We start from the raw sequence: 115,343 nt of genomic DNA on the forward strand, positions 1-115,343 counted from the left end.
ATGCCAAGAAAAGAACCAGATATCCTGAACATAGCTGATGCGTTTAGCGAAACAGACAAGCGTACAGGCGAAGTTGTTACTCTGACGCCCAACAGTAATAACACCGTGCAGCCGGTCGCGTTAATGCGACTCGGCTTGTTTGTTCCAACGCTGAAATCCACAGCGCGCAGTCAGAAAAACCAGATGAATGCGATGGATGTGACTCAGGATCTGAAACAGTTATCCCTGGTCAGATCGGAAGGGTATGACAACATCAAGATTTTGGGTGCCCGACTGGATATGGATAATGATTTTAAGACCTGGGTTGGGATCATTCGCGCATTCGCCACGCATGAGTGTCTGGGAGACACGGTAACGCTCTCGTTCGTAGAATTTGCAAAACTCTGCGGCATACCTTCTGCGCGCCTCTCATCGAAGCTCAGGAGCCGTCTGGACGCTTCGCTGACGCGGATTGCGTCTAACACCCTGACTTTTACCAGCAAGGGCGGAGAGAACTACACAACGCATCTGGTGCAGTCCGCCAAATACAGCGTTAAAAAGGACACGGTGACCTTACAGGCCGATCCTAAGATCTTTGAGCTTTATCAGTTCGACAGAAAGGTTCTGCTGCAGCTTAAGGCTATTAATGAGCTGGCACGCAAAGAGTCCGCTCAGGCACTTTATACGTTTATTGAAAGCCTTCCGCCCAAACCTGCGCCAATATCTATGGCGCGCCTGCGTGCACGGCTCAACCTTACGTCGCGCGTGATCACCCAGAATGCGACGGTCAGAAAGGCGATGGAGCAGCTAAAAGAGATTGGTTATCTCGACTATACCGAGACCCGCCGCGGCTCTTCTGTGTACTTCTGGGTCCATTATCGTCATCCCAAGCTGCGCCCTGCCGAACTGCCGCTCAGTAAGGCAGGCTTGATCGATGATGAGATGGACGAGTTTGACGATCTGGACAGCGACTCCACTATGATTGATGTCAATTTGCCCGAACCGGTGAGTGAGGATGATAGCAGTGAGCTTGTCATGGTATCGCGTGAGGAAAAAGAGTTACTTAATAAAATCAGGAAACAGAAAAACCGTTAGTTACCTGTTCACCACACCGCTCATGGCTGATGGATCCTGCTAACCACTATAGCGAGTAAGATTACTCGCTATAGTGGTTAATCTTTTCCCGACGGAGCATCAACATTCTGAATCGCCTGCCTGAAAAACATCCTGCTATTTGCTCTGGTTTTCCATTGCGCCTCTCTGATCAGGAGGGTGCATTAAGCTTCGCAAAAGATCGACTTCCTGCAGTAGTTAGCCAGTTCGTCCCGCGGTATCTCTGCAAACGTTGCGTTAACGCTTTAGCGTGTCAGCACTCGCTATAGTGGTTAGTCTGGTCTGGTTAACAGCATGCGGATTTACCTCCCGACGCCATATGTCGTGTTTCGCTGGCGATATTCAGCTCTTCGGCCTTACTCGCTACAGTGGTTATGGCCATTCTGAAATGACCATCTCATCTTTGTTTACCTCATTCTGCCCATAAGATTTACACGCTATAGTGGTTTTCTGATGATTTATTGGCTAATACGTTCAGATAATGATCAGATGACAGACCTGGCTGTTACAACATTCTCGCTACAGTGGTTATTTTTTGGGATAGAAGGGAGGAGATCACTCGCTATAGTGGTTAGCGGTATCGTTTTATACTGTTTGTTACTAATATTCAGTAATTTAAAGTGAGTGCTTACTATCATTATATGTCTCTCACCGTATCATGAGGATAAAAAACCAGCGCGACAGGAGAGATCAGGCAGGCACTCGCTACAGTGGTTGCGTTACAGGATGAGCAGAATGGTTTCGCTAACAAAACAAAGTTATTTTACTGAATAACAGCATAGAGCAGGGCAGGGCTATGACTCTGTTCCTGCTACATGCACATCTTCACACGACCTTTTTACTCGCTATAGTGGTTACCCCGCAGGTGAATCGTGCGAGGTGCCCTGCTAAGCACGGATATTTTCAGGCTCCTCTGTCTGAATGACTTACTCGATATAGTGGTTATCCTCTTAGGAGAGAGGTGAGCAGGCACTCGCTACAGTGGTTATCTTTGCGCTTATTCTCTGCGCGAGTTAGTTATCGTTATGATTCGGATGATTATTGCGCAACTTACTGGCTACAGTGGTTAACAGTAACGCTTCTGGCGCACGTTTACTCGCTATAGTGGATATTTTTCACATTCCCTGGCCGGATAGCGCAGTTCGGTCTCCGATTTACTTCCTATAGTGGTTAACCTGTCAGAGTTACTCGCTATAGTGGTTATCCGGAAATGCATGCCGGATACGCGTCATCAGCTCATTCAAAAGTGTCAGTATGGCGTTCAGAATGATTGCAAAAGAAGTGCTGAATGCGTGGATAAATACGGGGACGCAGGGCATGGCTGTCAATGACACCTGTTCCTGAGGGCTGGCAGGGCCATAAATGAAGAAAGCGGCCGCTCGCTGGCGCACCGCTTTAGGATTATTAGGACTGCGTACGTTACATGGCCTCGCGATATTCCGGCCAGGCGACAGCTTGCGCCTCATATCGGCCCGCAGCGGCGAACAGCGTACCCTGGAAATTGATTACACCTGCTGCTTCCAGCCACATCCACTCTTCTGCCTGTACGATCCCTGCCGCGATGACGGTGATCTCCAGCGCTGAGCAGCACTTGATGATCGCCTGCACAACCGCCTGCTTTGGCCCACTGCGATGAACGTCGCGGGTAATACCGGCATCAATACGGATACGGTCGGGCTGAATATGAGTCAGCAATGATAATCCTGCGGAGCCGTCTCCAAAATTGTCGATAGACAGGCTGATCCCGAACGCTTTCAGTGCGCGTACGGCTTCAGAGAACGCGTCCAGTTGTGAAATCACGCCGGTTTCACTCACACCAATAACGACCTGCTCCGGTACCAGCCCCGCCTGCTGAATTGCTGCCACAATGTGCTCGACGGCGTCGGGTATGACAACCAGCGTCATTGGCAGCAGACTCACGTAGAGCGTCATACCATCGGGACAAACCAGACCAGCCTGGGAAAAGGTTTTCTTCACGGTTTCCAGGTCGTCAACATAAAGCCTGTCGCCGGAAATTTCATCGGTAAGCGCCGGACGAAGGGTAACAGCTTCAATGGCGGTCACCTGACGCGCCAGCGGATCGACCACCGGACGGAAGCTCACGCCTTCTGTCTCCGGGCGGGAGTCCGGCACATGAGTGTGCTCTGAAATAAACTCCCAGTAACCTGGCGGAAGAACCTCGTAGTAGTTTTCTTTCTCACGTGACTCTACAAAAGTACGCAGGAATTGCAGTGCCCGATCATCATAGGTCAGGCGATATTTAGACGTACCTTTGTCCAGCACCGCCTGTAGCAGTGATGAGCGATCGTGTTCGCGCAGGTCAAACAGCGACATGCCCGCATTACCAAAACGTCGGGAAGGCGCATAGTCACGCATCAGTTCGACGACATTATGATGCCGCCGATCGGCACAGATTCGCTGATAAACTGCCTGAATGCCCGCTTCAGGACCTTCGAGTAACTGGAAGAAATGGGTGCCGTTGAATAACAGGATACCGGTTACATCGTGCGTGCTGTTGATTTTGCTGGCGTTATCGACCATCTCCGGAAGGGTTCTGACCGGAAAGTCATCTGAAATATGGCTGCGATAGATTATGGTAGTTAGCATGTGCAGCTCCGTTTTACGTAATTGTTGCGGACACGCTAACACTGATCAAAAAATGTTTCATCTATACTTGATTGCTGTCGCACGGACTGCAACAGAGCAGGTGGCACTAAGCGAAACGGCAAATCGGCAGATCTGCATTCAGTTAACGTAACCGTAATGACGCTGCTGGATCTGTGCCGATGAAATCATGTCATTGCATCATAAATAAGGCAGCCATCGGGGCGGCCTTGTGGTTCTCGCGGAAACGTAATCATCGGCTCAGCAGTGACATAAGCGTAATGTTCAACACAGGCATCGATGATTTTTTAGCGCGCAGGTTTAATGGCACTCACCACGCAGTTTCCAGTGAAGCCAGTGATCCAGCGCTTCTTCGTTTAATGGCTTCGAATAGAAATAGCCCTGGGCCTGATCGCAGCCATATTCTGTCAGGGATGTCACGGCGTCAGGACACTCAACGCCCTCTGCCACCACCGTATAGTCCAGCTCTTTGAGCATGGCGATGATGCTACGGGCAATAATGCGTGAAGCCGTATCTGAAGAGAGCTCACTGATCAGAGAGCGATCCAGCTTGATAACATCCAGCGGCATACGACGCAGATAGCTGATATTGCTGTAGCCTGTGCCAAAATCATCGAGTGAAATCGTGAATCCCCGTTCTCTGAGCATCTCCAGTCCGCGAAGAGCGGTGGGGCTTTCAAGGATGCGCTCTGTCTCCAGACATTCGATGCCCAGCAGCGAGGTCGGAAGCTTAGACTTCAGCATTTTGCTTTCCAGCGCGGAAGCAAATCCCTCGCATGCAAAATCGCGCACGCTGACGTTTATGGTTAATGGCAATTGAATACAGTTATTACGCAGTCGTCTGAGACGTTCAACGGCCTGGTCGATAATCCAGGCGGTCAGCACCGAGAGCAGATCGGTCTGCTCGGCCAGCGGAATAAAGGCAGCCGGTGAAAGTTCCCCTCTGCTGGGATGTCGCCAGCGGATGAGCGCTTCCAGGCCCACCGGTTTACCACTCTGCAGGCAAATTTTAGGCTGATAGACCATATAGAGCCCGATGTTATCGCGCAGAGCTGTTTTCAGATCGGTCATCAGCAGGAAATCTTCTGAGCGCTGTGTCTCCGCCTCAATATCAAAACGCTGAGAAGGCAGCCCGCGCCCGACCGCTTCATTCAGCGCGCTCACCGCGCGGCGCAACACTTCCGACGCTGACATGCTGCCGGCAACAAAGCCGGCCTCACCGGTATGAGGCGTCAGTGCAACTGACAGCCCCTCATCCATGTCTGCACTGATACCCTCCAGGCGATCGGCGACCCAGGCTGCACTTAGCCGGCTATCGGCACGAGTCAGAATGGCAAACCGCCCTGTGGCCACAGTGTAGATCATTTCACCTACCGCCGGACGCAGGCGCAGCGGCAGCAGGGTAGCCATATCCTTCAGCAGGCTTTCAACCGGATTCATTCCCATGGTGCGGGCCAGTTCATAAGCACGTGACATGTCGATGCAATCAATCAGCACCAGACGGCGTGGCGTGGTGTCGCCGGCCACAGCCAGATATTGCAAATCACGTATCAGGCGCTGGCGATTAGGCAATCCGGTCACCGGATCGCAAAAACCAGCCGAATGCCAGGCTTCAAGAAAGGACATGACCAGTGTGGAGAGCAGCGTTAATGTCGTCACCTGCTCAACGGCAAATGCATGCGGCTCGGTGTCGGTAACACAGAGCGTGCCCAGAATAATGCCGTCGCGGGTTTTCAGGGGCACACCGGCATAAAAACGAATAAAAGGTGAGCCAGTGATCAGCGGATGCGTGACAAAGCGCGCATCGTGATAGGTATCCGGCACGATCACTGCGCTGTCGCTGTCTACCACATGACGGCAGAGTGAATCCCCACGCGTCGAGCGTTGCAGATCAAAGTTATGTGACGCGCGTACGGTCTGGAATTCGTCATCCAGCACCGAGATAAAGCTTCCCGGGATACCCAGGGCCTGACTGGCTAACCGGACAAATTTTCGCAGAACGTCATCGCGACTTTCGTCAGGGTTGCGCAGTGCCTGCAAAGCACGACTTCGGCGCTCATTGTCGCCGTCTAGATTCTTGAGCATGTGTGTGTAACCTCCGCACCGGCTGATTACGGAGCGAAAAAAGAAAACTGTCCGGAGCGAAATCTGATTCGGGCGGCAGGAAATATAGCGTATTTTTTATTGTCAGCCTGATAATAAGGGAGTATGCGGCGGGTGTCTCTTAATATTTTCTTTAACGCATAAAGGGAATATTAACGATTCGAAAATTTAATCGAAGCGGTGTCTGATTATTTACCTTTTATATTTTCAGCCAGCCACTTCAGCACGTTTAAGCTTCATTTACGGGCAGAAAATCAACAAGCATTCAGGATGGTTAATATTATTTCTAAGTCGGTTTTCATGGGAAACAGCCCAGATGACGGAGGCAGGATCGTTATGCACAGGCTACTCTGCGGGATAACCTCTTCAAACACAACGTAAAAGCCGGGAAGGAACCCAGACCGGCAGAGGTGACCTGTCAGCGTGCTCCCGGCTGATGCAGGCCAATCCACCGTAATGCCGGCGTTAACACAGCGTTTCTGACAGCAATCAGCTTAACGTTTGATGCCATTCAGAGATTGAGCCGGGCGACGTGGGGGTGGGTTCTGTTCCAGCCAGTCACGAACCTGTTCGGTTCGTGCGCCGCTTTCACGGATCGCGCGTGTCAGTCTTTCCTGGGTTGTCCTCAGCTCCTGAGTCCAGTAGGTGATTTGCCACTGTTCACGAATTTCCACATGCGACAGATCGTCGGGTGAGCGACGCTGGATGGGATTTTTCATTCATTATCCTCCTCTGGTTTCAATGATGCAGCCTGAACAGGGACCTCAGGCTAAACATCCATCCTGATGAAGAAAGGGGCATTGAGGTAGCGGATTAATCCCTGAATGGTCCTTAAGTCAAATAACAGGATAATTCCTGGCGGAAGAAATAAAGCATTCTAAGGAAATAGGAAAAGCGCTGTCAGGACGAAATATGCCGTTTCGCTTACAGAAAAATTTCGCTTAATTGTTGATTCTGAAATTTGACATTTAAGCAAAATAGTCAATTATTCTCTGGTCTTTTCGCTCTGAGCGCTTTCGGGTCGCTTCGCTTTAATTGCTGGCGAAGCGCTGTGCTTTAGCGGTTTTTATCATGTTTAAGGAGTCTTTGTTTGGTTAATCGTCCCCCCAAGCCGCCTGTGGTTGTCCAGAGTAATGTGCGTGAACTTCGTCTTGCCGCTGGCCTCTCACAGCAGAGCGCCGCTGAGCGTTTTGACCTGAGCCTGAGAGTCTGGCAAACCAAAGAAGCTGCAGGTAATCCGACGCTACTTAGCCAGGGCGAATATGAACTACTGTTGTTACTGGCGGGTTGTCATCCCCATTTTGTTCTTGCGCCTCAGAGCAAAAAGTAACGGCTCAGTTAATATCCTTAAATTTGTGTCTGTGATAACAGGCCGTACCGTCACGTAAAAAAATACTATTTAGCCACTTGAAAGCTGACAACCGATCCCTATTTTAACGGTGATCGGAAATATGATACCGGTCAGATGAACTTTTGGATGAACCTGTTCAGGAGATTATCACCATGTCAGTGCAACAGTTTTCTGTTTTCCCTTCGCTGGCTGATTCTGTCTTTTCAGACCGTTTTAGCCGTATCGATAAATTGTTCAGCCAGCTGACTGGCGACAATCCGGTGACGTCAGTTCCCGCTTATGATCTGCAGCGGGTTGAGGATAACCGTTACGCGCTGACCGTCAGCGTACCCGGCTGGAAAGAGCATGAGCTGGAAATAGAACTGCGTGGCGGACGGCTTTCCGTAGCAGGTCACCGGAATGATGCATCAGAGGAATCGTCTGGCGAGACCCGGCAGGAGAACAGCAGCTGGATCCATCGCGGCATTTCCCGGCATGATTTCCAGATGAGCTTTACTATTCCGGAGCACATGAAGGTGACCGGCGCCAGTCTGGCGGACGGTTTACTCAGCATTGATTTGATCCAGGAGATACCGGAGAGCGAGAAACCGCGCCGCATCCCGATTGCAATCGGCGGACCACGAACGCTGGAACATCAGTAATGTGAACAGGGCGGAAGCGGCTCAGGCTGTTTCCGCCTTTTTTAACTGCCGGCAGGGCAGAAGATCAACCGCGTCAGGCGCTGGCAGACATCGGGCAAACGGATGAGTGCACGCCAGTATTTGTTCCGGTCAGCATAATGGGCGCACCCGCCTCAAGACGGGAGTGAAATGCCGCCTTCATCGATACACTGATACCATCGCCACACCACATCAGATGATGCTCAAAACGGCGATGCGCCACGGCGGGAACACCGCGTGTGGCCGCGGCGACTTCAACCCGAAAGCCCTGTCCGTTGAGCCGTATCGCTTCCATCCAGATCTCGGTTTCATCCGTCACGCTGACCGCTTCAAGAAACAGCGGTATGGTGTTGCGTCGCCGTGCGGCCAGCGACAGGCTCTCCCACTGGCGGATTACGGCAGTATGAAAGCGCTGCTGACGCTGGGCTGCTCCTTTACTGAGGTCAGAACGCAGCCAGAGGTTGAGCGGCCGCAGATAGCGGTTAACATAATCATCGCCACAGTAGTCGGTATTCATCATCTGTAGTTCACGTTCAACATCTGCGTCCGGATTGTTCGCCAGCAGTTGCAACATATCCTCTTCCCGGCAGGCCCAGCCGCCAGGCAGCGTGACGTTGGGACAGTTAAGGGCAGCATGGATATCAAACAGCGTATGGCCTCCTGATGTCATTTCACGAACGCAGAGGGCGCGCGTAAGCTGCTGATCTGAGTAGCCAGCAGGGCCAGGCGGTGTGAGCAGCCCGGCACGGCGCCAGCGACGCAGAGTTTCAGGAAGAACACCGACGAGACCACATACGGTGTCGGTAGAGTGCTGAGGCATAGTTGATATCCGTGAAGCGTAACGCCCCCCGATCGGGGAAGATGGCCGCAGTATGCACGCCAGAAATAAATAAAGAAACAATCATTTCCATAATCTATGCCCGCGACTGGTGCGGAGATGGCGTGGAGTAAACGCACATACGGAGAAGAGCGCTGATGGGCAGGTGCCGGGCGCAGAGACGCCCGGCGATGAAGAACGCTTTACCAGTGGTACTTGTTGGAATCTTCCCACTCTTTCACTTCTTTTTCGGCACGGTCTTTCTCGTAGCCGTAGCGTTCCTGAATTTTACCGACCAGCTGATCGCGCTTCCCTTCTACAACGGTCATATCATCATCCGTAAGATCACCCCATTTTTCCTTGACCTTACCTTTGAACTGCTTCCAGTTACCGCCAATGCGATCTTCGTTCATGGTGAATCTCCCAATTCCGGTTGTTATCCAGGGACCTGATGAATATCTGTCTTGCCAGAAGGCTGTCAGATGAATTAAGCATGGCACAGCTTTTGCTTTTTGCAGCGAAGCGGTGTGAGCCGCTTCAAACTATGAGCAAAAGCGCAGGCAGGGGAATATTTTGCCGGTAAAATTACGGACGTCGTGCAGGCCAGCTCACGGCAGGCAGGGCATTAAGGGCAGGGCGGGCAAACAGAAAGCCCTGGTAATAGCGGACCCCGGCACCTTCCAGCCAGAGCCACTCTTCCATTTTCTCGACGCCTTCCGCAATGACCGTGATTTCCAGCGCATGGCAGCATTTAAGGATGGCCAGCACAATCGCCTGACGCGGGCCGCTACGGTGAATATCGGTAATGAGCTTGCGATCGATCTTAACTTTGTCGGGCTGGAAATCGGCCAGCAGCGACAGGCCTGCGAAACCGGCACCAAAATCATCAAGGGCCAGGCTGATTCCGGCTGCTTTCAGCTGCCGTACAGCAAACTGAAAGGCATCGAAGCGGGAGATGACCTCATCTTCAGTCACCTCAACCACCACCTGCTCAGGGCGCAATCCCTGTTGCCTGATCTGCTGAATGAGATGGTCAACCGCATCGTCGATCACGACCAGCGACATGGGAAGCAGGTTGACGGAAAGGGTCTGCTCCCGCAAGCCGAGATGTCTGGCCAGCTGAAACGCGTAGGTTTTGGAATGGAGATCCGCCTGGTAACGCTCGCCTTCCGGCAGCTGTAAAAAGTAGTCTGCGGGGGATGCGCCCTGAAGACCGCGTATCAGGGCTTCGCAGGAGACAATCCGGCGATTCGCTACGTCTACGATAGGCTGAAGCGCGAATTCACAGCGCTGATCCGGTGCAGGCTGCAGAGGTGGCTGGGCACTGACGGCAAGGGGCGTAGTCAGTGTCCACTCGCTGGCAGGGGCAATCCCGATAAACGTCTCTTTGTCCCTACCCTCGACAAAAGAACGCAGGAACTTCACTACCCGGTCATGTCTGATTCGCTCATCAGTCAGGGTGACCCGTTTAAGCAGGGCTTCCACGACCGTATGTTTCTGATAGTCACGTAAATCAAATAAGGCCATGCCGGCATGACCAAAGCGACGCGCAGGGGCGTAATCTCGCATCAGTTCAATCAGATTAAAATGCCGATCATCCTGGCTGATACGCTGGAAAACCGTATGGACGTTCTCAACGCTCCCTTCAAGCACCTGAAAAAAGTGCAGCCCGTCATAGAGCAGTATCCCGGTGACTTCAGCTTCAGCGTTTTTGATACTGGCGCGCTCCACCAGCGCTTTGAGCTTCTCTGGCGAGACCAAACCCGCAAGCTGGCTACGGTAAATCAGGGTGGAGAGCATAAGCAGCCTCATATGGCAGGAAGTTACTGATTAACCATATCACAGAAATATTGAGGGTTAAGGGCAAACTGCGGCCAATATATCGTTCTGCTTGCGGCATCAAACGGGCATAGGGCAGGGCAGCACATCAGGAATTAAGCGTACGCATGTCCGATGGTGTTTCAATAATAAACCGGCGAATAAGCAGAGATAAAAGAATAGCCCCCGCAAAAGCGGGGGCGAAGAGCGGACATAGCATATTATTATCACGCAACGACATCCCTGGTGAGGCGCCGGTCATTCGGTTTGTGCCTGATTATTGCGCGCTTTATGTTCTCCTTACCATGCTGAACTGGCGGAATTATTAAGCGGGTAAAATCAGTTTCTCTGATATGTCAGAAAATTGTCCTGATATTCAATCAACTGGTTTAGGCTTTTGATAACATCAGGGCAACCATTAAATTACCAGATTACAAATTCTCCTTTTTCCAGTCACATTCTTGACGTCTTCTGCAGGTTTAACCGGTACGCGTAAACATTACCGTTCTGCAGATTTACTCCGTGTCGACATCGGCGGTATCGGAAAAAGTGCCCCCTTTCGAAGGGGGCAAGGGTAGGAGTCAGATCACTCTGAAACAGAAGTGGATTTCGTTGCAGAGCCATTTAAAGATAGGGCAAAACCGCTGTTATTTCCGCTGCGGTTACTATTTTTTTAGTTAGATATCAAATAATTAAAATGCTTACAATGTAAAATAATGAGTATGATCAATCATTTAATCAGGTATGAAAACGATTACTAAGATTAGGATTAAAGTCCTGATCTGCCTGCGGCTACGGCTACAAATGGCCATAATTCAGGCATCGTGCACCAATGTGAGAGCAAACTTGACCGCCTGACGGATTAATTATACTGTTCATGCATACAGCATTATTTCAAACAGAAGCCATTGTGGAGTCAATGTGATGTCACAGGATGATGAGATTTGGTATGCATTCAGAGAGGCGATTAGACAGGATGATGCCGGTCAGTTTACCGTCAGCACCCAGGATTTTGTGGCGGAGCTGCAGCAGCGCAACGCACCTCATACACTGCGAGCCGCAAATACCTGGATAGAGATGCATATCACGACCTTCAGTGATATCTCTGTTGAGCCTGGAGAGTGCCGGCTGTTTCAGATGCCTGCGGCGCACGATTAATACGCGCCGCAGAACTGAAAATAACACGATAGTGCAGGCATCTCAGCCACTCTGCTCTGTCAGATGCTGACTGAATAGCTTCAGAGCCTGGACGAATGACGACGCCTATCCGGCCGATCCTGGAAGTTAGGATTTGCAGGATAGCTCTTGTCGCAGGCCATACGTGCCAGGTTGAGCGCAACTTTACGTTTTTTAAGCTTTAACTTTGGCAGCCACTCTTTGAACTGTGCCGTCAGCGACGCTGCCTGCTGTTCAGTTGCGACGCGACAGATAAACAGCTTGCTCTTCGTCTGGCGGCTGACATCAATGGCGTAGATTTCAAAGCCAACACTGCACTCTTCATATTCAACATCCGTAAACTGCATGTGTGGCCAAAGACCGGTTCTGGTTTCAAATGTGGCTAAATCCATGAGAACTACCTTTTTTATTGTAAGCGTTATTGCTGCGCGACAGGCTTAAGCCTGGTCGGGCCAGTGAGCATAGACCAGAATCAGCATTCCGCCAGTGAATTCCCTGATTTAATCTGGCCCTGACACAAATGGTTAAAAACTCAGAGTGGTAGCCCAGCGTATATCCCGCCATGTTTACACGTATCAGTTAATCTGATGTCACGCCCACACTTCGAATTTTCGTCCCCGGTAACGCCTGCTATTCGCAACACTGATGTTGCAGGATCTGTAGCCCTCTGCCATGGTGTTAACGTGCCTCTCAACAACCATTATCGTCAGCGATCCTGTTGAATTAGCAGGCTAATCATCAGATTCCAACGGACAGCATCTGAAGCCTGATCCTGACCATCGGATTGTGTAAGCAGGCTGGCAAAACTTTACGTTGGGATACGTTGTTAAAGGGGAAAGATGAAATGGATTATTAACTGAGAACGTCGGGAGATAGTTCACTCTGTTACAGATGCAAGGAAAAATAAAAAAATATATCCTCCATGATTGATTAAAGCCCCGCAGACCAAAGCCGATAAAAATAATCCAGTTCAAACCAGGATCACATTTATTTTCTCTCCAGGGGACGTTTATGACTATTACGCAGCGTCTGGTATTGATTTTCTCACTGCTTGCAATGTCACTGATTGCGCTGGTGATTATTTCCTTATCAGTGATTTCGGGCTTTCAATCCCGTTTTGAATATGTACAGATGAACGCGATACCCAGCATTCGTGACCTTAATAAATCGATTAGTGTCACCAATCAGTTAGGGATCGCTCTCTATCGATACCAGAGCATTACCGATGCGACCAAATTTCCTGCGGCAGAGGAACGTATTGAAAATCTGCTTCAGCAGGTTAAGTCATTGAATGATTATTATATGGCTAACGACATCTCAAACGATGAAGATAAAGCCATGACCGAGCAGGCTTATAAAAATCTGGATGATGTACGCAGCGCATTGCCAGCTTTTCTTGCCGCGTCACGCGCTCAGAATGATGCTGTTACGCTTCCGTTACTGCAGAGTGATAATGGAGTAGGTGCTGCAGCCCGTAAAATGGAAGCAGATTTTACCCGCCAGATTCAGCTGAATATTGATATTGGCGAACAGCTCAGGGTTGAGAACAAGCGCATTTATACACAGACGCTGTGGATGATGTCTGGCGGTTCGCTGCTGCTTGTTCTGCTGCTGGCCGGTTTCTCCGCTAAGGTGATCCTCGGCATTAAAAGGAGCCTGTCAGGCATCGTCAACACCATGACGCAGGTGAGCCATACGCTTGACCTGACCCATACCGCTGAAGTCAGCCGTAAAGATGAGATCGGCAAAACGGCGATGGCGTTTAACCAGTTGCTGTCACGCGTTTCCGGCACGCTGCTTTCGGTCAGTCACGCCGCACAGTCGGTCAGTGCCGGATCCACGCAAATTGCTGCAGGTAACGAAGATCTTTCCGCGCGTACTGAAGAGCAGGCGGCATCTCTTGAGCAGACAGCAGCCAGCATGGCGACCCTGAGCGAAACGGTTCGTCAGAACTCAGAAGGCGCGCATCAGGCCAGCAGCCTGGCGAATAACGCCAATCACATGTCGATCCAGAATGGCACGTCAGTGAAGCAGATGCTCAACACCATGGATGAAATCCGCGCCAGCTCCGCCAAAATTTCTGAAATCACCGGGCTGATTGAAGGCATCGCCTTCCAGACCAATATCCTGGCACTGAATGCGGCAGTCGAAGCAGCACGTGCAGGTGAACATGGTCGCGGCTTTGCTGTGGTCGCGTCTGAAGTGCGTAATCTGGCGCAGCGCTCCTCGTCTGCCGCACGTGAAATCAAAGACCTTATCTCAACGTCGGTTTCACAGGTTGAACACGGTTTAGAGCAGGCCAGCGGCGTGGGATCAAACAGTGAAAATGTCCGTCAGGCGATTCAGCAGGTAGCCGATCTGGTCAACGAAATTGCCGCGGCGACGTCTGAGCAGAGCAAGGGCATTGAGCAGGTTCATCAGGCGATTGGCCAGATGGATGAGGTGACGCAACAGAACGCCTCGCTGGTAGAAGAGGCTTCATCCGCCTCTAAATCCCTGCAGGAGCAGGCAGAGACGCTGTCAGGGCTGGTGGCGACCTTTACGCTGGAGAGTAACCAGCGTGTGGCGTCGTCGCAACAGCCCGCTGGTGTACGTCGTCCAGGATTGCCGGCGAAGCAGCCTGAGCGCCACACTATCGACCTGACTCAGGCGAACTGGGAAAGTTTCTGATAGCTGAGCAGTAAAATGATAGCCTCCATACTGTGGGGGCTTTTTTATATCCTTAATTAGCTAAATGAAACAGTGCTAAGCAAAATAAACTTTTAATGAAATCGATTTCATTATTAAAATAACCTGCTGGGATTAACTCTTTCGAGTGAGGTGAGACTATATCGATATTCAGGGGGGAATGTCTCGCCAGGGTTAATAGGATAATGAAAGTTAATTCGATACAGTGCGGATGACTGTTATCGGCGACAATAACATTAACTTGAGTTTCTTTATTTTCATAACGTTGATGCTGAAGTCAGGCTTACGACTAAAAAGGCAGGTATGTGTATTGTTATTTTATGTTATTGATATTTATAGCTATTTATAGATTTGGCTTAGGTGAATGTTGCAGTAAATATCGTCATTTTATTCACTGTAAAGTAACGTATCACAATCTATACTCCTTTCTGTTGCGATATACATTTCTGATATTTTATACGAAACCCCTTCCTTTATAGCAATATTGTGCTGAATGAGGCGCCTCTGGCTATGCAAAAGGAAGGGTAAAAATAATATTACACGAGCAATTTTGTGCACTACTCACCAGCACGCCTCACACATCAGAGCGGAAAAGAATGAAAAAAATACTCGACCGGATTAATTTGCCAGCAAAATTCCTGTTACTGGGCTCCTTTGCACTGGTGTTGTTTATTTTACCTACCTTTCTGTTTATTCAGACAGGTAATCAGCTTATCGATACCAAGAATGTAGAGCTATCTGGCATACCGGTTGAGAAAAAAGTCCTGAAACTCCTTAACCTGTTACAGCGTCATCGTGCAGAGAGCGCTATCGCCATCTCCCTTAACAAGCCTGATAACGCACCACGTCTGGCGCTGGTCTCGCAAATCAATACGTTATCCGGAACGATTGCTGACGATCTGCGCAAGGATGACGAGCAGGCACAACCGCTGAAATCGCTGCAGCGGGTTAATCAGGAGTGGGGTCAGCTGCAGGATGATATCAACGCTGGCAAACTCACGCTGGCAACCAGCCTGACGCGTCACGCCCATCTGATTCAGGTCTTACTGGACACCAATCAGGATGTGCTGGATTTTTATCAGCTTTCGCTGGATGCAGATTTAAATACCTACCAGCTGATCGTCAGCATCTATAGTCGCCTGCCGCTGCTGACTGAAACTCTGGGTCAGATCCGAGCCAATGGTACGTCGCTGATTGCCAGTGGAAATATTTCTGAGGCCGATCGCAGTCGTCTGGCATTCCAGCTTGATAATGGCAGAACCGCGCTGGCACAGTTCAGCAAAAATATGGACAAGGTATTCTTCATTGAGCCGGATCTGAAAACCACGTTCTCTGGTCTGGCAGAGGATGCGAATCAGCAGGCACAAGGCGCACTGCAACTGGCTGATAGTATATTTGTGAGCGGGCACGCCAGTGTGGCGCCGGTTGAATATGTACGGGTGTTTACTCAGGCGATTAACCGCTATGCGGAGCTGGGCGAGCAAACCAGTACCCGCCTGCAACAGCTGATGGAAGTACAGATTGATAAAAGGCGTCAGGCGCAGTATCTGCTGCTGGCAGGTCTGCTGGCCGTCGCTCTGCTGGCCATTTTGGTGGCGGTGATGATCACCCGCTCGGTGACCCGTCCGGTCAAAGAAGCGGTCGAAGTGGCCAGTCGCGTCGCGGCAGGCGATCTGACAGCACAGCTGACGATTTCCGGTAGTAATGAAATGGCTGAACTGCTGAATGCGTTAATGCGGATGCAGCAGCGTCTTGCCCAGCTGGTTTCGGATATCAAAGGTAACGCCGCCACCATTGCTAACTCTTCGGAAGAGATTGCCCGTGGCAATGGCGACCTTTCGTCTCGCACCGAACAGCAGGCGGCTTCATTGGCTGAAACAGCGGCCAGCATGGAACAGCTGGCATCAATTATTCAGCAGAATGCGGATAACACCCGCTTTGCCTCTGATCGCGCAGAATCAGCGACGCAGGCGGCACTGTTAAGCGGCGCGGCGATGGATTCCGTGATGCAGACCATGCACAAAATCCGCGGCAGTTCGGGTCAGATTGAAGAGATCACCTCTGTGATCGACAGCATTGCCTTCCAGACCAATATTCTGGCACTGAACGCCGCGGTTGAAGCGGCGCGCGCTGGCGAGCAGGGCAAAGGTTTTGCGGTTGTCGCATCCGAAGTGCGTGCGCTGGCACAACGCTCCGCCAGTGCAGCAAAAGAGATCAAGAGCCTGATTGAGCAGTCGGTCGGTCATGCGCAGGAAGGGATTGCGATGGCGCAGAACGCAGGCGACAAAGTGAAGCAGAGCGTCAGTGCTATTGAACAGACCTCTCAGCTGATGCGTGATATCTCTTCTTCATCTGAGGAGCAGAGCAGTGGTATTTCTCAGGTCAATATTGCAGTGAACCAGATGGATCAGGTGACGCAGCAGAACGCCGTGCTGGTAGAAGAATCGGCCTCCTCTGCTGATGAGCTTGCCGCACGCGCAGGCCAGTTGCGTACTATGGTTGCGGTGTTCCAGACGGCATAATAGTGTTAAAGCAGCCGCCACCTGTGGGCGGCTGTTTTTTCTCAACGCCTGCTACGCCTGATGATCCCGCAGACAGGCCAGATAGGTCTCTCCCGATCGAATCACTTTCTCTTTCGCCTGCTCACGAATATCCTGACCTTCAAACGCGCCATAAAGCTCCCCGAATGTCACGTCATCAAGCCGATGCAGAATGTCGCCTACTGTGGCGGCTGACAGTGGCAGCATATTCGGGTAGCTCCACATAAATGACACGCCATGCGCACCCGGCGTGACCTGCATGATATCCCCCGCCAGCATTACGCCTCCGCCCTCGTCCCAGTGCAGCACGCTGCCACCAGGAAAGTGGCCGCCCAGCCGTAACAGTGTCACCGATGGCATCAGCGCCAGGGATTCACCCTCCCAGAACCGGATATGCGGGCTATCCCGGACAATCCATTGCCGATCGCGGGCGTGCAGATGCAGGGGCGCGTTAAACGCCTCTGCCCACTCCTGCATGGTGGTGTAATAGTGCGGATGTGAAATCGCGATAGCATCAATGCCGCCCAGCGCCGTGATCAGCGTAAAAGTGGCGTCATCGAGGTTAGCAATACAGTCCCAGAGCACGTTGCCGTGTGGCGTACGCAGCAGAAAGGCACGCTGATTAATGGCAAATTCAGGCACGGTTTTAAGGCTTAACAGCGCATCGCTGTGGGCCGTCCACTTATTCGCGTGGCTGGCGCGCAGCGCGTCAAACGCGATCCAGCCCTGACCCGTGGCAGGAACGTACTGACGTTCATCCTCGCAGATTTTGCAATGCTGATGAGAAGACTGGGGCGGATAAGCGGTGCCGCAGGCGGTACATAACATCGTCATGGTGATCTCCTTTGTCTTACTCAAGCTTATGCACACCTGCAAAAACCGCACTTTCCTGACGCAGTTTCGTCACACGATCACCGCTGGCGGCGTAAAGTAATCCGCGTCAGTTCCGATGGACGGCCCAGTCTGACCGCCATGCCGGGCCAGAGTGCCGTGCCGTTATTCACATAGAGCTGCATTCCGCCAACCTGATAAAGCCCGGACACAAATCCGGCATTGGGTTTAGCAAACAGCCGGTCCAGTCCGATAATCAGACCGCCATGCGTATGTCCTGAAAGCTGCACATCCACGCCCTGCGCCGCGTTCTGGCGGGCATTGCGCGGCTGATGATCCAGCAGGATCACCGGTGCGTTTTCAGGTGCCTGTGCCAGCGCGCGGGCCAGATCGGGGCCGGTCGCATTTCTGCCGGGTGCGGAGGCGTCTGGCAGGCCGGCAATCACCAGCTTTGCGGTTCCGCGCTGAATAACGGTGTGGCTGTTGAGCAGCGGCTGCAGCCCTAGTGAGGCCAGATGTGCTGTCCAGATTGCCTGATGGAAGAAATATTCGTGGTTCCCGGTAATCGCCCATACGCCATCAGGGGCGGTCAGCGCGCGCAGTGGTGCGACGTCATGACGCCTGTGTTCCAGGCTGCCATCGATCACATCGCCCGTTATCACAATCAGATCGGCGTTAAGAGACATCGCTCGCTGAACCATCGCGGCGGTCCAGGCCGCATTAAACAACCGGGTGATATGCAGGTCGGTCAGCTGCAGCAGCTGATAGCCCTCGAACTCAGCCGGAAGATTGGGCAGGACCAGCGTCACTTCTTTGACCGGCGGCACCCGAATCGCCTGCTGCACCCCAACAGCAGCCAGCACCATCGCCAGCACCGCAGCCAGATAGCGAACACCAGGCACCAGCTCCAGCGGATGCCACAACAGCAGCGCGATCAGCATGACTGCATCCATCAGCATCTGCAGCAGCGCCAGCAGCAGCACGGTGCTGTACGCCCAGTTAAACAGGATGATGATAATGCGGGGCATTTCTGCCGAGAAAATGCCGCCTGACGTAAAGCGGCTTACCAGCAGATATTGTGAGGCCAGCAGCACCAGTGCTGAGAGCAGGACCTTGATGGCCAGTGGCAGGGATAAGGGAATGATTACGCGCGCAATAACATACCAGCTGGGTAAGCTGAAAATCAGGTGAAACATGGCAGTCTTCCGGTAGGGCGCTAAACGTCAGCGCAGGCAAATATGAGACAATCGTTTATAGAACTGTTTTTCGCACATCAGTGTATACGATGCTGCCGTTCGGGTTACTTCGCGCGGGGTGCTTTACCGGTGATAAAAGAAGCTGAGGGCCGAAAATGTAAAAACAGCGTGACCGGAACACTGGCCACGCTGACAACATTCACTGTCTGGCAGGTCAGACTAGCGAAGCATACCTGAGGTGGTGTGCGTCTCGTCGGTTACTCGCGTCATAGCGATCGGAATACTTTTATAGGCGGGAATGCCGCTTTTCGTATCGTGGCTGTCGAGCGGAACCATCACATTGGCTTCCGGGTAGTAAGCGCCGACTGAACCTGGTGCCATATCAATAATCACGATGGTCAGGTTTTTCATCTGACGCGAGGTGGGATTACCCTCCGGATCCAGTGCCATAAGATCGACACGGTCACCCACCCGCAGTCCTCGTTTCTCTGCCTCTTCGGCATTGATAAACAGCACATCGCGGCGGCCTGTCACGCCCCGATAGCGGTCATTTAGTCCGTACAGCGTGGTGTTGTACTGGTCGTGACTGCGCAGGGTGGTGAGGACCAGATCATGGCATTTCAGCGAGCGGGGATCTTCGTTAATGCCCTGCATCACTTTAAACTGCGCACGACCGGAAGGCGTGAGCCAGACCCGTTCTGATGCGGCGTTATGGAGCCTGAAACCTCCCGGATGCTTAATCCGCTCGTTAAAGTTTTCGAACGCCGGGAACACCGCTTCAATGGCATCACGGATGCGGCTGTAATCGGCGACCATGGCTGACCAGTCAACCACGCTGTCTGGCAGGGTTGCCTTAGCCAGTGAGGCGACCAGCGCGGGTTCAGATTTAAGATGAGGTGAAGCCGGGTTCAGCGAACCGCGCGAGGCATGTACCATCGACATGGAATCTTCAACGGTTACGCTCTGCGCGCCGGTAGCCTGAACATCGGTCTCAGTCCGGCCCAGCACCGGCAGCAGATAGTTGTGCCTGCCGAGTAACAGGTGTGAGCGGTTGAGTTTGGTGGCCATATGCACGACCAGATCTAAATTACGCATGGCCGGGAACGTCACCTGGGGATCGGAGATTGCTTCTGCCAGGTTACCCCCCAGACAGAGCAGCGCTTTAGCTTTGCCATCGCGCATGGCCTTTATCGCCTCCACTGCGCCATGACCATGCTTTTGCGGCGGCCTGAAACCAAACACCTTCTCAATACCATCCAGTAGCGACTGCGGCGGAATCTCAGTGATGCCTACAGTGCGGTCGCCCTGCACATTGGAGTGTCCACGTAACGGACAGATACCTGCGCCCGGCTTACCGATATTGCCGCGCATCAGCAGCAGGTTGGCGATTTGCTGCACGTTCTGGGTGCCATACTGGTGCTGGGTAATCCCCATGCCATAACAGATGATGGTCCGTTCGGCGCTGGCATACAGCCGGGCGATATGCTGGATCTCCTCGCGCGCCATGCCAGAGACTTTCAGGATATGCTCCCAGTCGGTGCTCTCCAGGTCGGCCTTGAGGGCATCAAAACCTTCTGTGTGCTCCCTGATAAATGCGTCATCAATGACGCCGGGTTTGCCCTGGCTCAATGCCTCCTCGTGCATAGTGAGCAGGATCTTCATCACGCCTTTGAGCATTGCCGCGTCGCCGCCAACCCGCACTTTGTAATAGGTCGACGCCAGCTCAGTAGAGCTCATTGACAGCATTTCAATCGGACTTTGCGGCGAGGTAAAGCGTTCCAGCCCGCGCTCACGCAGTGGGTTTATCGCCACGATAGTGGCCCCGCGTTTAGAGACTTCACGCAGCGTGCCGAGCATGCGCGGATGGTTGGTGCCAGGGTTATGACCGATACAGAGCACCAGATCGCAGTGGTCAAAATCCTCCAGCTCTACCGTACCTTTACCAACGCCAATCGACTCTGGTAGCCCGACGCTGGTCGGTTCGTGGCACATGTTTGAACAGTCAGGGAAGTTGTTGGTGCCATATTCGCGGGCGAACAGCTGCCACAGGAACGCCGCTTCATTGGAGGCGCGGCCCGACGTATAGAACTCCACGCTATCGGGATCGTCATAGCTGCGCAGATGCTCACCAATCTCCTGGAACGCCGTTTCCCACTCAATGGGCTGATAGGTGTCGGTAGTGGCATCGTACTTCATGGGATGGGTCAGCCGTCCTTCTCCCTCCAGATGCAGTGCGCTGCGCTCCCACAATTCAGTCACGGTATGCGCAGCAAAAAAGTCTGGCGTGGTGCGCTTGCTGGTGGCTTCCCACGAGACGGCTTTCGCCCCGTTTTCGCAGAATTCAAAAGATGAGGCGTGTTGCGGGTCTGGCCAGGCACAGCCCGGACAGTCAAAGCCCTGCGGCTGGTTGACTTTAAACAGGGCAATCACATCCTGCTTTACTGACATCTGGCCGCGGATAGCATCGGCAACCGCCTTTAGTGCGCCCCAACCACCGGCAGCACCCCCATAAGGGGCGATGCCATTTGTGCGATTTTGCTCTTTCATAATGCTCCACATTGTCTCTATTGTTATCGGCTAAGCCTGGTACATAAAAAGGAACAGCAACGTGGATTGTGGCTATTATTCAGCAAAATTTTTTCTCAAAATGTTTCGGCAGGGATCCTGCGCTCTGTTTTTCTGGTATGAAATAAGAGGGAGGGTCAGGTAATAATAAACGAGACGGTACTGCGTTATCATCAGGGTAATTTATCAGAGACTGAAAGGTTACTATGACTGGTAATAAAACGATGGCAGGTAAATGGTTGTTATAGAAGGCTGATAATCTGATAGCGAGCCTGAAGTGTTTAATTTCTTAGGGGGAAAGTCATTACGGTTAATATTTCTACCTGTACACTAAAGCGGAAAAAATATTCACAACGGCAGTGTTGGTGTAACGGGATCCGGGCACAGGAAAATATAACAGATCGTTATTACCGCACAAATTAACAACCCGCTCTGGTATTTAAAGTATCGTTCTGCAGGTATCTGTTCACATCATGAGACAGCACCGTTGCCGGGCGTTGTTGGCCGATCAGGAGAGGTCTGTACGATCGCCTCGTGTTGTCGGATGAGAAATCACAATAAACTCCACTGGCGCATCGCTGTTATTTCTGGCCTGGTGTTTAGCGTGTGGCGGAATTTCGATTCCCTGTTGCGCACTGATATCATGCACTTCGCCCTCCAGCTCCATCGACAGTACGCCCTGAAGAACAAAGAAAAACTGCCGGGAGGAAGCATGATAGTGTCTTTTCTCACGGGTGGCGGGCGGCATTTTTTCATGAATGACTAACATATCTTTGCGGTTTATCAGATACCAGCCATCGCACCCGTCTCCCCAGACATAATGTTCTGCATTCTCTTTTGAAATCATCGTCCTGCGCCCTGATTGTTGTTGTAAGGATTCAAACCCCGGCTAACTATACAAGGCCAGGTTGTTGACGCTCAAATTTTAATGTTGGTAATAACCTCAATGGATTTTTGGCTGTGGTGGTAACCTAATCGATCATGACCCGCCAATGGCGTGTCATAGATTGAGCGGTGCACGCCTGACAGCCTGTAACGGAGGATGAGATATGCACTGGTTTAATCAGGACAGATTTGACGTTCGCCTTGAGTGGGGGACAGCAGCAGTCCGTTACGCGGCAAAGAATGTGGAGTGTATCGTGATCGTCGATGTGATGTCTTTCTCCACCTGTGTCAGCATAGCGGTCGATAATGGCGCACAGGTTTATCCTTACCCCTGGAAGGAGGCATCTGCCATCGGTTTTGCAAACAACATCGGCGCACGGCTCGCCAGCTTCGACAGGTTATCTGACAGGGACGGTTTTAGTCTCTCGCCTGCGTCGATCAGGAAAATAGCAGAGGGCGAGAAACTGGTACTGCCGTCTCCCAATGGATCAGCGATTTCATTCCTGGCCCGGGATGTGGATACGGACGTCACCGTATTCAGCGGTTGCTTCAGGAACCTCTCGCAGACTGCAATGGCCTGCCGGGACTTTAAACGCATTCTGATTATCCCCTGTGGGGAGCGCTGGCCCGATGGCACGCTTCGGCCGGCCATAGAGGACTATGCTGCAGCCGGTGGCATTATTGCGGCAATCGGGCATGACCGTTGCTCCCCGGAAGCAGCAGGTGCGGTTGCCGCCTGGCAGCAGCTGAATCTATTATCTCTTCGCGAATGCGCTTCAGCGCTGGAACTTCAACAGCGCGGATTTCAGGAGGATGTCGATCTCTGTCTGGATCTGGATAGCGCGCAGTGGGCCTGTCAGTTGCAGGGTGATTTTTATGCGGCAGGTTCGTAACGAGGCTGAGCCTGTCAGCGCATTGTTGTCCTGACAGGCTCAAAAATTAAGCGGTTACTTCTTCTTATTCAGCATCGACTTCAGATCGGCAAAGGGATTGTAGGTCGCCTCACCAACATCTTTTTGTGCATCCTCGCCTGCGACCACGCGGGTGCCATACTGGTCAGCTTCGGTGTACTTCGAGTGCTCATGGTCGTGACAATAGAGACACAACAACTCCCAGTTGCTGCCATCTTCCGGATTATTGGTGTGGTCATGATCAATATGGTGAACCGTCAGCTCGCGCAGATTTGAATAAACAAATTCGCGTGAGCAGCGCCCACACACCCACGGATAGATTTTAAGTGCTTTCTCACGGTAGCCGCTTTCCAGCCGCGAATAGTTTTTAGGGATCAGAGCCATGGCATTGATTACCTGTTTTGCAGAGGTGTTCACGATAGTGCAGACACTATATCCCACAACGGAACCAGAGGAAAAATCATCCTGTTACGCGGGAAGGCGGGCTGACAAGCTCAAAGCGATAACCGGCAGCTACCCGCTACTAAAAACTTAACCTGTTGCCAGCGCTAGCCCTGCCTATCAGCAGGATAACGCCAGAAACATGAAGATTTACCGCTTTGCTTAAAATTCCGCGCTAAATGTAATGCCGGATGCCATAAACTGCCCAGAAAATCGCGTTGGCTCCCAGATAAATCCAGCACCCCCAGTAGGCAATGGGTTCGCGTCGGGTACGGAGTTTGGGCAGAAAGATCAGTAAATAGAGTGCAGAGGCGATAAGCGAAACGAAGTAGAAAAATTTCATTGTTCTCTCCTGATTGATATCCTTTTTTCAGGATAGTCAGGGATGACTATTTTGCTCAGTTCATCATCAGATTCGTTCTACACCGATGTTTTTAGCAATCACACCGGATATGACCCGATCAGGCCGCTACAAAATAAACTGGCGGCACCGCGTCGCGATCAGCCCGGTTGAGGAAAAGATCATGTCAGGATGTTTAACCGGATGTGACAACCTATAATCAACGCAGTTTGTTGACCTGCAGGAATGCAGGTTTTACTCCCGCCCCAAAGGATGAGATCCCGCTGATGTTTTCTCGCTTTTTTATTTATCGTCCCGTGTTCGCATGGGTTGTTGCCATTTTAATTATGCTGCTTGGTGCGCTTTCCATCACCCTGTTGCCGGTTGAACAATATCCTGATGTTGCACCGCCCTCGGTAAATATCAGTGCGACTTACACCGGTGCCTCTGCGGAGACGCTGGAGAACAGCGTCACTCAGGTGATTGAGCAGCAGCTGACCGGGCTGGATAATCTGCTCTATTTTACCTCCAGCAGCAGCTCGCAGGGGAATGTGTCGGTCACCGTCACTTTCAGTCAGGGCACCGATCCGGATACCGCGCAGGTGCAGGTGCAGAACAAGGTGCAGCAGGCGCTCTCGCGTCTGCCCAGCGAGGTGCAGCAGCTTGGCGTCACCGTGACCAAATCACAGTCGAACTTCCTGCTGGTGATGGGGCTGTATGACACGACAGGTAAAAGCAACAGCACCGATATCGGCGACTGGCTGGTCAGTAATATGCAGGAGCCGCTGGCCAGGACTGAAGGCATCGGTGACATCCAGGTGTTTGGCGGCCAGTATGCGATGCGCATCTGGCTCGATCCCTTCAAGCTAAACTCTTATGCGTTGCAGCCCTCCGACGTGTCGGCAGCAATACGCTCGCAGAACATTCAGGTTTCAGCCGGTAAAATCGGCGGCCTTCCATCACCTGACAATCAACAACTCACGGCCACGGTCAGAGCGCAGTCACGGCTGCAGACGCCGGAACAATTTCGCAACATCATTGTTAAAAGTGATAAAAGCGGCGCCATCGTGCGGGTAGGGGATGTGGCGCGGGTAGAGCTGGGCGGCGAATCTTATGACATGACCACCCGACTCAACGGGCATCCTGCGGCGGGTGTCGGCGTAATGCTGGCACCGGGTGCGAATGCGCTGGCCACGGCGACGCTGGTCAAAAACAAAGTTGAAGAGTATCGCCACTCGATGCCGCAGGGCTACGAAGTGGCCTATGCGCTCGACAGCACCGACTTCATCAAAATCTCCGTTGAGGATGTGGTGATCACCCTGATCGAAGCCATCGCGCTGGTGGTGGTGGTGATGTACCTGTTCCTGCAAAACATCCGCGCGACGCTGATCCCGGCGCTGGCGGTGCCGGTCGTGCTGCTCGGCACCTTTGGTGTACTGGCGCTGTGCGGCTATACCATCAATACCCTGACGCTGTTTGCGATGGTACTGGCTATCGGGCTACTGGTGGATGATGCGATCGTGGTTGTGGAAAACGTCGAGCGCATTATGCATGACGAAGGTTTGCCGGCGCGTGAGGCAACGGAAAAGTCGATGAAGGAGATCTCCGGTGCGCTGGTGGCTATCGCGCTGGTGCTTTCCGCTGTCTTTCTGCCTATGGCCTTTTTTGCCGGATCAACCGGCGTGATCTATCGGCAGTTCTCCGTCACTATCATAGCCGCCATGACCTTCTCTGTGGTGGTGGCGCTAACCCTGACGCCTGCGCTGTGTGGCATGCTGCTGCGGCCAACAGCACCCCATCGCAAAGGCTTCTTTGGCGGGTTTAACCGCTTTTATGCTGCCACCGAGCGTCAGTATCGTCATAAAGTGGTGAAAACGTTGCGTCGTCCGCTAATCATGGTGTCACTCTACGCCGCAATGGGCGTGGTGCTGTTTGTGATGTTCACCCGACTGCCAGGCAGCTTCCTGCCGACCGAAGATCAGGGCAGCATTATGCTTCAGGCGACGTTGCCTGCGGGCGCAACCGCCAGCCGCACAGAGGCCGTTAATCAGCAGATTGTTGACTGGTTCCTGACGGAAGAGAAACAGAACATTGATGTGGTCTTCACCATCAACGGCTTTAACTTCAGCGGTGCGGCGCAGAATGCCGGTATGGCGTTTATCAAACTTAAAAACTGGGACCAGCGACCCGGCAGTGAGAACTCTGCCGAAGCGATTGCCGGACGCGCCACCTATGCGCTTGCGTCGATTCGGGATGCGCAGATCTTTGCACTGACACCGCCGTCGGTGCCGGGGCTGGGACAGAATAATGGCTTCACCTATGAGCTGCTGGCCAGCGGTGGCACCACGCGTGAGCAACTGGGTAACCTCCGCGATCAGCTGTTGCAGAGCGCCGCGCAAAGCCCGGAACTGATCGGCGTGCGGGCGAATATCCTGCCACAGACTCCGCAGCTGCAGATTGATATCGATACCAGTAAAGCGGTGGCGCTGGGACTTCAGCTGGATGATGTGACCGACACGCTGACCAGCGCCTGGGGCGGAGCTTACATCAATGACTTTATTGATCGTGGCCGGGTGAAACGCGTTTATCTGCAGGGCGATGGTCAGTATCGCTCCGCGCCGTCGGATCTGGATAAGTGGTACATCCGTAACAGTGAAGGCAGCATGACGCCGTTCTCAGCGTTTGCTTCGACCCGCTGGACCATGGGACCGGAAAGTCTTAACCGCTACAACGGCTCTGCCTCGTATGAAATTCAGGGTCAGAACGCCGAAGGGTTCAGCTCCGGTGATGCCATGAACACCATTGAGCGGCTGGCCAATGAACTACCGGCAGGCACGACGGGCGCGTGGAGCGGACTCTCGCTGCAGGAGAAGCAGGCGGGCGGGCAGTCGACCACGCTTTATGCGATCTCGATTCTGGTGGTTTTCCTCTGCCTGGCTGCGCTGTATGAAAGCTGGTCGGTGCCATTCTCCGTACTGTTAGCGGTGCCACTCGGTGTATTGGGTACGGTGCTGGCCGTGGCGCTGCGCGGATTAAGCAACGATATCTACTTCCAGGTGGCGTTGCTGACTACGGTCGGGCTGACTTCCAAGAACGCGATATTGATTATCGAATTTGCCGAGGATGCAGTGCGTCGGGGCAGTTCGCTGAGTGCTGCAGCGTTACTGGCGGCACGCACCCGTCTGCGACCGATTATGATGACCTCACTGGCCTTTATCGCCGGGGTGATACCGCTGGCGTTGGCGACCGGTGCCGGTGCTAACAGCCGCATCGCCATCGGCACCGGTATCATTGGCGGCACGCTGGCAGGTACCGTGCTGGCATTATTCTTCGTTCCGCTATTCTTTGTGCTGGTGAAGCACTATCTGACCCGGCATCGTGACGCAAAATAATGCTCTCAGCTCGTCTGTCCGACAGGACTGGCGGGCTGAAATCACGGCTCCTCCGGTAAAACGTGCCGTCAGATCCGCTATCCGGGTCGCGCATACCAGAGAGGTGAAAAAGCGTAAAGTATTTTATGGCAGAGACAGATGAGGGGCGAAAATCGTCGTGGGTTCACTCAGGAGAGATGCCACTCCATGGCGTAAAACGTCCTAAAGCGCTTTATTCAGAATTACTTAGAAGGACGGCGACTAATCTTGCCTCCTTTCCGACCGGCTTCCCTGGCTTTCTCATGATCATTTTTGAAATTGCCCCCACTGACTTTGCCTCCTGCACTGCCAGCTTCACTCGCACGTTCCGGATCGTTGGCAAAATTACCGGCACCACCTCTGTATTTCTGTTGTGTCATAGGAAGACCTCATATCAATGTTCCATTAGATAAAAAGGACTAGCTAGTCACACCAGGAAGCATAGTCGCCCGCTTCGTTTATGCAAATGCACAGCGTCAAGGCCTTGATAAGGCAGAGATTAAATTTCTTCTGCCGGTTAGCCACAGCAGGGCAATGACTGATGAGCTACGCTTAAAGGCCTGACGAAAAAGGAGAATGCTATGAGCGACGCGACATTAATCGACACGCTTGAGTTTGGTTCTGACGAGCAGAAGCAGAAATATGAAATCTACGGCGATGATGCACAGACGCCCACTTTTGCTGTGATCTCACGACAGCAGGGCGATAGCTGGCAGAAACTGGAGGAGAAAATCACTTTTGCTGCGCAGGATGAACAGCAGGAAGCGATGGGATCAATGGGCTACGGCTCCGGCGATACGCTGCCCGATCTACGCGATTTGACTGCCGAAGCGCGGGAGCGTTGCGAACGGCACTGGCAGGAGCAGAGTGCATAATGAGCAGAGAGCTGCTCATTTTTAGCAGTGAAGGCGTCCGATTAAGAGAGACGCCAGGAGGCCGCAGAATAAACCTCTGAGTGCTCTCTTTTTCCGACAGCCACCACATAACCGACCCAGCGCATTAACGATCATCCAGTGTGACCCGTACAGGCTCAGGGTTCCTCAGGCGTTCTTTAACGCTGTCTGCTAACGTTGCATCTTCGTCACTGAGTAACGTCTGCTTAAAGGGAAGACGTTCATTATCTGCGATATATTCAGCCATGAGGCGCAGCGCATCAGATGGCGTTACACCCATTTTTTCGGGCGCAGCATAGGATGGTGTTTTCAGATCATCATCGATTCGAATGTTAATTGTGCCCAGGGTCAGCCCTTTTGTATTTACATTTGACATTACAATTAGCGTATTGGTGAGTCTGCATCGCAAACAGCAGACATCAGTTACCAGCACAGCTTTACATCTGCCCGCCAGACTCTCGTCCTGTATTATTTTATGCTACGAAAATGTAACAAACTCATCCATTAAACCAACTGCAGCAATCGTTAAAGGTTTTCCCGCTGGTGGCGATAACTCAATGGCGTTGAGCGCGCCAGTCAATGATGAATCCGGCACTCAGCGACGAGTTCTGAACGCGAACGGACCTGCATTTAGCCCTCCTTTTATACACATCAGACAATGCGAATTAAGCGCAAGTTACTCACATAAAAGCGAAAATAATAATATGTCGATCATTAAGACGATCAAAAGACGCCTGCCTGTTGCCCGTCTTAGGCGTAGCAGCCAGCCAGCGAATGGCACCTGGGATTGTCGTGCGTTGCCAGATTCACTCTCTTCCATTGGTTTAAGCTCGCGCGCGGGCGGGATCCTGATGACGTTTGTTCCACCAGAAGCCGATTTTCAGCGGGTCAGTCAGGCCTGGCAGCGCTTTAACACCCCCGATCTGACGGTGCTGACGCTCTCTTCCAACGGTGCGCTGAGCAGCAGTCGATCACAAAGTACCTACTGTGAGGGGAATGGCCCGGAAGGAAGCTATCTCTGGCTGCCCGACACGCTGATCGCCAGTCATGAGACACACATTGTCGACCTGCATGTCGCCGACACACAGACCGCCAGCCAGCGTATCACCGCCATCCAGCAGGAGCTGGCACGGTTGCAGGTGCGGATGCCGCTTTCGGCGGATCGTACTTTCGCCATGATTTACTGCGATGGATTGTCAGCGTCAGAAGGCTTTCTGATGCAGGCCTGGTACAACTGTGGGCGTTTTCCCTGCCTGGCGATTGGTGGTTCAGCGGGCGGCAAAATCACCTTTGATGGCACCTGGATTGGTGCGGGTGGGAGGGTACTGCAGGGCAAGGCTGTCATCGTGTTCTGCCAGATGGCAGCAGGAAAATCCTTTGCGCCGTTTAAAAGCCAGAACTTCACGCCACGCGAGCAGAGCTGGCTGATTGCTGAAGCCGATCCGATTGCGCGCACCGTCACTTCTGTATTTAACCGTCAGGGTCAGCAGCAGCCGTTTGTCGCGTCGCTGTGTGAACATCTCAACTGCACCGAAGCGCAGTTGACCGAGCGGCTAAAGGGGTTAACTTTCGGCGTTAAAGTCGGTGGGGAGTACTTCATTCGCTCGATCGCCAAAATTGAATCGGGTGGCGTGCACTTTTTCTGTGACCTTGAGTTTGGCGATCGGCTGTTCCTGATGGAAGAAAAAGACTTTAAACAGGCGACACAGCAGGAGTGGCAGGCTTTTACTGCCCGGCATGGCAAACCGGCCGCAATACTCATGAACGACTGTATCCTGCGTCGTGTAGGTAATGCTGACAAACTGCACAATGCCCACTTCTTCAAAGGGATTGCCGCGGCCGGCTTTTCCAGCTTTGGTGAAATCCTGGGCGTGCCAATCAATCAGACGCTTTCGGCGCTGGTGTTTTTCAATCATGACGTCAAAGCGATGAGCCAGTTTCCGGTGGAGTATGCCGGTTACGCTGCCCATTACGCGCAGCGCGCGTTGCGCCGCTGGGAAGCGCTGAACAGCATTCAGACACGGGTGCTGGATCGGGTGATCAACTATCAGCAGGCGCTGACGCCGCTGATGGAGGCGCTACCGGTACTGGAAACGGCGACTCACAGCCAGGGCGAAACGCTGAGTCTGGCAGAAAGCAGTATCCGTAACATCAGCAACATCGCCACTGAGAGTCAGCAGGCGCAGGGCCGGCTGGATGAAGGGCTTGACGATCTGGAAAAAATATCGAATGGCATCAATGAGATTACGCATGGCATCAGCAATATAGCTTTCCAGACCAACATTCTGGCGCTGAATGCCGCTGTCGAAGCAGCACGTGCAGGCGAGGCTGGCCGCGGCTTCGCCGTAGTAGCAGGCGAAGTTCGTCGTCTGGCACATTCGTCGAAAGAGCAGGCTGAAGCCACGGCGAGTAACATCGGCGAGGCGGTTACCACCATCTCACGGATCCGGCTGGTGGCCAATGACTCGGCACAGACGGCGGCACAGATGGCTGAGCGCAGCATCAGCGCGGCCGATACGCTGGCAGCCATGAATCAGCAGACCCGACATGAGCGCGCCGACATTGCGAAGCATCTCGGCAGCCTGCGTGAACTGACGCAGGGAATGGACGCGATGCAGGAAGCGGTCGCGCAGCTCAAAGTGTTACAAACGCTTTCCGGGGCGCAGGTTAAAGGCTGATTTATCAACATAAAAGACAAAAAAGTGCGGTGTAAGCGTAACGGCCAGGCAAGGCAGGCTTTCAGTTGTTACACTTGTCGGTGATTAACCACGCAGAGGTACTAATGAAAATCAAAAGTTATGCAGCCATGCAGGCTGGCCAGGCCCTTGAACTCTATGAGTACGATGCCGCCGAACTGGCAGCCGAAGAAGTCGAAGTCCAGGTGGAATATTGTGGCGTCTGCCACTCAGATCTGTCGATGATCGATAACGAATGGGGCATCTCTCAGTTCCCGGTGATTGCAGGACATGAAGTGATTGGCCGGGTTTCAGCCCTGGGCGAAGCGGCTAAAAGCAAAGGTCTCTCAATCGGCCAGCGTGTAGGAATTGGCTGGACAGCCAAAAGCTGTCAGCACTGCGATGCCTGTATCAACGGCGAGCAGGTTAACTGTCAGCAGGGCAGCATCCCGACCATCATGAACAAGGGTGGTTTTGCCGAGAAGCTGCGCGCCGACTGGCAATGGGTTATCCCGCTGCCGGAAAAACTGGATGCGGCCAGCGCCGGTCCGCTGCTGTGCGGCGGTATTACCGTATTTAAACCCCTGCTGATGAGCAACATCACTGCGACCAGCCGTGTTGGCGTGATTGGTATTGGCGGTCTGGGCCATATCGCGATTAAACTCCTGCACGCGATGGGTGCCGAAGTCGTGGCCTTCAGCTCAACGCCGGATAAGAAGCAGTCGATTCTGGATATGGGTGCGGATGAAGTGGTTAACAGCCGTGATCCTGAAGCCCTGAAGAAGCAGGCGGGTCGTTTTGATCTGATCCTGAGCACCGTGGCAGTCGACCTGGACTGGAAACCTTATTTCGCCGCGCTGGCACCTCAGGGTAAATTCCACACTGTGGGTGCCGTAATGAAGCCGATTGAAGTCAGTGCTTTTGATCTGATCCTGGGCGACAAAGCGGTAACCGGTTCATCAACCGGCTCACCAGGCCAGCTGCGCTCGCTGTTGCGACTCGCATCGCGTGCGGATATTGCGCCACAGGTTGAATTCTTCCCGATGTCAGACATCAATAAAGCGCTGGATCACGTCCGCGCCGGTAAAGCCAATTACCGCGTGGTTCTTAAAGCCGATTTCTGATGCGAATCTGAAATGAATATGCCGCAGCCTGCTGCGGCATTTTTTTTGTCCTCATGTTGTCAGCCCTGCTCCTGATAATTTGTTTCACAATCAGGTCATGCCCTTTCTTCCATCAAGCTCGGACTCCCGTCAGCGATACATTCAAAACTGGCCCGAATCCATCGAACACTGTCCTGTGAGCCTGTCACGGGCAGGTCAGAGCATGCGGTAAAGTGAACGTATCGCAGCCTGTAAGCCTGGCTGATATCAAAACAGACCGTTTATGGAGCACACAATGAAGCTGACCCAGATTCGTAATGCCACACTGCTGCTGGAGTATGCAGGCAATAAATTCATGATCGATCCGATGCTGGCTGATAAAGAAGCGTGGCCAGGCTTTACCGGTAACGCCCGTCCCCATCTGCGCAATCCCATGGTTGAGCTGCCTCTCCCGGTTGAGGCGCTGCTGGAGGTAGATGCAGTGATTGTCACCCACACACATATGGACCATTGGGACGAGGCTGCGCAGCAGCTTATACCGAAGACGATGATGATCTATAGCCAGAATGAAAGTGATGCAGCGCTGATTCGTTCGCAGGGTTTTGCACATGTTCGGGTGCTGCAGGATGAAAATTCGTTTGTCGACGGCCTGACAATCCACAAAACAGAGGGTCAGCATGGCAGCAATGCGTTGTACGCCGACAAAACAATGGGCGATATTCTGGGTGATGCCTGTGGTCTGGTGTTTACCCATCCGTCAGAAAAAACGCTCTACATTGCCGGGGATACCGTCTGGGTTAAGCCTTATGTCAGAACGCTGCAACGTTTTCAGCCGCAGGTCGTGGTAATCAATGCCGGCAATGCGACTAACGATCTCTATGGCCCGATTATCATGGGAAAAGAGGATACGCTGCGTACGCTCAATATTCTGCCTGAAGCGACACTGGTAACTTCGCACATGGAAGCGATCAACCATTGTCTGCTGACACGCGCTGAACTGCGAGTTTACACCCAGGAACAGGGTATTGCTGACCAGGTAGTGATCCCGGAAGATGGTGAAACGATGATGTTCTGAGCATCGTGGCATTAAACCGGCCCAGTTGCGCGGTTCATTCTTAATCATACATTTTCACACAATAAGGGGGGGAAGATGGCTGCTCTGAGAGTTGCTGTGTTGGCAACAGCCGGTTTTAGTCCATTTCATTTTTCAGTTCCCTGCATTCTGTTCGGCTCTGCTCTCCCGCAGCAGGGTCTGTTTCAGATTGATATCTGTGCAGAAAAATCAGGCCCGGTGATCTCAGAGATGGGGCTGTCAATCATGGTGGCGCATGGGCTAACCCTGCTTGATCAGGCAGATATCGTTATCGTGCCATACTGGCACAATCCGGACGAAAAACCGTCACAGGCGCTGCTTGATAAGCTGGTCGCTACCTGGCAGCGTGGCGCGGAGGTCGTCGGACTTTGTCTGGGGACTTACGTACTGGCTTATGCAGGCCTGCTTGATCAGCATCGGGCTGCTACCCACTGGGAATTTGAGCGTGACTTCAGCGAACGCTTTCCGCAGGTTCTGCTCGACAGCAATGCCCTTTATACCCGGGACGATCGTCTTATCACCTCTGCCGGCACTGCGGCGGGTATCGACTGCTGTCTGGACATCATCCGTCAGCACTATGGCAGCGCCGTAGCGAATCGGGTGGCCAGACGTATGGTGGTGCCGCCTTACCGTGAAGGCGGACAGGCGCAATTTATTGAGCGGCCGGTTCCGGCGTCCACGCGAGACGGTAAGATCAATGCACTGCTGGCATCCCTGCGAGAGAATCTGCATCTGCCGCAGGATCTGGACTCACTCGCGCACACACTCAGCATGAGCCGGCGAACGCTGACGCGCCATTTTCATAAGGCGACGGGGATGTCACTGGGCGATTGGCTGACGGCTGAGCGTCTGCAGCGTAGCCAGCAGTTACTGGAAACCACCGGCATCAGCATTGAATGTGTAGCAGCAAAGGCAGGCTTTGATTCACCTGTCTCATTCCGGCAGCGTTTCAAATCCCGGTTTGGCGTCTCTCCCAGCGAGTGGCGCCGGGCGTTTCGTGGTCCACAGAAGAGGGTGAACGACGAGAAAGTGGCAAAAGATAACGCATGATCAAGTCGGGATGGCTATCGGCATTCCGGGATTTTAATGCCGGAATAGTGTCACACAGTAGCGGTCACTATTCCGGCAGAAATGTTGCGATTAAAGCAGGAAATCATCCAGCGACTGACCATTTTCAATCGCCGCTTTAATGACGGAGGGCGTTCGACCCTGACCGGTCCAGTAACGGACCAGGCCATTTTCATCGGTGTAACGGTATTTGGCCGGACGTTTCGCGCGTTTCTTTGTACCGGTTGCGGAAGGCGATGCGCTATTTACCAGCTCCGCTGGGTTAATGCCTTCTTCCAGCAACAGCTCCTGGTAAAACGCCAGTTTCTCCGCTTTTTCACGGGCTTCTGCTGCCCGCGCGTTTTCCTCATCACGACGCTCATTTACTACGGTCTCTAATTTCTGGCGCAACTCTTCGAGCATATCCAGAGCCATATTGCGCGCCTCTGCACGAAGCGTGCGGATATTATTCAGGCTGCTCAGGTTCTTATTCATAAATTTCCTCAAATATCCAGGCTAATCAATAAAGTGCAAATTATTCAGCCAGCAAGGGTAACATTTACGTGCCTGCGAATTGAAGCTTAAATGTGGATTTATTCGCTAGTAATGCTGCACTATGAACACTGATTGAGCCAGTTAAGGTGAGGATTTAAGCGAATTCTGCTGTTTTAATGCAGATTGTCATTATCGAAGCGGGATTGCGGGATTTGCATTTTTGCTTTTGATTAACTGTGCTTAAATCAGTCAACCGGGTTTATTAAGGACAGGCATGAAGTTTCGCCGTAAAAACGATGGTCCTGCGCCAGAAATTTCACCGCTGCTGAGAAGCATAATGCTTTCAGGTGTATTACTCACTGTGGCGGTAATTGGATTAAATGTGTGGACGCTGCGGGAAGACTGGAATGAAACCGTCCGTAAAGCTGAGGATACGGCCGTGAATCTCTCACTTTCGCAGGCGCGGCAGGCTGACGATACGTTTCTGCAAACCGAACTTTCATTGCGCGAAGTACAACGTGAGCTTGAAAAGCAGCTCGCCACCACCGGTGCAGAGGGTAAGGCATTGAGTCAGACGATGCATCTCTTGCAGAGCCATCTGCCGCAACTTCACGGTCTGTTCTACTATGATGAGCGCGGCCGGTGGATAGCGACCTCGATGAGCAGGATACCGCCAGGTGTTGATAATTCCGATCGTGAGTATTTCGATTATCATCGTGCCAGCCCGCGCAATAACCTGCATATCGGCCCGGTCATTCGCAGCCGCACCACGCACGAACTGGTAATTCCGGTTACCCTGCGGGTCAACGATGCTTACAACGGTTTTAAGGGTGTATTGCTCGCCACCGTTAAAGTGGACTACTTTCGCCGTTTCTACAGCTACTACGAACTCAGTGATGGCGATGTGCTGGTGCTGATGCTGGCAGACAGTACGGTGCTTTACGCCCGGCCGATGCCCGATAGCTACATCGGCAAAAATCTTTCAGTGAGTCCGCTGTTCCTGAAGATCCTGGCCAATTCGGATAAAGGAAGCGGTCAATGGACGGCTGCGCTTGATGGTAAAAAGCGCATCTTCGGTTTTGTCCGCTCACAGCGATATCCGCTGGTGGTAGCCGCGGGCTACGATAAGCGTGCCCTCTTTAACTACTGGCTTAAGAGCTGGGTACAGGATCTGATTCTGAGTCTGGCTCTGCTACTTGTTATTCTTTTACTGGGTGCGTTTGTGCTGCGTCAGGTGCGCCATACGCTGCGTTATCAGCGTGAGCTGACACGATTACGCGATGAACTGACAGCAGCGAATCGCTCCCTGGAAAATCAGGCACAGAGTGACGGGCTGACAGGGGTTGCTAACCGTCGCCATTTCGACCACATGCTGACAGAAAGCCTGCTGAATGCGGAGCTGAGTGGCATGCCCGTGTCACTGATTCTGTTTGATATCGACTATTTTAAACGTTACAACGACACTTACGGTCATGTAGCCGGTGACGACTGTCTGAAAAAAGTGGCCACCGTTCTGAAACACGCCGCCCGGCGCAAAAACGAACTCACAGCCCGCTATGGCGGCGAAGAGTTTGCCATCATTTTGTCTGAACAACCGCTGTCCGCTGCGCTGGACCTGGCGGAGTCCATCATCGCAGCCGTCAATCTGCTCACTATTCCGCATATGACCACTGAGCTGCCGCAAAAGCACATTACCCTGAGTGCAGGCTGTGCCATGTATCTGGCTACTGATTCACAGCAGGGGAAACAGGCGCTGATAGAGCGTGCGGATGAGGCCTTGTATCGTGCGAAACGGGCAGGGCGCAACCGGGTGATGTGTGAAAAGCGCCCGGCTCAGCACGCGTGATCAAATTCTGAACTGCACCTGTGGCACGGTAATCGCTCAACCTCAACAGGGAGCGATCATGTCAGACGATACCGGTTTCACTCATCTTGCTTTACAGGTATGTGATTTAGAAAAAAGCGTAGATTTTTATCATCGTTATGCCGGGATGCAGGTAATACATCAGCGAGCACCGGGTATTGCGGAAGCGCAAAAAGTCGCATGGCTGTCTGACCTGACCCGACCTTTTGCTCTGGTACTGGTGCAATCTGATAACAGTAACGATACGCCACTGGGGCCTTTTGGTCATATTGGCGTAGCCTGCGGCAGTCGCGAAGAGATAGATGAAAAAGTGGCAATTGCGCGGCGCGAAGGTGTATTGCGACGCGATGCGCAGCAATCTGAAATACCCGTTGGTTACTGGGCATTTTTTGCCGATCCTGATGGTAATACGCTTGAACTTTCATTTGGTCAGCAGATCGGGTTGGCAATCATCAGGGCCCGTAAGTCCCCGTCGGTTGTGAATAGATAAAACGGCTCAGGTAAGTGAATAAAGCCTTTTATCTGCAACGCGATTACGCAGAGCATTTCGGTTATTACATTCAGGATAGTGTCTGTGCATGATTGTGTATGAAGGAGGATTCGCAGCGCATGAAAGGCAGGAAAAGTAGGTGTTGTTGATTGATATGTTTCTGTCTGTTGATGATAAAAAACCGCCTGGGTAATGCCAGGCGGTTATCATCCAGGCATTCTGAATTAGATCAGAAAATCGTCCAGCGATTTACCTGCATCGATGGCTGATTTAATAGCCGATGGGGTACGGCCCTGACCTGTCCACTGCTTAACGTCACCATTCTCGTCGGTATACTGATATTTAGCCGGACGAGGCGCACGTTTTTTCTTCTCAGCAGGCGCAGTGGGCATACCATTTAACAGTTCGTTAGGATCGATACCTTCCTGCAACAATAATTCACGATATTTTGCCAGTTTCTCAGCTTTTTCACGATTAGCCGCTTCAGAAGCCTGAGCTTCTTCACGTCGCTCACTGACCACAACAGACAGTTTTTCCAGCATTTCTTCCAGGGCAGCAAGGTCAAGCTCGCGAGCATTTGCGCGGAGGGTACGGATATTATTCAAGCTGTTGAGAGTGTCACTCATCAAAGTCACCATAGTCATGTTCAGATAATAAAAATACAGAGCGGGTTCACGCTGATGCTTTTCGTCAGACCTGCTTTTTTAAAATGCTTGCCTTCGAAGAATCATAATACAGAACCAATAGTTCAACTTTAACATATTAATCTGTTTCTGAGAGAGTTGAAACTCTATTGAACGCATGCTCGTTAAACAAAAGTAAATTTACGCCATTTTTTTACTTACTTCACTCAAAATGGCTAAAACCCGTATCATCTGAGAAGCAGAGTAATTTAGCGGGGCTATGGATTAATCGTGCTGATTTTTCTGTAGTGGCAGCGGAGTCGCTTCGCTATTCGCATGCTCGTCCTGATAAAGAGGATAACGTTAGCTGCAAAGCTCACACGAAGTTACCGTACAGGGCAATGCTGCTGTGCATAATTTCGCTGTAAAGATCCCGCTATAAATTATTTCGCTCGTTTATTTACTGAAAAGCTGATTCAGCCTCACAGTGGTAAGTTCATGATAATAATTTAATTTTCCTATGAATTTCTCTGTTTTCAGAAACGTAACATAACGCATAACAGCGCTGCAAAATTGTCTGCCGGTTGGTTTAAATATGCGTGAAATGTGCTGTGCACTCAAACTGCTGGGTAGCGGTTGAGCAGAATCATTGCCTGTCCCTTACCATTAAACTGATTATTTACGGTAATAATTACCCTTTGTTCATTCAGAGTCTGCAACTAATAACCTCATGGCATACTGTGGATTCAGGCCTGTGTGCCATTTTATCCAGGATTATTGCTTAAGACGCATTAAACTCAGCGCCTGGTTGAACAACTTCGACCAGGATTGATAAGTGGTTTGACAACGTGTTCTCGTCTCAAGTCCACCACGTAACGTATAGCAGAACAGAGTAATAATCGGCCCGGTGAGTGCGTGTATGAACGACGCTGTACTGTTGCCTGGTGTAATTAACCCTGTGGATTCTCATTTAAGCAGGGTTCATTCTTAGGTTACAGAGAGTAACGCAAGTTTAAATAGTTGCTAATGATAAGTTCGCACTATCAATCCGTTCTGGGGCTGAGCGGGTAAGGTCAGGCATCAGCATCATCTGATCTGAACGCGGTATACATGTTGCTAATGCAAACATGGGGAGGAATAACCTCAGTAAGCTACACTGAACAACACATGCGTTAACGTCAGCGCGATGATTACTTCTGCAGAGGTCTGAAGTGTTTAAGGGCAATAAAAAATCATTACCGGTTCGTTACTGTAAAACGTGTAACAAACCGATGTCATGGCGTAAAAAGTGGGAGAAGTGCTGGAATGAGGTTTTGTATTGCTCAGAGCGTTGCCGGCGTCAGCGTTCTGCGCAGCATAAAGATGATGCAGAAATAAACGCTGAGCGGAACAAGTAAAACTCAAAGGAACAGGCCAGGTTTTGACCTGGCCTCACAGACCTCTATTGCTGAACCTCAATCTGTTGCCAGCCTTTTTTAAACATGCAATCTTTCACCAGTATCTCGCGCTGACTTTCATTGGCGTCACTGGTGGAGTAGTCGGTATCAGTCGTCTTATCTTTACTGTCTTTCGAGGTGTATTTACCACTGACGATATTATCAGGCGGTAAATCCCGCAGCGCCTGAGCCTGACAGGCTGTTTCTGCGATGGTTTCCTGCTGCTCAGATGCATCGGGTTTGACCCATTTATATTGCACACATCCGGTCAGACAAAGAGTGAACAACATCAGCATCAAAGGTTTCATCATCTGTTCCTCAGCGACACCCGCCAGCCTTGAGGCGAGTTATTCAGTAAGGAAGCCAGTCTGGTCAACTGAACGTGCTTCCTCACCTGCAAAAATAAATTTTCAGCCGACATTAAAATGTCAGACCGCCACCAATGTACGGTCCATCGATCAGCGTATGACCTGGACGTCCATCTTTGCCATCGACACCCGCGTAGCGGTAGCCCACTTTTAAGACCAGTGGGCCTAAAGGTGACCAGCTGACGCCAGCGTTTGCTTCCACAAAATTCTTAACGCTGTTGGTCAGCTGTTCCGGCGCGGAATACCCCTCACCATAAATCGCAAAATCGGCAGGCAGATTGATTTTCACACCGCCGCCGACAGGAAATGCGACGCCGTTATCCCCTTTTTTGCCACCGATGTAGGTAGCTTTAACGCCAGCGGTCAGCATCACCGGACCCATTTCCAAGTTATAGCCGGTACCCGCCTGACCAATCTGCACACCATCTGCCGTATTTTTGATCCACTGGCTGTCCAGATAGAGTCCGCCGGAAGAACGGCCAATTTCAGCATCCAGCGCAGAGGTGTTTTTACCTTGTTCAGCATTCAGGCCAATGGCCATTGCAGATGAAGAAACACACAGCAGCAAACCAAGGCTAATTAGGGAAATTTTCATTGCTCATTTTTTCCACATCAGGAGTTTTCAGGGAATCAATCAATATCGTTGTTTAAAGCGATTTACTTTTGCACCATTTCTTTAACGTCATGCTGCTGCAACTGATGCATGTTTCCGTCCGCATCTTTATAGGAGAGCATGCCCGTTTCTTTATCTCTGACGGGTTTACCATGGGTGGTTATCATGTGGCCGTCATTGGTGGAGATGACATAATTGCCTGAGCAGGCGGAAATGGACATAACTGAAACCATCATCACGAAAGCGAAGGCAAATTTTCTGCCATAATTGAAAGATGTCATTTTACTTTCCACTCGTTGTTCTTTAAGAAGATGCGGCATTATTAGCTGTGTTTGTTAAACGACATGATAACAATCAAAGAGTACCGACCCGAATGCTCAAAAAAATGATCTGGATCATTTCCATAGTTTGCTCAGAAGAGGATTAATTATTGCACATTGTTTAAAAACTAAGGTGTTTAAATAAACGCATTGCACTTTTCTGGTTCCCAAAAGTGATATGCATGAAGAATCCTATCAAGTGCTAACCAATAATTTAACAATAGCGACTTAATGACATGATAATTTAATGTTTCAAATTTTATGTTGTGGCTATTTTCCTTTTCGCTATATTGAACCGGCAATATCATTCTGATTAGTGTAATTTAACAAGGATTTAATATAGCTATGAAAAAAACAATTATCGCTTTTGTTCTGGTTGCTTCACCATTAACCGTGTTCGCTGCAACTGATTCCTGCAAAGATCAACTCGCAGATATTTCAGCTAAAAGCGAAATCGCTAAAATACATGGAAATAGTGCAGAAATTGCACGGCTCAATATTGCGCGTAACAAAATTGAAACCTATTGTACTGATGAGCGTCAGGCAACGCGTGCCTCTCATGATGTCAGTAAACGTGAGATGAAAGTCAAAAAAGCGGAACTTGAACTTCAGGAAGCACAGCAGGAACTGGCTGAGGCCAGAGTCGATGGACGTAGTGATAAAATCAGAAAAAAAATGACAAAGGTAGAAGAGAAGAAGCTGAAGCTTGAATCTGCAAAAATGGATTTAAAAGAAGCTGAGGCAGATGCTCAGAGACTGAACTGATATCCCACTATTTTCAGGCTCACTATGTGAGCCTGAAAACGTTTTGATGATCTCTGCCTCTTTCGTTATTAGTCACAACACCGTTTTTATAAGTGTCGCAATGCTATAAAAGACAGTTAGCTGTTTGTTCAGATGAGCAGTCAGTACCTGTCGCCACTCCCTATCTCCGTGGCACCAGAAAATCCCTCCCTGCAATCGGGGCGTGTATAATCAGCGTTACAGGTTTAAGTTAACTAGCTGAAATAAGACATAAAAAAAACCACTCAATCGAGTGGTTATAAACATTACAAAATACTTCATGAGCAAAGCTGCGATACAGAATAATTTAATACCGGGATATATCTATGCCAGAAAATGATAACTATCAACCTGCAGGCGAGCTAAGTAATTTGTGCGGAAATAGGTAGATATTAATTATCAGTATTGCCATATTGAAAACAGTGTTAAAGAGGTTATTTCCAACAAGAGGGTTTTAATTTATTGTTATACTTTGTTGATTGTTAACATAGATTCAACTTTGATTATTTTTTTAATGGTTTTATGGTGCGAGCGCCTTACTGATGACATTTTCAAAACACGTGCAGACAATAAAACTTCTTAAGATCCCGTTAAGATCTGGGATGTAAATTACCCTGGAAATTTAACGGAGATAAAAATATGAAAAAGATTATGTTGGCGGTGTTATTAGCAGGAATGAGTCTGGGTGTTTCTGCGCAGGAAGGATTTATTAATCCGGCAGGGCAGGGGTCTTCACAGGGCGGCTTTAAAGGCCCGACACCGGGTGTCGCTTCAGTGGCACAGGCTAAAACACTACGTGACGACGCATGGGTCGTTCTTGAAGGCAATATCATCCGACAGGTTGGTCATGAACTTTATGAATTTAAAGATGCCACTGGAACGATTTACGTCGATATCGACGACAAGCGCTGGATGGGACAATCATTGTCACCCGCTGACAAAGTCCGCATAGAAGGCGAAGTCGATAAAGACTGGAACAGCGTTGAAATTGATGTGAAAACGGTCCGTGTTCTGAAGTAACCTGTATTTACCACTGATATGGCAGTGACCTGAAGCCGGGCCACTGTCATTTTTATATGCACGTTCCCGGTTGGGTATTCCAGAGTAAGCAATAAATATTCACGAAGCCTGTCCGGCAGGATAGCGATGACAAAAACGTCAAGGTTTAACATCGGATGAGACGGTGCATTCACAACTTATAAAAATGGTACTGAATCAGTCCTGAAGCAGATATAGATTAGTTACAACACACTTGTTTGCGGATATCTGAACAGCCGATCTTCCTATGAAATGTGCATGTTTTTGGCCAAATCTAAGCGAGCCGTTCTGAAAATCCGAGTGCTCATTGACAAGCCGTCGGGCACGGCCCGAAGGGCCGTAATTGTTCTTTATAGTAAACCTGAATGATGTAACTAAAATTCTTCGTTATCTTCTTTTCGGAATTTCAAAATGGGGGACCATAGCGCCTGGATGAAATGAGAGGCAGATACTTTACACCCGGATTCGCTCAGGCAGGTACTATTGTACACAATGTCGTTATGATATGTTTGTCATACCTGAACTCTGAAGCCGCTCTGTAAACTGAGACATGTTTTACATGACAACCAGCTGGTCTGATAGTCCCTCACAGGTGAGTATTAAAGATAAAAAAGGTTTCTGAATCAGGATAGTTTCAGAAACCTTTTATCGATCACCGTTACGTCCGGCGAAGTAACCGTGTTAGCTGCTTCACATCAGCCGATCTGGAAAGCCATAAAGAGACCGTTGTTGAACCATGTTACTTTTTCACCCGCGCCATTAAGCATCCAACCAGCCTCACCAATGGATGAGTTATTCCAGTCTTTATTCTCTGTTGCACTGGCAAACCCCAGAGCATTGATACTTTTAGCGGCACGGTCATAGTTAAAGTAGCCCTGCGAATTCAGACCCGCATCATTCCACAAGCCAAGAAGTTTCGAGTAACCGATGTCAGCGCCACTTACGGTGATCACTTCTGAGATATACAATTCACGCATTTTAACATCCTTTTATGTCTGTATAATTTAACTGGTAACGCAGGGGAATTTTAGCAAGAAAGTACTGATATTGTAGCTGACCTGAATGTCAATTATCATTATCAAAAGAAATTTAAAATAAATCGTAAATGGATTTTTTTTGATTGATTTGATAAGAGAAAGCATGCCTTTATGCAAGACCCGTCAGAATTGACATGTAATAATTTTATTTTTTCATCTTATGAAAACAAGATTTTTTGCGTACACAATTGCTGATTTAGTAAAATAAACTATATTGCGCGTCGTGATTTTTCCATTATTGCTTTACCTAAGCAACGAAACCAGTGATTATTTTTCCATAAGAATCATAACGTTTAGCGATTCACGTGCCTCCAGACGAGCCTGGAGGCTAATCTTTTTATAATGAATCTATATTTCACTTATTTAATTCGGATGGTTTTGATGTAATAGCAGAATTTTTTCATGTCAGTATTAACAGAACCCCAAAAATATTAATCCTTTTTTACGACAGAAATTCTGCGTATTTAAAAAATTTTTACTGATTAAAACAGTGTATGCCGCCACACGAAAGTTTGAGCAAAAAGACATCATGAAAGATATTCAGTCAGGCCAGGATAAAGGGGCAGAACAGCATCGCTCGCGATACCGTCTACTCCGCGTAAAACAATAATTATCGGATAAAAGAATCCCCTACTTGTGCCTGAGCATACCATTCCATTAACTCCCCAGCACCCGGCTCATTTTCGGCGGGTGCCCATGGTGCTGAGTCTTGTTCAGTCACAGGCTGGTAACCTCCGTGTTTAACCTCAAAAATAACGCCACCTTTATCCATCGATAACACCGCATGCCAGGTGCCGGCTTCCGTTTCCATGACCTTGCCCCCCTCTCCTAACATCACCCGTTGGGTCACATACCCATTTTCATCAAAATGTAATACCTGAAACCGCCCACAGAGCGAGGTCAGCAATTCAAAAGTATGCGGATGTCGGTGAGGGCGGACATAAGTGCCCGGCTCCATCGCGATGGCCAGCCGCTGCACCGGATCGCTCAATTCAGGGTGTAAATTACGATTGGCTCGTAAGCGAGGGGATTTCGCAGCCTCTTCGCTGAGATGCCGGAGGTCAGTAACAGTAATTTGTTTCATATAAGCCTTCTGGATTTTGGACAACTTACGACAATCAGGTTGCCGTAAGGCTTTTGCCATTCTCAACGGATGAATAACCTCTGCATTCGCGGAGCAGATTGTTGTCGGGATTATAGATGCTGCTCAAAGCTATAAAACTGACGATGAGAGTTCTCACAAACATCGCCTGTATCGCGTGATACCAGGTTACAGAAAGATGTTCTCTGTTTCCTAAACGAAAGCCATTCAGAGCACTTTTCCACTGTCTGCCTGAAGCCAGATCAAAAACCGAAACGCTTATCATTTATAGAATGAGTGTCTCTTACTCAAAGGCAGAGCGTGGTATGGCAATTAACATGGGCAGTACCTACCGAATTCTTGGTTATAAGCCATCAGTAAATTTCGCCTGGCGCCAGAAATTACTGACAATGGGCATGCTTCCAGGTGCTGTTATCGAAATCATTCGAGTAGCGCCAATGGGCGATCCGGTTCATATTCGTACCCGCCGTGTCAGCCTGGCGGTGCGACAGCGTGATCTGGCCGACATCATTCTGGAGGAAATCGCCTGATGAAAAAGATCACCATCGGATTGATAGGCAATCCCAACACCGGCAAAACCACACTGTTTAATCAGCTGACCGGTGCCCGCCAGCGGGTCGGTAACTGGGCGGGTGTCACGGTTGAACGTAAAGAGGGACAGTTCTTTACTGCACAGTCTGACGTCCGGCTCATCGATCTGCCCGGCACTCGCTCGCTGACTACGCTATCCGCTGAAAGCTCGATTGATGAGAGCATCGCCTGTCAGTATCTTTATCAGGATCATGCCGATGTAGTGATCAACGTCGTCGATGCTTCCAGTCTGGAAAGTAACCTGTTCCTGACCTTTCAACTGCTTGAGCTTGGCGTACCCTGTATTGTCGCTCTGAACATGCAGGATATTGCCGCAAGCCAGAACATCACTATTGATGCCGCAGCGTTGTCAGCCCGCCTGGGATGTCCGGTGGTTTCACTGACTTCAACCAAAGGCGACGGTATCGCTCAGCTAAAAACACTGATTGACCAGCCACATATTTATCGCGCTCCAGAGAAGGTGCCATATCCGGCCGCGATTGAAACCGCGATTGAGCAGCTCAGCCTGCAGATGTCCGGGTCTCTGACCCCGCAGAAAAGGTACTGGCTGGCATTGCAGTTGCTTGAAGGCGATATCAACAGCCAGAAACTTTGCCCGGAACTACTTCCAACCTTGCCTGAGATTATGGCGCGAGCGGGTGGCGATACGGGCGTGCAGATAGCCGATTATCGCTATCGTGCCATTAATGCGGTTTGTACGGCCGTCAGTAACATTCATCAGGCTATCCCGGCCAGTCTTACCCGCAGGATTGATAACATTGTGCTGGACCGCTGGCTGGGCATTCCGATATTCCTGGCCGTGATGTATGTGATGTTTGTTCTCTCGATTAATATCGGCGCGGCATTGCAGCCGCTGTTCGACGGCAGTTCGGTGGCGATATTCATTCATGGCGCACAATGGCTGGGATATGTCTGCCACTTCCCGGTTTGGCTGACGGTTTTTCTGGCGCAGGGGCTGGGTGCCGGTATCAATACCGTGCTGCCAATCATTCCACAGATTGGCCTGATGTTTCTGTTCCTCTCTTTCCTTGAGGATTCAGGCTATATGGCGCGCGCCGCCTTTGTGATGGATCGGCTGATGCAGTCACTGGGCCTGCCGGGAAAATCCTTTGTGCCACTGATTGTCGGCTTTGGTTGTAATGTGCCGGCGGTGATGGGTACAAGAACGCTCGACACGCCGCGTGAGCGTCTGCTTACGGTACTGATTGCGCCTTTTATGTCCTGCGGCGCGCGGCTGGCAATCTTTGCGGTGTTCGCCGCAGCATTCTTTGATGCTCACAGTTCCAGCCTGGTATTTTCACTCTATCTGCTGGGCATTGTAGTGGCGATTGCGACCGGACTGGTGCTCAAGCATACCCTGCTGGGTGGCGAAGCTTCACCGTTTATCATGGAATTGCCGGTCTATCACCGGCCTCATCTTAAAAGCCTGCTGCTGCAGACCTGGCAACGGCTGAAAATGTTTGTGGTGCGTGCCGGTCAGGTCATTATCCTGGTGAGTATGCTGATTGGTGTGCTGAGCAGCTTTGCATTCAACGGCCAGCTGGTTGATGACATAAACCACTCTGCGCTGGCGGCGACCAGCAAAGCAATCACGCCCGTGCTTTTGCCAATCGGGGTGACGCAGGATAACTGGCAGGCGACAGTGGGGCTGGTGAGCGGCATTATGGCAAAAGAGGTCGTGGTCGGTACGCTCAACAGTCTTTACACCACGGAGGCGATTCAGCGCAGCGTGTTTGACCCGCAGGCTTTTAACCTAGCAGATGAACTAAAAGAGGCGCTGACGGAAACCTGGGCGGGCCTGACCGCTGCATTCAGAATTGATGCACTGGCGCATCCCCTCGATGCCAGTAAAGGCAATGGTGAGATGGCATCCGGTTCTATGAGTGTGATGGCTACCAAATTTGGCAACGGCTTTGCCGCTTACAGCTACTTAATCTTTGTTCTGCTCTACGTTCCCTGCGTCTCAGTCATGGGCGCGATCGCCCGCGAGGCCGGGAAAAAATGGATGATGTTCTCATTCTGCTGGGGGCTTAACATCGCCTATACCATAGCGACATTCTTTTATCAGACCGTCACGTTTAACGAGCATCCTGTATTCAGTGCAGTCTGCCTGATAAGCGTTCTGTTGCTGAATGGAATCATCCTGCTGACACTGCGTAAAGCGGGAAACAGGGTGCTGGCAATACCGGTTATGCCTGATGAGGAAAAGATGGGGTGTCGCGGCTGCCATGGAAATTGTGATAAACAGAAAAGCTACGCGCAGTGATCGCAAAACCAGACTGGTACGCTGAGGGACCATCAAGACCATTACATACAGGCGCGTGAAAGGACTGTGCTCCTTGCCTGTGCAGGTTGACAGGCAAGGAGACATCACCCTGAGTCAGAGGCTGGCATCAGGATCTGCTGCTGACTGGCTCTTTGATTTGACTGGCTCACCCAGCACCTGCCGGAACCAGTGAGTCACTCTGGTAATAACCTCAGGCTGATACCAGCGGTAATCACCATGTTCAGCCCCTTCGATCAACACGTAATCAGCACGATTACCCGCTTTTTTAAGGGCGTTATAAAGATTTGCACTTTGTTCAGGAGAGACCAGCGTATCGCTGCTGCCATGCATAATTAAAAATGGCGGTTTAACGCCTTTCAGGTGACCCACTGGACTCGCATAAAGCGCTTTCTCAGGCTCATCGGTCACTGATGCCCCGGCGAATTCGCGGAACGCCGCACCATTAATCAGCAGCGCTTCGGTGACGGCAGGGGATTGATGCACTTTTTGTATCGCATCCGGAAAGCCTTCTCCGATGCTACGCAAATCAGAAATGCCATACAGCGTGGCCACAGCCTGTACATCTGAAGACTGGTCAGTGAAATCGCCTTTATCAAACGATTTATCCCCATTGGTGGTTCCCATCATCTGGGCGAGCCATCCCCCCGCCGAATCACCCAGAACCCCTATACGCGCCGGATCGATACCATACTCAGAGGCATGCTGGCGCAGAAATCGGACTGCCGCCTTAGCATCAACAACCGGCGCCGGAAAAATATCAGGAATAGTGCGATATTCAGCTGCGGCGACCACAAAACCCGCCTCTGCCAAGGCCAGCCGCATTGCAATAAACTTGTCACGTTCCGCTGACAGGAAACCCCCGCCGGGAAAATAGATAATCGCTGGTTTCAGATCATTGGTTCGTGGCACCAGCAGTGACATGTGCAATTGCCTGACAGAACGCACGCTTTTCACCTGGTGGTAAACCAGATCTCCAATATTGTCGATCTGGTCCTGACGGGTGTTAACCTGGAGAATCTCAGCACCCTGAGCATGACCTGGAAGCTGATCCTGACCGGATGCGATGGCTGTAGTAGCGACTGAAAGCATAACGACTCCCGACATTAAGAGGTGCCAGTTTCTCATATTTTTTGTCCTGTAATCATTTAAATGTTAATGGGATGCTTTGTGTAAGTGTCAGAATAAAGATTCTGGCTTATCAGACATTAGAAACAATGTGAATAAATTATTATTAACAGACTAAACCTGCGTTAATTTTAACGTCAGGCATCATTGATGATAAGGATAAGACAACCACAAAACGGATTAATTTCAGTAATTAAGCAATATTTCCAGGTTAATAATGTCATCGCATTTTTAGTATCGGCCATCCTTATCATTTCACCTATCATTCCCGCGCTGAAAAGATAAGACGGATTTTATTAAAGATACTAAATGGAGGTGTAAATGAAACTTACGTTTATGACATTGTTGTCTCTTTTCTCCTGTTGTGTAGCCGCGGAAACGGTTGGATACCGGGCTGAAATCGTCTATTTTAAAGCCGTTCCAGCAAAAGAAAAAGAAGCTAACGTGCACTATGAAGATGGCTATCTTATTGTTAAATATGGCTATATTTTAAAATCAGGTGATTATGCGACCATAAAGGACCAGCCTGTCGACCAGCTGATTAATTACAGCGGAAAAATTATCACACCCGGGTTCGTGGATACGCATGTTCATTATCCTCAAATCACCATGATCAGTGAATATGGTAAACAGCTTATTGGCTGGCTCAATACCTATACCTTTCCAACCGAAATAAAATTCCGCAATCATCACTATGCGTAACAACAGGCATCTGAATTTCTTGATCAGCTTGTCAACAATGGCACCACCACGGCACTGGTGTTTGCAACCAGTTCGCCAGCCTCCGTTGATGCATTTTTTGAGCCGGCAATAAAATGAAGTGATTGATAGCGTGAAGTCACGTCTTCAGGTGCAGAAAAGGCCGAGGGGCAGCGGCCTTTTCAATAATAATCAGCAGAAGACATCATGGCCGGTATAAACCGCTAACCGCCAGTACAAGGGTCATCACTGACCGCAATAATCCACGCATTATTGACTAAAAGGTCTGATTTTTTGACAGAGTCACAGCAAGTTGTAAGGGAGTAAAAAGAAATCAATCATATCAGCGGGATGAACGCGTCGGAGGACCGGCACCCTCTCATTCAGTACCGGCTTACACACAGGCTGTCCACTTTTTCTGTGGATAACTTGAGCCCGAATCATGGGCGTTCCGCTTTTTTATCGTTCTATGAGTCAGCAACATCCGGGGCCGCGTGCTGTTCCATAAATTCCACCATCGCACCTTTATGCGCATCCACATGACGGATATAACGCATCAGTGTCTCCGGTTTTTTCCAGGTGCCTTCCTGCATGATCCGGGCGATAGGATAGCCTTTATCAGCCATATCCTGAGCTGCGCCCACCCTGGCGCTGTGGCCACTCCATCCGGTATAACGATTTTTGTTAGCCTTCACTGCGCCGCCTTTTCCAGCAGTATGCCATGCACGGTCAAAGATCTGTTCCAGTGCCCGGGTGCTTATCGGCTTTGCTGAAATCATTGCCCGGCCAGATCGGTGTACAGCAGTAAACAGAAAGGCATCAGGCTGGCCGGATAGCCCGGCTGCATCGATCCACTCTTCCAGACGCTGAGTTGAACGGGCACTGAGCGCCTTGATCAATCCGCCGGTCTGCACAATCGTTTTTGTCCACGCCACATCCAGAATGATACGACCATCACCGGCACGCATCACATCACGCACCCGCAACCGTGACAGTTCACTGATACGCAGTAGCGTTGCATAGGCGACATGCAAAAAAGCCAAATCACGAAGTGCCTGAAGGTTATCAGAACCTGACCACTGTTTATCCAGTTCCATCAGGTCGGACAGCCTGAAAGGCACCGCCTGGCCAGCGCGCTCACCCTCCATCACGGCCACACGATTTATCTTCTTCATCGTACGATAAACCAGTGGCGAGAGATTGGGCACCGGCAACCCGGCGTTACGGTGTAACATCGAGATTAACGCAGCGTGTGAAGTGATCGTCGAGGAGGCCCGGCCGCTTTCAGCCAGAAAAGAGAGATAGTCGCGCAAATCCTCTGCACTCATTGGCAGGAAAGTACGCTGATTATCTTCTGACCACTGATTGCAGATTCGCATGACGCTAAGCAGCTGTCGCCAGGTATTGGGGGAAAATGCCTCTTTGTCCTGAACGAACTGCCTGAGCCGTTCGGTGATATCACTATTCCGGGTCACCGTCAGATGGGTTAACGGCACTATCTCGCTCATTTTTGCTCACTTATCAGTCAGAAAACGCGATGATCGCGCTACGTGAATTCTGAGAATTCATCAGGGGGATAACCGGTCAGAATTTACGTAGCGTTGCCATTTTGCAGGGTGATCTTTGCTGCTCTATATCATAACCCGACGACTTTCCTGTGTCATGACTTCGTATAAGAACAATTATACGAAGCCAGGTTAAGGTGCCGGATTCAGCCCGGTTTTGACCTGATTGACAGACGCTCAAATGGGTAGGGCAGTGAGACGTCCGGAACAACAGCCCACCCTGGGTTGATGAAGAAGCGGTTATTTCTGGCAAGGCATAAAATGAATAATTGAAGGAAAGTCTGAATAATGATTCAGTGAAATGGTGAAATAGTGACCTGATAAATACAATTTGATTAAAGTCAGCACTTCCAGTGCGCGGAGTATGGCGAAAAGGAAAGAACGTGAAGTGAAATTAACAGACCATTGAAGGTTGAAACTTTTATTATGTAAGCAGCCAGTTTAATTTAAAGATAATTGAAGGACCCTAAATGAAAATACCGTCTACCAGATCCGTTTTAGAACGCTTTGCTTACTGAATTTCTGGAATGGAATCTCCACATGCTAACCCGGCTATCATCCTATGAACAGTTCTTATTCACGTTATCCGGGAGCATATCTGCATCCTGAATCAGAATAAAAAACTAAATACTGACTTCGCAAAGATTTAAATATCAACTATTAGCGATCATACGTTATCTTCCAGCCTGAATAAAAAGCAACGTTGATGCTTTTTGTCAGATAATTTATCGAATGAGACTGATAATTAACTTATTATCGAAAATTAATTTCTGGCAAGGTAACGGGCATTTCTTCCTGATGCGTTATTAAATTTTTCATGACTGCGTCTGAGTTAAGTCACAGAACGCTGTCATCACCAGGATAAAAAGAGGATATCTCATGAAAAAAACGTTATTGTCACTGTGCCTATTTGGCCTGTCCTGCGCACCGGCTATCACGCTGGCTCAACAGCCTGTGACCTGTGTTAAAGCATCTGAACAGGATGTTGCCAGCCTGTTTGATACCTGGAATAATACGCTGGCAACCGGCGATGCCACTAAAGTCTCTGAATTATATGTCAGCGATGCCGTGCTGCTGCCAACTATTTCAAACCATGTGCGCCTGACAGACCAGGAACGCATTGATTACTTTAAAGACTTCCTGAAAAAAGGCCCGAGCGGTAAAATTGATTCCCGCACCATCCGAATCGGCTGTAATAAAGCGATTGATGCCGGCGTTTATACTTTTACCTTCAAAGATAATTCGCACGTCACAGCACGTTATACTTTCACCTATGTCTGGGATGGCAAGGGCTGGAAGATCTCCACTCACCACTCTTCAGCTATGCCAGAGCCAGTGAGCCAGCCTTAACAACCGGTGTGGCAGGATGAAAACCAGCTTCACAATGCGAAGCTGGTTTTATTAATTCCGCCATTTCAGAATTTTAGATAACTGCCGATTTTTCCTGGCAAAAAATTATTTTATGGTGTAATCCCTTAAAAAAATTTCACACCTGAATTCTTGTGATTACCTTATAAGGCTCATTGGTACTAAAACACTTAACCCCATTATCATGGTTCGGTTAACATTAATAAATGTTATCGCCAGACGGCGCTCGACTGCATTATCAGCCTGAACACCGCCGCTGCGTCATATTCATCTATCATCAATATGCTTAATCACCGTTGCCGATCTGCCAGATAAATGTCGGATCGTTGCCATTTACCTCCCAGTCACCCACATTGCGGATTTTGTAGATCACCGGGTTGTGTGATGACACTGTGCGGGCGTTGCGCCAGTGCCGATCCAGCGCCTTGCTGACGCGGGTATCGGACGCGCCCAGCGCATTGAAGAACTCCGTGGCAGCTCGCGTCACTAGCTCCACCGCGACTACCTGCGCCCGGGCGGACTCCACCTCTGCCTGAACGTTCGCCGCGTGAAGCTCCGCTTCATTCGCACCGCTCAGTTGCAGTTCAAATGCCCGTTGCAGTGAGTGGGTCGACCGATCAACGGCGGCTTCAACGGCCCAGATCCAGCTGCTGATCTGACCGACCACCTGCAGCACCTGCACATCCTGCTTAACCTGAGGCGCATTGCCGTGGCTGTACATCCGTTTACGCTGCGCGACCCCCTGTGACGCATCGCGTACTACGGCCCGGCCTATACCCGCCAGCGTGGCTAATAACACATGCTGATAAAATGCGGTCTGATAGCGAAAGCGCTCACTGAAATCATAAACATGCGGCTGCTCCACGCGGGCATGATGAAAGCGTGTGGTGCCACTGCCGGTCAGCCGCTGCCCGAAACCATCCCAGTCATCATCACGTTCCACCTCTTTCTGATGCGTGTTCACCAGCGCGATGACGTCCCGGCCGTTGTCAGTCCGCTGTGCATAGACATCAATCCAGTCCGCATAGAGCGTGCCGGTGCTGTAAAACTTCTCACCGCTGATCCGCCATTCTCCCTCTGCCGGTGAGACATGGGTGTTGACCTCACCCAGCTTAACCGCTCCGATTTCACTCCAGCCACTGCCCACCAGCTCACCATCTACGAAACGGCGGAACCAGCGCCGCCGCTCTTCACTTTCTGGCTGGTTCAGGCGATCCTCAATAAAAGCGAAGTGCGCACGCAGCGCCTGTGGCAGATTCGAATCCGCTTCAGCCAGCGCGGTCAGCAGGGAAAAGAGCTGCGGCAGCGAGACGCCGAAACCGCCTTCTTCTTTAGGGATACGCAGGGTGCCAAACCGCGCCTCCTTCAGCCAGCGGATCGGCTCATGCAGCAGAGTACGGTTGATTTCACGCGCGGCGGCACCTTCAGCAATACGGTTGAAGAGGGGCCGGAAATGTTCGGTCAGCGCGGCAAATTCAGTATGGGTTAAGTCAGACATGTTCTTCTCCTGTTGCAGGTTGTTCATCAATGTCCTGTCGGGTCGGTTCAAACCGGATAATCAACAGGAAAATAATGGGGATAAGGGCGGCGAGAGAGACGATCCAGAACATGTTGGTGCCATAACGGGCCTGCAGAATGGGCAGGATAAATAGCGCCAGCGCACTGCCGATGCCGGAGAGCGAGCGACTAAAGCCCACGCCGGTTGCACGAATGTGGGTCGGATAGGATAGCGCCGGATAGATCATCAACTGCGCGCCGGGTCCAAATCCTTCGGCAAACAGCCAGAGTCCCAGCATCAGTACGGCAAATACCACGCCGATAGTCGCCTGCGGATGACCGATCAGCGCCAGCGAGATTAGCGCGATAAACTGCAGCGCAAAACCCGCAATCGCCACATGCCTGGAGGGAAATTTCCATGCCAGTCGCATCCCCAGCAGACCGCCGGTAAAGGCGAACAGCGCGTTCAGCCCCAGTGAGGCCGAGATGGTTTCAAACACGCCCGCGCCCAGAAATTGCGCCAGGATAGAGGGCAGGAAGAAAGCAATGGCGGTGTACTCAAAGGCGATACAGACGTTCATTACTGCGCTGACGATGGTGCGTTCAAGGTATGGCTTCTGAAACAGCACGCGGAAACTCACCTTCGGGGCCGCTTTCACGGTTTCGGTTTTTTCGGGCTGCTCTTCATGCGCAGTAATGCCGTAGGAGTCGCGCAGAATACGAACTGCTCCGCTCAGGTCTCCCTGATTGGCTGCCCACAGCGGTGACTCATTCATAAACTTGCTGCGTACCGCGATAATGAGCAGGGCCGGTACCGCGCCAAACAACAGCGAGGCGCGCCACAACCAGTCGATGTGTTCTGCAGGTAGCAGGAAATAGAGCGCAAAAATAATAAAGAAGCAGGCAGATGACGCGGCATACCACATCGGGCACCAGGCGGCGAGGCGCGACGCTTTGTTCCCTTTGCCGGAGAATTTAGAGAACTCCGCCAGGTAGGCCATGGCAACCGGCAGATCGATTCCTACCCCGATTCCCATCAGAAAACGCGCGCCAATCAATACCCAGACGTTGGGCGCCAGACCCGCAGCTATCGCAGAGACCACAAAGAACAGCATGTCCGCCATAAACACCGAGTAGCGGCCATATTTATCGGTCAGCCAGCCGCCAACCAGGTTACCGACGATGGTGCCGATCATAATGGAAGAGGTCACCAGTCCGGTCAGCACCGGGGTTAAGCCAAACTCTTTCACCACATCGTCAATACCATAAGAGAGCGTGGTGAGATCGTAGGCATCAAGAAATACACCGCCCAGCGCCAGGAACACAATCCAGCGGGCGTAGCTGTTTTTCTCGGTATTACTGTTGATCAGCCGGGCTACATCACTCACCGAACGAACCGGCGTGGAGTGGGGCGGCGGGGCGGTCAGGGTGTTGTCAATCTCTAATGTACTCATCATATCCTCGTTATTATATTCAGCAGGTAACGAGGGTTTTATAGGCATTCCCGGCTCAGTAAACAACCAACAAATAACGATAACTATTTCAGTATATTCAATAAGTTAATCATTAAAACACGACGACGACAGACGCCGGATGAATAGCAGGATTCATCCGGTACGAATTAAAGCATTACTCTTTTCCTGACCTGAAATCGGCGCTTTTCTCAGCCGTTAATAAATCTGTTAAGCGATGACTGAGACTATTAACCGGCAGATTTCATCCTGATATTTCAGCGCTATTTACCCGAGTTTCTGCGTCAGCGTTACGACGATAACCGGCACCCGGGTGCGGCAACGCCAGCCGCGGCCCCTGGCCAAATAACTTTTCACGCAGCGTACCGGGCTGATACTCCTGCTTGTAGACGCCACGCTTTTGCAGTTCCGGCACCAGCAGTTCCACCACGTCAGTAAAGGTTTCGTGCGTCACGGCGTAGGCGAGGTTAAAACCATCGACGTCTGTCTCTTCGACCCAGCTTTGCAGCTCATCGGCCACCGTTTCGGCGCTGCCCACCAGCAGCGGACCAAATCCGCCAATGCCCACCCAGTCTGCCAGACCCTGCACCGTCCATTGGCGGTTGGGGTCGGCGGTGGAGAAGGTCTCAACCGCCGACTGAATGGCGTTGGTGTGCAGATGTTTTAGCACCTGATCCGGCTGATACTGCCCGAAATCGATACCGGTCCAGCCTGAGATCAGCGCCAGCGCGCCTTCGTAACTGACATAGCGTTTGTACTCCTGCCATTTCGCCTGCGCCGCCAGGTCGGTTTCACCCACAATCGCCGTCTGCAGATTGAAGATCAGTATGGAACGGGGATCGCGTCCCGCCTCAGCGGCCCTGCGGCGAATATCTGCCACAGTTTTCTTCAGCAGTACTTTCGACGGTGCCGCGACAAATACACATTCAGCATGCTCTGCTGCAAAGGCTTTCCCGCGGCTGGAGGCTCCGGCCTGGTATAGCACCGGCGTGCGCTGCGGTGACGGCTCGCAAAGATGAATGCCCGGCACCTGGAAAAACGTTCCCTGATGGTTAATCGGATGGATTTTATTGGGGTCGCTGAAAATATGACGTTCACGATCACGCAGGACAGCGTCGTCTTCCCAGCTTCCTTCCAGCAGCTTATAGATAACCTGCAGATACTCATCGGCGTAGTCGTAGCGCGCATCGTGGTCGGTCTGAGCCTGATGCCCGATATTGCGCGCACCACTTTCCAGATATGAGGTGACAATATTCCAGCCAATACGGCCTTTGGTCAGATGATCCAGGGTCGATATTCGCCGCGCAAACGGGTAGGGGTGTTCAAACGACAGCGAGGCGGTCAGGCCAAAGCCCAGGTGTTCCGTCACCATGGCCATCGGCGTGATTAACGCCAGCGGATCGTTTACCGGTACCTGTGTAGCCTGACGGATGGCGGCATGGTTATTACCGTTGAGCACGTCATAGACACCCAGCACGTCAGCAATAAACAGCCCATCAAATTTACCGCGTTCCAGCAGGCGGGCTAAATCGGTCCAGTACGCCAGGTCTTTGTACTGCCATGAGCGGTCGCGGGGATGCGCCCATAAGCCGGGTGACTGATGACCGACACAGTTCATATCGAAAGCATTCAGGCGAATTTCACGTTGCGATGACATAGCGACTCCTGAGCGGATACGGCAATCGCTTGCCGCCCACCTTTTAATGTGTGTTTTATAAGGAAGATTCAGTAGGTGAGTGAGTCGGGACATCGCTCGCTGAAGGGTAGCGGCGGGGCGGCGAGGAGCTGTCGTGCAACGGACTCGGCATGTTCCGCCACCTGCGGTAATCCCATCAGCTCGCCAAAACGACCCCGTGCGGCAGGCCCGGCAACATACAGTCCGGGATTAGCTTCACCGTTCACATTCAGCGTCTGAGACAGCGCATTAACCTGGATCCCCAGCGCCAGCGAGTCAGGCTGGATCACGCCATCGCCATGGAGCTGACGCAGCAGCGCATTGCTGTTAAGCAGCGCGTTGTGTGCAGGGCCGGTGGTGACAAGGACTTTCTCCACCTCCAGCATGTGTGATTGCGCACCACGCAGGCGCAGCGTCAGCCGGAGCGTTGCGCCACCCGATTCAGCGGCGATAAGGCGCGCCGCCAGCAGATTCAGCTGACCGCTGGCCTGCTGCTGGCTGAGAACCTGGCTCACCTGTGGCGCAATACGATAGCGATGAACATCCCACCAGGGACGGAGATGATGCAGAAAGCGCTGCTGCTCGTGCAGCGACAGACTCTGCCAGATGCGCTGACCGTTACGGCGAATATCATCCAGCACCAGCTGCCAGGGCAGATTCAGCGCCGCCGCCTGTTTAACTTCCTGTCGCACACGATGCAACCAGCCGCGCGCGGTAGCAGGTTGCGGCTGACTGAAATCCAGGGCGTAAGTCTCATTGTTGCCACTCAGATTGGCACGCGGCAGCTGGCCACGACGGGAGAAGACGGTAATCTTTCCACGGTGCTGCTGGCGATGCAGCGAGGCCACCACGTCAGACATCGTCAATCCTGAACCGATAATCGCGACCCTGTCGTCAGGAGCCACCTGAGCCAGCGCATCGCGCTGCCAGGGATTAGCAATCAAAGCCGGATGGCCCTGTAGCGGCTTCAGCAGAGCAGGCAGATCCGGTGGGGGATGGCTGATCGCCAGCACTACCTGATCGGCATGAATTTGCTGCCCGGAGGCCGTGGTCACCACGCCATTCTTAAAGGCAACCGCTCTGTCACGCAGATGACTCAGTTTTACCGGCGAATGCTGCTGCTGATGCACAAACTGCGCATTGACCCAGCGCCCGAACTCACCACGCTGCGGGTAGACGTTGTCGTCATGCCACAGTGCCTCCGGGTCGTTGTTAAAAGCAGGAGAGGCGCGATAGTCGCAATCAAATGCCCCTTCTTCATCACCGGCAAGCTGCATTCTGGTGGCCGGCACATTAATGCGGTGAGCTGGATCGGTGGTGCCGTATGCCACGCCCTGCGCCAGCTGCGCGCGGGGTTCAATTACCGTCACCTGCAACCCCGCCTGGCCAGCCCGGGCCAGATGGATCGCCAGCGCGGTGCCGGTGAACCCGCCGCCGATAATGACAATCTGCTGTTGTGACATAAGCGAGCCTTTTTCCTGTTAACTGACTAGCTGGCGCTGGTCTGTTTAGCCGGGCGACGGTCGCCGCCGATGGTTTCACCAAACGGACCGGTGTTGACGCTGCGCTGTTTCTTTTCGGCGTTGGCGGCCAGCGGCAACAACGGCATTACCAGCTCAGCAAAGCGGTGTGCCTCTTCAAGATGCGGATAGCCGGAGAAGATAAAGTTCTCAATGCCCAGTGCCTGATACTCCCGGATGCGATCGGCAACCTGCTGCGGATTGCCGACCAGCGCAGTTCCTGCACCGCCGCGCACCAGGCCAACGCCCGCCCAGAGATTGGGACCGATGCGCAGGCTCTCACGCGACCCCTGATGCAGGGCACTCATCCGCGCCTGACCGGTGGAGTCCATGCGGGCAAAGATTTTCTGCGCGGCGGCGATAGTTTCTTCATCCAGGTGAGAAATCAGCCGATCGGCCGCCGCCCAGGCTTCCTCTTCCGTTTCACGTACTATGACATGCAAGCGGATGCCATAAGAGAGCGTACGGCCCTTCTCCTGCGCCCGCTGACGAACCACCGCCAGCTTCTCCGCGACCTGTTCAACCGGCTCGCCCCACGTCAGATAGGTGTCGATCTGATTTGCCGCAATATCGATAGCTGCCTCCGACGAACCACCGAAATAGAGTGGCGGACCGTCTTCCTGCACTGGCGGGAAGAGGATCTCAGCGCCTTCCACGCGAATATGCTCACCTTCAAAGTCTACCTTCTCGCCTTTCAGCAGGCGGGAGTAAACCTCAAGAAACTCTTTGGTCACCTGATAGCGCTCTTCATGACTCAGGAAGATGCCATCACCTTTGTTCTCCACCGGATCGCCACCCGTGACCACGTTGATCAGCAACCGGCCGCCGGAAAGACGGTCCAGCGTTGCCGCCATGCGCGCCGCCAGGCTGGGCGGTTGCAGGCCGGGACGCACGGCCACTAAATAGCGCAGCTTTTTGGTGATCGGTGCCAGTGCCGAGGCGACCAGCCATGAATCCTCGCAGCTTTTACCGGTCGGGATTAACACACCGTAGTAGCCCAGATTATCTGCCGCCAGCGCAACCTGCTGTAAATAGGGTAAATCGACTGCTCTGCCGCCTTCGGTGGTACCCAGATAGCGCCCGTCGCCGTGAGTAGGCAGAAACCAGAAGAGGTTGGGATTTTCCTGTGTCGCATGGCTCATTAGCAGATTCCTTTATAACGATATTCGAATTTATCACATAGGGTTAATCCCTTTGGTTATATAGCCCTAAGCAGGATGCGTGCCAGTGCGGTTAAATAATTTTATTTTTAAAATTCAATGATTTATCATTTTGATGGCAGATGTTAATCTGCTGCATTCGCAACAGAAGGAGTTGTACTCTGCTGCATCGGCAACAACCTGGTGTGTTTCAGCTCTCGTTTCAGCGTCAGCGGCGCGGTATGGTCATGACTTTCCTGCTCACCCGGTAAAAAAGATGCAGATAGCCAGCCCTGAGTTAATTGACCCCGCATCACGCGCCTTTAAAAGCGTGCTGGATCAGCTCGCGCCCACCGATGCAACCGTATTAATTATTGGCGAAACCGGCACCGGCAAAGAGGTGATGGCGCGCTACCTGCATCATCACAGTGCGCGCAGCCGACAGCCTTTTCTGGCCGTTAACTGCGGCGCACTTACCGAGAGCCTGGCGGAGTCGGAGCTGTTTGGTCATGAGAAAGGCGCCTTTACCGGCGCACAGGATAAACATCGTGGCTGGTTTGAGGCGGCAGAGGGCGGCACGCTGCTGCTGGATGAGATTGGTGAGCTAAGCCCGTCGCTGCAGGTGAAGCTGCTACGCGTGCTGCAGGAGCGTGAGATCACCCGCGTGGGATCCTCCAGGCCAGTAAAAGTCAATGTGCGGGTCATTGCCGCGACCAACCGGGATCTGGTGATGGCAATTCGTGAGCGGCGATTCCGGGAAGACCTTTACTATCGGCTGAATGTGGCCAGCGTCACACTGCCGCCGCTGCGTCAGCGCTGCGAAGATATTCCGGTGCTGGCCAGTCACTTCCTGCAGCTCTATGCGCGCCGTCTTGGTCGTCCTCAGCTTCGCCTCAGCGATGAAGCCATGACGGTGTTGATGAACTACAGCTGGCCGGGCAACATCCGTGAACTGGAGAACACGCTGCACAACGCCGTGCTGCTCAGCAAAACCTCACTGGTCACGCCCCAGCAGCTGCGGCTAAGCCCTCTTGCGGGGAGCGATCTGCCGCAGGGAGAGGAGGCACTGGATCAGTTTTTACGCCAGCAGATGCAGCAGAGTGACACGCCGCTCTATCCGCGGGTAATTGCTGCGCTGGTAAAAAATGCGCTGGAACTCACCCAGGGTAATCAGTTACAGGCGGCCGCGCTGCTGGGTATCAGCCGACATACATTGCGCACGCAGCTGGGGCATCTGGGGGTGATTAAACCGCGCCGCGGTTCAGTGCGTCAGCGCGATGCTGCTCCTGGTCAGCAGCCTGAGCGGGAGCGGGAACTGCGTATTGGTTATCAGAAATTTGGCAACCTTGGCATCCTGAAAGCCCGCCAGTCGCTGGAACAGCAGCTGGCCGGGCAGGGCGTCAGCGTCATGTGGAGTGAGTTTCCTGCGGGTCCCCAGCTTCTGCATGCGCTGAGCAATAAGGAGATCGATTTCGGAACTACTGGTGAAGTCCCCCCCTTGTTTGCACAGGCCAGCAATAGTCCGATGGTCTATGTCGCCTGGGAACCTGCCGCCCCGCAGAGCGTGGCGCTGCTGGTTCCGAAGAGCAGCCCGGTTCAGCAGATTGGCGATCTCCGGGGCAAACGCATCGCCGTGAATCGCGGTTCCAACGTTCACTATCTGTTATTGCAGATTCTGGATGAGGCGGGTTTAGCGCTGGATGATGTGCGCATTGTCTATGCCCCACCTAAATATCCGCTGACGCCCAGCGATCTCAACGCGGTGGATGCCTGGATGATGTGGGATCCGTTACTCAGCGATGCGGAGAACAGCGGAGAGTTCAGGGTAATTGCGGATGGCACTGGCCGGGTCAATAACCATCAGTTTTACCTGGCTGAGCGCGGATTTGCGACGCACTCTGGCGATCTGTTACAGGTTCTGCTTAACGCGCTCGAGCAGACCGGCCGCTACATTGATGCGCATCGTGCTGAAGCTGCCGGGCTGCTCTCCACGGAACTCGGCATCTCTGCCACCTCACTGATGCACGCCTTAGCCCGGCGCAGCCATCAGACCCAGAGAATGAACCTGGCCATTATCCGGGAACAGCAGACCATCGCGGACCGCTTCTATGCGCTGGGGTTATTCAGTCGCGCCATTCGCGTACGCGAGTCGGTCTGGCATCCATAGCGTTTTTTTAGCTAAGCATCGAACATTTCATCGCTAAGCGCTTCAACCCGCGTTTGTTATGTTGCGCAGACAACAAACAGACTCAGGAATGAGAGATGAAACAAGTTTTACTCAGCGCTTTGATTATTGCCGCCCAGGCGGGTTTCGCGTTCAACACCCAGGCAGCAGAGAAACCCGAGACAGTGAACATCGGTTTTCAGAAAGCCAATATCTTTGCGCTGCTGAAGTATCGCGGCACGCTGGATCAGGAATTAAAAAAGCAGGGTATTGCGGTGCACTGGATTGAGTTCCCGGCCGGACCGCAGATGCTGGAAGGCTTAAACATCGGCAGTATCGATCTGGCCGCTACCGGCGACGCGCCACCGACATTCGCTCAGGCAGCGCAGGCCGATCTGGTTTATCTGGGACACTCGCCTGCTAACCCTAAAACCGAAGCGATTGTGGTGCCCGCAGACTCGCCAATTAAAAGCGTGGCGGATCTCAAAGGCAAGCGTGTGGCGCTGAATAAAGGTTCTGACGTTAACTATCTGCTGGTCACCGCGCTGGAGCAGGCAGGGCTGACTTATAAAGACATTACGCCAGTCTATCTGCCACCTGCGGATGCGCGCGCCGCTTTCCAGCGCGGCGCGGTAGATGCCTGGGTCATCTGGGATCCCTACTACGCCGAAGTGGAAACCAACGCCCATGCGCGGCTGCTTAAAAATGCCGAAGGGCTGGTGCCGCACTACACCTTCTACCTTGCCAGCCGCAAGTTCGCAGAAACTTATCCTCAAATCGCCACTGAGGTGGTGGATGAGCTGGGTTCGCTGAGTCAGTGGGCTAATCAAAATCAGGAAGAGGCAGCAAAAATCATGTCCACCTCAACCGGTCTGCCGCAGCCGATCTGGCAGCGCGCCCTGGCAAGGATGCCGTTTGGCGCAGAGCGGATGACGCCAGACGTCTTCACCCAGCAGCAGGCGCTGGCAGATACCTTTACCCGGATTGGTCTGTTGCCGGTGAAAGTCGATATCCGCAGCGCGACGTGGTCGCAGGATAAGAAGTAGGCAAGCATCAGGCGAATATTTATCCGGATAAGCTTCGTCTGACATCTGATAATCAGTCTCTCTAAATAGCAACAGGCGGCCTTGCTAATCTCTTTCCGGTAATAGGTCCGTAGCATTACAGCAGGGTGAGGATAAGCAGAAAGGCGGGGAAGACAAAAGGGAATTTAGCGAAGCGGTGTTTATATTTCATAGAGTTACACGATGTTAATGTTAGCAGCCTGCTTCATAATCTGTTCTACACTTACGCATTCAATTACGCCCGTTGATTGAAAAGCAGCATCACGAAGAGGGTACGCGTCAGCAATGCATCATGCAGTCGCCACCCTCAAAACTGATCATGCCCGTGAGGTAAACATTATGAAAGCAGTTGTCTATAACGGACCTTTTGACGTTTCAGTCAAAGACGTTCCGGATCCGAAAATCGTTCGTCCCACCGATGTGATTGTCCGTATTACCACCACCAATATCTGCGGTTCTGACTTACATATGTACGAAGGGCGAACCAGCTTCGAGCAGGGTCGCATCTTCGGCCATGAGAATCTGGGCCAGGTTGTTGAAATCGGTAGCGGTGTAGAGCGGATTAAAGTCGGTGATTATGTCTGCCTGCCCTTTAATATCGGCTGCGGCTTCTGTGAAAACTGCGAGAAAGGGTTAACCGGTTACTGTCTCACGGCAAATCCGGGTACGGCCGGTGCCGCCTATGGCTTTGCGGAGATGGGCGAATGGGAGGGTGGTCAGGCGGAGTTACTTCGTGTTCCCTTTGCTGACTTTAACTGCCTGGTACTGCCGCCGGATGCGGCAGAAAAGGAGGAAGACTACGTTATGCTGTCCGACATCTTCCCTACCGGCTGGCATGCCACGGAGCTGGCAGGATTACGCCCTGGCGAGAGTGTTGCCATTTACGGTGCTGGCCCGGTTGGCTTAATGGCGGCACATTCGGCCATGATTAAAGGCGCATCACAGGTCTTTGTGGTCGATACCCATCCTGACAGACTGGCGTTAGCCGAACAGATTGGTGCAGTGGCGATCAATGGCGTGGGCGATGAGGCGGTCAATAAAATCCTCGAACTCACCGATGGGCGCGGCACGGATTGCGGTTGCGAGTGCGTGGGTTATCAGTGCTGCAATAAACATGGCCATGAGGACAACTCCGCCACGCTGAACAGCCTTGTTGCATCAACTAAGGCCACGGGCGGGATTGGTACGGTAGGCGTTTTTGTTCCTCAGGATCCCGGCGGTGCAACTGAGCTGGCTAAAGAGGGTAAAGTGCCGTTCGATTTTGGTACGTTCTGGTTTAAAGGTCAGTCAATGAAAACCGGCCAGTGTAACGTGAAAGCCTACAACCGCCAGCTCGCCAGGCTTATCCATCAGGGCAGAGCTAATCCGGCGCAGATCATCTCACATCGTCTTGCACTGGCAGATGCTCCCGAAGGCTATAAGCATTTTGACGATCGTGATAATGGCTGGACAAAAGTTATTCTGAAACCCTGAATCGTGAGCCATAGCCGCATAAGCCACATTCAGGCGGAAATGAGAAGGAGAACTAAAAGCCTGTCTGTGGTTTGATGCTTTCAGCGTGTGTTATGACTCTTATGAGAAAGAGGCGAGGTGAAAGCGCCGGGGCGTTTTGCAAATCAAATCGAACGGCTCTTTGCAGAATGATTTAGCGTTTAGCTTTTTTGATAAAGAACACATCAGTTTCAACGGGTTCTGAACATGCCGTGGCTGATTAACAGTGCCTCATGCTGATACGATAAAACGCTGTCAGGTAGCCCTGGAGGGGTTATGTCATACATAGTTTTGCGATACCCGTGCCCGCACAGAGGCGCTGAAAAGCGATCCCATTGCCATTGTTAAAGCAGGGAAGGGTTATCCGGTCGCAATACTCCACCAAAATCAGCCTGCATTTTATTGCGTCCCGGCAGAGCTTTACGAACTGATACCTGATGCCCTTGACGATAATGAACTGGTTAAACTGGTCCACGAACGCAGCAACCAGCCTCTGCTTGATGTCGTTCTGGATCAGCTTTTGTGAGTTATATCTTCGATACTCAATCGCATCAGTAAGATACGGCTGGTTCGTGTTTTGCAATGGTTCGGGCTTGTAACTGCTATTCAACACCGACAAATCCACTGTTTTAGCCGTCCGATCAAGGTCATAGGCAACCTGAATTCGAAGCTACATCTCAGGTGTACTGCCGATAACAGCAGCCAGTTTGATAGCCATCTCAGGCGTTGCAGCGGTGATACCAGAAACCATTCCTGATGCTGTAGAGGGTGCAATAGCCAAAGCACGAGCCAACTCCCTGATTCCATTGTCGAGATCTTCCATGATGTCGGAAATAACTTCACCTGCGTGTGGGGGATTAGGCATTGTCTTTAGCGATAGTCCTCATAATTTAGAATCCAGGCGTTACCGTTTTTAAACTAAAAGTAATGCGCCCCTTTCCCGTAACAATTATGTATTATTTAACATAATTAGTATTATGCGCTCTGTTTTCAGGCTTGAATTACACCTGGTTTTGCTAATCTACCTTCAACCCTATCGCTGCCTCCACACCTTGAGCAATCTTCCTCAATGTCCTACCTTCAATCAGCGCCCAAACGCCTCACAATCACACTCGTCCGATCTACCGGAGGCCCAATGAGCAACATTAGCAGCCCCAAACCCTATAGCGGCACCCTGTTTTTCGATGTGAATGAAACCCTTTTGTCCACTACCGAACTGAACCATGCTGTCGCGCAGCGGCTTGGCAACAGGCCGGAGCGCGCCGAGGCCTGGTTTACCTCACTGTTGCATCATTCACTGGTCGAGTCAGTGACCGGCAGCTGGCACAGCTTTGGTGATATTGCCGAAGCGGTACTGAAGATGACCGCTGCGCGTTACGGCGTCACTCTGCCAGCTGACGCGACGCCGCTGGCTGACATTATCGCCGCCATGCCCGCCCATCCTGACGTTGCCGCAGGACTGACGGCCCTGAAGCAGCAGAGTTTTACGCTGGTTGCGCTGACCAACTCCTCTGCCGCGCTGGCTGAAAAACAACTCAGCTCAGCCGGACTGGGACCGCTGTTCACTCGCATTCTCAGCGTGGAGGAGGTTCAGATTTATAAGCCCGACCTGAGAGTTTATCAGTGGGCAATGGAGGAGATGGGCAAACCCGTGTCTGAGTGCATGATGGTGGCGGCGCATGGCTGGGATGTGGGCGGCGCAAAACGGGCAGGCATGAAAACTGCCTTTGTCAGGCGTCACGGACAGGTACCTTATCCGCTGGCACCTGCACCTGATTTGATCGTCAGCGATATCCAGGCGCTGGCCGCACAGCTTAAACTGCCCGGCTAAGCATAGTGCTCAGTGATTCCCGGTAAAACCCAGGCAGTCAGTCTGCCTGGGTCTCAAACGCCGCTCTGACCGCTTCCACGATGCGCCCGGACAGCGTCGTATCGTCCAGCACCGGAAACGCTTTTTTAAGCTTGCCAGAGATCTGCCAGCCATTTTCCTTCAGCGAGCGAATAATGCGACTCGCGTCCTGATCGGGCATTTCAACGACGTCCTTCAGACGCTGCTGTGCACGCTGAAATATCACCAATACGCGCGCTTCATCAGCCATCTCTTTTCTGACGGTATGCTCTATAACTTTGCAGGTATAAAGCACATGCTCGGTTAAGTCGGGATAGCGCCAGGCGAACCGGGCATCCTCATACTCGCTGAAACTGAAGTTGCTCAGCGTGTCATCTTCATAGGTTTTCAGTTCGCCAAACCGATAGCAGCCCGCATAGCGCCGCATCAGCCGTTTCGAGAACACGTCCAGCGTGCGATCGTAGCCGACCCGAAAATCCATCGAACTGGTGATGGTGGCTGAGACCGGCAGGATGACCCCATCCGGTATCGCTCCGTCACGAATCAGCGTGTCATTGATTAAAAATCGGTGGATGCGGCCATTGCCATCACGCATCGGGTGGATATAGACGAAGCCAAACGCAATAACCGCGGCACGGGCCAGTGGCGCGGCACCCCGCGTCGCCAGGTCAAAGGCTTTCAGGCCCTGCATGAAGCGAGGAACATCATCATAGTGCGGCGCAATATAGTGGACGATATCCTCACGCATTGTCGACTGCCCGACAAACACGGGTGAGCGGCGCAGGCCCAGTCCCAGTGCGTCCTGGCCAAGAATGCCCTGCTGTATGGTATGCAGGCTGCTATCACTGAGCGAATCGTCAAGCTGTCCGCAATACTGCGCAATAACGTGAGCAAACCGCTGAATGCGGTCGCCCTGATCCGACTCTTTCTCAATGAGAAAACTGGCGCGCGACTCTTTAAATGTCAGCCAGCTGGCAGTGCGCATCAGAATGTCTGCGCCAAAGGCGTTATCCAGATCGTTTAAGGCATCATTGAGATCGAACGTAAGCGCCTGCTCAACGGCCGCGGTCCTGCGTACCAGCGGGCAGAAATCCACCGATCCTGGCAGGTTATCATTGATGCGCCAGCGTCTGACGCGCTTTACTGTCGTTCGGGTCAGATAGGCTTTGGATGAAATGGCCTCAATATAACCTCCATTGGTGACATCCGGTACCTGCAGCGTGTTGCCGGTCAGCCATTCATAGAGAAAGCCAGCCCGTCGCGCATACTGTCCGAACGGCTCCTGACGGCACCACGCCTCCAGCGGTTCCGGGCCGACAGCGGTAAACAGGCGGGCAAAAAACTCCAGGTGAATCTCTTCGTACTTGAGACCAAAGGCAAAGTGACCGGCAAAATCATCTTCCGGTTGATAGCCAGGTGGATAATGATTTTCAACCTGGCCCTGGCTGTCATGATGAGAGCGTACCGTTCCAATAGCTGACTTAACGCGTAATGGCTGCGCCAGTTGGATAGCATAACGTTCGCGCAGTGCGCTAAAGCCGACCAGCATAATGAATCCTTTATCCGTTGCCCGAAAACGATAACAAAAAGGATTTTTAACACTAAAACGCTAATATGCCTATCATGGCGACATTAATTTTTGCCCGAAAACAATAATAACAATGATTTATGATGCGGAAACGCTAACTTATCTGTTCAGGGCTTAACCACAATGCACAGCAGCCCGATAACAATAATCGCTACGCCCGCCAGGCTATGCCAGCTGAACGCCTCATGGAATACCGGCACGCAGACCGCCACCAGCCAGACCAGCACGTAACTCAGGCTGAGCAGCGGATAGACCCGATTCAGCGGAAAATAGTGCAGCGCGCGAATCCAGCAAAGCATCGAGACACCATACGCGCCCAGCCCGGCCAGCAGCAGCAAGGCGGGCAGTATGGCAACAGCAGGCAGAGACACAATGCTGCTGGCATCGGGCAGCCGCGGCATCGCCCAGCGCATCATCAGCTGTGCCGCTGAGACCAGCAGCACGCTGCAGGCGACCCATCCATACCCTTTCATAGCTGACTCGCCATCAGCGCCACACCCGTCACCACCAGCAGCGTGCCGGCAATCTGGCGCAGCGTTAACCGTTCGCGCCAGAGGATGCGCCCGGCCAGCGCAACGAAAATGAAGTTCAGGCTCAGCATGGGATAGGCCTGACTCACCGGCACCCGCTGCAGTACCAGCAGCCAGAGGAGCATCGCAACGCCTAACAGCAGCACGCTCATGCCAATCCAGCTTAAGCGAATTCGGCGCGAAGTCGCGTGGGTCGCCTGTTTCTGGCACAGCTGCGCGCTGCAGCTGAGCAGACTCACCAGCACAATCAGCAGCAGCATTACTTCATCTGACCGTAATAGAGGCAGACCAGCCTGCCCTGACGATAGACCGCATCGGGCACCGGCACATCCTCACCGATATCGCTGTGCACCGAGTCGACCAGCAACATCAGCGACACGCTTCCGATACGGCGATGGTCAGCAAGCCAGCCGCCAAAGTCAGCCTGAGAGACAAAGCGGGACTGCGCATCCGGGTAGCTCAGCCCATATTCCAGCTCGCCTTTAGTGTCATAGAAACCGATATCGCTGCGTTGCAAATGCCAGGCTGCCGCAGAGGCTACGCCAGGATTGTCCGCCAGGATAAAGCGGCTGGAGGCCAGACGCGCGCTAATCGTGGCAACAAAGTGCTGCGGCTGTTTAGCATCGCGGATTTTATCCGGGATCGCAGCGCCAATAAGCAGTGCGACCCCCAGCGGGCAAAGTGCGGCCGCCAGCCAGCGGCGTTGTGAAGATCGACAACTGTATGCGCCCACCAGCCCCCAGATGAGAAATGCCATCGCGCCCAGTACCAGCTTCAGCATCTCATGCGTAGCGAACAGCGGATGATGCGTCACGCTCCAGGGCGCCAGCACCAGCAGGACCGTTGCCAGAGTAAGGATGCCGAAAATCAGGTTAAGCCAGCCATTGACCGTTAAAGCGCGCCCTGCACGCTGGGCGGCGTTCAGCCCATAGTGCGCCATCAGCAGCGACAGCGGCACAAAACAGGGCAGTATATAAGTCGGCAGCTTGCCTTTAGCCAGGCTGAAAAAAAGCAGCGGCATGACCGTCCAGCTCAGCAGAAAGAGCGCGCCCGGATGGTGCTGACGCTCGCGCCAGCCGGTCATTAATGCACCCGGTAACAGCGCCAGCCACGGCAGCGTGCCCAGCAGCAGAACCGGCAGGTAATACCAGAACGGCGCCTTGTGTTGTGCATTCTTTTCCGCAAAGCGCTGGATATGCTCAATCCAGAAGAAGTAGTGCCAGAAATCGGGAGCCTGATGATAAATTGCCAGCGCCCAGGGCGCGCTGATCGCTGCGGCTGAAAGCACCGCCACTGGCCCGAAGCAGAGCAGCTCCGGAAGTCTCTTTCGCCAGATCGCCCACGGCAGAATCGCCAGCACAGGCACTGCCAGCGCCAGAAAGCCTTTGGTCATAAATCCCATGCCGCAGGCGAGACCCAGCAGCAGATAGCCGCCCGCGCGCCCGGCGCGTCCGCTGGCCTCCGTCGCCAGCCAGAAGCTGCACATCCCGGCCGCCAGCCAGAGCATCAGCATGGGATCGAGCACTGCATAGGTGCCGACGCCATAGACCAGCAGCGAACTGAGGAAAATCAGGCTACTGACAGCGGCGGTGCGCGCCGAACCAAATATCCGCCTGCCGAGCCAGAAGATCAGCGCGGCAGTAATCGCCGTTGAGAATATCGCTCCTGCCCGCACGCCAAAGTTGTTATGACCGAACAGCCACTGACCCAGCGAATTGACCCAGTAGCCAGCAATCGGTTTTTCAAAATAACGCAGGCCGAAGAAGTGCGGCGTGACCCAGTTACCCGTGGCCAGCATCTCCCGACTGATCTCCGCATAACGGGTTTCATCCGGTTGCCAGAGGTCGCGGAACATCGGTGGGATCAGGTAATAGAGAACAAAAAAGCCGAAAAAAAGTAGCCACTTCGTGTTGTTATGTATCCGCACTAGTTCGCCTCTTCAGTCAGTTTCTGGCAGCCCAGCCACCCTTCCCGTCCGGGAATTTCGCCTCTGACGACCCTGCCCACCGGTAACGTGCTGAGATCATCGGGCAGCAGCTCGCCTAACGGACAGAACTGAATACCGTTACGTTCTGCAGCATCCAGCAGCTGGTCAAAGTCCGGGTAGCCGATGATCCCCTCGACTTCGGCATGTATGGTGTAAACCGCGCCCTCATCAGACGCGAGCATCTTCGCCAGAATGTAGTCGTTATAGCCTGCTGCGCTGACCTCGCGGCCAACCACTTCATCCCATGTGGGCAGCGTCACCGGAATCTGTACCGTGCCGATCTGCCCATCCGGCAGCAGAGGCCGGAACGGGCCGCTGCCCCGACAGTCGCTGTTGTAGTGAAAGCCAAAGTCCTGTTTGGCAGCGATGACCCGGCCATCAGCGCGCCAGCCTGCAACGGCCGAGCAGCTGACCGGGTGACCGAGGATTTCACTCAGCGTTTCGGTGCCGCGCGCTATCTGCTCAACCAGCTTGTCCTGCGGCCAGACGCCGGCCCAGGTCTGCCAGGCAAAGTGGTCCCAGGCATGCAGGCCGACCTCATGCTGACGGGTGGCGTCCTGCATGATTTGCCGCAGGCCGCGTCCCATCTGCTTTCCCGGCCAGGCCGTGCCGGCGAGCAGAATGTCCCAGCCATAGAGCGATGCAGCACGGGAACGCAGCATCTTCATGAGAAACGCTGGTTTCACCAGCCGCCAGAGATGACGGCCCATGTTGTCTGGTCCCACGCTGAAGAAAAAGCTGCCCCGCACCGCATGACGCCGGAACAGCTCAAGCAGCGCCGGCACACCCTGCTTCGTGCCGCGCCAGGTATCTACGTCAATCCGCAGACCAATCTTCTTCATCACTTATCAGCCTGTTGCTCGACGGTGCGCAGGAAGAAGTCGAGGGTGTTGTCGATAGTGACATCCATCGTGACGGTCGGTGTCCAGCCGAGCAGGCGACGCGCATTACGGATAGCCGGTTTACGGTGCTCCACATCCTGATAGCCTTTGCCGTAGTAGCTGCTGCTCTCCACTTCCCGGAAACCGGCAAACGGCGGAAACTGGCTGCGCAGCGGATGACGCTCGAAACTTTCCAGCAGTTGCTCGGCCAGCTCTTTGATGCTGGCTTCGTTGTCCGGGTTACCGATATTGATGATCTGACCATCACAATTCTGCTGCCTGTTTTCGATGATGCGGAACAGTGCTTCCACGCCATCCTGAATATCGGTAAAGCAGCGCTTCTGTTTGCCGCCATCGATCAGCTTAATCGGCGAGCCTTCTACCAGATTGAGGATGAGCTGGGTAATTGCGCGTGAACTGCCGATGCGTGCCGCATTGAGGTTATCCAGACGCGGTCCCATCCAGTTGAAGGGACGGAACAGGGTAAAACGCAGCCCCTCTTTTTCACCATATGCCCAGATCACGCGGTCCAGCAGCTGTTTAGATACGGAGTAGATCCAGCGCTGTTTGTTGATCGGCCCGACCACCAGATTTGAGCAATCCTCATCGAAGCTGGCATCGGTACACATGCCGTAGACCTCAGAGGTGGACGGGAAAATGATGCGCTTCTGATACTTCACACAGTCGCGAATGATTTTCAGGTTCTCTTCGAAATCGAGTTCAAACACGCGCAGTGGGTTACGGGTGTACTCAATCGGCGTCGCGATCGCCACCAGTGGCAGGATGACGTCACATTTTTTGATGTGATACTCGATCCATTCGGAGTGAATAGCGATATCGCCCTCAACGAAATGAAAACGCGGATGTTCCAGGAAACGGCTGATAGCGTCTGAACTGATATCCAGGCCGTAGACTTCAAAATGTTCATCCTGTAACAAACGCTCGGTGAGATGGTTACCGATAAAGCCGTTAACACCGAGGATCAGCACGCGGGTACGGCGTTGCAGCACCGACTGCGGCTGTGAATAGAGCAGCGCACCTGGCACCATGCCCAGGCTCTGCGCCAGCTGGCTGCCGTTCATATAGACGCCATGCTCAGACTGTCCGGTCTGGATTTCCAGTGCGCCTTCGCCACAGGCGATCAGGAATGGCTGTTTAGAGATGACAGTGCCCGGTTTTGCCTGCTGCTGCTGCGGATGAACCCTGCTCTTCCAGACGATAAATTTAACCGAACCGGCAAAGGCGAATGCCCCAGGCCAGGGATCGGTGACCGCTCTGACCAGGTTGTGAATTGTCTCAGCAGGCTGATTCCAGTCAATGCGGCCATCTTCGGCCGTGCGACCGCCCACGCGGGTTGCCTGGCTCTCATCCTGTGGCCACTCACTGACTTCACCCTGACGCAGGCGAGGCAAGACGTCGCTTAGCAACTGCTCTGCGGCCTGGGTCAGCTTGCGATGCAGCGCCAGCGCGTTGTCCTGAGCGTCAATGGCCACTTTCTGCTGCGCCAGAATATTACCGGCATCTGCGCGCTTCACCATGCGATGCAGCGTGACGCCCGTTTCGCGCTCGCCATTGACCAGCGCCCAGTTCAGCGGTGCCCGGCCACGGTATTTTGGCAGCAGGGAGCCATGCAGGTTAAAGGCCCCCTTCTGAGCGCATTGCAGGATCTCATCGCTCAGCAGATGGCGATAGTAGAAGGAGAAGATCATCTCTGGTGCCATGGTACGGATGCGGTCAAGCCAGATCGGATGATTCGCCTCATCCGGCGCATAGACCGGAATGCCGTGTTCTGCCGCCAGGCGGGCTACCGAGCCGAAAAAGTTATTTTCGGTCGCCACGTCGTTGTGCGTAAAAATGGCGGTGATCTCATAGCCTGCATTCAGCAGGGCATTGATGCCGACACAGCCCATGTCGTGATAGGCGAAAACAACGGTCTTCATGATTGAGTATCCTGTACTGAAGGCTCTTCAGGAGCCTGAACAATGCGTTGAACGAAATAGCGCGGACGCGCGCGAACGTCGTTATAAATGCGCCCGATGTACTCCCCGAGCAGTCCCATACCCACAAACTGGGCGCCGATAAACATGAACAGCACGGCAAACAACACGAAGACACCGTCACCCGCCCAGGCCGCACCAAAAAAGAGTCGCAGTACGATGAGCACCAGCGAGAAGGCAAAGCCGGAGAGCGCAATCAGGCTGCCGACCACGCTGAGCAGTCGCAGCGGCGTGGTGGTCAGGCAGGTCACCAGGTCGTACATCAGATTGATCAGCCGCATAAAGCTGTATTTCGAATCGCCAAAAGCCCGTTCGGCATGGATCACCGGCAGCTCGATGGTGTGACGGGCAAAGGTGTTGGCCAGAATCGGAATAAAGGTGCTGCGTTCGTGGCAGTTGAGCATCGCTTCGACGATATGGCGGCGATAGGCGCGCAGCATGCAGCCGTAGTCTCCCATCGCTTTGCCGGTAACCCGCTGAATCAGGCGGTTAAGCGTGCGCGAGGCCTTGCGACGGAACCAGGTGTCCTGGCGGTGTTGCCGGACGGTGCCCACCACGTCATACCCCTGACGCGCAGCCTCGACCAGCCGCGGGATCTCTTCCGGCGGGTTCTGCAGATCGGCATCAAGGGTAACAATCAGATCGCCACGGACCTGGCTGAATCCGGCCATGATGGCGGAGTGCTGCCCGTAGTTGCGGTTGAGCAGCACGCCGGTTATCCGGCTGCCGGGAACGGTAGCGGCCTGTTCAATCAGTTCGGCAGAGCGGTCACTGCTGCCGTCATCCACCAGCAGAATTTCATATTCAAGGTTGAGGGCGTCGCAGGCGGCGCGGGTGCGCTGCAGCAGCTCAGGCAAACTCTCCTGCTCGTTATAGACCGGGATCACCACGGACAGCACATTGATCGGTTTGATATCGCGCATCTCAGGCTCCGGCAATGTCATGTAAAGCCTGAATCACGCGTTCTGCATCCTGATCCGTCATGGACGGAAACAGGGGAAGTGAACACATCTGCTGGCTGTTACGTTCACTGGCGGGCAGACGCAGATCGGGATAGCGCTCGCGGTAATATTTGTGGGTATGCGCTGCACGGAAATGCAGGCCGCTGCCGATATCTCGCGTCTTCAGCGCCTGCATAAAGGCATCACGGGACAGCCCGCAGCGTTGTTCATCAATGCGGATAATAAACAGGTGCCATGCATGCTGATGTGGCCACTCTGGCCGTGAAAGCGGTGTAAAAGGTAGCGAACGCAGCGCCTCAAGATAGCGTTCGGCAATCTCACGGCGGCGTGCAATAAAGCCCGGCAGTTTCTGTAACTGCACCAGCGCAATCGCTGCGCTGATATCGGGCAGATTGTATTTGAAGCCCGGCATCATCACTTCCGCCTGCGGCAGACGCCCCTGGGTCTGGCGATCAAACGCATCCACGGCAAGGCCATGAAACTTCAGACTGCGGATACGATCGGCGAGAGCAGCGTCATCGGTCACCACCAGACCGCCCTCCGCGCAGGTAATATTTTTGATGGCGTGAAACGAGAAAATTACCGTGCCGCGATGCCCGACCGGTCTGTCTTGATAAGTCGTGCCCACCGCGTGAGCCGCATCTTCAATAATGGCAATGCCATGCTGCTCAGCCAGCTGATAGATCGGTGCGATATCGGCAGGCGCACCGGCGTAATGCACCGGAATAATGGCGCGGGTGCGTGGCGTAATGGCCTGAGCTATCTCTTCCGGCGTCACCATCAGGTTATCCGGGTCGACATCAATCATGACTGGCGTGGCACCCAGCAGCGTAATCAGGTTAAGGGTTGAAACCCAGGTCATGGACGGCGTGATCACCTCATCGCCAGGCCCGATGCCCATCGCCATCAGCGTGACATGCATCCCGGCAGTGGCAGAGCTGACTGCAATGGCGTGCGGGTTGCCGGTCAGCTGAACAAAGGCCTGCTCCAGTTCGGCGCATTGCGCCCCGGTTGTTATCCATCCGGAGTCGAATACCGCTTTAACAGCATCCAGCTCCTCATTGCCGAATGAAGGGCGGGAAAATGGCAAAAAATCCATGCTAAAACTCCTGCAAATCAAACCCATAAACTGTCGCGCGTTGTTAATCGGATACAACGCCGGAAAGAACTGAAATAGTGATTTATCAACACCCGGCAGGCAGATAAGACATAACAGGTTTCCCGTTATGGAATTAAGGTTACCGGACTGCTAATACAAGCTAACGTATGAAAGTTAACTGAACATTAAATGAAGAGGTTTAATTACAATAAAAACAACGAGGATTGAGTTAATGGATTTCTGAAAAGTTCACTATCATTTCAATAATACCGCCCCGGAACTCAACTCTTTTTGAGTTATTGATATTGTGTTTAAAAAACAGGAAGCCCAGCCTGTTATCAGCTCCGATGAAGCTCGCCTGACATAAATTTCCTTTAACGAGAAAACCTTAAGCCACTGATTACGATAAGCTAATTTCATATCGCAAATTGCCCCCTTAAGGGTGTCAAATACCTCCACTCAGGATTTCAGTAAAACGAAAGATTAATAAAGTCGACTTAATGTATTCTTAATATTTCCTGGGGTTGATGTTCTGCCCGCGGAATAATCATTACATTTTGGTGAATTTAAGGTGGCAGTCAGTTAATATCTTTAAGCTTATCTGTGCCTCTGTGGTAAAAGCAGTGCTAATAAAAGCGAATAAGATCGCGGTTTCAGGCGTTAACGTTTGGTCTGTCTAAAAGAGAAAAAGTGATGATACGTGCCGCCTGTTTATGCACTCTGTTTGCCCTGATCAGCCCGGTGATCTGTGCCGCGCCGGTAACCTATGCCATTACCCCCGATAAAACGTCGATTGGCCTTTCGTGGCGTGCCTTTGGACATGACTTTTCGCAGGCCAGACTGCAGGGCGTGACCGGCACGGTTACGCTTAATCCGGATCAGGATCGTGACGATCGTATTGAAGTGAATATTCCGGTGGGAACGCTGGTGGCCTCGAACAGCCTGTTAACCTGGCAACTGAAAAGTGATCTGTTTTTTGACGCAGAGCGTTACCCGCAGATTTATTTCGTCAGCAGTCGCGTGGCTGCGTTGGGTGACGGTAATTACCGGATTTTTGGCACGCTGACGGTTAAAGCTGTCAGCCGGCCTGTCGTGATGCTGGCCTCGCTGGACAGTGGGAACACCCTCGATCCTGCCTCACGCTTGCTGGCGCTGCATGCCTCCACCGCCATCTCCCGCTCCGCCTTCGGTATGGACCGGCTGGTCGGGGTGGTGGACGACCGGGTAAATATTGCGCTAAAGATTGCAGCGCAGGTCAGAGAGCCGCGCTGACCGTCACCGCTGCGCGTGCTGCCGGATTACGTGAGCGCTGCCTGTAATGTTTCAGCGGTGGACGCCAGCTGCGCTGAGGGGTTGCGGCCAATCAGCACATATTGATAACCGTCGCGCGTCCACCAGGCCAGCTGCATGCCGTGGCGCTGTTCGCGGGTAATCGGGTTCGTGTTGTGCGGTGCGGGCGAGATACAAAGCGCCATCGGGCCATAATCTGCGTGCAGCCAGGCGATCTGCGCAATTGACGTCCGTTCGTAGCGCAGGATACGCACCATTTTCAGTTCAGCCCCCGCTACGTGCAGTTGCTGGGGGTGCAGCTGCAATCCTAAATCGAGTCGGGTGCGGTCCAGCCCCTTTTTCAGCGAAAGAGCATCACCGGGCATGTCGGCAAGCGTTTCAGCACTGTAGAGCGACATATAACGTGCTTCAAGATCGCGGATGGCCTGGCTTTCATCCTGCTCATCATCTGACGGTCTTGCCAGGAAACCGATACTGCTGCCCACCAGCAAAAAGCTGACAGACGCGGCAATCAGTGCCCGACGGCTGTATCCTTTGGCTGGCGGGGACTCGGGTGCGGTGATGGCCGCCAGCTGCTGTGCCATTCTGGCCTGTGGAGCCTGTTCCAGCAGCGGTGCAAAAGCCTGTTCAAAATCGAGACTGCTTTGCCGGAAATTCGCGGCCCTTGCGGCCAGTCCGGGATCTTCAGCCATCGCCTGCTCAAACTCTGCAGCTTCCTGTGGCATCATCTCACCATCCAGCCAGGCAACAATCGCCTCATCGCGCCACGGTGGCGTAAAAGTTTCCCTGTTCATTTCCGATTCTCCTGCGGTACGGGCGAGGCCGCTGTCTGCCTGGCCAGCGTGGCACGCGCTGCGGCCAGACGGCTCATAATGGTGCCAATCGGAACAGCCAGCGTTTCTGCCGCTTCCTGATAGGTCAGTCCTTCGACATAAACCAGAAACAGCGCATTACGCTGCGCTTCGGGCAAGGCGTTAACCTGTTGCATGATGCGCTGGTAGTGCCGGTTGTCGTCGCTGAAAGCATGGTTATCCACGGCCAGCAGTGCATCGGGATCAACGAATCCCTGGCCCTGTCTCACCTTTCGCGCCCGTAAGTCGCTGATCCAGATAGAGTGGAGGATCGAGAAAAGCCATCGGTCAATGCGTGTGCCCGGCGTGAACTGTGCGCTGCGCTCCAGCGCGCGCACGCAGGTCGACTGTACCAGCTCTTCTGCCATGTCACGGTTGTGCGACAGCACATAGCCGTAACGCCAGAGTCGCGTCAGGTGTTCTGCAAGGTGCTGACGGATGTCGCTGTGAGTGATTTTTCGATCCTCCGTGCCGAGTCACACCTCGGGATGGCCATTAATTGCGGCCTGCAGATCGCGGTACTCCTCGCAATCGGTGCCACAAATCCCGGCAATGGTTTTTAACTGTTCGCGCGCCAGGTCGGGTCGCCCTTTGATCATCCAGGCTTCACCAAGATATTCACGCACTTTAGCGTAACGGGGATCGAGCGCAATGGCGCGCTGATAATAGCCAATGCCCTCATCTGTGCGGCCCAGCTTGCGGGTAGCATAACCACGATAATTCCAGGCTTCGCGGGTATCCGGGTTTTTCAGCGTATCCAGCAGGTTTAGCGCTGACTGATATTCACCTTTTTTCGCCAGATGATAGGCGTAGCGCGTTTTGTCTTCGTCACTCAGCCTGCTGGTCTTCTCCGGTACACAGCTTTTGGTCTGACTGTCATAGACCTGACCTTTGGGGCAGTCAGGCGTCTTTTTCTCACTGTCATTGTCACCCATCGCCATACTTAGCGGCGAGTGCAGCAACAGTAACAGGGCCGGAACGGCAAGCAGAGGAATACCAGAACGTGTTGTCATCATTTATCCTTATCGGGTCGGGGAGGCAGTTGATGAAACCTGCCAGAGGCACTCCGCCAGCGCAGCGCTATACGGTAAACAGCTCAGCACCGGTTTCTATTCGATAAAAATAAACTTATTTTCTGGCCGCCAGCCATGCCTGATCAGATCAGCTCGTTTTCCACCTTACTGAAGTGTCTTTCCGCCAGAGAGATCACCGCAGCTTCCGCAATCGCCAGTGCCCTGAGACCATCCTCCAGGCCAGGCAGATCGCCAACCTGCTCCCCGTTCAGCGATCGGATAAATGCATCAAGATGAGCATAATAGGTTGGCTGTACCCGGCTGAACCAATCGGGCAGCAGACCTGGCTGCTGAATCTGCGCGCCCTGATAACAGCTGACGCCGCGCTGCGGCTGAGAGGCCGATTCCAGCATGCCGTCTGACCCCATTACACTGATACGCTCGTCATAGCCATAGCCGGTACGGCGGGTATTATCGAGCTGTGCCAGCGCCCCGTTCTGCAGCCGCAACAGCAATATGCTGGTGTCCACATCACCAAATTCACTGATAGAAGGCAAAGCCAGTGCTGCTCCCATCGCTGCGACTTCTGTTACCTCCTCTTCTGTCAGCCAGCGCAGCAGGTCAAAGAAATGGATAGCCTGATCGCGCATCTGTCCCCCTGACGCCTGAAGATAGGCCAGCGGTGGCATAGCCGAGGAGCGGCAGACCATCTGAATCAGTTCCACCGGGCCAATCCGCCCCTGACGGAGTTGCTGCTTCAGCTGCTGATGGCTGACATCGAAACGGCGATTAAACCCCACCGTGACCGGCACGTTGTAAGGGAGAACGTTAGCCACGGCCTTACGGGCACGCTCAAGAGAAAGATCGACCGGCTTTTCACAGTAGATAGCTTTACCGGCGCGCGCAGCGGCTTCCAGCAAATCCGCATGTGTCGGCGTCGCGCTGGCGATAAGCACCATGTCAATTTGCGGATCGTTTATCGCGTCTGTGACAGATGCGACCCGGGCACCATAGCGGGTCGCAAAGTCGGCAGCGCGGGCGGGTTCCGCATCCGCCACCCACACCAGCTCTACCCCGGGATGCGCCTGAAGATTCGCGGCATGAACTTCACCAATAAAGCCACACCCCAGAAGGGCAACACGTTGCTTTTTATTCATTATTTGAACTCCATCATAGTCCGGCAGAAAGCTGCATCAGCAGAATAGCGCTGCGTTTTACACTCACAGCATGATGTTTTGAGGTGTTTACCTCAGAGGAGAGCGGCATGTCGCTGAAAGAGGTCGCCCTGCGGGCAGGTGTAGGGCTGGCAACCGTGGATCGGGTGCTTAATGAACGGGGTGGCGTTGCACCGGAAACGGTTCACAGGGTGCTGCAGGCGGCACGGGAAGTCGGACTCAGGCGAATTTTACCTGAGGAGCATCGTCATCCGTGGCAGATAGAACTGTTGCTCAGCAGCAACGATTCGTTTTTCTTTAAGCAACTGGCGCAGGATTTTACGGAGGTCGCATCCCATCTGGGCTATCGCCGGTTGACGCTGCATCGCACTTTTGTCCCGGAGGCGCAGCCTGAACGACTGGCAAAGCTTATCAGGCAAGGCAGTGAATTGCGGGATGGATTAATCGTTTTTGCCCATGAACATCCGGCGATTTATGAGGCGCTGGAAGATTGCCGGGTGCGTGGTGTACCGGTGATCTCGCTGGTCACCGATTTGCCCGGTGCCGCCCGGCTCTGTCATGTCGGGATCAACCAGTTGCAGGCAGGACGCACCGCCGCTCAGCTTATGGGTAAAATGCTGCATCAGCCCGGTGAGGTATTGATGGTCAGTGGTCACAGGGACTACAGCGCGCATCGTCAGCGCATTGAAGGATTTTGCACGCTGATGACTGAACGCTATCCCCATCTTCAGCTATGTGAAGTTCTGGCGGCTCAGGAAAATAGGGACACCCTCAGTAAGTTGCTGGAGAAGCAGTTGGTTCAGAGCAGAAATCTGCAGGGAATTTATAATACCGGCCTAGGGAACACTGAAATAGGCCAGACGCTGGCACGTCATCGTCGGCTGAATCAGTGCGTCTGGATCACCCATGAGCTTTACGCCACGACACGCACGCTGATGGCGCAGCAGAGCGTTGCGCTGACGCTGGATCAGAATACCCGGCAGCATGCTCAGCTTGCGGTACAGCTTATGCTGAATTATCTGGAGCAGAAAGTGAAACCCGATGAGTATGCCAGTGGAAAAGTAGACTTTATGATTTATACAGCCGAGAACGCGATATGAAGTAACCATCACGTCATACTCTCCACCGAGGACTGCATTTTCGTTATAAATGCCAGACGTTGAATCTGTTTAGGCTATTGATAATGGCACAGTGGGCAAACCACTTTTCACCTCCTGCAGCCTCACCTTTACGCTGTACTTCTGTATCGCAATCGCTTCAGAACGGTAAATGACGCCGACATACAGTTTTTAAACCTGCTTATCATCTAAATATTAAAATATAAATCTATATACGCTCAATTTTCTATTTTAATATTTCACTCCATTTCAGAGTTGCTATCATCGCCTCGAATCCGACAGGCCATCACCGCATGCAGTGAAAAACTTACCAGATTAACCATTCTGGACCCGGGTCGTTGAACAGAAAGAGTAATTCAGGAGCAGGTATGCTAAGGCGCATCGCTGATAAAGCACATTTTGTATAAGATTTGATAAATATCAAGCCTGCCTGGATTTTTATTGGTAGTTACCCGTTACGCTTTCACTTTATGACGGTGCGATGCTAAATTCTCATCCGTTTAAGGCAGGTAAATGCCCAGCGCTTTGAATATAATCGGACTGAGCAGAAAATTATCCTGAATTTTATCTTCACCGGTAACGGTGCCTGACGGATTAATGAGAGTGTGATTTGGAACAGTGTTTATCTCCGGTACGCACCACCACAGAAAGAGTGCTGCACGCAGTTATTTTCGAAGTCGTTGCTAATGTCCTGGTTTTCATCATTCTGATTATTTTTGCCTCGGCAGCACCTTCGCAGTCGGCACTGTTGACTATAGTTTCATCAACGCTGGCGATGGGATGGAACTATCTGTTCAACCTGATGTTTGACAGCGTTCAGCTGCGAACCGGATTTAAAAAAGACTGGCGAATAAGATGTCTCCATGCCGTTTTATTTGAGGCAGGTCTGTTATTCGTATTGATACCTTTTGCAGCATGGTGGCTGGATATTACGCTATTCGCAGCGCTGAAACTGGAATGTGGGTTAGTGCTGTTTTTTCTGGTTTATGCTTATCTTTTCAATCTGATATGGGATTACGGCAGGGCTGCACTTAAAAAATAACTTTAGAAACAACAAATTAAAAATACATTAAGATAAAAGCTGATTTTTAATCTTCCGTTTAGCCAGGCCAGTGAAGCGTCAGAGGCGACGCGGCGCATCTGAACGTATCCAGTGCGTAAGGACACACGTATATCTGTTGTCAGGTTTTTATCTTCCTGGCAGCATCGATAGCACAGCGAGTCAGCTTAGATAAAGTTAAGACCGCGCATAAGCTCATTTTTACAGGTTAACTTCAGCAAAAAATTATGAACAAAGTCTACTATCTGAATAAGTTAAGAAACTGCCCGTCAACCGATATCCTGGATATCGTGACAAGCTATATGCGGAAAAAACTTCCTTCTGACGATCTCTCTTCTTTTGAGGGCGCATACGATCATCGTAAAGCTGAACTAATAATGAATGAGACTTACAACGAAGTGCCTGCGGAAGTCTGGCGATTAGTTTGCTGACGCTGAAATAAGGATAAAATATCAACATTAATACATTATCCTCTGAAGATTTACTGCTCTGCAGATTATCCTTTTTCGTCTTACGGCTACGTCCGCAGGCTGATATTTTCCAGCAGGAATAATGTATCGATAAGTCAGAGCATCACCCCTTCATGAAGTGATGCTCTGATATTATTCCGACACGGATATCAGAAGTGATATGACAGGCCGATTAAACCACTGTAATCCGTTTTAAATTCACCACCAAAACTGCTCTCTACTTTCGCATTTAGTGAAAGGCCGGGCGCGATAATGCCTTCCAGCCCTACACTGCCACGATAACGGTTATCTGACCAGGCGCTGTATTGCCGGTTTGACTGACGATCGGAGAGCGTGGTTGTGGAGCCATTTTTACCAGGTGAATACTGATAGGCCAGACTGGCGCTGACGTTAATATTCGGCATTAATGCGCCCAGACCGCGTTTCTGCACCATGAACCCGCTGCTGGTGAAGTAAGGTGTGGATGAACTTAACGAAACTGACGCATCCTCCCCTTTCAGGGTATAGCCGGACATGACACCTGCGGTCACACCAACAAACGGTGAGATAAACAGAGTATCGTCAGCGAGCGCAAACTGATAGCCAGTGCGCAGGCTGCCTGCCAGCATATGGCTGTCCTTTTTCATGCCATTTATATTTAAAGCAGGATCCAGCGTTATCTCCTGATTCAGATACATATAACGACTGGCCGCATCAAAGAACCATCCGGCATCAGCCTGCCAGGAATAAAATGCACCGACAGTAGCCAGTCGATGTTTTTCATGACCTTCCCCTTTTACCTCACCCTGCGTATAACTGGCGCTGATACCGGCTGTTTGCTTGTCGCTGCGGCTATCCCAGCCCACGTTCAGTGTTTGCTGGTTGACGTCGAGTCCAAGAAAATGCCCTTTTTTCTGCTCTATTGTTGCCCATGATCCGCTGCTTTCTGGCGAAGCGCGCAGACTGTCAGTGCGGTTATGCAACTGGCTGACCGCTTCACTGAAAATGTACTGCCGCGAGGCGATTAAGGCACGCGTGCGCTGGATCAGTGGCAGGTTGTCGTAAACAGAGAACCAGTCATCCGGATTGAACGCCGGTTTTTTGGCTTCCTCTTCTGCTTTCGCGGCTTCCTCTTTCGCTTTTTCTTCAGCTTCGGCTTTCGCTTGTGCCTCGGCCTCTGCTTTGGATTTGGCGTCTTCCTCTGCTTTCTCCACAGCAGCTTGCTCAGCAGTGGCATTATCCGCTGACGAAGCGTCTGGAACAGGCGCTGGCTCAGGGGTAACTTCCGGCGCTGGTGTCGGTTCCGGCTCAGGGGTAACTTCCGGCGCTGGCGTCGGTTCCGGCTCAGGGGTAACTTCCGGCGCTGGTGTCGGTACCGGCTCAGGCGTGACTTCCGGCGCTGGCGTCGGTTCCGGCTCAGGGGTAACTTCCGGCGCTGGCGTCGGCTCTGGCTCTGGGGTAACTTCCGGGGCTGGCGTCGGTTCCGGCTCAGGCGTGACTTCCGGCGCTGGCGTCGGTTCCGGCTCAGGGGTAACTTCCGGCGCTGGCGTCGGTTCCGGCTCAGCCGACTTGTTACTTTCCAGCACCCACAAAACACGGTTGTTATCGTCTTTCACCTGATAATTGGGGGTGTAAACGCTAAATCCGCTGTAGCTGTCTGCAAAAGAGAAATAGCTGTGAGACGTGCCAGCAGGTGCATCAACCATCACCAGATCCTGGGTCAGCGCAACGTCCTCTTCACTTCCGATTAGCAGACTTACGTCCAGCAGGTTGTCGCCACCACTCACCGAATTTTTTACAATCAGTTTGTCGCTTTCCAGTGTGGAGGGTTTAACGCCTAACATCAGATTTAATCCGGTCGCATTCAGCGTATCGACATTCAATGTTTTGGCGCTCCAGTTGCCCGAAGGCACCATTGAAAGTGTCGAACCACGTTTCGCCAGAAGTGAACTGACATTACTGTTGCCGGTCATCGTCCAGTTCGCAGTGGCATCCAGCGTCATAAGGTTGCTGCCCGTTGATGTCACGGCCCCCTGATAGTTAACCTTCCCAAGATAAAGTGAGGCGTTGTTCGCCAGCTGAACATCACCTTCCACTTCACTGGCGGGCAGCAGTGCCAGTGCATCCGCGCTTCGCAATGGCTGACTGCAGGAAACATCATCAGAATAGATGGCAGAATAGCAACGCCAGCTTTTCTCGCCTGCCAGCTCGCTATCGTTATAGCCAAAAGAGAGCGTTGACGAATCAGCAGCAACAATGTTGGCTTTCACACCAGCGTATTCTCCCACCTGGAAATGCGCACCAGTACCTACATTGATCTGATCGGCTTTAAACAGTGAAGTGTTCCAGTCGTCATCAATGACAACGCCTCCCGCATGTGGAACCGGCTGACCAGATAACACCACCGTACCGCTATCAACGTTGAGATTGCCGTTCAGGTTCATACCGCCGGTCAGTGCGGTAATCGCGGTGGCGTTACGCGGTAGAATGTTAACGTTCATCACGCCATTCAGCGCATTTTCCAGCGTTTCACCCAGAAAACCGCGGAACACCTGAACGTTCAGCTGTGTCAGGCGATGATTGATGGCTTCATCCGCATCGGTACCCAGATACGTCCAGATAGAGGTTGAGCTTTTATCAGTAGGGAAATAACCATAAGAGGTCGTATTTAACTGAAAATACTCCGTATCTTTAGTGTAGGGATTTTTGTAAACATAAACAGATCCCGGCGTACCTGTACGATTGCTGCCGGTATAGCTGTAAAAAGGAACATCTGCGGCGGTATAGCCGGTAATATTGAGCGTTGCTTCATTATCACTGTGGTTAACCAGCGTAGCGCCACTGTCGGTATGATTGATTTTTCTGAAGCTGAGCGTATTGCCGTTTAAATCTAACTGACCGCCACGGTAGCCAAAGTAGATCTGGTCAGTAGCAACCTGGCTTTCGTCATTCAGCACCACGGTTGGCCGACCACTGACCAGGGTGACAGAAGAGAAAGCCTGTTTGTTGCCTGAGCTATCAGCTTGCTGATCGAGGATAACTGTACCCTCTCCCACATTCAGCGAACCCGGGTTTGTACCTACAGCATTGATATGTAGTGTACCTGCGCCGATTTTATGCAGCGCATCGCTTGCCAGGCCATTAACCTGCCACAGGACTTGTTTGTCTGCGTCAACTTCAACACCGCCGCCTGCCCAGGTTGCATTCACGCCCTCTTCTGAAGCCACGGTATAGTTATTAGAAAACTGAAGTTTACCTGCGCCCATATTGATTGGTGTATTCAGCGTAATCAGGCCGCCAGCGCCGTTGAAGCGCAGATCTTTGGTGGCATCAAGTTCTTCATTAGTAGACTGAGAAGGGGCAATACTCGCATATTTTTTATCAAGGCCACTCCATGACCAGGATGCATTATTTTGGGTTATGCCCTGGGCGTCCCAGAGAATGGAGCCTGCACCGGCAATGTCTGTAACATCTGGCGAGGTATTGATAGCGCTAATGGTCTGAATATACCCATCAGGGATATATTCCCACATAATAGTACTGCCATAACCTGCCGCAGTGGTTCCACCATGTAATACGCCCGCCACTTTCCATTTCTGATCAAATTCGTCAAAGGCTAAAATCGGGCTGCCGCTATCACCGCTCAGGGTACCAATCGCGAGCGGCGAAGTAAGTGGATTGTCTGGACCGTAATTAATCGCGCGCAGGGTTCCGGACGGCGTCGTTATCGTATCCGCATTAATGGTGCCGCCGCTTACCCAGTTGTAGGCACCGCTCAGCGTAATCTGTGTTGTTTGATCCTCACTGACCTGACTTTGTGTCCCCCCCCCGGTTCGGGTATACCAGGAAAAGCGTGACTTATCCGCAGTGCGCATAGTCGTCTTATCGAGCACTTCTGCTGGCGCGGCCTCTGTAACAACTTTATTTAAACGCGGGAGGTGAAAATCAACATCTGAGATCGTTGATTCATTGCGGTTAATTAGCTTATAGGTGGCGCCATACTGTGCACCGTTGCCAAATTTCAACGACTGATACCCGGTGTTGTGACGGGCACTGGCAACATACGAGGGTGCTACCAGCGTGCTGTAGCCATAGGTCGCTACCATACCGAAATCAGGCATGGCGAAATCAAGATAGCCTGATAAAGAACCATCCATTTTATAGACAGGTATATTTGTCAGACCAACCGAATAATTTCCCAGGTTTTCAGCGAAATCACGATATTCCTGTACATCAATATCGTGTCGCATTATGCCCGCATAAGATTTGGTGCAGATAAAGAAGGTGCAACATAACGCTGCGCTTCCAAAATGTTTCAATGGATTATCCTCATGAGGCTATTATTATTTAAGAGAAATACCTTAATTAATGAAATAGTATCATTATGACAATCGGTAACAGAATCTGAGTTTTATATAGATATTGATTCAGATCAAATAAAGGAGGCAGGTTAGCGTAAAATTTGTGATAACTCATTGTATTAAAAGGCTATAAAAACCCATTATCAAATTGGATTACAAGCTTCAGATTTAATATTTTTCTTGAAAACCATGTCAGGACAATTGCCAAATGAGATCAAAATAGATATAAAAAAACACTTACTGATAAAAAATAATTTATTAATTCAGAAAAGTCACTTCCTCTACCTTGATATTAATTCTTACCTAAAAAATCTTATAATACTTTGTAGAAATAATATTCATTATCATTCATGGGATTAACCAATTCAGTGTCTGGTGTACATAAAACACGCGGTTAACCCCATTCATGGAGTCAGAACGACACGAGACATCCGTAGCAGTCCACAAAAAAGGACTGCGATAAATGATCGGGTGTCTTGCAAAGATTTAGCCAGCATTGAGCTAAGACAGAGCCTCAGGTTAATTATCTTTGCATTTCAATGGCTTTCGTTAACCCTACTGGCGGAAAAATTGAAAAGTGATTATTGCGGATGATCGCGATGATACAACGCCCACTGCTCAATCCTTTCTCCTGAAGGTAACAGGCAGTAGAGTGTGCTGGTGCTCAATGATTCATCCTTTACCTGCTGTCCGCCACGCTGCAGGCACCATTGACTTGCAGGATTTTGCATTACCAGGCGCTGTGGCTCAGCATGATGGGGCGTGCAGGCACTAATGTGTAGCGTGGCCAGCATCAGGGAGCCAACTGTTATTCTGTTTATGATTTTCATATAACCCTCTCTCAGCATCAATTTCAGGTCGGTGAGACTTCGCTTCTCATGCTTACAACGCTTATGGCACAAAGCGCAATAACGATTAGCGCATTAATTAATTCGCTCTTTGTCATACGTTTTTCATCGGCGATGGCTTCAGATTCCTTTCTGACCAGTTTATGGAAAAGTCTGGTATGTATCTGAGCGTGTAATAATGATAGCACCCACGCGCTAAACCCTCTCTTAACAACACCTATTGCTACCAGCATTCTCATTACTGACCTGCGAAACACAACAAATAAACACCAAAAGAGAATGACTGTAATAATAAATAACAAGACTTCCCGAGTGACAGTTAGCACATAATCTTAATTTTCAATGGAAATTCCTTTGTGGTGCTTCGATTCTTTTAACCTGTTGTCAAAAGACGCATACTTTCACTCTCTTTACATAATTAACGCCTGACCTGCATAATCCTGCCGCCCTAAGTAAAAATGCTGTTATTAATGGATTCTATTAACAAGACATTTAATTCGTATCGGGCCTGAGAAGCGTATGAAGTGCGAAATGGCATGCCTGTTTAACACTTTCAGAGTCCCCCGGCCCTTTAATAAAACCTTAAGGAAGAGTCACAGATATGAATAATAGTACTGACTTAAATAAACGCGTAAAAGCGATGGTACTGGCGGGTGGTATGGGTATGTTGCCTCTGGTCAGTCCGGCGGCTATTGTCGGAAGCCAGAGAGGCGGAGATATTACGCTGGCAGATGGCACCACATTAATCGCCGATCAATCATCTGGCGATGGTTATTATGGCATTCTTGTAACAGGTGCAACCGCTGCTGAAGTGACAGCCGGTTCGGGCAGCACAGTTACGGTGAAAGACCCTGAGCATTACGCTAAGGGAATTTTCATCCAGGCTGCGAACAGTCACTTTACTGCTGATAAATTAATTCTCAATGTTTCAGGAATATCCGCAGTGGCGATGGAGCTCAGTGGAAAGCAGGTTACTGCCAATCTGGGATCAGGTAGCTCCGTCACATCGATTGGATCAGGTATTGCTTACGCAGAGGGGGTGGTTGTAAGCAATCAATCCTCGTTGCAGGCCGAAGCATCGAGTATCAGTACCCAGGGCACCAACGGTATTGCACTGCGCGTCAGCGGTTACGGGTCAAACGTTGATTTAGGCCGTGACAGTAGTATACAGACCAACGGGGCCAACAGTCATGGCGTACAGGTGGATACACTGACCGGTGATGCGATTAATGATGCCGCAACGCTTAAAGCGGAAGCGCTGACCATTAATACTCTGGGCGACACCTCGCAGGGCATCAATATTCAGGATAATGGCTCGGTTGATCTGGGCAGCCACTCAACCATTATCACCACAGGTCAGACTTCTGCAGGCATCTGGAGCCTGGGTGAACTGACTGCCGATCATCTGACAATCAGCACATCTGGCACGACTTCTCCTGGCATTTCAGCCAGAGAAAATAGCCTGATAAATGTCGGCGCAGGCAGCGTGATCTCATCAGCGCAGACTGGCGGCCTTGTTGCAATGGATAATAATGCCATCCTCAACTTTTCAGGCAGTGAAGAGGAACGCAACACCATTCAGTCTGGCGGTTATGGCGCATCCGCGCAATCGACAGGTGCAGTGATCAATCTGGTAAACACAGATATTGTTCTTAAACAATCAGATATGGTCGGCAGAGGCCTTTGGTCTCTGGGGGGAGGCGTGATTAATGGCGAAGACATCAGCATCACCGGCCCTGATACAGGAATCGGTGTTGTCGCCTGGAATGGTGGCCAGACCAATCTGACAGGCGATCTCTCTATCAATATGGCCTCTCCGGACGGAGTAGCAATAGCAACACTCTACGCCGAAGGGTTTGCCCCGGGTGTTATTACTTCTCAGGGGAAAGCGGAAATCACCGGCAGCGTAGTATCGCTGGGGGGGCTGATCGATCTTAATTTAGAGCCGGGTTCACTGTGGTCCGGTAGTGCTACCAGCGATAATGTGAATGGCGGTCATTTAAACGTCAGCCTCACCAACAGCACATGGAACGTTAGTCAAACATCTAATCTTGATAACCTGACATTAAATAACTCACTGGCAGACCTTTCTGCAGCAACAGACGATGCGACCTACTCCACTCTGACCATTGCTAACCTGAGTGGTAGCGGCAACTTTACCCTTCGTACCAATCTGGTCGGCGATGGTGAAGGGGTAAATAATACTGGCGACAAAATCGTGGTGACCGAAAGCAGCGCAGGTGAGTACGGTCTGAATATTCTGAACCGCGGCAGTGCCATTACCACAGGAAATGAAGTGCTGACCGTTGTTGAAACTACCGATGGTGTCGCGACGTTCAGGGGCAACACCGACGTTGAACTGGGTGGCTATGTCTATTCGGTCAACAAACAGGGGACTAACTGGGTTCTCTCATCGCCAAAAGCGCCTGAAGCGCCTGCTGCAGATGAGCAACCCGCTATTCCAGCGGATAACAACATTCAACCTGCTTCTGATGAAAAACCCTCAGCAGACCAACACCCCGTAGCCCCAACGGATAACAACATTCACCCTGCTTCAGATAAAGACATTAAAGAAAATGGAAATCCTACACAGCCAGCAGAACAAAATCACAATTCAACAATCACCACCACAGCGAATGCAGGCGCCAACTTCCTTAACATCGGTTATCTGATGAATTATGCCGAAATGCAGACTCTGATGCAGCGTATGGGTGATGTGCGCCAGGGAAAGACGAGCGGCAATGTCTGGCTGCGCGGAATGGATGGGCGTTTTAGTGGTTTTGCCAATGGCAAGCTGAGCAATTTCAGCATGAATTATTCAGGCTATCAGTTTGGGGTAGATAAACGCCTGTCCGATGATCTGCCGATTTATCTGGGCTTGTTTATGGGAGCAACAGAGGGCTCGCCTCATTATCGTGCTGGCGATGGCACGACTAAATCTGAACATTTTGGTATCTACGGCACATGGCTGAATGATGCAGGCTTCTACCTGGATGGCGTACTGAAATTCAACCGCCTGAGAAATCAATTTGATGTCAGCGATACGCAGAATAATCGCGTATCCGGACATGGTGTCTCATCAGGCCTGAGTGGATCACTCGAAGCCGGCAAGAAGTTCAGCTTCTCTGACGACCTTACTGGCTTTTACCTGGAACCACAGTTTCAGCTGACTGCCGGTCATCAGGATGGAACCTCTGTACAGGCGTCGAATGGCCTCAACATTAATCTCTCAAGTTACAAATCCATGATGGGAAGAGCCAGCGTACTGGCAGGTTATGAAGTCAATCAGAGCAACTACAAACTCAATGCTTATGTCAAAACAGGTGTTTTGCGCGAGTTTGACGGGGATGCTGCTTATGCTCTGAATGGTTCAGATGAACGCCTCTCGTTTAAAGGTAATGGCTGGAATAACGGTATCGGTGTCAGTGCGCAAATCAGTAACCATACCCTTTTTATTGAAGGAGATAGGGTAAATGGAAATCGCTTCAACCAGCGCCAGGTTAACGCCGGTTATCGTTTTAGTTTTTAGTCAATAAACCAACAAATGATGGGTATTAAAGGAGACGTAAATGAAGAAAATATTATGGATGATCCTGGCCTTCATCACTTCAGGCTCGGCATATGCCCGGCAGGAAGTCACGGTCGCAGTGGCGAAAACCCTGCGCGACGATCGTCAGGTTACGCTCACGGGAACGATCACTGGCAGGGCCGATGATGATCACTACTGGTTAAAAGACCCGACTGGCCGCATCCGTGTCGATATAGACGATGATGATGACGATGATCGCTATCTGATTGGTAAAAAGGTACGGGTCAGCGGTGAAGTTGACCGGGATGATGGCTACAGCGAAATCAACGTAGATCGTGTTTATATTCTGAAATAAACATCTGAAAAAAAAGCCAGTGGCAGCACTGGCTTTTTACTTGTCTTAACTTATCAGAAGCTTCAGGTTCCTTACCGTTTGTAAAAGTAATTAGTACAAACAGTGTACCCATGTACCGATAGCGCCTGAACGTCATTATTTCTCAAAACCATTGATTTCAAATGCTGGTTAGCCATCCGGCTGAGCATTCACGCGTTTGTCCGGAAGATTTCTGTGTACTTATGTGCGTTTCTTTGAGTGTCAGCGCTGACTAAGAAGGATAACGGCTTCCCACGCCTGACTGAAACGCATCGGGAAGATGAAGTACGGGTGCAGCAACCACATCGTTACTGTAAATACAGATAACCTTCCCTGACATGAGTGCCGTTACCCTTTTAAAAGGGATGACCAGGGATTGATTTTTTCGCGGTTCTTTTTTCACATAAACCTCTCAACCCTTAACGACCAGAAGACAGCCTGTGAATGCCGTTATGCATCACAGAAAACCCGGACATCAGAATTAACGCTGTAATTTGCAGGATCACGGACATATGAGATGCATAAGGAGTTAAAATTTTGCAGACTCAATAACCCCCTTATAAAGCTCAAGCAGCGTCAGATCATTGATGAAGGCGTTAAAGGCCATATCACCACTTAGCGAAAACTTCTTCATGACATTGTATTTATGTGCATAAATTGTTTTAGCGGAGAGATTCAGCCGTTTAGCTGTCTGCCCTACGCTATACCCTTTCTTAAGAAAACTTAGCACCTGCAGCTGGACTACTGTAATACGCGCGAAATCGCAATGTGAGCAATCCGTGGGTACAAATCCTCTGGCGCTCCCCTGATTTCCCAGCCAGAACCGGATGATTTTATCAGCAATATCGCGAACAGAATCCCTGCGCGAAATGATAATCAAAGAACGATAGCAGAGAGGCAAATGCTCAGGAGTGATGTCTTCAATATCGTCAACAAAGACCATTAAAATGCTACCGGGCTTCCGATCCCGGTAGGCAGGCTGACACATATAAAGGCGCCACTGTGCAACACTAATCAGTATAAAGTCCGCCTGACATAAATTTTTCGCGTCATAGGCGGGTAAGAATTCTACTGACGTATCTGATAACAGTGCCTCCTCAATAATTTTGGAGATGCCCAGCCGAAAGAAGTAGTTCTCATTTGTACAAACGACTTTAAAATGCATTTTTCCCTTAAGCATCCCAAAAGTTAAATAAAAAAATCAGGTAAACTTGCCATTAACCAGGGTCAGTTCACCTTTCTCTTTTAATTCTTTCAAAACCCTGCAAATGGAGCTTTTTGAAAGATGAGAACTGTTTTCAATCAGGTAAAGTGCCGAAAAGCGCTTCTTAAGATGCGGTGGCAATTTTTCCCAGCGACCAATTAAAGAAATCACTTCATCATATGAGTTATTCTTGGGTAGCTGAATGTAGTTCATCAGGTCTGAGTACTGGCCCGAAAGAATGGACATGGCATCGTTAAAGAGGTCTTTCTCAAATACCAGTCGCCAGAACACATCGTAATCAATGAAACTGACCTTCCCATAATCGATTCTTTCCAGATAGACAGGAGGTTCATCGAGTGCCGGTGTGACACCGACAACAAAGGGAGCAGACAGAATATTTAAGACCTTATTTTCACTCTTTAATTTCAGTAAGAAGTCACCATCAAGAATGAACATTACACGGCGTACATTATCTTTAGTGAGATGATAACGACGCTTACCGCGTGAAATCTCATCTGGATTAGCAACCTGGGTGTACCCGGCCAGCGCATCGATGATCCGCTCATGATTCTCAGTCACTCTATACATAATAATTAACTCAATCTAACTAACACGAAGTTAGTGATTAGTAGAAAAATTAGTAAAAATCCGTTTGTTATAGTCTCTTTTTTTCGCCTGGTGTATTTCTGATCTCTGGCCTTCCCCCGGATATAAACCATAGAAGAGGTCGTTATTGGTTTCACTATAGTAAAACCATTGCGATAAAATTCAACACCACAAACATGCAAAAAGGAAGAGCATTAAGCCAGCGAATGGCATAACAACCAGATATTTCACCGCTTTAAAGTCATTTAATCAGTAATTCAAACTAACAAGTAGAGACTTACTGATAGGGTTATAACTTTTTTCTTAAAAAAGGAATCAATCATAACCATATGGAAATTAATGTTATAAAAACACCGTATTAAAAAAACAAGTCCGCAGTGGCATTTTAAAAACCTGTAATAATCTTCACATGGTTACTCATAATAGAATCATTGTTAATTCCTCCGTGAAAATAAAAAAAACCAACACAGCACCTGATGGCATAAATTAAACCATAGCATTCCCATAACAGACATTTAAATCGATAAATTATTAATATATAGATTTAAATTCTATTTTTTTATATTTTTTAAGCGTTATACTCCATTAATGGATAAGGCTCTAAGCGCCAGGATTTTACCTTACGCTTCATATGAATCTCACTTACTCAGAATCAGGCTGTTTTAAGAAACCCCTATAGATTATTCTCAAAGCCTTTACATCGCAGAATGTGTACCATTCTCACCGCCTGAAATTGATAGTGCCGCCTCAACGCAAGACACCTCAACAAATATGAAGAGAAATAACTTATCCATAATATGAACAACCTCACCCCACCCGTCCAAATTATAATTAATGTAAAAAAAATGTAATGAATTCAAACTTTATATAGCCAGTGAAAACCGCACCAAAAATCAATTATGGATATTTTACTATTTTATTTTTTATGGCCTCCGAATCTAATAACGCCGTTCGCTTGAAGCGGCATTTTAAAAAATTCATTACTGAATAACTGAATAACTGAATAATTGATTAATCGTGGAGATATAAATGAGAGAGTTAACATCTGTTGAAATGCAGACCGTTTCAGGCGCAGGTTTTTTTGATTTCATCGGTTCAGTCGTTGTAGGTGCAGCTGCAGGTATTACTGCTTTCGGTCTCAAATGGGCCATGAGTGGCGGTAGTGCGGGCGGCTTATTGGGCGTTGGCTTAGTTTCAGGAGCTGGCGGCCTGGTTATCGGTGCCGTTGTAGGTCTGGTTGATGGCGCACTTTATGGTGCAATGAATGGCTGGGAAACAACTGCAGGCTGGTTCAATAACATCGTGGAAAACCAGTTTGACCTGGGCACGCCAGTAATTACTGCATAAGGAAAAATCATGCGTGAATTGAAAACTAATGAAATTGAAGGCGTCAGTGGCGGCTCACTAACTTCCGTAATTTTAGATTTCTTCAAACAGTTTGGTGGAAGCTCCAAAGAAAAAACTGAGTGGGTACGTCCGGAATCAATACCAGAAGCTAACCCGGTTAGCGGTACTGCTTTTGGCATGGGTATTGTCGGTGTTGCTGCGGCCGTAGTTTTCGGCCTGCTGATGTTCTGATTTATCAGGAAGGCAATAGACTTCCGGAAAGGAATGGGCGCTTGTCATAAAACTCAATCGCTCATAATTAAATGTTGTTCACTATTTTCTACAAAGGAAAGTATATGAAAAAGGTATCTATGGTTGCTATGGGTCTGCTGCTGACAGCGGCGCAGGTTAATGCAGCAGAAGCTTCAGATGGCACCCTTAACTTCACCGGTACCATTGCATCTCAGACCTGTACCGTAAGTGTTAACGGCGGAAGCAGTACTGCCACAGTTACCCTGCCGAAAGTAGCAGCCGGTGTATTAAATGCGGCAGGTGCCGTTGCGGGCAACACTCGCTTTACTCTGGCGCTGAGCGACTGCTCTGCAAAGACTGGCGATGTCTACGCTTACTTTGAGCAGGGCGCTGGTGTGAACGCCAACGGTCGCCTGACTAACACGGGTACTGCTACAGGTGTTGATCTGCAACTGCTGGACAGCGCCAACAAAGTCATCAATGCAGGCAGCACTGAACAGTCTACCTCTCCTGCAACTGTCGCTCTGACAGCAGGGGCTGGCACCCTGTCTTACTCAGCTCAGTACTATGCAACTGCTGCTGCTGAAGCGGGTAGCGTTGCATCAACAGTAAACTATTCAATCAATTACCTGTAATTGATTATGGTGAGGGCAATGCCCTCACCACTCTTCCCCTCTCATCACTTCAGTTAATATCATGAAAAAAAAAAGTTTTAAATTTTTAATCTCCTGCTTGCTCACTTGCGCAATGACTTCGTCTGCCTTTGCCAGTGTGACCATTATTGGTACCCGGGTAATCTACCCTGCCTCCGAAAAAGAGGTTACCGTTCGTCTGGATAACCGCGGCGATCATCCCGCACTTGTTCAGGCATGGGTTGATAACGGAAACCCTGACGAAGCAGTAGATAAGATAAATGTTCCTTTCGTTTTATTACCTCCGGTTTTCCGTATGGAAGCGAATAAAGGGCAAACGTTACGTATTGTTTTTACGGGCGCCAATTTGCCAACCGATAAAGAATCTATCTTCTGGCTTAATGTCCTTGATATACCTCCTCGAGATAAAAGCCTGGCTAACCAGAACCAGTTGCAAATGGCGATCCGGAGTCGCATCAAGATTTTTTATCGTCCAGTTCAGTTTGATACAGCGCAGGCCAATAAAGCTGCGTCAGGGCTGGTATGGCGCCACGGTCAAAAGCCTAATTTTCTTTCCGCAACTAACAACTCACCTTTCTACGTTAACGTCTCACAGATTAATGCAGAAGATAACTCAGGTCATAAATTAGCCAGTGAAAAAGGGGAAATGCTGGCACCAGGCGAAACAAAAGAATTCCCGCTGAAAGGCATGAGCACAAGTCAAATAAAAACAACATTTAATTATCAGTATCTGGACGACTTTGGTGCAGCACGTAAGGTTGAAAGCAAAATAAACGAGTAGCTTTTGGTAATTATCCAGGGGAAATTATGATGGCAAGGACGGTATTTTTTAATAAATCAACTGGCAAAATTTGTTATCGCTCTTTTTTGGCGCTGTTTCTGACCGCAGCAACTCAGTCAGCGTTTGCTGAAACTGCTTATGATTTCGATGAATCATTTGTAAAAAATTTAGCTGGCGTAAAAGTAGATGTTTCCCGCTACGCAACAGGTAACCCCATTGATCCCGGCGTCTACACGCTGGATATCTTTTTAAATGGCCGTCAGATTAGTCGGGAGAATGTTCAGGTTGTACGTGAGGGAGCAGGTACTAAGGCCTGTCTTTCCTATGATCTGGTAAAAAGCCTTTCCATTAAAGATACGGTATTCAGCTCTGAGCAAGCTGAAGAGTTACGTTCAGGTAAGCAATGTATAGCACTGGAAGATGTGGTTAAGGAGAGTCATGCCGCAATCAACTCCGCTGATATGCAGATGGACATCTCAATTCCACAGATTTATCTGCTGCGCTCAGCACGTGGCTATGTCGCTCCAGAATTCTGGGATAAGGGTGAAACGGCGTTAACACTTAACTATGATACCAACTATTACCGCTCTGTTAACGACGGACGTGAATATGACTCTTTTTATGGCAGAGCGCTGGCAGGTTTTAACCTTGGCGGTTGGATGTTTCGTCATGATGGCTCATTAAGCTGGCGACGCCAGCAAGGTAAGGAGTCTCATCATTATAATGCCATCAACACCTATGTTCAGCGTGATATCCCGCAACTGAAATCACGCTTACTGTTAGGTGAAGGTAATACGAGTGGCGAGCTCTTTGATACCCTCTCATTCCGCGGTGCACAGATATCGACTGTCGATCAAATGTGGCCTGATTCACAACGTGGTTACGCACCAGAAATTCGTGGCGTTGCGCGTACTAATGCTCAGGTAACTGTATCGCAAAACGGCAGTAAAATTTATGAGACAACCGTTTCGCCAGGCCCCTTTAACATCTCCGACCTCTACCCTACCGGCTACGGTGGCGACTTAGATGTCACTGTCAAAGAAGCTGACGGCAGCGAAACGCGTTTTTCAGTACCTTATGCAGCTATGACAAGACTGAAGCGCCCGGGTATGACGTTCTACTCTGTAACGGGAGGTGTGTCGCGTAAAGACAACATGGCTTATACGCCTTCTGTTTATCAGGGCACCCTTCAGCATGGCTTTACCAATAGCCTGACCGGTTATACCGGTATTCTGGGATCAGATAACTATATCTCAGCGCTGTTAGGCGGTGCATTTGGGCTACCGATCGGTGCTATCTCTCTTGATATCACCGGTGCTCAGACAAAATATGGCGATGAGAAAAAACAGGGTGTGAGCTATCGTGCAACCTACAGTAAAAAAGTTTCTCAGACTGACACCAACTTTACCCTCGCAGCGTATAGATTTTCGTCATCAGGCTATTACAGCTATGACAATGCCCTGCAAATTAATAACTATTATAAAAAGAATAAAACTAACGGAGCACAATATCTCTCCCGGCCTAAACAACGCTTTTCACTGACTGCCAGCCAAAATTTTGGAGAGTCATATGGGAATATCTATCTTACTGGTTTCGTTCAAAATTACTGGAACAGTACCGGTACAAACACCCAATTTCAGTTAGGCTATAATAATAGAATTGGTCGCGTGTCCTATACATTATCAGCAAACCGATTATTATATTCAACCGGTGGGCATGACACGCAACTCTCACTCGACTTCTCTATACCACTTGGTAGTGAAAGTAAAAATTATGTAACCGGAAGCGCCACACATAATAAAGATGGTGTAACTGCGCAAACTGCAGTTAATGGCGTACTAGGGGAGAATGATCAATATAGCTATAACGTAGGTGCTGCACGCGATATCGATAATAAAAAATCAGGTTCGATCGGTGGTCAATATCGTTCACCTTACAGCATGCTGACAGCGTCATATACCAAGGGAGAGGACTATTATTCAGCCTCAGCAGGTGCCAGCGGAACTGTGGTTGCCTTGCCTGATAGCATTAACTTTAGTGCCTATCAGTCAACTACGTATGCTGTAGTCAGTGCCGCTGATGCGGAAGGTGCTCGGGTGCTTGGTTATCCAAATATAGTGTTAAACGGAAGCGGCAGAGCAATAGTACCTAATCTTAACCCGTACAGGATAAATGAACTGGCGATTGATCCGAAAGGTATTCCGCTTGATGTTGAGCTGGAGTCAACTCAACAGCGAGTTATTCCTGTTGAAGGTGCTGTAGTCAGACTGGACTACAAAACCACTAAGGGAAAACCACTTTTAATAAGGGCAAATCAGCCTAATGGCAATGCCTTACCTTTTGGTGCATCAGTTAATGATGAAAATGGCAATCTGGTAACTACTGTTTCACAGGGTGGTCAGATTTACGTCAGGCTGAATAAAGATGTCAGCCGTCTGCATGTTTCATGGGGAAAAACGGCAAATGACAATTGCCTGGTTAACCTTGAATCCGGTGCCGTTCAGTCCAGTGAGAATCAGACACTGGCGAGACTGACGACAACCTGCAGTAACGATCAAATGCAGCCGGTACGGTACGCTGCTAATACTGACAATAAAGATACACAGGGTTAATGAGGTAACATCATGTTTTTAATTTCAGGAAAGAAAATAATTCGCCTCATTGGCTCAGTTTCATTAATGTTAAGTTTGATGCTGATGGCTACTTTTAATGTTAATGCAGCGGGCACATCAACGGATGTCACACTGACGTGTAAAATGACCAAATCCCTTTCGGTGGTCGACGTTATGTCATTAGGCATTAATATTTCAGCAGCTGTACCGGTGGGTACGATCGTTTACAGCGGCACGGCAACGGCTAACTTCAAATGTGCGCTGGACAATTTGCAGCAGTTCGTAGATGGATTATCCGGTGAAGTCTATTTTAAGCGCAAAGCGATTGACGCGGATGCACTGGGCTATGGATTGACATTATATACCGGCTATGGCGGTGACATGGGTACCGAGGTGGCAAACATTCCAACCGGGATAATGATCAGTACTTATGCTTTAACCAGCGGTGGGACCGTGGGCGCCTATACGGATGTTTCTCTGGACGTGCCTTATCAGATCGTTAAGACATCTAATTCTATGACACCATCAAAGTCACTCAAAAACTATGTAAACCCCTTTGATGTCGGTTCGTTAGTATCTGGAAGAGATGAGACATTCCAGTTTACCAATATTAAAACAGGTATCACAGTTAAAGATCAGACTTGCTCAGTCGCCGGTGATACCAATCTGCCTGTACCATTAGGTAGTTACACGACAAACCCCAGTAGCGGTTTAGGATCAGGAATCGGCCAGACTAGCGCTACAACCGCGTTTAATATTCAGCTTAACTGTGAAGCACTTCTTTCGGGTTCGTTTGATGTGATGATGCAGTTGGATGGTGACGCGTCTGGCGGATTATCCGATTTGGGTGTGGTAGCACTTAATTCGACCTCAACAGCGAGTGGTGTCGGTGTACAAATCCTTAATGAAAATCAGCAGCCGATTGCACTTGCTACTCCATTTAACATTGCGACTTATCCGCTCTCATCTGCATTAATCACGGTGCCACTCTATGCACGTTATTATCAGACGGCTGCGAAAATAAATCCTGGCACGGCCAATGCAGTAGCAACGTATACGCTTAGTTACCAGTAATCAGCAGGGCTCTGCGGAGCCCTTCTTCATATTTTATCTACAGAAAAGGATTATCTGTGAATAAACCCAGGGAAAAAAACAAGCTCAGACTTGGTGTATCAGATGAAAGCCCATTTATTCTTTACTCCATTCAAAACATACTCGTAAAGGAGTTTTTAGAACTTGATATTGTTGCTTATCCGGTTGAAGCTTATCATTTACTGTCTGTTATCAGAGAGGATATGCCAGATATATTAATAACGGACTTTTGCTTTAATTTTGAGCGTAATGATGTCAATGGCGTGAGGAAAATAGAACAGATACATAAGCAAAATCCGGATTTAAAAATTATCATTTTTACTGCACAAAACAGTCAGGCTATTTTGAAAAGTATATTACAAATCCCGGTCAATGCCATTGTGCACAAACGAGATGACATTCGTGATTTGGTCAAGGCATTCAATTGGGTTTGCTCATCCAATTCCGGAATATACTACTCAGAACAGATGAAGAATTTAATGCTCTCTGCACCCGCAGATCCGGCACAAACACTTTTATCGCCTTCAGAAGTAGAGGTTATTCGATTGTTCGCCATTGGATATAGCCTGATGGAAATAGCAAAAGCGCGTAAACGTAGCATAAGCACCGTTGCAACACAGAAATACAATGCTATGCGTAAGCTTCAGCTGCAATCAAATACAGATTTGATTAAGTATGTTTTTGCACAGGAACTCATTTAACTCCCCTAGCACAAAAAATTTTTATATACAGCGAAAATCATGAACTTTCATAATCTGAATATAGCAGTACTGGCACTCACCTGTGCTCCATTTTGTACATTCGCAACTAACCTGCAGCAAGCTGCTCAGGCTGCATTGAGCTATGACTCTGCACTACAATCCAGTCAGATGACCAGTGCAGCAGATAAACAAAAATACTGGCAAGGCATGGCCGGAATGCTGCCAACATTAACCCTGGAGGGAAACTGGGATCGTCAGGAACAACCTGATAAGAAATATCAGAGTGGGGTAACCAACCACAGCTACGATCTCAGCGTCAGACAACCGCTGTTTGATATGAGCAAGTATGCCGGATGGCGTAAAGGTGTTGCTATTGCCAACACGGCTGAAGCACAGGCAAAACAGGCTGAAGAGAAGTTACTTAGCGCTATCAGCAATGCTTATTTTACGGTGCTTTATCAGCAGGAAGTTTTGCAGGCCGCAAAAGCCGCCAGTCATAACTTTAAGCAACAAGAGCAAAAACTTCAGACCGGCTTAATCAATGGACAGAATACCCGCACTGAACTGGACGAGGCAAAAGCTAACTACGCTCTGGCACAGGCTAAGGAAATAGAAGCTGGCAATCAGCTATTGCTGGCAGGCGAGGCATTTCGCCGTTTATCAGGTATCAGTCCGGACACTGTAGAACCGGTGAATTTTCAGTGCCTGAAAGCATCGCCCTATTCTTCTCTGACCGATGCAATTAATGCCAGCCAGCAGCGTAATACTGATATTAAAATTGCGCTTTTTCAGAATGATCAGGCAGATGCAGATGTTCTTGCGGCTGACGGCGCACACATGCCCGTGGTCTCGCTCTATGCGCGATACGGCAAGAACTGGAGTCGTAATGACGACGACGACAATATTCTGTATGACGCAATCTTCGGGACGAACTCAAAGAGTAATAACCTGCAATATGGCGTAAACGTTTCTGTTCCGTTGTTTGCCGGCGGCAGTCAGGTTTCACAATCTTTTGAAGCAGCTTATCGTCGTCAGGCAGCAAAGTATTCCACGATGGAAGCACAACGCAAAGCGGCAACCGATACCCGTTCTGCCTGGCTTAGCCTGACCAATGGCAAAGCCTTAATCAGTGCTCAAAAGAATGCCGTCGACTCAGCACGTGAAAAAGTGGTGTCGGTCCAGTATGGCCGTGAAATGGGCTTCCGCACCGTTAACGATGAACTGGATGCTCAGCAAAAATATTACACCGCACTCAAAGATCAGGCTGAAGCACGATTAAGTTATCTCAATGCCCTGATCAATCTGGCGCAAAGCACCGGATCGTTATCACTCGACATGCTGAATTTTTTTCAGTGCCGTTAATCCCTTAATTATGATGAATCTATAAATGGAACAATCACTTTTCCGTCAGGAGGCGCTTGATGCCGCTAACCGGGGTAACCTGGGTATAGTGGCACTTTATTGTCCGCCCTATCGCTGGCTTGTTATTTCTGTGGTGATTTTTATTACTGCCGTTACAGCCCTGTTTTTCATTTTCGGCAGCTATACGAAATATGAATCTTCTACCGGAGAACTGCTGCCTGAGAATGGCATGTTAGTCGTTCCTCCGCCTGTAAGCGCAACCGTAGTGGATATTCCGGTTAAAGAGGGACAACTGGTCAACAAAGATGATGTTCTTATGGTGTTGTCATCCGAAGTCTCCACACAGATGGGACAGACGCGTCAGGTTATCGCCGAAAATCTGGTGGCTCAGCGGGAACGACTTCAGCAGGATCTTCAGACGCTTGCCAAATTACATGACGTCGAAATGAAAGGGTTATCCGACACCATCGCCAGTCTGAAACTCCAGCAGGAACAGCTGAGACTTCAGCTGACACACCGTCGCAAGCAGGTGGCGTTAGCGAAACTGCAACTGGATAAACTCAACGCTATGCACCTGGAAGGGTACGCCTCAAATCGTCAGCTGGAAGAGCAGGAATCCAATCTGCTCGACAGTCAGGCACGTTACCAGGAGTACCAGCGTCAGCTGCTGGACACGTCGCAAAAAATTGTTCAGGCGGAGCAGCAACTACATGAAAAGCCGCTGGATGATGAGAAAAAACGCAACGACATCGAACGGCAACTGGCAGATAACCGTCAGTCAATGGCAGAGAATGAAGCGCGCCGATCCATTGAGCTTCGTGCGCCGAAGAGTGGTTATGTCGGCATGATCATGGTCAAAAATGGTCAGATGCTAAACGCCGGTCAATCGGCAATCGCGATTCTGCCTCACAATACTAATCTTGTTGCCCGCATCATGGTCAATACGCAATCCATTGGCTTTATCCAGCCAGGTCAGCGTGTTGTGCTGCGCTATAAAGCCTTCCCTTACCAAAAATTTGGCCAGCAATATGGCAAGGTGATCGAGGTTTCGCGAACCGCCCTCTCTCCTCAGGAAGTCTCCACCTTAACCGGTAAAAATAATGTTCAGGAACAGCAGTACCGGGTTCTGGTCTCTCTGGATAAACAAACTATTTCTGCTTATTCGCAGAATGAAAAACTGAAGCCAGGTATGGCGCTGGATGCCGACTTTATTGTCGACAAACGTCGTCTCTATGAATGGGTACTGGAGCCGATTTTCGCGCTGGGACACAAAATTTCTCTCTGATTTAGAAGGTCTGTTCTGTGTTGTTATTAGAGAAACTCAATTTTAAATGGTTTAACCGCTTACCGATAATTCGTCAGTCACAGGCAGCCGAGTGTGGGCTGGCTTGTCTTGGCATGGTGGCTAATTATCACGGTCATCAGATCGACATGATCACGTTACGTCGCCAGTTCGCCACATCACTCAAAGGTGCCACTCTGGCAGATGTCATCGCTATGGCACAACAGCTCAATATGACTTCCCGCGCACTGCGAGTAGAAATGGAAGAGCTGTCTAAACTGCGCATGCCCTGCATTCTGCACTGGGAACTGAACCACTTTGTAGTGTTGAAGAAAGTACGCGGCAATAAGATCACCATTCACGATCCCGCGCGCGGGATCCGCGAACTGACATTTAAAGAAGCATCGACCGCCTTCACCGGCGTCGCGCTGGAGTTGGTTCCCTCTTCAACCTTTGAAGTAAAAGAAGAGAAAGAAAGCATCTCCATGATGAAGCTGGTGGGCAGCGTGACGGGGGTAAAGTCTGCCTTTGCTCAGGTGCTCATTCTCTCAATCGCACTGGAGCTATTCGGCGTCCTCGGCCCCTTCTTTATGCAGTGGGTAATGGATATGGTGCTGGTTTCTGCTGACTATTCTTTGCTGTCGCTGCTCGGTGTAGGCTTTATCATGATCGCGCTGTTTCAGACTATCGTTACAGCGTTGCGCTCATGGGTAATGAGCTGGTTCTCAAGCCAGCTCAGTGTGCAGTGGACCGTAAACGTCTGTCACCATATGTTAAAACTGCCGCTGGAATGGTTCGAATCACGCCACGTCGGAGACGTTCTCTCTCGTTATGGTTCGCTTAATACCATCCAGAGTACGCTGACTTCCCGTTTCATCAGCACCGTACTGGACGGTGTCATGTCAATCGTCACGGTAGTGATGCTTTTCATCTATAACGCGCAACTGGCGTGGCTGGTCATTGGACTTTTTCTCGCCTATGCACTGCTACGTTTCATGGCTTACGATCCGGTTCGCCGCGCCAATGAAGAACAAATCATCAGCTCGGCCCGTACCCAGTCGTCTCTGCTTGAAACGCTGCGCGGGATCCAGGCAGTTAAAACCAATAATAAACAGGTGCCCCGCCTCTCGGCATACATGAACTTTCTGGTGGATACCACCAATAAAGGCATCGTGATACAGAAGCTCAATATCCTGTTCGGTTCGGCTCAGGGACTGCTAACCTCAGTGGGCCGTGTAGTTCTGGTCTGGCTTGCTGCGCTGCAGGTCCTGGATGGCAACTTCTCTGCCGGTATGCTGACCGCCTTTATCAGCTTTTCCGATCAATTCATGAGTCGTGGTTCAGGTTTGATCAATGCCATCATCGATTTTCGTATGCTGAGAATGCATGGTGAACGCCTGGCCGATATTGTTCTGTCTGAAACAGAAGCCAGTTCTGAGGGCAATCGAGGTCTGGTTAGTAAAGAAACCGACAAGGAGACAGACGTACCTCAGGATATCAGGCTTATCAATATTCGTTTTCGCTATGCGCCGACTGAACCCTGGGTTGTCGATGGTGCGAATCTGGAGATTAAAGCGGGTGAGAGCCTTGCCATCGTGGGGCCATCCGGCCAGGGCAAAACTACGATGGCCAAAATTATTCTTGGCCTGCTACAGCCGGAAGAAGGCACCATCACCGTGGGTGGCATGGACATCACTCAGACCGGACTTGAACATCACCGTAATCGTATTGGCTGCGTAATGCAGGATGACATTCTCTTTTCAGGTTCAATCAGCGAGAACATCAGCTTCTTTGATAACGAGCCCGATCACGCAAAAATTACCCGCGTGGCCCGTCTGGCTCAGATTCATGGCGATATTATGAAAATGCCGATGAATTATCAAAGCCTGGTAGGTGATATGGGCTCGTTTTTATCGGGTGGCCAGTTACAACGTATCCTGCTGGCGCGCGCACTCTATCGTGAACCTAAAATCCTGGTACTGGATGAGGCCACCAGTCATCTGGATATTTATAACGAGGCGCAGATCAACAATGCAATTAAACAGATGAAGATCACCAGAATCATCATTGCACACCGTCCGGAAACTATCCGAAGTGCCGATAAAATCGTCCTGTTAAATAACGGTACGCTCAGCGAAGTCACGGCAGAGCAGTTATTTGGGCAGACAAAAACCCATAATGAAACGGAGATTACCCATGGATAAGACTATTTGCCGCTTCACTGAAGGCACAATTACCTTGCCGGAAGGCTATTGCGAGCGAACACTGAATACGCTGGCTGATACACGATCTGTTCTGCCACCAATCACTATTTCCCGTGATAAGTTAGGCGATCATAACAACCCGGAAGAGTATATCCTTAGCCAGCTCGCTATCCTGCAAAAACAGATGAAAGACTGGCAACAGGAAGCCCATCAGCCAGTGGTTTTGGGGGATAACCTGACTACGGGAATCATGATCAGTTATGACTTCCTGCGACCAGATAATCTTCGTCTTTATCAGAAACAAGCTTTATTCACGCTTAATATGGAAGATATATTGATTTTCTCTCTGTCGAAAGCGAGCCCCATAACCTCTACCGATATGCAGCTTTTCTCAGATACCCTGAAAAGCTTCCGTACCTGGTAATCTGCAGTGTACAGATAAAATAATCCGGAAGAGCATGTGCTCTTCCGGATTGCGTTTCAGCTTTCAGTCGATGCGTTCAGTAACGTTGACAGGTGAAGAGATAGGAGAGCGGCCCGCCAACCAGATAGGCCTTTTTATCGACCCTGATGATATCAAGCTGAAGATAACCAGGATCGAGAGTGATCTCAGCCAGCAGCAGATTAAACACGGCATCCGGCGTTGTATCATTAGTCGAAGTAATAATTTCTCTTATTTTGTAGCGGTAAGTGTCACTATCAATTTTATTACCGGCACTGAGCGCAATACGTCGATTAACCGTTGTTACTTCATCACCAAAAGTTACCTGCCCATTCAGTAATAAATATCCCGAATCTGAATTAATAAAACGTAAATCCTGGGAAACAGCAAACTCAATTTTTTTATTATCGTTGCGACTAAGATCGTAGCGGCTAAATGCTGAGCAGCGGAAAGGCAGCTCGTTTGTCCGGAGTTTAAAATAGTTAATGCCTGCAAAGATCCCCAGCAACAGCATAGCCAGCGTTAACGTCAGCGTAAGAGTGGCTTTTCGTTTCAAAACATTCTCCAGTCAAGATAGTAGAAGTTTTCGCAGGAAACGATATGACCACTGCTGTTCAGGTTACATGTGGAAAGAATGGTCCGGCCATAATCTTTAGTTGTGAATGCCGTGTTTTTATCGAAATAGATGCGCCGACCTGGTACACAGGATTGATTATTCTCTTTAAGCATTTCAAGAATTTGTTTATCCAGTGACTTTTGTTCGAACACATCTAATCCCGGAATAATAACCGCTTCGCAACCGCCTTCCAGTTTGATGTTACTCATAGAAGCACTCTTTTCAGCAGGCTGACGTACAGTGAAGTACCATAAAGCACTTCCAAGCAGCACCAGCATGATTAGGGCGAACAGGAGCTGTCCGAGATTCAGAGCCGATTTTTCAACAACATGCTCTGCGATAACAGGATTGGGTAGCATGGGCTGACTATCTGCGACAGATACCACCTGCTCCGCTGACATTTCATCAGCCTGAACCTGCGTCTCAACAAAAGCCGGAGAGGATTCGCGTTCTATTTTGATTTCAGTATTAAGTCGGATGCCAATTTTCGGAATGGTGATGATCAGGTTTTCACAGCCATACGCTGCAAGCGCTCTGCGCAGAATGCTCAGATACTGATTCAGATTGCTGTTTGATCCGCGCAGACCATATTTATCCCATACTTCGGTCAACAGGGTATCGCGCGACAGTATCTCACCTTCAGAATTCAGTAACTGTTCAAACAGCCGACCCGATGAAATACTCAGGCTCAGCGTTTCCTGAGTGGGAAGATGGCTTAGCGTACAGTCATCTGAATTGTAACTAATCTGATCATCGATAATGTAAATCATTAAGAAATCACTGAATTTGCGCTCATTTCCGACAGTATAATTCAGCTTATTTAAAGAAGCACTAAAGAGACCTGATAACCGGCCTTAAAGGCAAACTCCCCGGAAGAATGCAGGCTTCAGACTCACATTAATACTAATCAGTTAAGACAATATTAGCCTCAACCTCGCCAGCCTGGAACCTGTGCGGGTTAAGTGCGGTCAACCCTCTTAATTTGTTGTGAACCATAGATTTTAATCGCATCACGGCCTAAAATGTGACCATCCCTAACAGTGGTCACTGAATTTTTTAACCCACCTTTAATATGCCAGGTTCTGACAATGACTCAATCCGTAACAGAAAATGGCACACGAGGCCCGCTCGGGCACAATGTGCGTGACCAGATTGTCGATGCTGCCATGCAGCACTTCGCGCATTATGGTTACGAAAAAACCACCGTATCCGATCTCGCCCGTGCTATCGGCTTTTCAAAAGCGTATATCTACAAATTTTTTGAATCAAAACAGGCGATTGGTGAAGTGATCTGCTCTACCCGGCTGGCGATGATTATGCAGCACGTCGAAGCCGCGATCGCCGATGCGCCTGGAGCCTCGGAACAACTGCGGCGACTGTTCCGCACGCTTTCCGTCACCGGCACTGAACTCTTTTTTCACGAACGTAAACTGTATGACATTGCTGCCGTTGCGTCGCGTGACCGATGGCCGTCAGCAATGGCACACGAAGTGCGACTAACGAACCTGATCCAGCAGATCCTGCGACGGGGTCGTGAATCCGGTGAGTTTGAACGTAAAACCCCGGCAGACGAAGCGGCGGAGGCAATCTATCGGGTGATCAAACCCTATGCCAGTCCGGTACTGCTGCAATACAGCCTTGATGACGCTGAAGAAGCCTCCGCCCAACTGGCAGCGCTGGTCTTACGTAGCCTTGCGCCCTGAGCATTGCGCACGCTGTGACTATTGACTTATTTAGTCACAAGATCAACGATAGTACTCTGTCTGGTTATCGCTCAGGATTCTGATGCTGATAAGCTTATCTCTGTCTGCTGTATTACATCCCTGCGTTCATCTATCGCACCACCCTACGCAGCGTCTCACTCTTCGCGCTTCAGGCGTATATCCATCGTCTGCGGCAGCATTTCAATCACTGTCCGGACTTTCTACGGGAGTAATCCAATGAGTCACTTAGCCTCATCACAACGCATTGTCATTACCGGCGCGGGCATCGTCTCGCCACTGGGTTGTGGCGTTGAAACCGTCTGGCGGCGATTAACGGCAGGGGAATCAGGTATACGTACCCTGCCCGATACGCTTACTGCTGGCACCGGTATTTCAGTAGGTGGCAGCGTGCCGGGCATCGATGAAGATCCGCTGGCAGGTTACGACCCGGAGGCGTTCATTGCGCCGAAAGAGCGTAAAAAGATGTCGCGCTTTATCGAATTCGCGCTGCTGGCAGCAGAAGAAGCGCTGAATCAGGCGGGCTGGCATCCTGAAGATGAGGCGGCGCGTGAACGTACCGCGACGATTATTGCTTCAGGCGTCGGCGGCTTTGGTGCGATTGCCGACGCGGTGCGCACTACCGACGCGCGCGGTCCGCGCAGGCTCTCACCTTTTACAGCGCCTTCGTTTCTGGCCAACATGGCCGCCGGTCATGTCTCGATCAAACACCGTTTCACCGGTCCGCTGGGCGCGCCCGTTACTGCCTGTGCGGCGGGGGTTCAGGCGATTGGTGATGCAGCCAGGCTGATCAGAAGCGGTGAAGCGGACATTGCTATTTGCGGCGGCTCAGAAGCGGCGCTGGATCGCGTCACGCTGGGCTGTTTCGCGGCTGCACGTGCGCTATCTGTGGGCTATGAAGATCAGCCGCACCATGCCTCACGTCCGTTTGATCGTGACAGAAACGGCTTTGTGATGGCCGAAGGTGCAGGCCTGCTGGTGATTGAGTCACTGGCCCATGCCAAAGCACGCGGCGCGACACCGCTGGCGGAGATTGTCGGCTATGGCACCAGCGCCGATGCATACCACTTAACCGCGGGTCCGGAGGATGGCAGCGGAGCTGCGAGGGCGATGAGAACCGCCCTGCGCCAGGCGGGCATCAGCCCGGAGGATGTCCAGCATATCAACGCGCATGCAACCTCAACGCAGGTTGGCGATCACGGCGAGCTGGCGGCTATTCGCGCAGTGTTTGGCGATGATTCACCGGTCGCGATCGCCTCAACCAAATCCGCCACCGGCCATCTGCTGGGTGCGGCAGGCGGCATTGAGGCGATATTCACCCTTATGGCGCTGCGCCAGCAGATTATTCCGCCGACGCTGAACCTCCATCATCCTGATGAAGCCGCAGGCAATCTGGACCTGGTGGCACTCAATGCACGTCCCACCGCGCTAACTTATGCCATGTCGAACGGATTTGGTTTTGGTGGCGTCAACGCCAGTCTCCTGCTGCGTACGTGGCAATGACTGCAGAGTGACAATTAAGCCCGCGCTGCCAGACACCCTCTCAGCGCGGGTAATACATCAGACGTTCTGAAAAAGCGTACACAGCTATTCCCAGTGTCCTGTGTTTATCAAAACACCCTCTGTACACCACTCACTTTATAAATCTGTACCTTTCCTGACAAAATTGCCGTTGCCTGGCCGTCAGCCCTTTTCTTTCAGCACTACAATTAATCGGATGAAAACAACTTCAGAGAACGTTGATGAAAATTGCAGCCTTCGATATTGGTGGTACCTCTTTAAAAATGGGTGTGATTGACGATCAGGGAAATATTCTGACCAGCGATAGTGCTGATATTTCCCATAACGCACGCGATAAAATACTTGATGAGATCCTGGCCTGGCTGGAGAAAAATCCCGGTTGTGCGGGTATTGCCGTCAGCACACCTGGGTATATTGATACAGACGCCGGTTATATTGCCATGGGCGGCACCATACGTGACTTTGACGAGTTTCATCTGAGCCAGTGGCTGACAGAAAAAACGTCTCTGCCTGCTACCGTCGAAAACGATGCACACTGTGCGCTGCTGGCGGAAAAGTGGCTGGGGAAAGCAAAAAAGCTCAACGATTTCCTGATGCTGACAATAGGCACCGGGTTAGGCGGAGCGGCCTTTTGCAATGGCGCCCTGATTCGGGGTAGACGCAACCGGGCTGGCGAATTTGGTTGCCTGCTGACTTCGCGCCCCACCAGCAGTAATATTGAACGCCACACCATGAGCCAGAGTTGTACCATGACGGCTCTTCGGGAGAATTACAGCCAGCTCATCGAAAAATCTTCCGACGACGTCACGGGTAAAGATGTCTTTGACGCATACGATCGCAAAGAAGAAGCCGCGCAGCAGGTGGTGAATAAATTCTACCAGGATCTTGCAGCCTGCTTATATAACCTGTTCAGCGTATTCGACCCGCAGATGGTATTTATCGGCGGGGGAATTACTGAGCGCGAACCTTTCCTCGAGGAACTGGCAGAGCAGCTGGCAAAATATGATCCTGATATCCGCATAAATGCCGCGACCTACGGCAACGACTCCGGCATGCTGGGCGCAACCTGGAATTTCCTGCAGCGCCAGCCAGAAGAAAATGGCTTGTAGTTCAGGGCTTATGCAGGTTACTCCTTTCTGATAATTATGATGATTTATCTGGTGCGGTATTTAAAACGATAACCCGGTCATGACCGGGTTTACTCTTGTTTATATTAGTGTCGTATTTGCGCCAGATCGTCTGACGTCAGGCCAGTCATTTCTAAGACAGTTTTACGATCAAGGCCGTTTTGTAGCATAGTGCGCGCAATTTTCAGGGTAGCTTCACGCTGTCCTTCAGTACGACCTTTCTCAATACCACGCCGCTCACCAAGCTCGATACCTTCTGCGCGCCCTTTTTCGATCCCTTTTTGTTCAAGCTGCTGTGCGATGGTCATCAGTGCGTCTCCGTGTTGTGGCACCCGCTGTGCCAGTTCGCGAACGAAAGCTTCGTAGTCAGCTGACTCACCAGCCTGCAGTAAATAGTGTATCAGCGTCATCACCTGGGGTGAAGAAAGATAATCGGCCATGAATAGCGTGACCAGATGGTCAGTCAGGCTTGCAATGTCGCGTTGATGAATATGTTTCTGTAAAAGCGTCAGGGCGGCCATACTGCGATGAGTCATGATCTCGTCATCCGGGATGACCGTAATGTCCACCAGCGGGAAGGCGCCTCTATAAAGACTTTCCGCCACTACCGGATCATCAAATTCGTCGAACCAGCGGGTCGACCACGGATAGGGAGTGCGCTTACCGGTATAGAACAGCACAGGTATGACTAAAGGCAGCTTTTTATGGCCAGCTTCAAGGTGGCGCTGCATAGCAGCTACCGCATAACGTATCAGGCGGAATGCCATATGCCTGTCAGGGGTGGATGGGTGTTCAATCAGAACATGAATATATCCGTCACCGTTTGAGGTTCTGAGGCTATACAAAACGTCACCGAAGTATTGATGCAAATCGTCTTCAACAAATGATCCGGACTCAAGCTTCAGTGTGGTGAGATCGCAGATTTTAAGCAATTCCTCCGGAAGGTGGATCTGCATAAAATCTCTGGCAACATCCGGATGCGTAAGAAGCTGTCGAAAAGTAGCATCATGAGGTGTAGCACTATTTTTATTTTTCATCAGTTCAGCCCCTGTAAATTCCATGCGCTGCTTCCACAGCGAAGAGGCTATCTTAATGGATCAGATTTTAATTTATAATATTTAAATCTTGCTCAAGTTATATAGATCAACCACACCCATGCTCTTTTAAAAAATTTATTAGCAAGATGAATTACGAGGCAATCTAAATTAATCACCTTGATCAATTTATATAGCGATAATTAAAAAATCCGGATGTACCCGAAACTTCTTACGCTGACCATTAATGTCTGAACAGCTTTACGAAAAGTTAATTTTCTATTTAAGTCACGGCATAACCAGCCCGATCACGCTGTTTATACCGCCCGCTCCCTATCCCCGTCCCGGCGCATCCAACAGGCTAAGCGCCACGCCTGTCAGGGTATAGACCACTACATACAATAAAATCAGTGCCGCAAGCAAAAGACGGTGGCTGCGCATCTCACTTTTCTTCATGGTGCCATTCAGAAGGTGTAGCTCAATGCCAGGGTGGCCGATGCGCCGTTGTGCCGTGCAACAATGGGGCTATCTGAAGCATGCTTATCCAGCCAGCTGTAGTCACCGATCACACTGGCGGCCCAGGCGGGCGTGAACTGATGACTCCAGGTCAGGCTGGTGTCTGTGCCATAAAATCCCCCCGCGGCGTCGTAGCGTTCAAACCCACTACGTGCACTCTGCCTACTGCTCACGCCATACCAGGTATTCATATAACGCGCATCGCCAGCCAGACCTGCCACCTGCAGTGCCACCGTATCATCCTGGGTCTGCCAGGGGATCAGGGTTACAGACGTCCGGTATTGCACGCCCTGACTATCACTTAATGGCAGCGTCGCTTTGCCCTCCAGCACCAACCACGGCGTTACCGACCATCCCAGCGCCAGCGCGGTGTTCATTGTTGCGTCGATATTCCCCATGCCCCTGAGCCGGTCATCACCGTCGCGCCACGATGAATTACGGTCAGAGCGACCCAGCCCGTAGCCCAGCGTATGTTCCAGATAAAGGCCGTTATCCGCCTGCAGATCGTAGCCAATGCCTTTCTGTGAGTCTAAAAAGAAGGCTCCATCGCGCGCCTGGATCACCGGCATCAGCTGCCAGTGCTGCTTATCGGCGCCGCAATAGCGTGGTGCATTGATACCTGCGATGCCCAGCGTGGCGCTTGGGGGCGGCGTAGTCTCATCAGCCATGGCAGTCGCGGCACAGAATCCTAGCGAAAAACAGACCATGTGCAGCGTTATTTTTCCGGTTATCATCACGTTTCCTCATTATCACATCAGGTGCGGAGCTGAGGGGTTCAGAGCCGCGTCAATAGCCGGAGTATGCGGGGCGAGTGTCAATTAACGACCAGGGATTTATGAAGAAACAGTCAAGGTGATCCGAAAATGCAGTCAAAACGTGTACTGATTATTGAAGATGATGCTGATGCGGCGGGTGTACTCGAGGCCTACCTGAAACGTGAAAATTATGAGGTCATGATTGCCGGTGACGGACCCGGCGGGCTGGAAACTGCAGGACGCTGGCAGCCCGATCTGATCCTGCTGGATATTATGCTGCCCGGCATGAACGGCACCGAAGTGCTGGCCGCGCTGCGGCGGCGTGACGATACCCCGGTAATCATGGTGACGGCGATGGGTGACGCGCCGGACCGTATCGGTGCCCTGCGCTATGGCGCAGATGACTACGTGGTCAAACCCTATCATCCGGGCGAAGTGGTGGCGCGCGTTCAGGCCGTGCTGCGCCGCAGCCAGAGTCATGCGCCCGCCGCAGAATCGCTACGTTGGGCGGGTTTGGTGGTTGATCCGCTGGCACTCACCGCCGTGGTAGAGTGTGACAGTGATGCACCGCGCCGCCTCGATCTGACGCCCACCGAATTTTCCCTGCTGGTCACCCTGATGCGTGCGCAGACGCGGCCTTTTACCCGCCTGTTTCTGCTGGAGCATTGTCTGCCGGAAAGCGATGCACTGGAGCGTGTAGTCGATACCCACGTCTATAACCTGCGCCGTAAACTGGAGGCTGCAGGCATCTCAGACGTCTTACCGGCGGTTCGCAGCGTCGGTTACCGGTTCAGACAGCCATGAAGAACAATACGCATACCTCACTGTGGCGCTGGATCTGCATCCGGGTGCTGTTTCTGGCCATCGGCAGCGTGATCCTGATCGCCGCCTGTATGTGGCTGCGCTTTGCGGTGCAGGCGTTCTGGGTCTACTACCGGATGCCGCCCGCGCTGCTTGATGAGTTCACAAAGCTACGCCATCATCCCGCCAGCGATCCGGCGCGCTTTCATCAGATTGTCGATCAGTGGTGGGGGATCAACTTTTCCGATCCTTCGCTGGCATCATCTGACTGGCTGATCGTGCTGATCCTGGTGGTGGTCACCATCCCGTTTATGGTGATGATGGCGCTGCGTTTCGCCCGTCCGCTATCGGCGCAGTTCAGCCAGCTGGCGACGGCGGCGCGTGCGGTGTCGAAAGGCGAATTTGGCCGGACGGCGGCGGTAGTGAAAGAAGCACCGCAGGAACTGGTGCGATTTACCGAAGATTTTAACCAGATGACGCAGCAGCTGGCGCGTTACGAGCGAGAGCTACGCACCTCGCATGTGGCGATGGCACACGAACTTCGCTCGCCACTGACGGCGGCGATCGGCCGCCTGCAGGGCATTCTGGATGGCGTCTTCCCTGCCGAGCCGCAGCAGCTGGCAATGATCATGAAGCAACTGACACAGCTCAGCCGCCTCACAGACGAACTGCATCTCTTGTCGCTGGCGGATGCCGGGCAGCTTACTCTCAACCGCGAGTGGTTTAATCTCAGCGAGTTACTACGCGAGCGCTCCGGCTGGCTTCTGCCGCAGGCAGAACAGGCGGGGATTGCCATCAGCGTGACATCACCCAACGATCTGCGGCTGTATGCCGATACCTTCCGGCTGGGCCAGGTGGTGACCATCATTTGTGAAAATGCGCTGCGCTATGCTGCCGACGGTGGCGCGTTGCTGATCACCGCCAGCCAGAACGATAAGGCGATCATAATGACCTTCCGCGATTATGGTCAGGGTGTGGAGCCGGACTTCCTGCCGCAATTGTTTGACCGCTTTACCCGTGCTGACTCTTCACGCGCCCGCCACTCCGGCGGCAGCGGTCTGGGACTGTCAATCGCCAAAGCGATCGTCGAGGCGCACGGCGGATCGCTTTACGCCACGCTACCCGCCGACGGCGGTCTGTTGATCGGGATAACGCTGCCGGCGAGATAAATTGTTCTGGCTTGACCATTTCTTGATGGTTCATGGAACATTTCTGGACACAGGCCGGGTTCAATGATCACAACTCATTAAAGGAACCCGGTTATGACAGACTTCTTATCGGATGCTGCCCGCCAGGTGTGGCGTCATCTCTTCAGTGTTCACATCTTCGCGCCAATCGTGTTCGTGCTGCTCGGCGTATTCATCATGACCGGCTGCCGGGACAACAATGTTGCCCCGCCAGCCGCCCCGCGCCGCCCGGTCAAAACGATGATCGCCCCGCCGCTCAGCAGTGACGCGTCACGCGTGCTGACTGGCGAAATCCGCGCTCATGAAGAGGTCGCGCTGGCCTTCAGGCTGGATGGCCGGGTGGTGAACCGCGCGGTTGAGCTGGGCGATCGTGTCAGCGCCGGGCAACTGCTGGCCGCGCTGGAAAACGATCAGCCTCGTAATCAGCTGAGCAGCGCGCGGGCCGATCTCGACAGCGCCCGCGCCGCCGAACGGGTCGCCGCGCTTAACCTGCATCGGATGCG

101 protein-coding genes (1 of these 101 running past the window's edge) are annotated in these 115,343 nt (G+C 51.2%); 51 read left to right on the forward strand and 50 right to left on the reverse strand.

From position 1 onward, the window contains the following. A complete protein-coding gene (locus K6R05_RS19555) occupies positions 1–1,074 on the forward strand; it encodes a RepB family plasmid replication initiator protein (protein WP_222925685.1) in 1,074 nt (357 codons plus the stop codon). Between the two features lie 1,437 nt (positions 1,075–2,511). Here K6R05_RS19555 and K6R05_RS19560 read toward each other — a convergent pair. The 3 genes from K6R05_RS19560 to K6R05_RS19570 form a co-directional block, all read right to left on the reverse strand. Next, positions 2,512–3,699: a diguanylate phosphodiesterase gene (locus K6R05_RS19560; RefSeq protein ID WP_222925686.1), complete on the reverse strand. Its 1,188-nt coding sequence runs from the start codon at positions 3,697–3,699 to the stop codon at positions 2,512–2,514. Positions 3,700–4,017: 318 nt separating this feature from the next. Beyond that, complete coding sequence (locus tag K6R05_RS19565; RefSeq protein WP_161736649.1) at positions 4,018–5,802, reverse strand: putative bifunctional diguanylate cyclase/phosphodiesterase; 1,785 nt, start codon at positions 5,800–5,802, stop codon at positions 4,018–4,020. Between the two features lie 512 nt (positions 5,803–6,314). Next, entirely contained in the window at positions 6,315–6,539 is a 225-nt protein-coding gene (locus K6R05_RS19570; RefSeq protein WP_013356498.1) for a DUF3606 domain-containing protein, read from the reverse strand. A gap of 371 nt (positions 6,540–6,910) precedes the next feature. Between K6R05_RS19570 and K6R05_RS19575 the strand changes: the two genes are divergently transcribed. Both K6R05_RS19575 and K6R05_RS19580 read left to right on the forward strand, forming a co-directional pair. Continuing rightward, complete coding sequence (locus tag K6R05_RS19575) at positions 6,911–7,150, forward strand: transcriptional regulator (protein WP_161736648.1); 240 nt, start codon at positions 6,911–6,913, stop codon at positions 7,148–7,150. A 173-nt stretch (positions 7,151–7,323) separates the two neighbouring features. Continuing rightward, a complete protein-coding gene (locus tag K6R05_RS19580) occupies positions 7,324–7,812 on the forward strand; it encodes an Hsp20 family protein (RefSeq protein ID WP_222925687.1) in 489 nt (162 codons plus the stop codon). A 73-nt stretch (positions 7,813–7,885) separates the two neighbouring features. Here the strand turns inward: K6R05_RS19580 and K6R05_RS19585 are convergent, their stop codons facing one another. From K6R05_RS19585 to K6R05_RS19595, 3 genes are all read right to left on the reverse strand, one after another. After that, the gene (locus K6R05_RS19585) at positions 7,886–8,650 is read right to left on the reverse strand and encodes a MerR family transcriptional regulator (RefSeq protein ID WP_161736646.1); all 765 of its coding nucleotides are present in this window, start codon (positions 8,648–8,650) and stop codon (positions 7,886–7,888) included. Between the two features lie 200 nt (positions 8,651–8,850). After that, positions 8,851–9,060: a CsbD family protein gene (locus K6R05_RS19590; protein WP_010256969.1), complete on the reverse strand. Its 210-nt coding sequence runs from the start codon at positions 9,058–9,060 to the stop codon at positions 8,851–8,853. 172 nt (positions 9,061–9,232) lie between these two features. After that, entirely contained in the window at positions 9,233–10,447 is a 1,215-nt protein-coding gene (locus tag K6R05_RS19595; protein ID WP_222925688.1) for a diguanylate phosphodiesterase, read from the reverse strand. Between the two features lie 942 nt (positions 10,448–11,389). Here K6R05_RS19595 and K6R05_RS19600 point away from each other — a divergent pair. After that, on the forward strand, positions 11,390–11,623 hold the full coding sequence (locus K6R05_RS19600) for a DNA polymerase V subunit (RefSeq protein ID WP_161736644.1): 234 nt from the start codon (positions 11,390–11,392) through the stop codon (positions 11,621–11,623). Positions 11,624–11,703: 80 nt separating this feature from the next. Here K6R05_RS19600 and K6R05_RS19605 read toward each other — a convergent pair whose 3' ends face one another. Continuing rightward, positions 11,704–12,033: a hypothetical protein gene (locus K6R05_RS19605; RefSeq protein WP_222925689.1), complete on the reverse strand. Its 330-nt coding sequence runs from the start codon at positions 12,031–12,033 to the stop codon at positions 11,704–11,706. Between the two features lie 619 nt (positions 12,034–12,652). On the opposite strand from K6R05_RS19605, the gene K6R05_RS19610 reads away from it, so the two are divergent. Beyond that, positions 12,653–14,311, forward strand: coding sequence for a methyl-accepting chemotaxis protein (locus tag K6R05_RS19610; RefSeq protein ID WP_161736642.1), 1,659 nt, complete (start codon positions 12,653–12,655; stop codon positions 14,309–14,311). Positions 14,312–14,925: 614 nt separating this feature from the next. Next, positions 14,926–16,851, forward strand: a complete 1,926-nt coding sequence (locus tag K6R05_RS19615) for a methyl-accepting chemotaxis protein (RefSeq protein WP_222925690.1) — start codon at positions 14,926–14,928, stop codon at positions 16,849–16,851. Between the two features lie 51 nt (positions 16,852–16,902). Here the strand turns inward: K6R05_RS19615 and K6R05_RS19620 are convergent, their stop codons facing one another. The 4 genes from K6R05_RS19620 to K6R05_RS19635 all read right to left on the reverse strand — a co-directional run bounded on the left by K6R05_RS19620 (position 16,903) and on the right by K6R05_RS19635 (position 22,308). Further along, positions 16,903–17,703, reverse strand: a complete 801-nt coding sequence (locus K6R05_RS19620; protein ID WP_161736677.1) for an MBL fold metallo-hydrolase — start codon at positions 17,701–17,703, stop codon at positions 16,903–16,905. A gap of 77 nt (positions 17,704–17,780) precedes the next feature. After that, positions 17,781–18,896, reverse strand: coding sequence for a metallophosphoesterase (locus K6R05_RS19625; RefSeq protein ID WP_222925691.1), 1,116 nt, complete (start codon positions 18,894–18,896; stop codon positions 17,781–17,783). A 219-nt stretch (positions 18,897–19,115) separates the two neighbouring features. Further along, on the reverse strand, positions 19,116–21,443 hold the full coding sequence (locus K6R05_RS19630; RefSeq protein WP_161736675.1) for an FdhF/YdeP family oxidoreductase: 2,328 nt from the start codon (positions 21,441–21,443) through the stop codon (positions 19,116–19,118). A gap of 526 nt (positions 21,444–21,969) precedes the next feature. Further along, positions 21,970–22,308: a cupin domain-containing protein gene (locus K6R05_RS19635; RefSeq protein ID WP_161736674.1), complete on the reverse strand. Its 339-nt coding sequence runs from the start codon at positions 22,306–22,308 to the stop codon at positions 21,970–21,972. Between the two features lie 202 nt (positions 22,309–22,510). Between K6R05_RS19635 and K6R05_RS19640 the strand changes: the two genes are divergently transcribed. Further along, complete coding sequence (locus tag K6R05_RS19640) at positions 22,511–23,239, forward strand: 2-phosphosulfolactate phosphatase (protein ID WP_222925692.1); 729 nt, start codon at positions 22,511–22,513, stop codon at positions 23,237–23,239. A 54-nt stretch (positions 23,240–23,293) separates the two neighbouring features. Here the strand turns inward: K6R05_RS19640 and yajD are convergent, their stop codons facing one another. Then, positions 23,294–23,641, reverse strand: a complete 348-nt coding sequence (gene yajD, locus K6R05_RS19645) for an HNH nuclease YajD (protein ID WP_013356513.1) — start codon at positions 23,639–23,641, stop codon at positions 23,294–23,296. Between the two features lie 232 nt (positions 23,642–23,873). Continuing rightward, entirely contained in the window at positions 23,874–24,041 is a 168-nt protein-coding gene (locus K6R05_RS19650) for a hypothetical protein (protein WP_190285975.1), read from the reverse strand. Positions 24,042–24,083: 42 nt separating this feature from the next. Here K6R05_RS19650 and K6R05_RS22215 point away from each other — a divergent pair, with 42 nt between their 5' ends. Both K6R05_RS22215 and K6R05_RS19655 read left to right on the forward strand, forming a co-directional pair. Continuing rightward, positions 24,084–24,212: a hypothetical protein gene (locus K6R05_RS22215; protein WP_262390934.1), complete on the forward strand. Its 129-nt coding sequence runs from the start codon at positions 24,084–24,086 to the stop codon at positions 24,210–24,212. A 113-nt stretch (positions 24,213–24,325) separates the two neighbouring features. Then, complete coding sequence (locus K6R05_RS19655) at positions 24,326–27,430, forward strand: efflux RND transporter permease subunit (RefSeq protein ID WP_222925693.1); 3,105 nt, start codon at positions 24,326–24,328, stop codon at positions 27,428–27,430. 221 nt (positions 27,431–27,651) lie between these two features. Here K6R05_RS19655 and K6R05_RS19660 read toward each other — a convergent pair whose 3' ends face one another. Next, on the reverse strand, positions 27,652–27,828 hold the full coding sequence (locus K6R05_RS19660; RefSeq protein ID WP_009093122.1) for a con-10 family general stress protein: 177 nt from the start codon (positions 27,826–27,828) through the stop codon (positions 27,652–27,654). Positions 27,829–28,029: 201 nt separating this feature from the next. Between K6R05_RS19660 and K6R05_RS19665 the strand changes: the two genes are divergently transcribed. Next, positions 28,030–28,323 carry a hypothetical protein gene (locus tag K6R05_RS19665; protein WP_161736671.1) on the forward strand — a complete coding sequence of 98 codons (294 nt, stop codon included), beginning with the start codon at positions 28,030–28,032 and terminating at the stop codon, positions 28,321–28,323. Positions 28,324–28,447: 124 nt separating this feature from the next. Here K6R05_RS19665 and K6R05_RS19670 read toward each other — a convergent pair whose 3' ends face one another. Next, positions 28,448–28,687 carry a type II toxin-antitoxin system RelB/DinJ family antitoxin gene (locus tag K6R05_RS19670; protein ID WP_161736679.1) on the reverse strand — a complete coding sequence of 80 codons (240 nt, stop codon included), beginning with the start codon at positions 28,685–28,687 and terminating at the stop codon, positions 28,448–28,450. Between the two features lie 358 nt (positions 28,688–29,045). Here K6R05_RS19670 and K6R05_RS19675 point away from each other — a divergent pair, with 358 nt between their 5' ends. From K6R05_RS19675 to K6R05_RS19690, 4 genes are all read left to right on the forward strand, one after another. After that, on the forward strand, positions 29,046–31,019 hold the full coding sequence (locus tag K6R05_RS19675) for a methyl-accepting chemotaxis protein (protein WP_222925694.1): 1,974 nt from the start codon (positions 29,046–29,048) through the stop codon (positions 31,017–31,019). A gap of 104 nt (positions 31,020–31,123) precedes the next feature. Next, entirely contained in the window at positions 31,124–32,140 is a 1,017-nt protein-coding gene (ahr, locus tag K6R05_RS19680) for an NADPH-dependent aldehyde reductase Ahr (RefSeq protein WP_107320469.1), read from the forward strand. A 274-nt stretch (positions 32,141–32,414) separates the two neighbouring features. Beyond that, positions 32,415–33,194, forward strand: coding sequence for an MBL fold metallo-hydrolase (locus K6R05_RS19685; RefSeq protein WP_222925695.1), 780 nt, complete (start codon positions 32,415–32,417; stop codon positions 33,192–33,194). Between the two features lie 75 nt (positions 33,195–33,269). Beyond that, on the forward strand, positions 33,270–34,262 hold the full coding sequence (locus tag K6R05_RS19690) for a GlxA family transcriptional regulator (protein ID WP_222925696.1): 993 nt from the start codon (positions 33,270–33,272) through the stop codon (positions 34,260–34,262). A 90-nt stretch (positions 34,263–34,352) separates the two neighbouring features. Here K6R05_RS19690 and K6R05_RS19695 read toward each other — a convergent pair whose 3' ends face one another. After that, positions 34,353–34,754 carry an H-NS family histone-like protein gene (locus tag K6R05_RS19695; protein WP_161736736.1) on the reverse strand — a complete coding sequence of 134 codons (402 nt, stop codon included), beginning with the start codon at positions 34,752–34,754 and terminating at the stop codon, positions 34,353–34,355. Positions 34,755–35,028: 274 nt separating this feature from the next. Between K6R05_RS19695 and K6R05_RS19700 the strand changes: the two genes are divergently transcribed. Further along, entirely contained in the window at positions 35,029–36,600 is a 1,572-nt protein-coding gene (locus K6R05_RS19700; RefSeq protein WP_161736737.1) for a sensor domain-containing diguanylate cyclase, read from the forward strand. Between the two features lie 55 nt (positions 36,601–36,655). Continuing rightward, entirely contained in the window at positions 36,656–37,108 is a 453-nt protein-coding gene (locus tag K6R05_RS19705; protein ID WP_262390935.1) for a VOC family protein, read from the forward strand. A 224-nt stretch (positions 37,109–37,332) separates the two neighbouring features. Here the strand turns inward: K6R05_RS19705 and K6R05_RS19710 are convergent, their stop codons facing one another. Continuing rightward, on the reverse strand, positions 37,333–37,734 hold the full coding sequence (locus K6R05_RS19710; RefSeq protein WP_098049800.1) for an H-NS family histone-like protein: 402 nt from the start codon (positions 37,732–37,734) through the stop codon (positions 37,333–37,335). A gap of 1,208 nt (positions 37,735–38,942) precedes the next feature. Between K6R05_RS19710 and K6R05_RS19715 the strand changes: the two genes are divergently transcribed. Then, complete coding sequence (locus K6R05_RS19715) at positions 38,943–39,128, forward strand: DUF2256 domain-containing protein (protein WP_135911148.1); 186 nt, start codon at positions 38,943–38,945, stop codon at positions 39,126–39,128. A gap of 44 nt (positions 39,129–39,172) precedes the next feature. On the opposite strand, the gene K6R05_RS19720 is transcribed toward K6R05_RS19715, so the two are convergent. The 3 genes from K6R05_RS19720 to K6R05_RS19730 form a co-directional block, all read right to left on the reverse strand. Continuing rightward, the gene (locus K6R05_RS19720) at positions 39,173–39,478 is read right to left on the reverse strand and encodes a hypothetical protein (RefSeq protein WP_371876259.1); all 306 of its coding nucleotides are present in this window, start codon (positions 39,476–39,478) and stop codon (positions 39,173–39,175) included. 109 nt (positions 39,479–39,587) lie between these two features. Beyond that, the gene (locus K6R05_RS19725) at positions 39,588–40,130 is read right to left on the reverse strand and encodes a YfaZ family outer membrane protein (RefSeq protein ID WP_222925698.1); all 543 of its coding nucleotides are present in this window, start codon (positions 40,128–40,130) and stop codon (positions 39,588–39,590) included. Positions 40,131–40,192: 62 nt separating this feature from the next. Next, positions 40,193–40,429, reverse strand: coding sequence for a YgdI/YgdR family lipoprotein (locus K6R05_RS19730; protein ID WP_161736740.1), 237 nt, complete (start codon positions 40,427–40,429; stop codon positions 40,193–40,195). A gap of 384 nt (positions 40,430–40,813) precedes the next feature. Between K6R05_RS19730 and K6R05_RS19735 the strand changes: the two genes are divergently transcribed. Together K6R05_RS19735 and K6R05_RS19740 are read left to right on the forward strand one after the other, a co-directional pair. After that, positions 40,814–41,233, forward strand: a complete 420-nt coding sequence (locus tag K6R05_RS19735; protein ID WP_253418486.1) for a DUF1090 family protein — start codon at positions 40,814–40,816, stop codon at positions 41,231–41,233. Positions 41,234–41,890: 657 nt separating this feature from the next. Continuing rightward, positions 41,891–42,271 (forward strand): YgiW/YdeI family stress tolerance OB fold protein, encoded by a 381-nt coding sequence (locus tag K6R05_RS19740; protein WP_222925699.1) that lies wholly within the window; start codon positions 41,891–41,893, stop codon positions 42,269–42,271. Positions 42,272–42,984: 713 nt separating this feature from the next. Here K6R05_RS19740 and K6R05_RS19745 read toward each other — a convergent pair. Together K6R05_RS19745 and K6R05_RS19750 are read right to left on the reverse strand one after the other, a co-directional pair. Continuing rightward, positions 42,985–43,266: a hypothetical protein gene (locus K6R05_RS19745; RefSeq protein WP_161736743.1), complete on the reverse strand. Its 282-nt coding sequence runs from the start codon at positions 43,264–43,266 to the stop codon at positions 42,985–42,987. 670 nt (positions 43,267–43,936) lie between these two features. Beyond that, positions 43,937–44,410 (reverse strand): WbuC family cupin fold metalloprotein, encoded by a 474-nt coding sequence (locus K6R05_RS19750; RefSeq protein ID WP_222925700.1) that lies wholly within the window; start codon positions 44,408–44,410, stop codon positions 43,937–43,939. 323 nt (positions 44,411–44,733) lie between these two features. On the opposite strand from K6R05_RS19750, the gene K6R05_RS19755 reads away from it, so the two are divergent. Together K6R05_RS19755 and feoB are read left to right on the forward strand one after the other, a co-directional pair. After that, positions 44,734–44,958, forward strand: coding sequence for a FeoA domain-containing protein (locus K6R05_RS19755; RefSeq protein ID WP_222925701.1), 225 nt, complete (start codon positions 44,734–44,736; stop codon positions 44,956–44,958). After that, entirely contained in the window at positions 44,958–47,285 is a 2,328-nt protein-coding gene (gene feoB, locus K6R05_RS19760) for a Fe(2+) transporter permease subunit FeoB (protein ID WP_222925702.1), read from the forward strand. The genes K6R05_RS19755 and feoB overlap by 1 nt, the downstream gene beginning before the upstream one ends. Positions 47,286–47,399: 114 nt before the next feature. On the opposite strand, the gene K6R05_RS19765 is transcribed toward feoB, so the two are convergent. Then, positions 47,400–48,431, reverse strand: a complete 1,032-nt coding sequence (locus K6R05_RS19765; protein ID WP_161736460.1) for an alpha/beta hydrolase — start codon at positions 48,429–48,431, stop codon at positions 47,400–47,402. A 321-nt stretch (positions 48,432–48,752) separates the two neighbouring features. Here K6R05_RS19765 and K6R05_RS19770 point away from each other — a divergent pair, with 321 nt between their 5' ends. Next, entirely contained in the window at positions 48,753–49,133 is a 381-nt protein-coding gene (locus tag K6R05_RS19770) for an amidohydrolase family protein (protein ID WP_222925703.1), read from the forward strand. A 464-nt stretch (positions 49,134–49,597) separates the two neighbouring features. On the opposite strand, the gene K6R05_RS19775 is transcribed toward K6R05_RS19770, so the two are convergent. Continuing rightward, entirely contained in the window at positions 49,598–50,638 is a 1,041-nt protein-coding gene (locus K6R05_RS19775) for a tyrosine-type recombinase/integrase (RefSeq protein ID WP_222925704.1), read from the reverse strand. Between the two features lie 936 nt (positions 50,639–51,574). Here K6R05_RS19775 and K6R05_RS19780 point away from each other — a divergent pair. Next, entirely contained in the window at positions 51,575–52,045 is a 471-nt protein-coding gene (locus K6R05_RS19780) for an SgcJ/EcaC family oxidoreductase (protein WP_161736457.1), read from the forward strand. Between the two features lie 304 nt (positions 52,046–52,349). On the opposite strand, the gene K6R05_RS19785 is transcribed toward K6R05_RS19780, so the two are convergent. The 5 genes from K6R05_RS19785 to ssuD all read right to left on the reverse strand — a co-directional run bounded on the left by K6R05_RS19785 (position 52,350) and on the right by ssuD (position 59,369). Next, a complete protein-coding gene (locus K6R05_RS19785) occupies positions 52,350–53,561 on the reverse strand; it encodes an acyl-CoA dehydrogenase family protein (RefSeq protein WP_222925705.1) in 1,212 nt (403 codons plus the stop codon). Then, on the reverse strand, positions 53,554–55,014 hold the full coding sequence (locus K6R05_RS19790) for an MFS transporter (protein WP_222925719.1): 1,461 nt from the start codon (positions 55,012–55,014) through the stop codon (positions 53,554–53,556). The genes K6R05_RS19785 and K6R05_RS19790 overlap by 8 nt, the downstream gene beginning before the upstream one ends. Positions 55,015–55,276: 262 nt before the next feature. Then, positions 55,277–56,689, reverse strand: coding sequence for an LLM class flavin-dependent oxidoreductase (locus K6R05_RS19795; protein ID WP_222925706.1), 1,413 nt, complete (start codon positions 56,687–56,689; stop codon positions 55,277–55,279). Between the two features lie 68 nt (positions 56,690–56,757). Further along, positions 56,758–58,170 carry an FAD/NAD(P)-binding protein gene (locus tag K6R05_RS19800; protein ID WP_222925707.1) on the reverse strand — a complete coding sequence of 471 codons (1,413 nt, stop codon included), beginning with the start codon at positions 58,168–58,170 and terminating at the stop codon, positions 56,758–56,760. A 26-nt stretch (positions 58,171–58,196) separates the two neighbouring features. Further along, positions 58,197–59,369: an FMNH2-dependent alkanesulfonate monooxygenase gene (ssuD, locus tag K6R05_RS19805; RefSeq protein ID WP_222925708.1), complete on the reverse strand. Its 1,173-nt coding sequence runs from the start codon at positions 59,367–59,369 to the stop codon at positions 58,197–58,199. 274 nt (positions 59,370–59,643) lie between these two features. Here ssuD and K6R05_RS19810 point away from each other — a divergent pair, with 274 nt between their 5' ends. From K6R05_RS19810 to K6R05_RS22220, 4 genes are all read left to right on the forward strand, one after another. After that, the gene (locus K6R05_RS19810; RefSeq protein ID WP_161736452.1) at positions 59,644–61,533 is read left to right on the forward strand and encodes a sigma-54-dependent Fis family transcriptional regulator; all 1,890 of its coding nucleotides are present in this window, start codon (positions 59,644–59,646) and stop codon (positions 61,531–61,533) included. A gap of 95 nt (positions 61,534–61,628) precedes the next feature. After that, positions 61,629–62,576 (forward strand): sulfonate ABC transporter substrate-binding protein, encoded by a 948-nt coding sequence (locus K6R05_RS19815; RefSeq protein ID WP_161736451.1) that lies wholly within the window; start codon positions 61,629–61,631, stop codon positions 62,574–62,576. Between the two features lie 357 nt (positions 62,577–62,933). After that, positions 62,934–64,067 carry a glutathione-independent formaldehyde dehydrogenase gene (locus tag K6R05_RS19820; RefSeq protein ID WP_222925709.1) on the forward strand — a complete coding sequence of 378 codons (1,134 nt, stop codon included), beginning with the start codon at positions 62,934–62,936 and terminating at the stop codon, positions 64,065–64,067. A gap of 337 nt (positions 64,068–64,404) precedes the next feature. Then, entirely contained in the window at positions 64,405–64,611 is a 207-nt protein-coding gene (locus tag K6R05_RS22220; RefSeq protein ID WP_262390936.1) for a type II toxin-antitoxin system Phd/YefM family antitoxin, read from the forward strand. A 144-nt stretch (positions 64,612–64,755) separates the two neighbouring features. Here the strand turns inward: K6R05_RS22220 and K6R05_RS19825 are convergent, their stop codons facing one another. Then, entirely contained in the window at positions 64,756–64,950 is a 195-nt protein-coding gene (locus K6R05_RS19825; protein ID WP_309568533.1) for a HigA family addiction module antitoxin, read from the reverse strand. A gap of 270 nt (positions 64,951–65,220) precedes the next feature. Between K6R05_RS19825 and K6R05_RS19830 the strand changes: the two genes are divergently transcribed. Then, a complete protein-coding gene (locus K6R05_RS19830) occupies positions 65,221–65,916 on the forward strand; it encodes a haloacid dehalogenase type II (protein WP_222925710.1) in 696 nt (231 codons plus the stop codon). A 37-nt stretch (positions 65,917–65,953) separates the two neighbouring features. Here K6R05_RS19830 and K6R05_RS19835 read toward each other — a convergent pair whose 3' ends face one another. The 8 genes from K6R05_RS19835 to arnB form a co-directional block, all read right to left on the reverse strand. Then, a complete protein-coding gene (locus K6R05_RS19835) occupies positions 65,954–67,483 on the reverse strand; it encodes a Fic family protein (protein ID WP_161736625.1) in 1,530 nt (509 codons plus the stop codon). A gap of 146 nt (positions 67,484–67,629) precedes the next feature. Continuing rightward, positions 67,630–67,995, reverse strand: a complete 366-nt coding sequence (gene arnF / locus K6R05_RS19840; RefSeq protein ID WP_161736624.1) for a 4-amino-4-deoxy-L-arabinose-phosphoundecaprenol flippase subunit ArnF — start codon at positions 67,993–67,995, stop codon at positions 67,630–67,632. Further along, complete coding sequence (arnE, locus tag K6R05_RS19845) at positions 67,992–68,312, reverse strand: 4-amino-4-deoxy-L-arabinose-phosphoundecaprenol flippase subunit ArnE (protein ID WP_222925711.1); 321 nt, start codon at positions 68,310–68,312, stop codon at positions 67,992–67,994. Before arnE ends, arnF begins: the two co-directional genes overlap by 4 nt. Further along, positions 68,312–69,979 carry a lipid IV(A) 4-amino-4-deoxy-L-arabinosyltransferase gene (gene arnT / locus K6R05_RS19850; RefSeq protein WP_222925712.1) on the reverse strand — a complete coding sequence of 556 codons (1,668 nt, stop codon included), beginning with the start codon at positions 69,977–69,979 and terminating at the stop codon, positions 68,312–68,314. Before arnT ends, arnE begins: the two co-directional genes overlap by 1 nt. Then, entirely contained in the window at positions 69,979–70,881 is a 903-nt protein-coding gene (gene arnD, locus K6R05_RS19855) for a 4-deoxy-4-formamido-L-arabinose-phosphoundecaprenol deformylase (RefSeq protein WP_161736621.1), read from the reverse strand. Before arnD ends, arnT begins: the two co-directional genes overlap by 1 nt. After that, positions 70,881–72,860, reverse strand: a complete 1,980-nt coding sequence (gene arnA / locus K6R05_RS19860) for a bifunctional UDP-4-amino-4-deoxy-L-arabinose formyltransferase/UDP-glucuronic acid oxidase ArnA (protein ID WP_222925713.1) — start codon at positions 72,858–72,860, stop codon at positions 70,881–70,883. Before arnA ends, arnD begins: the two co-directional genes overlap by 1 nt. After that, positions 72,857–73,840 carry an undecaprenyl-phosphate 4-deoxy-4-formamido-L-arabinose transferase gene (gene arnC, locus K6R05_RS19865; protein ID WP_222925714.1) on the reverse strand — a complete coding sequence of 328 codons (984 nt, stop codon included), beginning with the start codon at positions 73,838–73,840 and terminating at the stop codon, positions 72,857–72,859. Before arnC ends, arnA begins: the two co-directional genes overlap by 4 nt. 1 nt (position 73,841) lies before the next feature. Beyond that, positions 73,842–74,978 (reverse strand): UDP-4-amino-4-deoxy-L-arabinose aminotransferase, encoded by a 1,137-nt coding sequence (gene arnB / locus K6R05_RS19870; protein WP_222925715.1) that lies wholly within the window; start codon positions 74,976–74,978, stop codon positions 73,842–73,844. Positions 74,979–75,671: 693 nt separating this feature from the next. Here arnB and K6R05_RS19875 point away from each other — a divergent pair. Continuing rightward, the gene (locus K6R05_RS19875) at positions 75,672–76,250 is read left to right on the forward strand and encodes a YceI family protein (RefSeq protein WP_222925720.1); all 579 of its coding nucleotides are present in this window, start codon (positions 75,672–75,674) and stop codon (positions 76,248–76,250) included. A 26-nt stretch (positions 76,251–76,276) separates the two neighbouring features. On the opposite strand, the gene K6R05_RS19880 is transcribed toward K6R05_RS19875, so the two are convergent. From K6R05_RS19880 to K6R05_RS19895, 4 genes are all read right to left on the reverse strand, one after another. Next, positions 76,277–77,062 (reverse strand): anti-sigma factor family protein, encoded by a 786-nt coding sequence (locus K6R05_RS19880; RefSeq protein WP_222925716.1) that lies wholly within the window; start codon positions 77,060–77,062, stop codon positions 76,277–76,279. Then, entirely contained in the window at positions 77,059–77,535 is a 477-nt protein-coding gene (locus tag K6R05_RS19885; protein WP_202605095.1) for a sigma-70 family RNA polymerase sigma factor, read from the reverse strand. The genes K6R05_RS19880 and K6R05_RS19885 overlap by 4 nt, the downstream gene beginning before the upstream one ends. A gap of 60 nt (positions 77,536–77,595) precedes the next feature. After that, positions 77,596–78,132 (reverse strand): tetratricopeptide repeat protein, encoded by a 537-nt coding sequence (locus K6R05_RS19890; RefSeq protein WP_161736616.1) that lies wholly within the window; start codon positions 78,130–78,132, stop codon positions 77,596–77,598. Positions 78,133–78,275: 143 nt separating this feature from the next. After that, the gene (locus K6R05_RS19895) at positions 78,276–79,289 is read right to left on the reverse strand and encodes a Gfo/Idh/MocA family protein (protein WP_222925717.1); all 1,014 of its coding nucleotides are present in this window, start codon (positions 79,287–79,289) and stop codon (positions 78,276–78,278) included. A 107-nt stretch (positions 79,290–79,396) separates the two neighbouring features. Between K6R05_RS19895 and K6R05_RS19900 the strand changes: the two genes are divergently transcribed. The 3 genes from K6R05_RS19900 to K6R05_RS19910 all read left to right on the forward strand — a co-directional run bounded on the left by K6R05_RS19900 (position 79,397) and on the right by K6R05_RS19910 (position 81,916). After that, positions 79,397–80,407 (forward strand): LacI family DNA-binding transcriptional regulator, encoded by a 1,011-nt coding sequence (locus tag K6R05_RS19900; protein WP_161736614.1) that lies wholly within the window; start codon positions 79,397–79,399, stop codon positions 80,405–80,407. A 628-nt stretch (positions 80,408–81,035) separates the two neighbouring features. Then, a complete protein-coding gene (locus tag K6R05_RS19905; protein ID WP_222925648.1) occupies positions 81,036–81,467 on the forward strand; it encodes a PACE efflux transporter in 432 nt (143 codons plus the stop codon). Between the two features lie 245 nt (positions 81,468–81,712). Continuing rightward, a complete protein-coding gene (locus tag K6R05_RS19910; RefSeq protein WP_150015823.1) occupies positions 81,713–81,916 on the forward strand; it encodes an Hha/YmoA family nucleoid-associated regulatory protein in 204 nt (67 codons plus the stop codon). Between the two features lie 188 nt (positions 81,917–82,104). On the opposite strand, the gene K6R05_RS22225 is transcribed toward K6R05_RS19910, so the two are convergent. Further along, entirely contained in the window at positions 82,105–86,184 is a 4,080-nt protein-coding gene (locus K6R05_RS22225; protein ID WP_445259341.1) for a S6 family peptidase, read from the reverse strand. 692 nt (positions 86,185–86,876) lie between these two features. After that, complete coding sequence (locus K6R05_RS19925; protein WP_161736942.1) at positions 86,877–87,125, reverse strand: putative hemolysin; 249 nt, start codon at positions 87,123–87,125, stop codon at positions 86,877–86,879. Between the two features lie 619 nt (positions 87,126–87,744). Here K6R05_RS19925 and K6R05_RS19930 point away from each other — a divergent pair. Then, the gene (locus K6R05_RS19930; protein WP_222925649.1) at positions 87,745–90,672 is read left to right on the forward strand and encodes an autotransporter outer membrane beta-barrel domain-containing protein; all 2,928 of its coding nucleotides are present in this window, start codon (positions 87,745–87,747) and stop codon (positions 90,670–90,672) included. A gap of 40 nt (positions 90,673–90,712) precedes the next feature. After that, a complete protein-coding gene (locus K6R05_RS19935; RefSeq protein WP_222925650.1) occupies positions 90,713–91,027 on the forward strand; it encodes a NirD/YgiW/YdeI family stress tolerance protein in 315 nt (104 codons plus the stop codon). Positions 91,028–91,574: 547 nt separating this feature from the next. Here K6R05_RS19935 and K6R05_RS19940 read toward each other — a convergent pair. Both K6R05_RS19940 and K6R05_RS19945 read right to left on the reverse strand, forming a co-directional pair. Next, a complete protein-coding gene (locus K6R05_RS19940; RefSeq protein WP_161736945.1) occupies positions 91,575–92,210 on the reverse strand; it encodes a helix-turn-helix transcriptional regulator in 636 nt (211 codons plus the stop codon). Positions 92,211–92,246: 36 nt separating this feature from the next. Continuing rightward, complete coding sequence (locus K6R05_RS19945) at positions 92,247–92,837, reverse strand: helix-turn-helix domain-containing protein (protein ID WP_161736946.1); 591 nt, start codon at positions 92,835–92,837, stop codon at positions 92,247–92,249. A 1,047-nt stretch (positions 92,838–93,884) separates the two neighbouring features. Between K6R05_RS19945 and K6R05_RS19950 the strand changes: the two genes are divergently transcribed. The 11 genes from K6R05_RS19950 to K6R05_RS20000 all read left to right on the forward strand — a co-directional run bounded on the left by K6R05_RS19950 (position 93,885) and on the right by K6R05_RS20000 (position 105,544). Next, positions 93,885–94,202, forward strand: coding sequence for a hypothetical protein (locus K6R05_RS19950; RefSeq protein ID WP_161736960.1), 318 nt, complete (start codon positions 93,885–93,887; stop codon positions 94,200–94,202). A gap of 9 nt (positions 94,203–94,211) precedes the next feature. Beyond that, positions 94,212–94,433 (forward strand): hypothetical protein, encoded by a 222-nt coding sequence (locus K6R05_RS19955; protein WP_222925651.1) that lies wholly within the window; start codon positions 94,212–94,214, stop codon positions 94,431–94,433. Positions 94,434–94,537: 104 nt separating this feature from the next. Beyond that, complete coding sequence (locus K6R05_RS19960) at positions 94,538–95,068, forward strand: fimbrial protein (protein ID WP_222925721.1); 531 nt, start codon at positions 94,538–94,540, stop codon at positions 95,066–95,068. Positions 95,069–95,129: 61 nt separating this feature from the next. Further along, entirely contained in the window at positions 95,130–95,867 is a 738-nt protein-coding gene (locus K6R05_RS19965; RefSeq protein WP_222925652.1) for a fimbrial biogenesis chaperone, read from the forward strand. Positions 95,868–95,893: 26 nt separating this feature from the next. Further along, on the forward strand, positions 95,894–98,479 hold the full coding sequence (locus K6R05_RS19970) for a fimbria/pilus outer membrane usher protein (protein WP_222925653.1): 2,586 nt from the start codon (positions 95,894–95,896) through the stop codon (positions 98,477–98,479). A 12-nt stretch (positions 98,480–98,491) separates the two neighbouring features. Continuing rightward, a complete protein-coding gene (locus K6R05_RS19975) occupies positions 98,492–99,553 on the forward strand; it encodes a fimbrial protein (RefSeq protein ID WP_161736965.1) in 1,062 nt (353 codons plus the stop codon). 56 nt (positions 99,554–99,609) lie between these two features. Continuing rightward, the gene (locus K6R05_RS19980; protein ID WP_222925654.1) at positions 99,610–100,272 is read left to right on the forward strand and encodes a response regulator; all 663 of its coding nucleotides are present in this window, start codon (positions 99,610–99,612) and stop codon (positions 100,270–100,272) included. Between the two features lie 39 nt (positions 100,273–100,311). Then, the gene (locus tag K6R05_RS19985) at positions 100,312–101,634 is read left to right on the forward strand and encodes a TolC family outer membrane protein (RefSeq protein ID WP_161736323.1); all 1,323 of its coding nucleotides are present in this window, start codon (positions 100,312–100,314) and stop codon (positions 101,632–101,634) included. A 25-nt stretch (positions 101,635–101,659) separates the two neighbouring features. Continuing rightward, positions 101,660–102,919: an HlyD family secretion protein gene (locus tag K6R05_RS19990; protein ID WP_161736322.1), complete on the forward strand. Its 1,260-nt coding sequence runs from the start codon at positions 101,660–101,662 to the stop codon at positions 102,917–102,919. 17 nt (positions 102,920–102,936) lie between these two features. Further along, positions 102,937–105,120, forward strand: a complete 2,184-nt coding sequence (locus K6R05_RS19995) for a peptidase domain-containing ABC transporter (RefSeq protein WP_222925655.1) — start codon at positions 102,937–102,939, stop codon at positions 105,118–105,120. Beyond that, on the forward strand, positions 105,113–105,544 hold the full coding sequence (locus K6R05_RS20000; RefSeq protein ID WP_161736320.1) for a DcrB-related protein: 432 nt from the start codon (positions 105,113–105,115) through the stop codon (positions 105,542–105,544). The genes K6R05_RS19995 and K6R05_RS20000 overlap by 8 nt, the downstream gene beginning before the upstream one ends. 76 nt (positions 105,545–105,620) lie before the next feature. On the opposite strand, the gene K6R05_RS20005 is transcribed toward K6R05_RS20000, so the two are convergent. Continuing rightward, positions 105,621–106,118, reverse strand: coding sequence for a FidL-like protein (locus K6R05_RS20005; protein WP_161736319.1), 498 nt, complete (start codon positions 106,116–106,118; stop codon positions 105,621–105,623). After that, positions 106,115–106,948 (reverse strand): transcriptional regulator, encoded by an 834-nt coding sequence (locus tag K6R05_RS20010; protein ID WP_161736318.1) that lies wholly within the window; start codon positions 106,946–106,948, stop codon positions 106,115–106,117. Before K6R05_RS20010 ends, K6R05_RS20005 begins: the two co-directional genes overlap by 4 nt. Before the next feature lie 318 nt (positions 106,949–107,266). Here K6R05_RS20010 and K6R05_RS20015 point away from each other — a divergent pair, with 318 nt between their 5' ends. The 3 genes from K6R05_RS20015 to K6R05_RS20025 all read left to right on the forward strand — a co-directional run bounded on the left by K6R05_RS20015 (position 107,267) and on the right by K6R05_RS20025 (position 110,529). Further along, a complete protein-coding gene (locus tag K6R05_RS20015; RefSeq protein ID WP_161736317.1) occupies positions 107,267–107,881 on the forward strand; it encodes a TetR/AcrR family transcriptional regulator in 615 nt (204 codons plus the stop codon). A 237-nt stretch (positions 107,882–108,118) separates the two neighbouring features. After that, positions 108,119–109,402: a beta-ketoacyl-ACP synthase II gene (fabF, locus tag K6R05_RS20020; protein WP_222925656.1), complete on the forward strand. Its 1,284-nt coding sequence runs from the start codon at positions 108,119–108,121 to the stop codon at positions 109,400–109,402. A gap of 239 nt (positions 109,403–109,641) precedes the next feature. Next, positions 109,642–110,529 carry an ROK family protein gene (locus K6R05_RS20025; protein ID WP_222925657.1) on the forward strand — a complete coding sequence of 296 codons (888 nt, stop codon included), beginning with the start codon at positions 109,642–109,644 and terminating at the stop codon, positions 110,527–110,529. Between the two features lie 104 nt (positions 110,530–110,633). Here the strand turns inward: K6R05_RS20025 and K6R05_RS20030 are convergent, their stop codons facing one another. Both K6R05_RS20030 and K6R05_RS20035 read right to left on the reverse strand, forming a co-directional pair. Continuing rightward, positions 110,634–111,584: an Rpn family recombination-promoting nuclease/putative transposase gene (locus K6R05_RS20030; RefSeq protein ID WP_222925658.1), complete on the reverse strand. Its 951-nt coding sequence runs from the start codon at positions 111,582–111,584 to the stop codon at positions 110,634–110,636. Between the two features lie 461 nt (positions 111,585–112,045). Further along, positions 112,046–112,831, reverse strand: a complete 786-nt coding sequence (locus K6R05_RS20035) for a MipA/OmpV family protein (protein WP_222925659.1) — start codon at positions 112,829–112,831, stop codon at positions 112,046–112,048. Between the two features lie 129 nt (positions 112,832–112,960). Between K6R05_RS20035 and K6R05_RS20040 the strand changes: the two genes are divergently transcribed. The 3 genes from K6R05_RS20040 to K6R05_RS20050 all read left to right on the forward strand — a co-directional run. Next, positions 112,961–113,656: a response regulator gene (locus K6R05_RS20040; protein WP_222925660.1), complete on the forward strand. Its 696-nt coding sequence runs from the start codon at positions 112,961–112,963 to the stop codon at positions 113,654–113,656. After that, entirely contained in the window at positions 113,653–114,822 is a 1,170-nt protein-coding gene (locus tag K6R05_RS20045) for a sensor histidine kinase (protein ID WP_222925661.1), read from the forward strand. The genes K6R05_RS20040 and K6R05_RS20045 overlap by 4 nt, the downstream gene beginning before the upstream one ends. 93 nt (positions 114,823–114,915) lie before the next feature. Further along, positions 114,916–115,343: the start of an efflux RND transporter periplasmic adaptor subunit gene (locus K6R05_RS20050; RefSeq protein ID WP_222925662.1), read on the forward strand. 706 nt of this gene lie beyond the right edge of the window; 428 of the gene's 1,134 nt are visible here — the first part of the coding sequence; the start codon lies at positions 114,916–114,918; its stop codon lies beyond the right edge, outside the window.

The sequence above is a fragment of the Pantoea alfalfae genome (assembly GCF_019880205.1).
Lineage (GTDB): Bacteria > Pseudomonadota > Gammaproteobacteria > Enterobacterales > Enterobacteriaceae > Pantoea > Pantoea alfalfae.

What these genes read in the sequence shown, in the direction of transcription:
- K6R05_RS19555 (WP_222925685.1), top strand. Translation starts at nt 1, where the DNA reads ATGCCAAGAAAAGAACCAGATATCCTGAACATAGCTGATGCGTTTAGC.
- K6R05_RS19560 (WP_222925686.1), bottom strand. Translation starts at nt 3,699, where the DNA reads ATGCTAACTACCATAATCTATCGCAGCCATATTTCAGATGACTTTCCG.
- K6R05_RS19565 (WP_161736649.1), bottom strand. Translation starts at nt 5,802, where the DNA reads ATGCTCAAGAATCTAGACGGCGACAATGAGCGCCGAAGTCGTGCTTTG.
- K6R05_RS19570 (WP_013356498.1), bottom strand. Translation starts at nt 6,539, where the DNA reads ATGAAAAATCCCATCCAGCGTCGCTCACCCGACGATCTGTCGCATGTG.
- K6R05_RS19580 (WP_222925687.1), top strand. Translation starts at nt 7,324, where the DNA reads ATGTCAGTGCAACAGTTTTCTGTTTTCCCTTCGCTGGCTGATTCTGTC.
- K6R05_RS19585 (WP_161736646.1), bottom strand. Translation starts at nt 8,650, where the DNA reads ATGCCTCAGCACTCTACCGACACCGTATGTGGTCTCGTCGGTGTTCTT.
- K6R05_RS19590 (WP_010256969.1), bottom strand. Translation starts at nt 9,060, where the DNA reads ATGAACGAAGATCGCATTGGCGGTAACTGGAAGCAGTTCAAAGGTAAG.
- K6R05_RS19595 (WP_222925688.1), bottom strand. Translation starts at nt 10,447, where the DNA reads ATGCTCTCCACCCTGATTTACCGTAGCCAGCTTGCGGGTTTGGTCTCG.
- K6R05_RS19600 (WP_161736644.1), top strand. Translation starts at nt 11,390, where the DNA reads ATGTCACAGGATGATGAGATTTGGTATGCATTCAGAGAGGCGATTAGA.
- K6R05_RS19605 (WP_222925689.1), bottom strand. Translation starts at nt 12,033, where the DNA reads ATGGATTTAGCCACATTTGAAACCAGAACCGGTCTTTGGCCACACATG.
- K6R05_RS19610 (WP_161736642.1), top strand. Translation starts at nt 12,653, where the DNA reads ATGACTATTACGCAGCGTCTGGTATTGATTTTCTCACTGCTTGCAATG.
- K6R05_RS19615 (WP_222925690.1), top strand. Translation starts at nt 14,926, where the DNA reads ATGAAAAAAATACTCGACCGGATTAATTTGCCAGCAAAATTCCTGTTA.
- K6R05_RS19620 (WP_161736677.1), bottom strand. Translation starts at nt 17,703, where the DNA reads ATGACGATGTTATGTACCGCCTGCGGCACCGCTTATCCGCCCCAGTCT.
- K6R05_RS19625 (WP_222925691.1), bottom strand. Translation starts at nt 18,896, where the DNA reads ATGTTTCACCTGATTTTCAGCTTACCCAGCTGGTATGTTATTGCGCGC.
- K6R05_RS19630 (WP_161736675.1), bottom strand. Translation starts at nt 21,443, where the DNA reads ATGAAAGAGCAAAATCGCACAAATGGCATCGCCCCTTATGGGGGTGCT.
- K6R05_RS19635 (WP_161736674.1), bottom strand. Translation starts at nt 22,308, where the DNA reads ATGATTTCAAAAGAGAATGCAGAACATTATGTCTGGGGAGACGGGTGC.
- K6R05_RS19640 (WP_222925692.1), top strand. Translation starts at nt 22,511, where the DNA reads ATGCACTGGTTTAATCAGGACAGATTTGACGTTCGCCTTGAGTGGGGG.
- yajD (WP_013356513.1), bottom strand. Translation starts at nt 23,641, where the DNA reads ATGGCTCTGATCCCTAAAAACTATTCGCGGCTGGAAAGCGGCTACCGT.
- K6R05_RS19650 (WP_190285975.1), bottom strand. Translation starts at nt 24,041, where the DNA reads ATGAAATTTTTCTACTTCGTTTCGCTTATCGCCTCTGCACTCTATTTA.
- K6R05_RS22215 (WP_262390934.1), top strand. Translation starts at nt 24,084, where the DNA reads ATGACTATTTTGCTCAGTTCATCATCAGATTCGTTCTACACCGATGTT.
- K6R05_RS19655 (WP_222925693.1), top strand. Translation starts at nt 24,326, where the DNA reads ATGTTTTCTCGCTTTTTTATTTATCGTCCCGTGTTCGCATGGGTTGTT.
- K6R05_RS19660 (WP_009093122.1), bottom strand. Translation starts at nt 27,828, where the DNA reads ATGACACAACAGAAATACAGAGGTGGTGCCGGTAATTTTGCCAACGAT.
- K6R05_RS19665 (WP_161736671.1), top strand. Translation starts at nt 28,030, where the DNA reads ATGAGCGACGCGACATTAATCGACACGCTTGAGTTTGGTTCTGACGAG.
- K6R05_RS19675 (WP_222925694.1), top strand. Translation starts at nt 29,046, where the DNA reads ATGTCGATCATTAAGACGATCAAAAGACGCCTGCCTGTTGCCCGTCTT.
- ahr (WP_107320469.1), top strand. Translation starts at nt 31,124, where the DNA reads ATGAAAATCAAAAGTTATGCAGCCATGCAGGCTGGCCAGGCCCTTGAA.
- K6R05_RS19685 (WP_222925695.1), top strand. Translation starts at nt 32,415, where the DNA reads ATGAAGCTGACCCAGATTCGTAATGCCACACTGCTGCTGGAGTATGCA.
- K6R05_RS19690 (WP_222925696.1), top strand. Translation starts at nt 33,270, where the DNA reads ATGGCTGCTCTGAGAGTTGCTGTGTTGGCAACAGCCGGTTTTAGTCCA.
- K6R05_RS19695 (WP_161736736.1), bottom strand. Translation starts at nt 34,754, where the DNA reads ATGAATAAGAACCTGAGCAGCCTGAATAATATCCGCACGCTTCGTGCA.
- K6R05_RS19700 (WP_161736737.1), top strand. Translation starts at nt 35,029, where the DNA reads ATGAAGTTTCGCCGTAAAAACGATGGTCCTGCGCCAGAAATTTCACCG.
- K6R05_RS19710 (WP_098049800.1), bottom strand. Translation starts at nt 37,734, where the DNA reads ATGAGTGACACTCTCAACAGCTTGAATAATATCCGTACCCTCCGCGCA.
- K6R05_RS19720 (WP_371876259.1), bottom strand. Translation starts at nt 39,478, where the DNA reads ATGATGAAACCTTTGATGCTGATGTTGTTCACTCTTTGTCTGACCGGA.
- K6R05_RS19725 (WP_222925698.1), bottom strand. Translation starts at nt 40,130, where the DNA reads ATGAAAATTTCCCTAATTAGCCTTGGTTTGCTGCTGTGTGTTTCTTCA.
- K6R05_RS19730 (WP_161736740.1), bottom strand. Translation starts at nt 40,429, where the DNA reads ATGACATCTTTCAATTATGGCAGAAAATTTGCCTTCGCTTTCGTGATG.
- K6R05_RS19735 (WP_253418486.1), top strand. Translation starts at nt 40,814, where the DNA reads ATGAAAAAAACAATTATCGCTTTTGTTCTGGTTGCTTCACCATTAACC.
- K6R05_RS19740 (WP_222925699.1), top strand. Translation starts at nt 41,891, where the DNA reads ATGAAAAAGATTATGTTGGCGGTGTTATTAGCAGGAATGAGTCTGGGT.
- K6R05_RS19745 (WP_161736743.1), bottom strand. Translation starts at nt 43,266, where the DNA reads ATGCGTGAATTGTATATCTCAGAAGTGATCACCGTAAGTGGCGCTGAC.
- K6R05_RS19750 (WP_222925700.1), bottom strand. Translation starts at nt 44,410, where the DNA reads ATGAAACAAATTACTGTTACTGACCTCCGGCATCTCAGCGAAGAGGCT.
- K6R05_RS19755 (WP_222925701.1), top strand. Translation starts at nt 44,734, where the DNA reads ATGGCAATTAACATGGGCAGTACCTACCGAATTCTTGGTTATAAGCCA.
- feoB (WP_222925702.1), top strand. Translation starts at nt 44,958, where the DNA reads ATGAAAAAGATCACCATCGGATTGATAGGCAATCCCAACACCGGCAAA.
- K6R05_RS19765 (WP_161736460.1), bottom strand. Translation starts at nt 48,431, where the DNA reads ATGAGAAACTGGCACCTCTTAATGTCGGGAGTCGTTATGCTTTCAGTC.
- K6R05_RS19770 (WP_222925703.1), top strand. Translation starts at nt 48,753, where the DNA reads ATGAAACTTACGTTTATGACATTGTTGTCTCTTTTCTCCTGTTGTGTA.
- K6R05_RS19775 (WP_222925704.1), bottom strand. Translation starts at nt 50,638, where the DNA reads ATGAGCGAGATAGTGCCGTTAACCCATCTGACGGTGACCCGGAATAGT.
- K6R05_RS19780 (WP_161736457.1), top strand. Translation starts at nt 51,575, where the DNA reads ATGAAAAAAACGTTATTGTCACTGTGCCTATTTGGCCTGTCCTGCGCA.
- K6R05_RS19785 (WP_222925705.1), bottom strand. Translation starts at nt 53,561, where the DNA reads ATGTCTGACTTAACCCATACTGAATTTGCCGCGCTGACCGAACATTTC.
- K6R05_RS19790 (WP_222925719.1), bottom strand. Translation starts at nt 55,014, where the DNA reads ATGAGTACATTAGAGATTGACAACACCCTGACCGCCCCGCCGCCCCAC.
- K6R05_RS19795 (WP_222925706.1), bottom strand. Translation starts at nt 56,689, where the DNA reads ATGTCATCGCAACGTGAAATTCGCCTGAATGCTTTCGATATGAACTGT.
- K6R05_RS19800 (WP_222925707.1), bottom strand. Translation starts at nt 58,170, where the DNA reads ATGTCACAACAGCAGATTGTCATTATCGGCGGCGGGTTCACCGGCACC.
- ssuD (WP_222925708.1), bottom strand. Translation starts at nt 59,369, where the DNA reads ATGAGCCATGCGACACAGGAAAATCCCAACCTCTTCTGGTTTCTGCCT.
- K6R05_RS19810 (WP_161736452.1), top strand. Translation starts at nt 59,644, where the DNA reads ATGCAGATAGCCAGCCCTGAGTTAATTGACCCCGCATCACGCGCCTTT.
- K6R05_RS19815 (WP_161736451.1), top strand. Translation starts at nt 61,629, where the DNA reads ATGAAACAAGTTTTACTCAGCGCTTTGATTATTGCCGCCCAGGCGGGT.
- K6R05_RS19820 (WP_222925709.1), top strand. Translation starts at nt 62,934, where the DNA reads ATGAAAGCAGTTGTCTATAACGGACCTTTTGACGTTTCAGTCAAAGAC.
- K6R05_RS19825 (WP_309568533.1), bottom strand. Translation starts at nt 64,950, where the DNA reads ATGCCTAATCCCCCACACGCAGGTGAAGTTATTTCCGACATCATGGAA.
- K6R05_RS19830 (WP_222925710.1), top strand. Translation starts at nt 65,221, where the DNA reads ATGAGCAACATTAGCAGCCCCAAACCCTATAGCGGCACCCTGTTTTTC.
- K6R05_RS19835 (WP_161736625.1), bottom strand. Translation starts at nt 67,483, where the DNA reads ATGCTGGTCGGCTTTAGCGCACTGCGCGAACGTTATGCTATCCAACTG.
- arnF (WP_161736624.1), bottom strand. Translation starts at nt 67,995, where the DNA reads ATGAAAGGGTATGGATGGGTCGCCTGCAGCGTGCTGCTGGTCTCAGCG.
- arnE (WP_222925711.1), bottom strand. Translation starts at nt 68,312, where the DNA reads ATGCTGCTGCTGATTGTGCTGGTGAGTCTGCTCAGCTGCAGCGCGCAG.
- arnD (WP_161736621.1), bottom strand. Translation starts at nt 70,881, where the DNA reads ATGAAGAAGATTGGTCTGCGGATTGACGTAGATACCTGGCGCGGCACG.
- arnA (WP_222925713.1), bottom strand. Translation starts at nt 72,860, where the DNA reads ATGAAGACCGTTGTTTTCGCCTATCACGACATGGGCTGTGTCGGCATC.
- arnC (WP_222925714.1), bottom strand. Translation starts at nt 73,840, where the DNA reads ATGCGCGATATCAAACCGATCAATGTGCTGTCCGTGGTGATCCCGGTC.
- arnB (WP_222925715.1), bottom strand. Translation starts at nt 74,978, where the DNA reads ATGGATTTTTTGCCATTTTCCCGCCCTTCATTCGGCAATGAGGAGCTG.
- K6R05_RS19875 (WP_222925720.1), top strand. Translation starts at nt 75,672, where the DNA reads ATGATACGTGCCGCCTGTTTATGCACTCTGTTTGCCCTGATCAGCCCG.
- K6R05_RS19880 (WP_222925716.1), bottom strand. Translation starts at nt 77,062, where the DNA reads ATGAACAGGGAAACTTTTACGCCACCGTGGCGCGATGAGGCGATTGTT.
- K6R05_RS19890 (WP_161736616.1), bottom strand. Translation starts at nt 78,132, where the DNA reads ATGACAACACGTTCTGGTATTCCTCTGCTTGCCGTTCCGGCCCTGTTA.
- K6R05_RS19895 (WP_222925717.1), bottom strand. Translation starts at nt 79,289, where the DNA reads ATGAATAAAAAGCAACGTGTTGCCCTTCTGGGGTGTGGCTTTATTGGT.
- K6R05_RS19900 (WP_161736614.1), top strand. Translation starts at nt 79,397, where the DNA reads ATGTCGCTGAAAGAGGTCGCCCTGCGGGCAGGTGTAGGGCTGGCAACC.
- K6R05_RS19910 (WP_150015823.1), top strand. Translation starts at nt 81,713, where the DNA reads ATGAACAAAGTCTACTATCTGAATAAGTTAAGAAACTGCCCGTCAACC.
- K6R05_RS22225 (WP_445259341.1), bottom strand. Translation starts at nt 86,184, where the DNA reads ATGCGACACGATATTGATGTACAGGAATATCGTGATTTCGCTGAAAAC.
- K6R05_RS19925 (WP_161736942.1), bottom strand. Translation starts at nt 87,125, where the DNA reads ATGAAAATCATAAACAGAATAACAGTTGGCTCCCTGATGCTGGCCACG.
- K6R05_RS19930 (WP_222925649.1), top strand. Translation starts at nt 87,745, where the DNA reads ATGAATAATAGTACTGACTTAAATAAACGCGTAAAAGCGATGGTACTG.
- K6R05_RS19935 (WP_222925650.1), top strand. Translation starts at nt 90,713, where the DNA reads ATGAAGAAAATATTATGGATGATCCTGGCCTTCATCACTTCAGGCTCG.
- K6R05_RS19940 (WP_161736945.1), bottom strand. Translation starts at nt 92,210, where the DNA reads ATGCATTTTAAAGTCGTTTGTACAAATGAGAACTACTTCTTTCGGCTG.
- K6R05_RS19945 (WP_161736946.1), bottom strand. Translation starts at nt 92,837, where the DNA reads ATGTATAGAGTGACTGAGAATCATGAGCGGATCATCGATGCGCTGGCC.
- K6R05_RS19950 (WP_161736960.1), top strand. Translation starts at nt 93,885, where the DNA reads ATGAGAGAGTTAACATCTGTTGAAATGCAGACCGTTTCAGGCGCAGGT.
- K6R05_RS19955 (WP_222925651.1), top strand. Translation starts at nt 94,212, where the DNA reads ATGCGTGAATTGAAAACTAATGAAATTGAAGGCGTCAGTGGCGGCTCA.
- K6R05_RS19960 (WP_222925721.1), top strand. Translation starts at nt 94,538, where the DNA reads ATGAAAAAGGTATCTATGGTTGCTATGGGTCTGCTGCTGACAGCGGCG.
- K6R05_RS19965 (WP_222925652.1), top strand. Translation starts at nt 95,130, where the DNA reads ATGAAAAAAAAAAGTTTTAAATTTTTAATCTCCTGCTTGCTCACTTGC.
- K6R05_RS19970 (WP_222925653.1), top strand. Translation starts at nt 95,894, where the DNA reads ATGATGGCAAGGACGGTATTTTTTAATAAATCAACTGGCAAAATTTGT.
- K6R05_RS19975 (WP_161736965.1), top strand. Translation starts at nt 98,492, where the DNA reads ATGTTTTTAATTTCAGGAAAGAAAATAATTCGCCTCATTGGCTCAGTT.
- K6R05_RS19985 (WP_161736323.1), top strand. Translation starts at nt 100,312, where the DNA reads ATGAACTTTCATAATCTGAATATAGCAGTACTGGCACTCACCTGTGCT.
- K6R05_RS19990 (WP_161736322.1), top strand. Translation starts at nt 101,660, where the DNA reads ATGGAACAATCACTTTTCCGTCAGGAGGCGCTTGATGCCGCTAACCGG.
- K6R05_RS20000 (WP_161736320.1), top strand. Translation starts at nt 105,113, where the DNA reads ATGGATAAGACTATTTGCCGCTTCACTGAAGGCACAATTACCTTGCCG.
- K6R05_RS20010 (WP_161736318.1), bottom strand. Translation starts at nt 106,948, where the DNA reads ATGATTTACATTATCGATGATCAGATTAGTTACAATTCAGATGACTGT.
- K6R05_RS20015 (WP_161736317.1), top strand. Translation starts at nt 107,267, where the DNA reads ATGACTCAATCCGTAACAGAAAATGGCACACGAGGCCCGCTCGGGCAC.
- fabF (WP_222925656.1), top strand. Translation starts at nt 108,119, where the DNA reads ATGAGTCACTTAGCCTCATCACAACGCATTGTCATTACCGGCGCGGGC.
- K6R05_RS20025 (WP_222925657.1), top strand. Translation starts at nt 109,642, where the DNA reads ATGAAAATTGCAGCCTTCGATATTGGTGGTACCTCTTTAAAAATGGGT.
- K6R05_RS20030 (WP_222925658.1), bottom strand. Translation starts at nt 111,584, where the DNA reads ATGAAAAATAAAAATAGTGCTACACCTCATGATGCTACTTTTCGACAG.
- K6R05_RS20035 (WP_222925659.1), bottom strand. Translation starts at nt 112,831, where the DNA reads ATGATAACCGGAAAAATAACGCTGCACATGGTCTGTTTTTCGCTAGGA.
- K6R05_RS20040 (WP_222925660.1), top strand. Translation starts at nt 112,961, where the DNA reads ATGCAGTCAAAACGTGTACTGATTATTGAAGATGATGCTGATGCGGCG.
- K6R05_RS20045 (WP_222925661.1), top strand. Translation starts at nt 113,653, where the DNA reads ATGAAGAACAATACGCATACCTCACTGTGGCGCTGGATCTGCATCCGG.